Origin of the sequence: Pseudomonas sp. RIT-PI-S (assembly GCF_025642975.1) — a bacterium.
Taxonomy (GTDB): Bacteria; Pseudomonadota; Gammaproteobacteria; order Pseudomonadales; family Pseudomonadaceae; genus Aquipseudomonas.
In genome coordinates this window covers 165,213-279,042 of sequence record NZ_JANZKJ010000004.1, presented here as the reverse complement: position 1 = coordinate 279,042, position 113,830 = coordinate 165,213, and the positions used below count along the sequence as shown (strand labels likewise).

Genomic DNA, 113,830 nt, shown 5'->3' with positions numbered 1-113,830 from the left:
TCGTCAACGTGATCAGCAACGGCTACGGGCAGATGTACAGCTACGCGGCGCGGGTGGCGCCGGTCGACCGCTGGGCCATCGCCGCGTATATCCGCGCGTTGCAGCTCAGCCGCCATGCGCCGGTGGGCCAATTGCCCGCCGAGGACCGCCAAGCCCTGGAGCACGCGCCATGAACCGCACGCCCTTGCTTGCCTTGGCGGCGATGGTGCTGACGCTGTTGATCGGCGCCTTGCTCGATGGCCGCGCGGTGATGGCCGCGGGTTTGAGCGCAGCGGTCACCTGCGTGACCCTGGCCCTGGGTTGCCTGTTCTGGGGCTTTTTGCTGCCGCTGGTGCGAGGCCAGTGGCGGGCGGCGCTGGGCCCCAGCCTGGCGGTGGGGCTGGCTAGCCTGCCGTGGGCCCTGCTGGGCCTGCTGATACTGTTGCCAGCGGCCTGGCTGCTCTACCCCTGGAGCGAACACCCCACCGAGGGCTTCAGAGGCTTCTGGCTGCAACCGATCACCTTTGTGTTCCGCGCGCTGATCTATGCCGGCCTGTGGCTGTGGTTGAGCAGCTGGCTGCGCGTGGGCATGGGCCAGGTGCGCGCGGGCATTGGCGTGATCGAGCTGGTGCTGAGCCTGTCCGCCGCTGGCATCGACTGGTTGATGAGCCTGGACGCGCACCTGGCCTCGACCCTCTTCGGCCTGTTCTATGTGCTGCGTGCCTTGCTGATGGGGCTGGCCTTCGCGGGGCTCACCGGCGGGCCGCACAGCCAGCGCATCGTTCGCGGCCTGCTGCTGGGGGCGTGCATCTTCTGGCTGTACTTGCAGTTCATGCAGTACCTGATCGTGTGGGCCGGCAACCTGCCGCGCGAGATTCACTGGTACCTGGAGCGTTCGACGCACGGTTGGGGAGCGGTGGCTGGGGTGCTGGCGCTGACCCAGGCGGTGCTGCCGCTGATGCTCCTGGCCCTGCCCTGGGGCAAGCGGCCAAGGGTGCTGCACTGGGCCTGCGGGCTAACGCTATTGAGTGGCTTCGTTGAAAGCAGCTGGCTCGGCCTGCCCTCGCTTGGGCTGGCCCCCTCGCTGTGGCTTCCACTGGCCTGGCTGGCCTGGGCCGGGGCCATTGCTTCGCTCACCCTCTGGAGGCGCCGCCATGAACGATAAGCAGCCGCCCGCCGCGCCTGGCGTGGAGCCGGATGCAATCTCGGTGCGGGGCATTCTCTACACCGGCGCCGGCCTGTTGGTGATGCTGCTGGCCAGTGGCAGCGTGATCGCCCTACTGATGCACTACTACCCGATCATCTACCAGCGCCGGCAGCCACCGCTGACGCAGGTAGAACAGCAGCGTGAGCCGCCGCCGCGCCCCCACCTGGAAGTGAACAGCCCGGCCGAAGGCGAACAGGCGCTCAGCGCCGGCCGCGCCAAGTTGCAAGGCTATGGCTGGGTACCTGGCGAGCAAGGCGTGGCGCATATTCCCATCGAGCGGGCCATGCAGCTGCTGGGCGAGCGTGGCTGGCCGGCGCAGAACGTGGGCGGTGCGCCATGAGCCGGGCGCGTTATCTTTCTGCCTGCGGGCTGGCATTGGCCCTGCTGCTTCCCATCGCGGCGGGCGCGGTAGACGGCAAGAACCTCTCGCCCTTTGCCGGCGCCGGAATCGACGACCGCCTGGGCGCGGCCCTGCCGCTGGACGCACCCTTCACCGACCAGCACGGCGACGCCGCGACCCTGCGCCAGTACAGCGGCACGCTGCCAATGATCGTGGTGCCGGTGTATTTCACCTGCCCCAACGTGTGCTCGGCGCAGTTGGCCACACTGTTCATGCTGCTGGCCGCGCTCAACTATCAGCCCGGGCGGGACTACCAGCTGGTTGCCTTCAGCTTCAAGCCTGAGGAAACCCCGACCGACGCCGCCGCCCAACTGGCGGCCCTGGCGCGGCGCTGGCCGGAACTGGCGCACAACCCGGCGGTGCACTTTCTGGTGGGGCCGCAGGGGTCCAGCGCGGGCCTGGCCAAAGCCATGGGCTTTCGCTACCGCTTCGACCCGCAGGTGGGTGAGTACGCGCACACCTCGGCCATCGCCACCGTGACGGCCAACGGTACCTTGGCGCGCTGGCTGTATGGGCTCGGTTACCAGGCCAGCGACCTGCGCCTGGCCGTCACCGAAGCGGGCCAGGGCAAGGTGGGCAGCCTGGGGGATCGCTTGCTGTTGCTGTGCTTCCACTACGACCCCCGCACCGGCGGCTACGACAACCTGGTGATCCGTATGCTGCAGGCCGGCGGCGTGCTCACCTGCCTGCTGCTGGGCGGCGGCATCGCCCTGGCGGTGGTGCGTGAACGCAGGAGGGTCGCCTAAGTGAACGGGTTCTTCGCGCAGCTATGGCCGATGGCAGGCTCAGCCTACGCCAGCCGGGTGGACTGGATGGTGATGACCTTCACCGGCGTGATGCTGCTGTTCGTGCTGCCGGTGGTGATCTGCCTGGTGGTGTTCAGCGTGCGCTACCGGGACGGCACCAAGGTGCTGCGCAACAGCACCGCCATCGGCAATCACAAGCTGGAAATCGCCTGGATCGTGGTGCCCTTCATCGCCGCCATGGTGCTGTTCTGGCTCTCCGCCCGGCTGTTTTTCGAGGCCCGCACGCCGCCGGTGGATGCGCTGGAGATCCAGCTCACGGGCAAGCAGTGGATGTGGAAATTCCAGCACGCCAGCGGCCAGCGCGAGCTCAACGCGTTGCACGTGCCCGCTGGCAGGCCGATCAAGCTGAACATGATTTCCGAAGACGTGATCCACAGTTTCTACATTCCGGTGATGCGGGTGAAACAGGACGTGCTCCCGGGGCGTTATTCGCAGATGTGGTTCCAGGCCGACCAGCCCGGCACCTACCAGGTGTTCTGCGCCGAGTTCTGCGGCACCGACCACTCCGCCATGCTGGCCAAGTTGGTGGTGCAGACCCCAGCGGACTACACCCGCTGGCTGGGCGTGGCAGACGCGCCAGGCAGCCTGGCCGAGCAAGGCGAAGCCCTTTACCAGCAAATGGGTTGCAGCGGTTGCCATGGCGCCTCGGCAGTGGTGCACGCGCCCAAGCTCGAAGGGTTGTATGGGCGGCCGGTGCCGTTGGCCGATGGCAGCACGGCCACGGCGGACGCCAGCTACCTGCGGGATTCGATCCTGCTGCCGCAAAAACAGGTGGCCGCCGGCTACGCGCCGATCATGCCCACCTACAGCAACGTGCTGGACGAGGACGCCGTGGTGCGCCTGGTCGCTTTCATTCAATCCCTTGGTAACGCGGAGCCGCCCCGATGAACGCCCAGCCCCCCCTGCCCAGCGCGCCGGCCCCAAGCTACCTGGAGGCGGGCCACAGCCTGCGCTCGTGGCTGCTGACCACCGACCACAAGCGCATCGGCGTGCTCTACATGATCGCCGTGACCTTCTTTTTCTTTATCGGTGGCATGGCGGCGGCGCTGATCCGGGTGGAGCTGCTCACCCCCGACGGCGACGTACTGTCCTCGGACGGCTACAACCGCGCCTTTACCCTGCACGGGGTGATCATGGTGTGGTTCTTCCTGATCCCGTCCATCCCCTCGGTGCTGGGCAACTTCCTGGTGCCGCTGATGATCGGCGCCAAAGACATGGCCCTGCCACGGATGAACCTGGCCAGTTGGTACCTGCTGATGGGCGGCGGGTTGTTCACCCTGTTCGCGCTGCTGGCCGGGGGCGTGGACACCGGCTGGACCTTCTACACCCCGCTGTCGACCATGTTCAGCAACGGCCATGTGGTGGCGGTGATCGTGGGCGTGTTCATCACCGGTTTTTCCTCGATCTTCACCGGCATCAATATCGTGGTCACAGTGCACACCATGCGCGCACCGGGCATGACCTGGTTTCGCTTGCCGCTGTTCATCTGGGCGCTTTACGCCACCTCGGTGATCCTGATCCTGGCTACGCCGGTGCTGGCGATCACCCTGGTGCTGATTGCCGCCGAGCACCTGTTCAAGATCGGCATCTTCGACCCAGCCCTGGGCGGGGATCCGTTGCTGTTCCAGCACCTGTTCTGGTTCTACAGCCACCCGGCGGTATACATCATGCTGCTGCCAGGCATGGGCGTGATCAACGAGCTGATCACCGCGGCCGCGCACAAGCGGGTGTTCGGCTACGGTTTTATCGCGTTCTCCAGCATCGCCATCGCCATCCTCGGCTTCATGGTCTGGGGGCACCATATGTTCGTAGCAGGGCAGTCCATGTACGCCAGCCTGCTGTTTTCGCTGCTGAGTTTTCTGATCGCCATTCCCTCGGCGATCAAGGTCTACAACTGGACCGCCACCCTCTACAAAAGCCGCCTGGTGATCACCGCGCACTTCCTCTATGGCTGCACCTTTATCGCCCTGTTCCTGCTGGGCGGCTGCGCCGGGCTGTTCGTGGCGCTGCTGGCCGCGGACCTGCACGTGCACGATACCTACTTCGTGGTGGCGCACTTCCACTACATCATGGTGGGCGCGGCGGTGTCGGCGTTCTTTGGCGGGCTGCATTTCTGGTGGCCGAAGATCACCGGGCGCATGTACCCGCAAACCCTCGGCAAGCTGGCGGCGATCCTGATCTTCCTGGGCTTCAACCTGACCTTTTTGCCGCAGTTCGTGCTTGGCTACGAGGGCATGCCGCGCCGCTACCACCACTACCTGCCGGAATTCCAGGTGCTCAACGTGCTGTCCACGGCCGGCGCCGCGGTGCTGGCCGTGGCCTACCTGATGCCCTTCTGTTACCTGTTGTGGTCCTGGTTCCGTGGCCCGATTGCCCCGCCCAACCCATGGGGCGCCGCCGGGCTCGAGTGGAAAGTGGCCTCGCCGCCGCCAGAGCATAACTTCGAGCAGATCCCGATCGTGGACTTCGAAGCCTACGACTACCCCCCGGAGGCGACCCATGGCCGGGATTGAACGCGCGATCACTGATCAATTCGTCAGCTACGCGCAGCAGCGCGAGGCGGTACACCAAGGCATGTGGCTGTTCCTCGCCACCGAAACCATGATGTTCGGCGTGCTGCTGTTCGCTGCCACCTACTTTCGCATGGCCCACCCCGGAGCGGTCGCCGAGGCGGTGGGGCATTTCCATTACCTGCTGGCCGGGGTCAACAGCGCCCTGCTGCTGACCAGCAGCCTGGTGGTGACCCTGGCCCTGAACGCGGGCCGCGTGGGCAACCACCGTGGCGTGCAGCGCTGGCTGCTGCTGGCCAGCGCCTTGGCCGGAGCGTTCCTAGTGCTCAAGGGGTTCGAATACCACAGCGAGTTCGAGGAAAAGCTGCTGCCCGGCCAGGCGGATAACCCGCTGAGCGCACCGCCGGCGAAGATGTTCGTGGGGCTGTACCTGGTGATCACCGGCGTGCATGCGGTGCATGTGACCGTCGCGATCCTGTTCGCCCTGGCCATCCATTGGCGCCTGCAGGTGGGCCGGCTGCACATGCCCGAACGCTTTCTGGTGCTGGAAACCTTCGCGCTGTATTGGCACGTGGTGGACATCATCTGGATCTTCGTTTACCCCACGCTGTACTTGATCGGAAGGCCCCTATGAACACCGAAGCCAGCATGCCTGTGCCTCGTTTGCTGTTGGCCTATGGCGCCGGCCTGGTGCTGCTGGTGGCAACCATCGCCATCAGCGTCTCGCCCCTGCCCTGGCGGCCGCTGTGGATGTTCAGCTGCGCTACCCTCGAAGCCGCGCTGGTGCTGGGCTGCTTTATCGAGCTGCAACGCAGCAGCCCGCTGGTCAAGCTGTTCGCCCTCGGCACGCTGTTCTGGTTCGTGATCCTGTTCGGGATGACGTTGATGGATTTGTACCAGCGGATGGAGGGATGAGGTTTTGACGGTTGGTTCGCGGGCTTCGACCCGCTCCTACCGTGCCTGGACTCCCTGAATATCGCCTTCAGGCTCCGACCGCAGCGCTGGATTAAACCGTAGGCGCAACGCTTCGCGTGCGCTGACGGTCCCCTACGTGATCGCCGACGCCAACGGCCGGGACGCCAGCTCTACCCTCACCATCGGCGACAGCCTGACCATCTCCAACGTGGTCAGCAGCAACCGCAACGACGCCGCCATCTTCACGCCCTACGACCCCACCGGAATTATCGTCGACACCAAGACAAGCCCCGCTTCGCCACCACCGCCCAAGCCGAAGAAAAAGAAATGCGGTGGTGTGGCGTCGGTAGTGATGGTGGCGGTGGTGGCGACTATCTATACGGCTGGGGCGGCGACTGCTTTGTTCTCAATCGCCTTCTCTGGCCTCTCCGCCGCAATGGCAGGCGCGGTGCCGCATTGGGCGCTGCAGCTTCAGCCACCGCAATTGCAGCGGGGATCCATCTCACTCGGCGGCGCCATCGTAGGGGCTGCGCAGTGCCGCGTTGCAACTACCGGCATGGCCCTTGGGGCGCATCGTGGGGGTCAGGTAGCGGTCGCCAGCTTCGCCGCCGGCGCATCCTCAACCTTGGGCAGCAGCCTGAGCGGGAAAGGCGGCAATAGCCCCGGTATCTTATGTACGACTCAACGCCTCGCAGCCCAAAGTGTATTCGATTATTCAGTCAATTACGTCGTCAGCAAGGTGGTCGACCTCGACACCGCGTTCTCTTGGAAAAACGTCGCCGGCGCTGCGATTAGCAGCGTGATCGCGAGCAACCTCAATACTAAAATGGATCTCTCCGGCTCGATTATCCGAGGGATCGGCAGCGCGGCCAACTCGGCTTACATTCGCGATAAGTGGTTTGGGGTGGCAAGCCAAACTATGCGCAAGTCGCGGCAGATGCGTTTGGGAATGCGCTGGCGGATTATTTTATTGGGGCGACGGATAAACCTGCGGATAAGCTAGATTCATTCTTCCAAATTGGCTCAGGCGAACCAGTAGAATACTTCTCGTATTCTGGCAATAGCATTGACTCTTCGACTACAGAATCACCCTACTTTTTAGAAACTTCAGAGCTTGGTACCTACGCCTCGGACTCAGATTATTCTTCAGCTGCTTATGTTGCTGGCATTGACACGGATTGCTATCTGGCTCAGATGTCTACCGACACTAATCCATCGAACCCCTATGAAAATCTTGTTGATCCGTACGCTTCAGACATCGACTCCCCCTAGTTCAGTTGAGTCAATAGGGCAACGTCGGCTCCGATAGCAGATACGGACGACCTGATTTAAATTAAAATCACAGGCTATTGTTCTCCCGGCATTCCCCATACGAAAGAGGCTAATAAGTAACTTTATCTTCCAGCTTTAAATCGTCACCTACCGCATATGACATTACAATCCCAAGTCAAACTACAGCGCTCTTAGGGAAAGCCAGCGTTGAAAGTGCCGGCTTTGCAAAAATATCAGAAGATACGTACTATAAACGCCCTGGAAGCCTGCATCGCCATTGGCGTATGCTGTTCCCCACCTTGGAAGCTGAAACCGGCTACTTTACGCGCATCAGAAAAAATTTCAAATTCTTATATGCCGATAAGTTCGGAACGGTTGGCCTGACATGAGGGCGGCTGGAACCACCGCGGCGGCGGATTAATGCAGATAACCTTAAAATCCACGTAAGCTACGATTGGAAATGAGTTAGGACTGGATTGGTCAAGAATCCCAATTTGGTTAGAAATGACCCTAAAGTAGCTGTCCTCATCGCCTTGCAATATTGGAAGATCACAAACTCAATAAATATGCAGACAATGGAGATTATGCTACTATAACTTCCATTATCAAAAACAACGACAGTCTAGATTACTAGTTCCGTGCAGCGATCACTCAGCAAGCATTGCATGTGCTCAAAAATAGGCATGAAGATAATGAGAAATATTATATTATTCATGACACTAACTTTCATTGCAAACAATCTCTATGCTCAAGACCAGTGGGAACCTTGAGCAAAGCAAAATTTCTACTATTACCAAAAACGACATTCAATGTAAACTTTCAACCGCCGCTCGTTGGCTGCTTCACGGGATATCTTCCAAAAAATGAAACATCGCAAAACGCTCTTTATAGATTTGGAATATTTCACGATAGTGAGCTTATTACTAAACTTCCTGCTGTTGAGGCCGGAGCAGACTTGTCAAGCAACCCCTTTAATGAGATGAAGATCTTGGCAGTTTCATTTAACGATCTCAATAGCGACGACAGGCACGACATCACTGTAATTGGTAAAGTTTTAATAGCAAATGGTTATCGCACCTTTACACAAGTCTATTGGGGATGCACTGATAACTTCGCTTACGAAGACAAAGTAAATTCCGACATTAGCCGGGACGTTAGGAACCTGTCAAAAGTACGCATCGAGGTCGTACAAAACTACGTTCGCAGAAATGGATTTAAAGCTAGGTGCGGAGGTGAAAATCCATAAAACGAGCCTAGCTGTTATAAATACCTTTGAGTCCCCATTTAGCAATCACTCGGCAAGCAATGAACGTACTCAACAACAAGGTAGGAAAGCAATGAGAAATCGCGTTTTATTTATAGCATTATTTTTTATCATGGGCGCCCTGCATGCCCAAGAGCAATGCGAGACCGTGCTCAGGACAGATTTGCGCTTACTACCAAAAACAACATTCAACGTAAATTTCCAGCAGCCGCTCAATGGCTGCTTCACGGGGTATCTTCCGGAAAACGAAAATTTTGAAGACGGCCTTTATAGATTTGGAATATTTCGCGACAGTAAGCTTATTACACCACTCCCTGTTGTTGAGGCAGGAGCAGATTTGTCAAGTCATCCCCTCGATGATCTGAAAATTTTAGCAGTTTCATTTGATGACCTTGATCGTGACGGCAGGCACGACGTAACCGTGCTTGGCCAACGGTCAGGTGCAAAAAGTGACCGTATTTTCATGCAGGTTTTTTGGGGGTGCCCTGAAAATTTCGTTTATGATAACAAGGTAAATAGCGATGTTGATTGGGATGTTGGTAACTTATCAAAAATAAATATCAAGGCAATAAAAAACTACATTCGCAAAAAAGGATTTAAAGCTAAGTGCGGAGGTGAAAATCCATAAAACGAGTTTAGCTTTTATAAATACCTTTCAGTCCCATTTAACAATCACTCGGCAAGCATTGAACGTGCTCAACAAAAGGTAGGGAAGCAATGAGAAATCGCGTTTTATTCATAGCATTATTTTTTATCATGGGCACCCTGCATGCCCAAGACCAGTGCGAAACATTGCGCGAGACAAAATTACGGTTGCTAGCAAAAACGACTTTCAATGTAAATTTCCAGCAGCCGCTCAATGGCTGCTTCACGGGATATCTTCCGGAAAATGAAACTTTTGAAGACGGCCTTTATAGATTTGGAATATTTCGTGATAGCAAGCTTATCACACCACTCCCTCTTGTTGAGGCAGGAGCAGATTTGTCAAGTGATCCCCTCCAGGATCTGAAAATATTGGCAGTGTCATTTAATGACCTCGATGGTGACGGCAGGCACGACGTAACCGTGCTTGGCCAACGGTTAACTGCAAAAGGTGACTATAGCTTCATGCAAATTTTTTGGGGGTGCCCTAAAAATTTCGTTTATGAAGAAGATGTAAATGACGATGTTGCTTGGGATGTTGGAAACTTATCAAAAATAAATATCAAGGTTGTACAAAATTACATTCGCAAAAAAGGATTTAAAGCTCAGTGCGGAGGTGAAAATCCGTAACTCCGGCCTAGCTACTATAGATGCCTTTTGAAAATGTGCTGGCGGGTCATGTCGCGGAGGAAAATAGCTAAAAAGGCGGACGAGCCGGATTCATTTTTTGAACTATGCCCTGACTTGATAAGGCAACCCGAGCTCGTAACTTCATTCGGCAACTTTATCCAGAAGCAGCAGACGCTGCTGAAGTCATAAACATTGAACCGTCAACGCAGACAACTCCAACGCCTGACCGTCACCCCGCCTCACTTCGTCACAATCCCCACCAACACCTTCCGCATCCCCCCGCCACGCACAGTCCCATCAATGCCCCCACCATGCTTCCGCACCACGTGGCCGAACCTTGGCGTTGGCGCTGGGCTGTTTCGACGAGGAGACCGAGTTGGCCTTGCTGGGGCAGCTCGCGCAAGGCGCCGAGTACACGGCCCAGCCGGGCGGGGTCGATGGGGTCTATCAGTTGGGCTCGAGAAACTGCCGGTAGGCGTCGAGGCACATCAGTGCGGAGGTGTCAGCTGGTCCTTGCCCAGTGGGAACGGTGTCGTTAGAGCCGGCGAGCACCTTACGCATGTCGGCGGCCAAGGCAGGATTGCTGCATTCCCGCAGCCCTTGTTCGAAATGCAATGCCGTCTGGGTGGCGTCATCGTTGAGCAGGGCCAGGTAGACATCTGTACTTCAACATTAGCGGGGTCGGCCTCAGCCGCCCTTCTTGCCAGGGGCTCGGCGTCCCCGGTCGATTCGTCCTGGTACAGCGAACGCGAGTGGGCCAGCAGCCCTCTTCAGCCGTCAGCCGGGCCAACAGCGGGATGGCACCGGTGAACTCCTCGCTATAGAAGTGGGCCAACGCGGCGTTGTGCAGCACTAGCGGGTGCTCATTGCCCGTGGCCAAGGCAGCGTCTGCGTAGCGTGCGGCCCACGGGTGTTGGCCGTGCATCAGGCTCAACCCTCCATAGCGCAACCACGCAGTTGCAGACCGGTGGCTGACCCGTGGAGGTCTATAGCTACAACACCTTAGGCCAAGTCCGCCGTGCCGCAGATCATCGACACGATCGACCCGATCTCCAGTGCTGCATTGGGCGCTGCAGCTCCCGGCACCGCCATTGCAGCGGGGATAGGCTCCATCTCACTTGGCGGCGCCATCGTAGGGGCTGCGCTCGGCAGTGCCGCGTCGCAACTGACCGGCATAGCCCTTGGTGCGCAAGTCAAGTTTTCGTGGCGCCAAGTGGCAGTAGCGGGCATTACCGGCGCGGCAGGAGCAACGGTCGGCCAAGCGGTAAGTGGCATAGGCAACGGCGCGACCAACCTTCTCAGCACCACGCAGCGGTTGGCCGCGCAGGGCATATTCGACTATTCAGTAAACTACGCAGCAAGCAAGGTCGTTGGCCTTGACACAGCATTTTCATGGAAAAACGTCGCCGGCGCTGCCATCAGCAGTGTGATCGCGGGCAACCTCAATACTAAAACGGACCTCTCCGGCTCGATCATCCGAGGGATCGGTAGCGCGGCCAGCTCGGCTTATATTCGCGATAAATGGTTTGGCGGTGACAAGCCGGACTATGCGCAAATTGCGGCGGATGCGTTTGGGAATGCGCTGGCAGATTATTTGGTTGGGACGATGGGTAAGCCTGCGGATAAGCCGGGTTCATTCTTCCAAATTGGCTCAGGCGAACCACTGGACTCGTTCTCGTATTCTGGCAATAGCATTGACTCTTCAGCTACAGAATCACCCTTTTCTTTAGACACGTCGGAACTGGGTACCTATGAATCAGGCCCAGATTACTCTTCAGGTGCTTATATTGCTGATGTTGACACGGACCGCTATCTAGGTCAGATGTCTACCGAGACTAATCCATCGAACCCCTATGGAAATCTTGTTGATCAGTACTCGTTAGGCATCGGTCACCCCAATAGTTTGCCTCAGTCCTTCGAGGCGATAGAAGGCTCATCTGGATGGGGCTTCGCCAAACGTTTAGGTCAGATGATACCTATTGCAGGCAACCTCCTCATACCTACGAAGTCCATTCCTGGCGAAGAAGGTAGCCTCTTCGAAGCTGTGCGGGGTCTTATAGGCACGGATGACGCGATTCAGAATAAGGCTGACATAGAAGCCTACGAAAGCCGGTCACCTTTAGGCGTCAGCAATGAAAAAGTCGCTACGGCCGCAGAGGTAACGCTTGCAGTCACTTCGGGGATCAAAGCTCTGCCCGAGCTTGCAAAGGCAGCTGAAGCGTTTAAAATCTGAGGATTAAAACCTGTTGAGGAGCTTGTCGAAGGTTTAGCCTATCGGATTGACCTACCAGGACATTTAAAAGGCCCTGATGGTTTCACAAAAACCGGACAATTGTCTGGTACGCATAACATGGAGGAAGCAATTTCGCTCCTTGAAGAAAAAAATGCCACTTACGCCCTCGAGAAAACTTCAACCAATGGAATCCTAAACCTTAGTTATATATACACAAAAGCTTCCGGAAAAGCTGTAGAAGGTAGCAAAACCGTATACAGTCCGGCCATTCACGCTGATGGCAAAATTTTTGAATACTCACTTGAGGCGGGGAAAATAGGTTGGCAAAAGTACAGGAACACTGCAATTGCACCCCCTTTCGACGTTAATCATGGAGGCATAAATTTCCGCGTCTATATTAATTCTGATAAATATGGCAACCAATTCATCGGCAATGTGCATCCAACCCGTTGAGAGACGACATGAATTATCTAATAAAAGCTTTCGGAACTTTCAACCCGCAAGCAGATGAAGATGCCGCTATAAAGTTCATAATTAACATCATCCTTATGGATCATAGAACCAAAACACTAGCGGAACTTATTAGTGATGAAAATAGAATTGGCGGAATGGAAGGCGATCCAGGGTGGCTACTAGAGCGTCGCGATTTAGTCGATATAGGTGACGAAAAAAAATATCCAAGATGGCCTGCGGACGCATGTTTTTACGCCGTCGTAGACGAGCAAGGCTATGAGCTGGGGCATCCGGAAATTTACATGACACGTGAAATTTTTATGAATTATGTTCGCACTTCAATGGCTGCATACATTGAGGTTAATCCCGGAATGGCTCAAGACCCATCAGTCAAAAAACTCTGCAAGGAAGCGTAATTATGTCAAGCAAAGCCATGTATGGAAATCTGAAGCAATAGTTAGCTTTGAGCATGCTTGAAAAATCGAGTTCTGCTTCATAGCTGTTTCCAATGAATTTAAAAATTGCAGGATCACGTAAAATATAAAACCATAAACTTATACAAAAACCATTAACATAAAAAACTACTAGCACCTACGACGCCGAGGGTCACGCGTTGGTGGTAGATGGTTGGTTGAGCAACGGCCAGATCGTAGCGGGCAAGCTCGGTACGACTGCCAAAGGCTATCCCCTCTCCTACGACGCCGCCGGCCAGCGTATTTCCTCTGAGCAGTGGAGCGCCGCCAGTGGCAGCAACGAGCTATGCAAGAAAAGCGAGTACTACTACAACAACCTCGGGCAGCTGACCTACACCACCAACCGCACCCTGTACCGCGCCGCTGGCGCCAACAACCGGGGCGCAGTGATCGCTGATGGCGGCGCGCTGCAGCTGTTTAGCGAAACCTACAACGCGGTGGGCAACCGCATTCAGGAAATCGACTACGACGCCAACGGCAATGCCAGTACCGTCAGCAAGTACAGTTACCGCGGTGACGGCACCCAACTCAGCCAGCTTGACTACAAGATCGTCGGTGGCGCACAGGCCCTGTCCCAAGCCACCTACTTCGGCGAAACAGGCATGATCGATGCCGCTGGCCGTCAGTTGGCCTATCGCTATGTGCTGTACAACACCAACGGCAGCATCAACTACCGCGGCAACTACAGCAAAACCTACGCCGCCTTCGAGACCTACAAGGATCTGACCACCACCGCCACCTGGACCCTGCCAGGCACCGCGGGTGTGATCACCTCCACCTACTCCGACCGGGGTGAACTGCTGCAAACCGTCGCCACCGGCGGCAACCCCTTCACCCGCCGCTTCGCCTCCACTATCGACGGCCAATTGCTTGCCCGCCAGGAGGCCAACGGCACCGTCCAGAATTATCTCTACAACCAAGGCCAACAACTGGCCAGCGTCGGCAACGCCGCCGCGCCGCAGATCATCGACACCATCGACCCGATCTCTACGTCCTACCCGGGCCGTACCCCACCGGCTACGTGATCAACAGTGGCGACACACTGCAAAGTATCGCTCAAAGCCTGTGGGGCGATGCCAGCATGTGGTACGTGATCGCCGATGCCAACGGCCTGGACGCCAGCTCCACTCTGACCATTGGCGATAGCCTGACCATCCCCAACGTGGTTACCAGCAATCGCAATACTTCACTACCTTCAAACCCTACGATCCGACCGATATTATCGGCGACACCACGCCAAGCCCGGCGTCGCCGCCACCACCCAAGCCCAAGAAGAAGAAATGTGGTGGTGTGGCTTCGGTGGTGATGGTGGTCGTGGCGGTGGTGGCGACGATTTATACGGCGGGCGCGGCGTCGGCGCTGTTCGCGGGGGCCGGGTTCACCGGGTCGGCAGGTGCCTTTGCAGCAGGAAGCGCGGCACTCAGCGCCGCCGCTTCAGGCACCGCACTGACGGCGGGGGCGATAGGTTACGCAACCGTTGCAGGTACCTTGGCGGGGGCAGCGATAGGCAGCGCAGCCTCCCAACTCACGGGCATGGCGCTGGGTGTGCAGGACAAGTTCTCCTGGAGCCAAGTAGCCGTAGCCGGCATCAGCGGCGCAGCGACGCTTGGCCTGAGCAATGCAGTCGCCGCCGGCAGTTTGGGAGAATCCGCGCAGGCGTTGATGAAAAGCGGCACGGCGGGTTATGCGGCCCAAGGTGTGTTCAATTACTCGGTCAATTACGCCGCCAGCAAGGTGGTCGGCCTCGATACCGCTTTCTCTTGGAAAAACGTCGCCGCCTCTGCTATTAGCAGTGTGATTGCGGGCAACCTCAATACCAAAACTAACCTCTCCGGCTCGATCATCCGAGGGATCGGTAGCGCAGCCAGCTCGGCTTTATATCCGCGATAAATGGTTTGGCGGTGGCAAGCCGGACTATGCGCAAGTTGCGGCTGATGCGTTTGGGAATGCGTTGGCAGACTATTTGGTTGGGACGATGGGTAAGCCTGCGGATAAGCCGGATGCGTCCTTCAAGCTGAATCCGAACTTGATTGGGCTGCCCGATCTCGCGGCTCCTTTCGGAATCAGTGACAGCGTTGATCGACTTTGGGGAAGTACGGCTCACGAGCTTTTAGCCTCCAATGACGCGGACGGGGGTCTTGGCTCCTTTGGCGTCATCCAAACCGATGATCCCTATGATGAGTATTCGCCCGGAAGCGCTTTAGACCGAGTTATTGAACGCGGCATCGGCCAGACAATGGACGCAAATGTTAGCGTGAATAACTTCAACGCAGCTTACACAGCCACTATAGACAGCGGATATGAACTTGTCGAAAGCCTAAAAGATACTGTTGTCGGAGCAGTAAACCTGCTAAACGACTATTCACTTTATAGAGTTCAAAAATTTACCGGCATGGACACGTCAGCCTATTTGCAGACTGACTACTTTAAAGCCGCTCAGACCATGGGCTTTGAAGCAACGAATAGACTCTACGCATCCGTTGCAATAGACGCAGCCAAGCAAAGAGCTATCGAAACGTATGAAGACTTTAAATACGGAAACACCTATGGCGTCACAAAATATATCTGGGGGAGCCATTCAATTTGAGCTTCCAACAAAATGGCTTGAATACCTATCTGCAATAGGGGATTCTGCAAAAGGGTACAATGCACTTTCAAACGCAACTGCATTTGAAAAAAACCTGGCATCCGCAAAAGCACCGGAGGAAATCAAGCCCGACATCGTTTATCGAGCTTTGACCAAGGAGGATGCCTTGTCACTTGAAAGAGGCGAAGGATTGCTTTCTAAGGCTCCGGAGGGTAGCTGGACTGCCGCTGAACATGTTGCTAACAGAGGGCAATCTGAAGGCAAAGCTATGGACAATAGCCCTTGGATCTCTACCACTTGGCTGCTCGATGTCGCCAGGGGCTAGGATAGTGGTCATGGGATAATTGCAATTGACCTTTCTAAGGTAAATAATGCAAAAGTTTAGGTATGGCGGACGGCCCCTAGAGTCAACGGAGAAGCTGGCACGTCATATCATAGATCTATATGGGCCCAAGAAGTTACAACCCACCATTCAATTCCACAAAGCGCCATTTTCGGCATGCTCCAAATGAATGAAAACAGCTATTTATTTGAAGAATTTTACTTAGCGGCATCTGATGTATTAATCCCGCTGCAAACGCAAGATTCGGTTCGAAGCAGCGAGCTATTGAAAGTAGAAGAATACGCTCTACAGGTAGCTCGCCATCTTAAAGGAGAGGAGTATCTGCCACGAAAAACTCTGGTTATCTATAGAAAATTAATTACAACCTTGCAAAATGAGGCGCCCGATAGAGGCGAAGAGAGCTCAAAGCTTTTGCAGCTCGCAGCGCGCATAGAAAACACTTTCGACTTAATACTTGCTGGCGAATCACCAGATGACCGTATACCCGGCGTACCAAGGATTATTTAATGAACTTGCATAAAGTCCCGTCTATCAAAACCGGCTTTTCGATAGAGGTCCATGGCTTTGAAAAAGCTGAATCATATTTGCACATGATCGAATGGCTTGGCAGAGGAAAGAATATCAATACTTTCCTTACGCAAGATTCCGAGAAAGAACTCTATTTGCAAGATGAAGGGTCCAGATTACTTTCAGCTGAATTGCTTGAAGTGTCTGAGGTTGAGTCAAAGGCCGTACAACAGGGGCACACCGACCAAGGTATTTTAAAAGAATTCAAGATTAATTTTTTGATGAGATTCCACATTATTTCCAGCACAAAAGAAACGTGGGAGCTAAAGGTGGGTCAGCGTTACCTCTCAGGGAACCTGGACGTTCCGGAAAAGAGTTATTTGCAGATGAGCTTTGACGTAATAGAAGCGCGACAGATTTGAACAGCAACCATGACCTTTAAAGGGAATATATGATCGGATGTCGCTCTCTAGCGGGAGCCCTCATCCTTTCCTATAAACCTCCCTCAACCGTCTAACCGCCTTCCCATGAATCTGCGACACCCTACCCTTGGTCACGCCCATCGCCTCGGCAATCTCCACAAAACTCAAGTGCTGGAAATAATGCCCGCGAATCACCTGTTGCTCGTTCTCCGATAGCCTGCCGACCAGCACCGACAAGTCCTCCACGTCCCGCTGCGCCTCGTAGATGTTCAGCGGATCCGCCTCCTCCCCTGCTCCTTCGATTCCCAGCTCCAAAAAACACCCGAACGCCAGCCCGATAGCTAAATTGGCCAATCGTTCCAGCTCATCGGCACTGCTGTCCTCTTTCGCATCGCGCAAGCTATCTAGCCGGTCTTGTAGGGGCGAGGGTTTGTCCTGGATATAGCAGGCCAGGCCTTTAAGGATATTGCCCTTGATATAGGGCTCGGCGTAGGCCTTGAAACTGGAACCGCGGGCAGGGTTGAAGCGGTCGATGGCTTGCAGCAACCCAATCGAGGCGAGGTTGACGTAGTCGCCCCATTCGGCGAGTGGATGGGGGTATTTGCGGTAGAAGTGGCCCGTCCGCACCCGTACCCAAGCGCTGTAGAAAAAGAACAGTTGGTTACGCACGGCTTGGCCGCGCTCGGCGAGCCAGCGTTGCCACAAGCCTTGTTCGCTGTCGGGCAGTACGGCGCTCATGGTGGGGTCAGGCCACGCTGCGGATCAGGCCACGCGAGGGTTGCACGACAAGCGCCGGGCCCGCCTTACCGCCTCGCCACCGAGGCTGACCAAGCCGCTTGCCATTGACCTCAAGGCCCCGGCAAACCCGACTACCAACTCCCCCCCAACGCCACCATCAACTCCACGCTCGCCACCAACTGAGCGCTCACCAGGCTCAGCAAGCTCTGCTGCTCGCTGAGCAATGTGGCCTGTGTGGTGGCTACGTCCAGGTAGTCGATCTTGCCCGCTTCGTACTGGTCAGCCGTGACTCGGGCCGATTCAGCCGCGGCGGCGGCGGCGTTGCCGCGGGCGGTGAGTTCAGGGGCCTGGGTGCGCAATTGCACGAGGTAGTCTTCTACCTCGCCGATGCCGGTAAGCACGGTCTGGCGGTAGTTGGCCACCTGGGCGTCGTAGCTGGCACTGGCCTGGTCGACGCTGGCGCGGGTAGCGCCGAAGTCCAGCAGGGTGCTGCTCAGCGACGGGCCGATGGACCAGAAGCGCGTGGGGGCGTTGAGCAGGCTGGCCAGGCTTGAGGCCTGGTAACCGCCGCTGGCGCTGAGGGTGATGTCGGGGTAATAGGCAGCGGTGGCAACGCCGATGGCGGCGTTGGCGGCGGCGACCTGGCGCTCGGCGGCGGCGATGTCTGGACGGCGTTCGAGCAGTTGGCTCGGCACGCCCACGGGGATGGCGGGGATTTTCCAGGCCCAGGCGTCCGGGCCGCTGGCAGGTAGCGCGGGCAGGTTGAAGTCCACCGGGGCTTTGCCGATGAGCAGGGCGATGGCGTGTTCGTACTGGGCGCGCTGCCATTGATCGTCGAGCAGCGTGGCCTTGGCGCTTTCCAGTTGGGTTTGCGCCTGGGCGAGGTCGGCGCGGGAGGCCACCTGTTCGGCGTACTTGTTCTCGATCACCGTCAGGTAGCGTTGGTATGCACCCACCGTGTCGCGGTACAGCGCCAATTGCTGGTCGAGCAGGCGCAGCTTGAAGTAATCCTGGGCGAGCTCCGATTGCGCGCTCAAGGTGGCCGCGGCCAGGTCCGCGGCGCTGGCCTGGGCGCTGGCACGGTTCTCTTCAAGGGTGCGGCGCAGCTTGCCCCATAGGTCCAGTTCCCAGCTGGCGCTGAGGGTCGCCACGTGGGTATTGCTGGCACCGCCCTGGCCGCTGACCGCCGTGCCGGCATAGCTGCCGGTCGAGCTGCTAGCGGTCTGGCTGCGAGTGCTCTCAAGGCTTGCGCTTACGGTGGGATACAGGTCCGCCCGAGAGGCGCGGGCGAGCGCCAGTGCCTGGCGGTACTGGGCTTGGTATTGGGCGACAGTCTGGTTGGTCAGCGCCACTTGGTCCATCAGCGTATCGAGGTGCGGGTCGGCATAGGCTGCCCACCAACGCCCCTTGGCCTGGGCATCCTTGGGCGCGGCGGCGGTCCAGCCGGCCGCTTCCTTGAAGGCGACCGGGGCGGCAGTCGCCGGGCGCTGGTAATCAGGGCCCACCGTGCAACCGGCGAGCAACGCCAGCAACAGCAACGAGGGGGCGAAACGGCACGGGGCAGGCAACGTCATGGTGAACTCTCAGGGGCCAGGCGGCGCACACGCAGATTCCACAGGCGGCGGGTAGCGTGGCTTGCGCGGTCGAAATAGAGGTACAGCACCGGGGTGGTGAACAGTGTGAGCAGTTGGCTCAGCGCCAGGCCGCCGCAGATCGCCAGCCCCAGCGGGCGGCGCAGGTCGGCGTCGCCGCCGCTGGCCAGGGCCATGGGCAGTGCGCCGAAAAAAGCCGCCAACGAGGTCATCAGGATCGGCCGCAGGCGCTGGCGGCAGGCTTCGAGGATCGCTTGCTCCGGGGCCATGTGCCGCTGGCGCTCGGCGATCAGCGCGAAGTCGATGAGCATGATGGCGTTCTTCTTGACGATGCCGATCAGCAACAGGATGCCGATCAGCGCGATCACGGTCAGCTGGGTGCCGGTGATCTGCAACAGCAACAGGGCCCCCAGGCCGGCGGACGGTAGCGTGGTCAGGATGGTCAGCGGGTGGATGTAGCTTTCGTACAGCACGCCCAGCACGATGTACACCGCCACAAACGCCGCAAGGATCAGCCAGGGCATGCTGCTGGCCAGCGATGCGCTGGCCGCGGCGGTCCCGGAGTAACTGCCGTGGACCGTGCTGGGCAGGTTGATCGCCTTGAGCGCGGCCTTGACCGCATTCTGCCCCTGTTCAAGCGTCACCCCGTCGGCCAGGTTGAAGGCCACGGTGGTGGTCGCTGCCTGGCCCTCATGGGCCACGGACAGCGGCGCTTCGGCGCTGCTGAAGCGGGCGATGGCCGACAGCGGCACCGGTTCGCCCTCGGCGTTGAGCACGTACAACTGGTTCAGCACGGCCGGGTCCTGGGCGTAACGGGCGTCCACGTCCATGATCACGTAGTACTGGTTCAACGTCCGGTACAGGGTGGCGACGTTGGCCTGGCTGAAGGCGTTGCCCAGAAAGGTATCGAGGTCATCCACGGACAGGCCCACCCGGGTGGCGGCGGCGCGGTCGATTTGCAGCATCACCTCCTGGCCGCCGGTCTGCGCGTCCGAGTCCACCGAGGTCAGCTGCGGCAGTTGCCGTAGGGCCTGCTCGACCTTGGGGGTCCAGGTGCGCAGCACGGCCAGGTCGTCGGCTTGCAGGCTGAACTGGTAAGTGGCGTTGGCGCTGCGCCCGCCAATGTGCAGGTCTTCGGCCGGCATGGCGAACAGCTGGATACCGGCGTGCTGGCTGTAGGTCTTGCCCAGGCGATTGGCGATCTGCTGCGCGGTGGCGGTGCGCTCGCTGGTGCTTTTGAGGCGGATGAACAACTGCGCGGTATTGCGCGAACCGAAGCCGCCCCCGCCGGTGGAGGCCATGACCGCGGCGACGTCCGGGTCCTTGGCCATGGCCTGGGACACTTCCAGGATGTATGGCTTGAGCGCCTGGTACGAGGTGTTTTGGTCTGCGCGGATCGCGCCCATCAACACCCCGGTGTCCTGGGCGGGGAAAAACCCCTTGGGCACCACGGTGTACAGGTACAGGTTCAGCGCCACGGTGAGCAGCAGGCTGAACACGGTCAACAGGCGGTGGCGCATCACCCAGGCCAAGGCATCGAGGTAGAGCGCCTGCAGGTCGTCCAACAGCCGCTCGATCATCCGATATACCCATGGCACCGGCCGCGCGGGGTCGGCGGGGCGCAACAGCGCGACGCACAACACCGGTGTGATGCTCAACGACACCAGCATGGAAATGCCCAGGGCGATGCTCAGGGTGACGGCGAACTCACGGAACAGCCGGCCAACGATGCCGCCCATCAACAGCAACGGGATGAACACCGCCACCAGCGATATGGTCATGGACAGCACGGTAAAGCCCACTTCGCGGGTGCCGTACAGTGCCGCGCGCAACGGCCGCATGCCGCGTTCCTGGTAAGTGGCGATGTTTTCCAGCACCACGATGGCGTCGTCCACCACGAAGCCGGTGGCGATGATCAGGGCCATCAGCGACAGGTTATCGAGGCTGTAGCCCAGCAGGTACATGGCGGCGCAGGTGCCCACCAAGGACACCGGCAAAGCCACGGCGGGAATCAAGGTGGCGCGCAGGTTGCGCAGGAACACGAACACCACCGCGACCACCAGCAGCACCGCCAGCAGCAGGGTTTTCTCGGTATCGCGCAATGAAGCGCGAATGGTCGGCGAACGGTCGATCACCTTCACCAGCTGCACGTCGCCAGGGAGCATGGCTTGCAGCTGCGGCATCAGCGCTGTCACCGCGTCGATGGTTTCGAGCATGTTGGCCCCGGCCGAGCGGGTCACGCCCAGCGTCACCGAAGGCTGGCCGTTGTAGTAGCCGCTGACGTACACGTCTTCGACCGCGTCGTACACGCTGGCTACGTCCTTGAGGGCCACCGCCGCGCCGTCGTGGTAACCCACCACCAGGTCGCGGTAGTCGGCGGCCGTCTCCAACTGCTGGTTGCTCTCGATGGCCCAGCTTTGCCCAGTCATCTGCAAGGCCCCGAGGGGTTTGTTACGGGTGGCGTTGTCGATGCTGTCGCGCACGCTGTCCAGGCCGATGCCGGCATGGCTGAGCTGCTGCGGCTGTACGTCGACCCGCACCGCTGGCAGCGAGCCACCGCGCACCGACACCTGCCCTACCCCCTGCACCTGCGCGATCTTCTGCTGCAGCAGGCTGGAGGCCAGGTCATACAACTGCCCGGGGTCGCGGCTGGCCGAAGTCAGCGCCAGCATCACCACCGGGCCGTCGGCGGGGTTGGCCTTGCGATAGGTAGGCAAAGACTTCATCGCGCTGGGCAGCAGGCTGCGCGCGGCGTTGATCGCCGCCTGCACATCGCGGGCGGCACCGTTGATGTCGCGGTCCAGGTCGAACTGCAAAACGATGTTGGTCGAGCCCTGGCTGCTGGTGGAGGTCATCTCGGTGACCCCGGCGATCTGCCCCAGGGTTCGCTCCAGCGGCGTGGCCACCGTGGCCGCCATGGTTTCCGGGCTGGCGCCTGAGAGGCTGGCCTCGACCATCACCGTAGGGAAGTCCACCTGGGGCAACGGCGCCACCGGCAGCAAGCTGTAGCCGAGCGCGCCAAGCAGCAGCATGGCCAGGGTGAGCAGCACCGTGGCCACCGGCCGTGCGATGAACACGCGGCTCAGGTTCATGCCAGGCCCCTGCGAGCAAGCCGCCGGCGCAGGCGCTCGGCCAGGCCATCGAAGGCCAGGTAGATCACCGGCGTGGTGAACAGCGTGAGCAGCTGGCTCAACAGCAAGCCACCCACGATCACCAGCCCCAGCGGCCGGCGCAATTCGGCCCCGGCACCGGTGGCCAGCATCAGCGGCACGGCCCCCAGCAGCGCGGCCATGGTGGTCATCAGGATGGGCCGCAAGCGCAGCAGGCAGGCGCGGTGGATCGCCTCCCGCGCGGGCCGGCCCTCGGCCCTGCCCTGCAAGGCGAAGTCCACCATCATGATGGCGTTCTTTTTGACGATACCGATCAGCAGGATGACCCCGATCAGCGCGATCAACGAGAAGTCGTTGCCGGTCAGCAACAATGCCAGCAAGGCGCCAATGGCCGCCGATGGCAGCGTGGAGAGGATGGTCAGGGGGTGAATGTAGCTCTCGTAGAGCACGCCCAGCACGATGTACATGGTCAACAGCGCGGCCAGGATCAACCACAGCGTATTGCCCGACGCCTGCTGGAAGCTGGCCGCCGCGCCCTGGTACCGCAGGGTCACCGAGCTGGGCGCCTGCACCTGCTGCATAACCTCGCCGATGGCGCGCTGGGCATCTTCCAGGGCATAACCCTCGGCGACGTTGAACGATACCGTCACCGCCGGGAACTGCCCCAGCCGGTTCAACGACAGCGCACCGGTGCGCTGGCTGATCCTGGCGATAGTGCTCAGGCGCACCAGGCCGCTCGTGCTGGTGCTGGCGGTGCTCGTGGCGGTACTGCTTGAGCTGGCTGTGGTGCTGGTGCTGGTGCTGGTGCTCGCCGGCGCCAGGTAGATCTGCTCGAACGCCGCCATGGACTGCTGGAACTTGCCCGGCACCTGCAACACCACGCGGTACTGGTTGGCCTGGGTGAAGATGGTCGAAACCAGCCGCTGGCCGAAGGCGTTGTACAGGGCCGTGTCCACGTCCGCGGCGGTGATGCCATAGCGCGCGGCCGCCTGGCGATCCAGCTCCACGTAGGCGATCAGGCCCTGGTCCTGCAGGTTGTCGATCACGTTGCGCAGTTCGGCACGGTGCTGCAGCCGGGCCATGAGCGTGGGCAGCAGCGCGGCGAGCCGGCTGCTGTCGGCGTCGTCCAGGGTGAACTGGTACTGGCTGGGGGTCAGTTGATCGTCCACGGTCAGGTCCTGGGCGGCGACCATGTTCAAGGTGATCCCGGCGGCCGCCTGGCTGGCGGCACTCAGCCGTTGGATCACCGCGCTGGCGCGATCGCTGCGCTCATCGAACGGCTTGAGCTGGATCTGCAAGCGGCCATTGTTCAGCGTGGCGTTGCTGCCATCCACGCCCAAGGTGGAGGCCACCGACGCCACCGCCGGGTCTTGCAGCACTACCTGCACCAGCGCCGCCTGACGCCGCGCCATTTCGTTGAACGACACGTCCTGCGAGGCGCGAGTGAAGCCCTGGATCAAGCCGGTGTCCTGGGCGGGGAAGAAGCCCTTGGGCACCGCCAGGTAAAGCAATGCGGTCAACACGAAGGTGGCCAGCGCCAGCAGCAGGGTCAGCCGCTGGTGCTCCAGCACCCAGTTCAGCCCCCGTTCGTAAGCCACGGTCAGCCGTTCGAATTGCCGCTCGCTCCAGCGGGCAAAACGCCCCTGCTGCTGCGGCTCCAGGTGTTTGAGCAAGTAGGCGCAGAGCATGGGTGTGAGGGTGAGTGAAACCACCATGGACACCACAATGGCCACCGCCAGGGTGATGGCGAACTCGCGGAACAGCCGGCCTACCAGGTCGCCCATGAACAGCAGCGGGATCAGCACCGCCACCAACGAGAAGGTCAACGAAATGATGGTGAAGCCAATTTCGCCCGCCCCCTTGAGCGCCGCCTGCATCGGGCTGTCGCCCTCCTCCAGGTGCCGGGAAATGTTTTCCACCACCACGATCGCGTCGTCGACCACAAAGCCGGTGGCGATGGTCAGCGCCATCAGGCTCAGGTTGTTGAGGCTGAAGCCTGCCAGGTACATCACGCCAAAGGTGCCGACCAACGACAGCGGCACAGCCGCGCTGGGAATCAACGTAGCGGTGAGGTTGCCGAGGAATACGAAGGTCACCATCACCACCAGGGCGATGGACAGCACCAGCTCGAACTGCACGTCGCTGATCGAGGCACGGATGGTCTGGGTGCGGTCGGCCAGCACCTCCAACCGCACGCTGTCAGGCAATGCCTGTTGCAATGCCGGCAGCTGGGCCTGGATGGCATCCACCACCTGGATCACGTTCGCCCCGGGCTGGCGCTGCACGTTGATCACGATGGCCGGCTTGCCGTTGGCGGTGGCCGCCAGGTAGGCGTTCTCGCTGCCGTCCTCGGTGGCGGCCACGTCCCGCAGGTACAGCGCCGCGCCGTTCTCGTACTTGAGCACCAGGGCGCCGTATTGCTCGGCATCGCGCAGTTGGTCGTTGGCGTCAATGGTGATCGAATGATCCGGGCCGTCGAAGCCGCCCTTGGAACCATTGACGTTGGCGCTGTTGATGGTGTCGTAAACGTCTTCGAGGGTCAGGCCGTGGGCGGCCAGCGCCGCCGGGTCGGCATTGATGCGCACCGCCGGCTGGTTGCCACCGGCCAGGCTCACCAGCCCCACGCCGTTGATCTGCGACAGTTTGAGCGCCACCCGGGTGTTGAGCAGGTCCTGCACCTGGGTCAGCGGCAGGCTGCTCGAGGTGGCCGCCAGGCTGATCACCGCCGTGTCCGCCGGGTTGACCTTCTTGTAGGTCGGCGGGTTGGGCAGGTCGCTGGGCAGCAGGCTGTCGGCGGCGTTGATCGCGGCCTGCACCTCCTGCTCGGCTTCATCCAGCGAAAGGCTCAGGGCGAACGTGAGGGTAATCACCGAGGCGCCCGCCGAGCTGGTGGAGTACATCTGCGACAAGCCGGCCATCTGGCCCAGCTGGCGCTCCAGCGGCGCGGTCACCGAGGTCGCCAGCACGGTCGCGCTGGCGCCGGGGTACAAGGCGGTGACTTCGATGGTGGGGTACTCGACTTCCGGCAGCGCCGAGGTCGACAGCAGCCGGTAGGCGAAGGCACCGGCGAACAGCACCGCCAGCATCAACAGCACGGTGGCCACCGGCCGCTGGATGAACAGCCGCGACGGGTTCATTGCGCTGCCCCGCCGCTGGCGACCTCGGTGCCCTTCTCCACACTGACCTTGATGCCGTCACGCAGGTGGTCGATGCCACGGGTGACCACGCGTTCATCCGCGCTCACCCCACTGAGGATCGCGGTGCGCTCGCCCAGCACCGGGCCGCTGGTGACGGCGCGCCGCTCAACGCTGGCATCGGCCTTGATCACATACACAAAGTTGCCGCTGGCGCCGAGCTGCACCGCCGCCGACGGCACTGTCACCGCCTGGGCCAGCAGGCTGGTTTGCACCTTCACGTTGACGAACTGGTTGGGGTACAGCCGCTCCGCCGGGTTGGCGAACTGTGCCTTGAGCTTGATGCTGCCGGTGGTGGTGTCGATTTCGTTGCTGATGAATTTGAGCTCGCCGCTGGCCAGCTCGGTGTTTTGCTGCGCATCCAGCGCCTGCACCGGCAGGGCCTGGCCTTGGCGGATCTTTGGCAGCAGGCCGGCCAATTGGCCCTGGGGAAGGCTGAACGTGACTGCTATCGGGTCAGTCTGGGTCACCGTGACGATGCCGGTGGTGTCGCTGGCATGCACCATGTTGCCTGCATCCACCAGGCGCAAGCCCACGTAACCGTCGATGGGCGAAACGATGCGGGCGTAGTCCAGGCTCAGCCGGGCAGCGGCGATCTGCGCCTGGTCCGCCTGCACGGCGCCCTTGTACTGGCCCACCGTGGCGACTTGGGTGTCCAGATCCTGGCGGGCGAGCGAATCCTTCTCGAACAACCGCTGGTAGCGGGCCAGCGTAAGCTCGGCGCTTTTGAGCAAGGCGGTGTTCTGGGCGAGTTCGCCTTGGTATTGATCCAGGGTGGCCTGGTAGCCGCGCGGGTCGATCTGCGCAAGCAACTGGCCTTTCTTCACGTGCTGGCCTTCGGTGAAATACACCGCCTGCAACTGGCCATCCACCCGGCTGGTGACGGTGACCGAAGCGTTGGCTACCACCGTGCCCAGCGCCTGCTGGTACACCGGCACATCCTGCCGGCTCGCCTGGCCCACCGCCACGGTGACGCTGTTGCCGCCACCCTCGGGCTGTCCCGGGCCAGCCCCGCCAACCTCGCCAGGGCGCCCCGGCCCGCCGGCGCCGGTGGGGCTACGCTTGAGGGAATGCCATACGCCGGCGGCGGCGGCGATCACCACCATGAGGGCTGCCACGGCGAAGAGGATGCGAAGGGTGCGCCTGGAATCGTGTGCCATCTGCTGATCACTGCTCATCGGTTCAAGCCTGCGCCGGTGCGCAGGAAACGAGCTGCATGTTCGCGTGCAAATGTGCAGGGAAAATGGAGTTTGCCCCCAGCGCTTGAATCGCCGCCCGGCTACGGCCTAAATAGCCAGGCCCTCCACCCGGTGTATTCCCGATGAAGCTCAGTATTTCCAGCAAGCTGTTCCTCGCCGTGCTCGCCAGCGTGCTGCTGGTGATCATCAGCATGGGCGCGGCCAGCAACTGGAGCTTCGGCCGCGGGTTTCTGGGGTATCTGAACGAGCTGGCGCTGCAACGCGTCAGCGCGCTGGTGCCGCGCATGGCCGAGGCCTACCAGCGCGACGGCGGCTGGGAGTTCATCCGCAACCACCCGCAACGCTGGTTCGACCTGCTGCGGCCGGACCCACCCCTGACACTGGAGGAGCACGACCTGCGCGTGCCGCCGGCTTCGGACCTCACCGGCACGGTGTTTCGCACCGCGCTGCTGGACGAACAACACCACCGTATCGCGGGCTACCCGGCCATCGGCGCCGATGCCCTGCTGCGGCCCATCGACGTGGGCGGGCACACCGTCGGCTGGATCGCTGTGAGCCCGTTCCAGAGCGTGAGCGAAGCGGGCGGCGAACGTTTCCAGCAGTACCAGCTGCGCACCAGCCTGGCCATGGGCGCCGTGTCGCTGCTGCTGGCGATGCTGATCGCGCTATGGATCTCCCGTACCCTGCTCGACCCGGTCAAGCGGGTAGCCGCGGCGACCCATCGGCTGGCGGCAGGCGATTACCGCAGCCGGGTAGCGGTCACGGCCCAGGACGAAGTGGGCCAGCTGGCCACGGACTTCAACCACCTGGCGCACACCCTGGAGCGCAACGAGCAAGTACGCCGCGAGTTCATGGCCGATGTGTCCCACGAGCTGCGCACGCCCCTGTCTATCCTGCGTGGGGAACTGGAGGCCATCGAGGATGGCGTGCGCACCCTGGACCAAGGCTCGGTGAAGTCGCTACAGGGCGAGGTCAGAATGCTCAGCAAGCTGGTGGACGACCTTTACGAGCTGTCGCTGGCGGACGTCGGCGCCCTCGCCTACCGCAAGTTGCCCTGCGACCCGAGCGAACTGCTGGCCGACTGCGTGGCGACCTTCAACGACCGTTATACCGAGCGCGGGCTGCGCCTGGACCTGGCCCTGCCCGCTGGCGGGCTGGTGGTCCACGCCGATGCCCGGCGTTTGCAGCAGCTGTTCACCAACCTGCTGGAAAACACCCTGCGCTATACCGACCCCGGCGGTGAACTGCGCATCAGCGCCCGGGCGGACAACGGCTGGGTACGGCTGGACTTTCTCGACTCCGCCCCAGGCGTTGAGCCGGCCCAGCTGGACCGGTTGTTCGAACGCTTCTATCGGGCCGAGGGCTCGCGCAGCCGCGCCGGTGGCGGCGCGGGCCTGGGCCTGGCGATCTGCAGCAGCATCGCCCAGGCTCATGGCGGTAGCCTGGGCGCCGCGCTTTCGCCCTTGGGCGGGTTATGGCTGACCCTGCGCCTGCCGCGGGAGGCATAAGGCATGGAACCGCCGATCCTGATCGTGGAAGACGAACCGAAGCTTGCGGCCTTGCTGCGCGACTACCTGCACGCGGCGGGCTACCCCACGCTGTGCCTGAACAATGGCCTGGACGTCGCGCCTGCCGTTCGCGCGCATCAGCCGCGGCTGTTGCTGCTCGACCTGATGCTGCCCGGCCGCGACGGCCTGGAAGTGTGCCGCGAAGTGCGGGCCTTCAGCCCAGTGCCGATCATCATGCTCACCGCCCGGGTAGAGGAAAGCGACCGCCTGCAAGGCCTGGACCTGGGCGCCGATGACTACATCTGCAAACCGTTCAGCCCGCGCGAAGTGGTCGCGCGGGTCAAGGCCGTGTTACGCCGGGCGCCGCAGCCCGACGCGGCCGCCAGCGAAGCGGCGCCACGGCTGATGATCGACCATGACACTTACACTGCAAGCTTCGACGGCATCGCCCTGGACCTGACCCGCGTGGAGCTGCGCCTGCTCGACACCCTGGCAGGAGCGCCGGGCCGCGTGTTTTCTCGGGACCAACTGCTTGACCGGCTTTACCCGGACCGGCGCGTGGTCACCGACCGCACGGTCGACAGCCACGTGCGCAACCTGCGCCGCAAGCTTGCCTTGGCCAACGCCACGCAAGACCCGATCCAGTCGCTGTATGGGGTGGGGTATAAATGGCAGCTGCCGTAGGCGAAGCGGTGGCGGGCAGCCTAGCCCAACAAGCCGCCGAGCACCGCCGCCAGTTCAGCCGCCTGAAATGGCTTGGCCAGCACCGGCACGCCAGGGAAACGCGCCTGCACTTCATCGCCGGCAAAGCCTGAGGCGAAGGCGAAGGGTATGCCGCGTTGCTGCAACACCTCGGCAACGGGAAAACTGGGCACGCCGCCTAGGTTAACGTCCAGCAGCGCGACGTCGAAGGTGCCGCTTTGTGCCAGCCAACGGGCGGAGTCCAGGGAATGGGCGACCTCGATGGTTTGCCCCACCCCGATGGATTCGAACAAGGCCTCGAGAAACAGGCCAACCAAGGTGTCATCCTCGACCACCAGCACCCGAAGGTCGCGAATACGGTCAGCCCAGGGGGCGCCCGATGTTTTCATAAAAAAGGAACTCTGCAGCGGCTGATCCAGGTCACGCCAACGAAGCTGGCGAGGTCAACGCTACGGGGGCCGACGCCATTTGTCGAGCGAGCAGTCGCTGCGGCGAACCAACTCGCCCGCCTGCCCCTCAACCAATGGCCGGCCCATCGTGAGGAAGTCCCCGTGAAAGCGATCCGCATCGACCATTTTGGACATGAAGACACCATGCACCTTGAAGACGTGCCCAGGCCCACGCCCAAGGCAGACGAGTTGTTAGTCAAGGTTGCCGCCGCCGGGGTGAACCCGGTGGACTACAAGATCCGCGAGGGCCAGTACCCGGCGGTGAAAGCCGATGCCCTGCCGCTGACCCTGGGTCGCGAAATCGCCGGCACCGTGGTCGAGGTGGGCAGCCAGGTGAGCGCCTACAAGCCGGGCGACAAAGTGTTCGCGATGATCGGCGCCGACGGCGGCTACGCCGAGTACGCCCGCGTGAAGGCGAGCAACGTCGACCGCATTCCCTCCACCATGGACGCGGTGACCGCGGCGGCGATTCCACTGGCCGCGCTCACGGCATGGCAGGCGCTGTATGACCAGGGCCAGTTGCAGCCGAACGAGCGCGTGCTGATCCATGGCGGCTCCGGTGGGGTTGGGCATTTCGCTATTCAGTTCGCCCGAGTGTGCGGCGCAGAAGTGTTCGCCACCGGCTCCAAGGCCAGCCTGAACTTCATGAAGGAGCTTGGCGCGCACCACGTGATCGACTACAAGGCCGGCCGCTTCGAGGACGAATGCCCTGAGGTGGACCTGGTGATCGACCTGATTGGCGGCGAGACGCAAAAGCGCTCCTGGGACGTGCTGGTTGACGGCGGGCGCCTGGTGTCTACGCTGCAAGCGCCGGACACCAGCCTGCCCCAGGCCCAGGGCAAGCGAGGGCTGCGCTTTACCGTCAAACCCAACGGCAAGCAGCTGCATGAAATCGCGGCCTTGATCGTCGCCCGCCAGGTGAAACCGTACGTGCACCGCACCTTCGAGCTGGAAAACGCCGTGGAGGCATTGCACTACCTGGCCACTGAGCACGTGGAAGGCAAGATCGTGCTCAAGGTGGCCAGTTAGGCCGGGGTCAGTCGGCGCCGAGGTTGTCGTCTTCGCTACTCAGGGTATCCCCGCTGCGGGTCGGCTTCTTCTCGGCGCTGGGCTGGCTGCCTGGCTTGCCACCGGCCGCGCCGGTGATGCCGCTGTGGGCGTCGTCCGGGCGGCCAGGCAAGCCTCGGGCATCTTCCTGGGAATCGCGGGTCGGCCAGGTATCGGTGGTCGGTGTCGGTTTCATCTCGCTCTCCTCTGGGTTGTTCGAGCAGTAAGGGTTCGAAAACGCCAGAGGCATGAGAGTTCGGCGGCCACCGCCGCATTACTCGTAAAACGGCTCGACGGTCACCCGTTCCCCGGCGAAGAAGCTGTCGGCCACCAGCCGCAGCGGTTGCACGTCCATGTCACTGGCGCCCGCCTCGATCAGCTGCCGGAAGTGCCGGTACAGCGCCGGGTATTCACCCTCTTCCGGCACGGTGCGGGCAACGCCGTCGACACTCAGGGTGGCGCCGCCGTGATCCAGGCGCAGCACGCCGTGCTCGGCCTGCAGCTCGATGCGCCAGAGTTCATCGTGGCCGTGGTCGAAGTCCAGCTCAGCGCTGATGGGTAGGCCTTGTTCGCTGCGCAGCGCGAGCGTGGCGGCGATGGGGGACTGGCAGTTCGCGGGCATTTGCAGCTGCGCCTTGTCGACGAACAGCGGCGCGGGCAGCAGTGCCGTAACGATGGACAGCGCGTTGATGCCGGGGTCGAACACCCCGAGCCCGCCGGCTTGCCAGATCCAGGTTTGCCCAGGGTGCCATTTGCGCACGCTTTCTTTCCATTCCACGCGCACGGCCTGCAACTCGCCTTCCGCGAGCCAGGCCCGCGCCGCCTGCACGCCCGGGGCAAAACGCGAGTGCCAGGCAAACACGCCGGTCACCCCGGCCTGGGCTGCCTGGTCGACCAACGCCATGGCTTCGCCCAGGCTGGCACAAGGAGGCTTCTCCACCAGCACATGCTTGCCTGCGGCAAGTGCTTCACTCACCAGCGCGTAGCGGCCTTGGGGCGGGGTGCAGAAGGCGATGGCTTGCAACTGGGGAAGCTCGCGGAGCATGTCGGTCAGCGAGCTGAAGTTTGCCACGCCCGGGCACGGCGAGCCTTGGGTCGCCACGGCGACCAGCTCGAACCCGGGGTCGGCCTGGATCGCGGGCACATGCTGGTCCTGGGCGATCTTGCCGTACCCCACCAGGCCAAGACGAATCGGCTGCATCGAACACTCCTGCGTTGTTTTTATAGAGGTCAGTCAAGCGATCACATGGTAGTGGGTATGTAGAAGATTTGCCCGCTCGGCGTTGTGGGCGCAGCGCTCGGTCGCGGCCAAGGCCTGCTGCTACGGGACCGATGTGCCGCTCAATACCTGGGCTTTATCGCCTTCCATTCCGGCTGGTAGCGCTGCATCTGGCGTACGTCGTCGCGCTGGCGGATGCCGCAGCGCAGGAATTGCTCGTGCAGCTTGGCCAGTTGCTCGTAGTCCAGTTCAACGCCCAACCCGGGCGCGCGGGTAACGGCCACGCAGCCGCCCTGGATCGTCAGCTTGCCGCCCTTGATCACCTCTTCGTCCGGCTCCTGCCATGGGTAATGGGTGTCGCAGGCGTAGCCCAGGTTAGGCACGGCGGCGGCCACGTGGGCCATGGCCATCAGGCTGATGCCCAAATGCGAGTTGGAGTGCATGGACACGCCCAGGCCGAAGGTGTCGCACATCTTCGCCAGCACCTGGGTATCGCGCAGGCCGCCCCAATAGTGATGGTCCGCCAGCACGATCTGCACACTGTTCAACGCCACGCTGCGGCGGAATTCGTCGAAGTCCGTCACCACCATGTTGGTCGCCAGCGACAGCCCGGTGTGCCGGTGTAGCTCGGCCATGCCCTCTAGCCCAGGGGTGGGGTCTTCGTAGTATTGAAGGTCGTCGCCCAGCAGTTGCGCCATGCGCAAGGCGGTTTCCAGCGACCAGTTGCCGTTGGGATCGATGCGCAGCGGGTGCTCAGGGAAGGCGCGCTTGAGCGCCTTGATACAGGCCACTTCGTGCTCGGGCGTCAGCGCACCGGCCTTGAGCTTGATGCTCTGGAACCCATGCGCCTCGATCATCCGCGCGGCCTGGGCGACGATCTGCGCTTCGCTCAGGGCCTCGCCCCAGGTATCCGCCGGATAAGGCGCGCCCACGTGCTGCGCATACTTGAAGAACAGATAGGCGCTGAACGGTACGCGCTCGCGCACCGCGCCGCCGAGCAGGTCCACCAGGGGCACGTTCAACGAGCGCGCCTGCAGGTCCAGGAAGGCCACTTCGAACGCCGAATAGGCATTGCTCACCGCCTTGCTGGCGTGGGAACCGGGGGCTAGCTCGGCCCCTTGCACGCTGGCGGGTTTGTGCGCGGCAACCGTGGCCTGCACCACCTGGCGCAGGCCGTTGAGGTTGAAGGGGTCCAGGCCGATCAAGGGCGCCTGCAATGCTTGCTGGATCGCCAGCGCCGGCGCGTCACCGTAGCTTTCGCCCAGGCCGATGTAGCCGTTGTCGCTTTCCACCTCGATGATCGAGCGCAGCGCATAGGGCTCGTGGATGCCACTGGCATTGAGCAGCGGCGGGTCGCGGAAGGCAATCGGGGTAACGGTCACGCGGATGATCTTCACGTCAAAACTCCTGGGTGAAAAAAACAGAAAAACAGCTTCAAACAGCCACCGGCTCGCGCTTGCCGCCGCCCGACAAGCGTTCGCCAGCGCCGGGCTTGCCGCGGGCAAACATCACCACCACCGCCGCCAGCACCGAAGTGATCGCCAGGCCATACAGCCCGCCCTGGATCGAACCCGTGGTTTGTTCCAGAAAGCCAAACGCGGTGGGCGCCACAAAACCGCCAAGGTTGCCAATGGAGTTGATCAAGGCGATCACCGCCGCGGCGATGCGCGCATCCAGATACCCCTGCGGCAACGGCCAGAACAGTGCCGAGGCGGCCTTGAAGCCGATGGCGGCAAAGCAGATGGCAACGAAGGCGAACACCGGCCCACCGGTGGTGGACATGAACATCCCCAGCGCGGCGATCAGCAGGGTCAGCGCGCACCAGGCCTGCTGATGACGCCACTTGGCGGCCAGGGCGGCGAAGCCGTACATGGCAGCGATAGAGATCAGCCAGGGAACGGCGTTGAGCAAGCCCACCTGGAAATCCCCCAGGTTGCCCATTTGCTTGATCATGCTGGGCAGCCAGAAGGTCGCGCCGTAAATGGTCAGGGCCACTGAGAAGTAGATGAAGCAGAACAGCAGGATCTGTCGGTCCGCCAGCAGCCTTAGCAGTGACGGCCGCCCGCCTCGCTCCGCCTCACGCGCCGCCTGCTCGGTGGCGATGGTGCCAATCAGTGCCTGGCGCTCCTCCACCGTCAGCCACTTGGCTTGCTCGGGGTGCGACTGCAGGTGCAGCCACACGAAACCGCAGAGCACCACCGAGGCCAGGCCTTCGATCAAGAACATCCACTGCCAGGCATGCAGGCCAGGCAGGTTCAGGCTAAGCACCCCCCCGGACACAGGGCCGGAGATCACCGAGGCGATGGCCGAGCCGCTGAGGAACACCGCCATGGCCTTGCCGCGCTCGGCGGCCGGCAACCACTGGGTGAAGTAATAAATGATGCCTGGGAAGAACCCGGCTTCGGCCGCGCCGAGCACGAAGCGCAACACATAGAAGCTGATTTCGCCGCGCACGAAGGCCATGGCCATCGCCGCCACGCCCCAGGTGAGCATGATCCGCGCCAGCCAGGCGCGCGCACCATAGCGCTGCAATAAGAGGTTCGACGGCACCTCGAACAACGCGTAGCCAATGAAGAACAACCCGGCGCCCAGGCCGTAGGCGGCGGCGCCAATGCCCAGGTCGGCTTCCATGTGGGCGCGGACGAAGCCGATGTTCACCCGGTCGATGTAATTGACGATGAACATCACTACGAACAGCGGCAGCACATGGCGTTTGACCTTGCTCGCCGCCCGGGCGAGCACGTCCACGTGGACAGGGCTATGGGGCTGGTTCACAGGGTGTCTCCCGGTTTTGTTTTTGTGGGGGCACAGGGTTAGCGGGCTTTGCCAGGCCTACAGGCTCGGGGTGAACCCGGGCACTTCACGGATGATGGACCTGAGCATTGTTGCGGTCTAATCTAGATTGGGTGTCGATTGATACCCGGAATGAATCAGTGTTTGAACTCGCGCAGCTCCGTTGCTTCACCACCGTGGCCAGCGAACTCAACTTTCGCCGCGCGGCCGAGCGCCTGAACATGACCCAGCCGCCGCTGAGCCGGCAAATCCAGCTGCTTGAGCATCAGTTGGGCGTGGCCCTGCTCACCCGCAGCACCCGCAGCGTGGCGTTGACCGCCGCAGGCCGGGCGTTCTTCGTGGAGGCGCAGAACCTGCTGGAACGGGCGGAGATGGCCGCCGTTGCGGCGCGGCGTTTCGCTGCAGGGGACATTGGCTCGGTAACCATCGGCTTCGTTGGCAGCGCGGTGTATGAATTCCTCCCCCGGGTCATCGCCGAGGCCCGCGAGCAGCAGCCGAACGTGAACATCGCACTCACCGAAATGAACACCGCACAGCAGCAGGAAGCCTTGCGCGCGCGCCGCATCGACCTGGGCATCGCCCGGGCACCATTGCATGCGCCGGGTTTTGCCAGCGAGCGGCTGGTGCGCGAACCCTTCGTGCTGGCGGTCGGCGCCGCTCACCCACTGGCCCACGCCGCGCGACCGAGCGTGGCCGACCTGCACGGCGAGCCGTTCCTGATGTACTCACATGCCGCCTACGCGCCTTTCAACGAGCTGCTCACCGGCATGTTCCGCTCCGCGGGGGTGACCCCAGACTACGTGCAGTGGCTGGGGTCATCCTTGACCATCCTGGCCCTGGTGAATGCCGGGCTGGGCCTGGCGCTGGTGCCCCGCTGCGCCACCAACGTGGTGTTCAGGAACGTGGTGTTCCGCGAACTGGATCTGGACGAAGGCGTGCAGAGCGAGCTGCATCTGATCTGGCGGGCCGATACCGACAACCCCGCCTGCCTGATGTTGCTCGAGGCCATTCGCGGCGCGGTATGACGGCCACGGGCCCTGTTAACCTCATCAAAAACGGCGCTTTGAACCAAAAGCGACCTCCCGGCTCTGCCTGTCAAATTTATTAAGCTACCGTTCCCCTTGGGCCAGTGCCGGCCAGCCGAAGGCCCAACGCCCGTAGCCGGCGCATGGCCCCTCGGACCTACTTTTGGGGGGTGGCTATGAATAAAACAGACAGTTCCACAGCGGGCGGAGACGCCGCGCAGCTGGCAGCCTTGGGTTACAGCTCCAACTTCGAGCGCAAGATGAGCGCCTGGGAAAACTTCGCTCTGGGCTTCACCTACCTGTCGCCGGTGGTGGGGGTGTATACGCTGTTCGGCATCTGCCTCGCCGCTGGTGGCCCGCCGATGTTCTGGTCTTACCTGTTGGTGGGGATCGGGCAATTCCTGGTGTGCCTGATCTTCTGTGAAGTGGTGTCGCAGTTCCCGATTTCCGGCGGCATTTATCCTTGGGCGCGGCGCCTGGTGGGCAAGCGCTGGGCGTGGATGGTCGGCTGGATCTATTCCTGCTCGCTGTGCGTGACCATCGCCGCCGTGGCGTTGGGCGCCGGGCCGTATATTGCCGCCATGCTCGGCTTCGCCCCGAGCGTGGTCACCAACACCCTAGTGGCGTTGGCGCTGACCGCCCTGGCAACGCTGCTCAACCTCAGCGGCACGCGGCTGCTGGCGCGGGTCGCCATGTTCGGATTCATCTGCGAGCTGCTCGGGGCCCTGGTGATCGGCGGCTACCTATTGCTGTTCGAGCGCCATCAGCCCGTGGCTGTGCTCTGGAACACCTTCGACATCCGCATAGACGGCAGCTATTGGCCCGCATTCCTCACCGCGTCGCTGGCCGGGATGTTCCTGTATTACGGCTTCGAAGCCTGCGGCGACGTCGCCGAGGAAACCCCCAACCCTGGCCGGCAAATCCCTCGGGCCATGCGCATGACCCTCTACATCGGCGGTGGCGCGGCCGTTTTCGCCGCGCTGGCGCTGATCCTCGCCGTGCCGGACATCGGCAAGGTGATCGCCGGAGAAGATACCGACCCCGTGTTCACAGTGATGAGCAATGCCTTCGGCGCCACCGGCTGGCGCGTAGTCACCACCGTCATCGCGGTGTCGTTCATCTCCTGCGTGCTCAGCCTGCAAGCCGCCGCCAGCCGCTTGCTGTACTCGTTCGCTCGGGACGAAATGGTCATGGGCAGCACCGTGCTGAAAAAACTCTCGCCCCATACGCGGGTGCCCACGGCCGCACTGCTGGTGTGCGGCATCATCCCGGCGCTGATCATCGCCGCCGGGCTGGTGCTGGAAAACGCCTTGGCGATCATCGTCAGCTTCGCCGCCATCGGCATTTACCTGGCCTTCCAGATGATCGTCGGCGGCGCGCTCTACGCCCGCGCTCGCGGCTGGCAGCCGTCGGGGCATTTCAAGCTGGGCGCCTGGGCCTGGCCGGTGAACGTGCTGGCACTGGCCTATGGGCTGTTGGCAATCGCCAACATGTCCTGGCCACGCACGCCGGATGCGCCTTGGTATAGCAACTACGGGATCATCGTCACGGCAGTGATCGTGATCGCCCTCGGCCTGGCCTACATGCTGCTGTTCAAGCCCTACGACAAAGGCTCGGCGCCGTTTGCCGACGCCTGGACCCTGGCCGGCGAGCGCGGCCCGCGGGTGGCGCCCGCGCCCACCGCTACGCGCTAGCGGATCACAGCGTAAAGCGCTTGACCAACCCGTTGAGGTCGTTGGCCAGGCGCGCCAGCTCATCGGTGGCTTCGCTGGTTTGCTGAGCGCCGGCGGCGGTCTGCACGGACAGGTCGCGGATGCTGACCAGGCTGCGGTCGACTTCCCGAGCCACCTGGGCCTGTTCCTCGGAGGCGCTGGCGATCAACAGGTTGCGGTCATTGATGCTGGCGACCGCCTGGGTAATGGTGCCCAGGGCCTGGCCGGCGGCGTTGGCCTTGCCCATGGTGGTGCGGGCGCGCTCGGCGCTGTGCTGCAGGGCCTCGACGGTGAGGCCGGTGCCCTGCTGAATGCTGCCGATCATGCTTTCGATCTCCCGGGTGGACTCACCCGTACGATGCGCCAGCGCGCGCACTTCGTCGGCCACCACGGCAAAGCCGCGCCCGGCATCGCCAGCGCGGGCGGCTTCGATGGCGGCATTGAGCGCCAGCAGGTTGGTTTGTTCAGCCACGGCGCGAATCACGTCCAGCACCGTGCTGATGTTGCGCGTTTGCGCGGCCAGCGCGGTGGCGCGGTCCGAGGCGCTCATCACGTCGTCGCTCAGCGCCTGGATCGAGGCAATCGCATCGGCGAGCTGCGCCCGGCCGTCAGCGGCCGAGCGGCTGGACGCCTGGGAAGCCTCGGAGGTAGACACCGCATTGGTAGCCACCTCTTCAACGGCGGCGGTCATCTGGTTGACCGCGGTGGCGGCCTGCTCGATCTCGGCATTCTGCCGCTGCAGGCCACGGGTGCTTTCTTCCATCACCGCGCTCATCTGCTCGGCGGCTGCCGAAAGTTGCCGCGAGGAATCGCCGATCTGGCCGATGGTCTGGCGCAGGTTGCCCTGCATGGTGCCCAGGGCGGCGAACAGTTGCGTGGCCTCGTCATCGCCATCGGGCTCGATGGCGCGGTTCAGGCTCCCCTGGGCAATCCCGTTGGCGAAGCCTACCGCCTGGCGGATTGGCGCAATGATGCTGCGGGTTAGGGTCAGCGCCAGTATCAGGGTGACGGCCAGTGCCACCAGGATTACCGCGCAAATCACACCGCGCGCGCTGCTATAGGTGGCGTCGGAAAACGCTGCGGCCCTGGTCGCGCCCGCCTGGTTGAAATCCCGCAGGGCAGACAGCTTTTCATTGAGTTGCGGCCCCAGAGCGGCCAGGGCCTGGTTGATCGGCCCGGTGACAGCCTCCGCTGCGCTGCCGGCAATGGCCCGCTGGCGCTCGGCCAAGGTGTTGGCGTACTGGCCGAAGGTGTCGCGTGCGGCATTGAAGACTTGCCGTTCCTCAGGGCTGGCGATAAGCGCTTCGTAGTCACTCAGGGCGCGCTTGATGTCCTGGATCGAGCCCGTGACCAGTTCGTCGCTCTTGCGGAACGTGTCAGGGTCCTTGAAAGCGAGTTGGCGCAAGGATTCAACGCGAATCCGGGCAAAGCTCAAGGCAATGTCGTCGGCCATGGCCTGGCTGTGCATCCAATGGCTTTCCACGGTCGCGCCCGAGGCGCGTATCGCCGCCATCTGGGTCAGGCTGAACAGCCCCACCGCGATCAGCAGCAATGCCACCAGGGCAAAGAACAGGAAGGTGCGGTGGGCAATCTTTATTCTTCTTAGCATGGCGACGTCCAGGTTGAGGCAGGCGCAACGGTGGATATGGGTTTCACTGCATCGGCGGCCGCTTCGTTAACTTGAACGGTGCCGACGGCACCACGACCTATTCCGGCTTCAGGCCGAAACCCCACTGATGTTGCAGAAGGGCGGAATACGCCGCCCGCGCGCCAGGGGCCAGGTGGCGCGCGTAGATCTGCGCCACCTGGGCGCGGATAGTGGGGATGGTCTGGTTGATCCGGGCGATCACCGTACGGCCCAGCTCACTGCTGGAGCAGGCGAAGTAGCCGAATACGAAGGCCGGGGCGCCTTTGAGGGGATAGGCGCGCAAGTCAATCAACTTCGCCCCGGGCTGGGCCGCCAGGTAGGTGATTTCGTTCGAGTACGACAACACCCCGTCGAGGCTATGCTCGTGCGCCGCCAGAAGGGTGAGCAGGCCGCCTAGCTGGTCCTTGGAAAAGCGCCGGTACACCGCAGTGCTGTCTTTGTAGGCCTCCACCACCGGGTCGACCGTTGCGCCATAGCGGCGCCCGCCGAGCAAGCCCAGGCGAAAGGTACCTGTGGCAAGCAACTGCTGCAGGTCCACCTGGCCGTCCAAGACCGCCGGCGGCTGGGCGCGGCCGGCCGGTACGTAGAGCTGCACCGGCAGCATCATCAGGTAAGGCTCGCTAAAAACCATGAAGCGCTCGCGCTCCGGGGTTTTTAGAAAGCCGGCGAAGCAAACGTCGCCGTGGCTTTTCATTTCCTGTTCGATGCGCTGGTAGTTCGGCGGGACCGCCTGTGACACATGCTCGTAACCACTGAGGTTGGCCACGGCAATGCCTTGGGCGTAGTCGCCCACCCCGTGCTCGGGGCCTGACAGGATGAACAGCGGGGGGAAATCGAGGGTCAACCAGCGCACGGTCGGCGTGGTCTCGCTGGTAGTGACGGCGCCGGCGATGCCGGTAGCCAAAGCGAACAGCAGCGCGAGGGTACAACGGCTACCACGCATTTGGGTGAGTCCTGGCGGTTGCTAAACGTGCTTAGAGGTCTACAGAGACTAGGCGTGGTTCGCTTCAAACTCCAGCCAACGCGCTGGAGCGTAAAGTTTTTTGTATCAGCGCCGATACCCTCGCAGGCCGCCGCTCGCCCGCCCTTCAGGCGTGGCAGGTAGCGGCGCGGCCAGCCCGGACGGATCACTATAAATGCCAGAAGTCCCCACTCATTACGCCAACCTGCGCGTGGCGCGCAATGCGCCGCCGGAGGTGATTCGCGCCGCCTACAAGGCGCTGATGCAAAAGCACCACCCCGACCGTAACCCGGGCAATCAGGAGGCTGAGCGCATCGTCAAGCTGCTCAACGACGCCTATGCGGTGCTCAACGATCCGGCGCAACGGGCCCGCCACGACCTCTGGATCGCCAAGCAGAAAGAAAGCCGGCTGCGGGCGCAGCTTCAACAGCTTGGCGCGCCCGCCAAGGCGGCTTCCATCGGGCCCGCGACGCGCCAACGGTGGAAGATCGTACTCGGCCTGTTACTGGCGTTCGCCCTGGGCATGGGCCTGGCGGCGCAGCTGCTGACCCACGCGCGCCCACCTGCCGCCGTCGTCTGGCGCCGCTGACCTTCAGCGCGGCGATGGAATCATCCTAAAGGCCATTGGTCTATGGTCATTACGGGTACATCCAATCGCTGGGGGGCAACGGCCCCCTGCTCACGCATACGATGAAGAGGAGCCTGGGCCATGCCGACTTCCCGTCTCGACGACATTCACGCGCCTACCTGGCGGCACATGCTCGATGGCGTAGATAAAGCCGCGGATTACATGGAAATCCGCGAAAACGCCGCCAAGGCCACTGGCTACCTCAATTGCCTGACGGATTTTGGCCTGGTCAACCTGGGCCAGCGCAAAGCCATGGCCGAGCGCATCAGCACCGTCTCCCGCCATCGCCTCGAAGCCCTGCGCAACGCTGCCTCGATCAGTTCCGATCCTTGGTAGGCGGTCTTTTAACGGGTGTTATCGGCGAAGGGAAAAGGCCACGCCTGGACGTGAAGCGGCGTGGATTATTCGCGGGTAACTCCACGCCCATAGGGCGTGCGCGAAACGGATCCAACAATGAAAATTTTCTTTCGCTGCCAGCAGGTTACGCGGATCCATTATTCGTTCAGCCACCATTAAGGATCCAACTAAGGCCGAATTAACGGATCCATTAATAGTTGAACTAATGGTCGATTTTTTAATAAAGAACCGCTTGGTTACGCCGATACGCCTCATAGCAAAAGGGGACATAAGCCATGCCAAGCAATCACAATCACACCGCTCCAACCCACTTACCTGCCTCGCGCTTCTACGCGGATCGCTGCCTGCTTGCCGCGGCTTGCGCGGCCATCTGCGGCTGGGCCCTGTCCCTCGCTTGGTTGTGGGTAGCATGAGCATGCGCCCGTCGCGGGTCCAGTGGCTGATGCTGGCACTGGGGGTTTGCCTGTTCCTGTTCATGGACGCCGAGCTCTGGCGCAGCGTTGCCGCCCAGGTGTGACCCGGCAAGCCCTCCCTTGCCCGATAGCACTACTACACTGACGGCTTTCATTGCCCTGAAAGCTAGAGGTGGCCCCTGAACATTCAACCTTTCGCTATCGCCATCGACGATGCCGCCTTGGCGGATCTGCAACAGCGCCTGGCGCGGACCCGGTGGGTCGAGGGCATGCCCGGTGAGGGCTGGCAGGAAGGCACCAGCCTCCCCTGGCTACGCTCGCTGCTGACCTACTGGGGTACCGAATTCGACTGGCGCACCCAGGAAGCACGGCTCAACGCCCTGCCCCAGTTCACCGCCGAGATAAGCGGGCAGACCGTGCATTTCGTACACCAACGTGGCGTGGGCCCGGCACCGTTGCCGCTGATCCTCACCCATGGCTGGCCAGGCTCGTTCATCGAGATGCAGGCGATTATCCCACTGCTCACAGACCCCGCCAGCCATGGCGCCGACGCCGCCGATGCCTTCGATGTGGTGGTGCCCTCGTTGCCCGGCTACGGTTTTTCGCCCGCCCCGGCGCAACCGGGCACCGGCCCGTTCGAAGTGGCTGGGCTTTGGGCCGAGCTGATGGCCGGGCTGGGGTATCAGCGCTTCGGCGCCCAAGGCGGCGACTGGGGCGCGGCGGTGTCCAGCTGGCTGGCCTACCGTTACCCAGCGCACGTGCTGGGGCTGCATTTGAATTACCTGCCGGGCGCTTACCGCCCTCCCCTGGGCGATGGCCAACCGCCGCTCAGCGAGGAGGAGCAGCGGTTTCTCGACACGCTGGCCACGTGGGCAGAGCAGGAAGGGGCCTACAGCAAGATCCAGGGCACCAAGCCGCAGAGCCTCGCCGTGGGCTTGAACGACTCCCCCGCCGGGCTGGCGGCCTGGATCGCGGAAAAATTCTATGCCTGGAGTGACTGCGAGGGCGACATTGCCAACGCCATCGCCCTCGACGACCTGCTCACCAACCTCTCGATCTACTGGTTCACCGGCTGCATCGGTTCGTCCATACGGCTGTACCTCGAAAGCCGCAAGCGCCCGCTGCACTTCGCCCCCGGGGAGCGCGTGCAGCCGCCGCTGGGCATGGCCCAGTTTCCCAAGGAGCTGTCCATGCCGCCGCGCAGTTGGGTACAGCGGTGCTTCAACGTGCAGCGCTTCACCCGCATGAGCAAAGGCGGCCACTTCGCTGCGATGGAACAGCCGCAGGCGTTGGCCGAGGAAATACGAGCGTTTTTCCGCCCATTGCGGTAGCGCGCCGGTTCGCGGGCCAACGCCCGCGCCCCCGGTTCATCCACGTGGGGCCGAGCGCGAGCCACGGGAACACGCGATCAGAACGTTTGCCCCAGCGAGAACTGGAACACCTGGGTTTCGGCGCCGGAGGGCTTTTTCACCGGCAGGGCCAGGCTGAAGCTCAACGGGCCAAGGGCTGAATACCAGGTCACGCCTACCCCCAGCGAGCTGGCCATTTCGCTGAGGTCCACGCCGCCGCAATTCTCGGTGGTGGAAAGGTAGCACTTGCTGCTGTACACAGTGCCGGCATCCCAGAACAGGCTGGTGCGGACCGATTTCTGATCCTTGATGAACGGCAGCGGGAAGAGGTACTCCACCCCGCCGGTGATCATGATGTTGCCGCCCAAGGCATCGGTGTCGCGGTCGCTGTAGTAAGCCTGGCCCATGCTGCTGTAGTTGCCGGTGGCCGGAGTGCTGCGCGCGCCGAGGGTGCTGTCCTTGAAGCCGCGCACTGAGTTCAGGCCGCCGGCCAGGTAGTTTTCATAGAACGGCAGCCCGTCGGTGCCGCCGTAGCCGTTACCGTAGCCCAGCTTGGTATGGAAGCGCAGCGCCTGGTTGTCGCCCAGGGGCGCGAACACCTGCCCTGCGTAATCGAGCTTATAGAACTGCAGGTCGCTGCCGGGGATGGTGCTCATCAAACTCAGGTTCTGCGAATAACCCTTGGTTGGCAGCGTGCCGCGATTGAGCGCCGACTGCGACCAGCCGACGGTGGCCTTGAAGTTGGTGAACTCGCTGCCCTCGCGTTGCACGAAATCGTACAGCTCGTCTGCGCTATAGGTGCCCAGGTCGAGGGAATCGTGCTGCACGGACACCCCGTAGGTCAGCCGCGAGGTTTCGCTGATGGGGTAGCCCAGGGTGATGCCGGTGCCCAGGCTGTTGATGGCGTAATAGGAAACATCGTCATCGTCGTAGAGCTTGCTGTAGTCGGTGCTCTTGTAGAACACGTTGTATCCGAGGCTCACCCCGTCTGGGGTGAAATACGGATTGGTGAAGCCGAAGTTGTAGCTGCTTTGGTATTCGGAACGGGTGAGGCCGATGCTCACCTGGTTACCCGTGCCCAGGAAGTTGCTCTGGCTGATCGAGCCACCGAGGATCAGCCCCGCGCTCTGGGCGAAGCCCACGCTGGCGGTGATCGAGCCCGAGGGTTGCTCTTCCACGGTGTAGTTCACGTCCACCTGGTCGTCGGTGCCAGGCACCGCCGGGGTTTCGACGTTCACTTCCTTGAAGTAGCCCAGGCGCTCCAGGCGCGTCTTGGACTGGTCGATCAGGTAGGTCGACGCCCAGCCGCCTTCCATCTGGCGCATTTCACGGCGCAGCACTTCGTCTTCGGTCTTGGTGTTGCCGCGGAAGTTCACGCGGTTTACGTAGGCACGCTTGCCGGGGTCCACCACGAAGGTGATGTCCACGGTGTGGTCTTCGTTGTGCGGCTGCGGCACGCCGTTGACGTTGGCGAAGGTGTAGCCTTCGTTGCCCAGGCGACGGGTGATCAGGTCCGAGGTGGACGTCATCACCTTGCGCGAGAACACCTGGCCGGGCTTGACCAGCATCAGGTCCTGGATCTGCTGCTCGGGCACCTTCAGGTCGCCGCTGAGCTTGACGTCGCGGACCTTGTACTTCTCGCCTTCGTTCACGTTGACGGTGATGTAGACATGTTTCTTGTCCGGGGTGATCGACACCTGGGTGGAAGCGATGTCCATGTTGATGTAGCCGCGGTCCAGGTAATAGGAACGCAGCCGCTCCAGGTCACCGGACAGTTTCTCGCGGGCGTACTTGTCGTCGTTCTTGAAGAACGACAGCCAGTTGGTGGTTTTCAGCTCGAACAGGTCGACCAGGTCCTGCTCGGGGAACACGGTGTTGCCCACCACGTTGATGTGCTGGATCGCCGCGACCGTGCCTTCGTTGATCTTGATCTTCAGGCCCACGCGGTTGCGCGGCTGGGTCACCACCTCGGTATCTACCGTGGCCGAGTAGCGGCCCTGGGCGACGTACTGGCGCTGAAGTTCGTTACGCACGCCTTCGAGGGTGGCGCGCTGGAAGATTTCCCCTTCGGCCAGGCCCGATTGTTTCAGGCCCTTGAGCAGGTCTTCGGTGGAAATGGCCTTGTTGCCTTCGATCTCGATGCTGGCGACCGACGGCCGCTCCACTACGTTGATCACCAGGACGTTACCGTCGCGCCCCAGTTGAATGTCCTGGAAGAACCCGGTCTTGAACAGCGCACGCGTGGAGTCCACCAGCTTGCGGTCATCGGCCTCTTCGCCCACGTTCAGGGGCAGGGCGCCGAAGACGCTGCCGGCGGACACCCGCTGCAGGCCATTGACACGAATATCGGAGATGGTGAAGGACTCGGCGTAAGCGGTACCGGCAAACAGCACGGCCGCAAGCGAGAACGTTGCCGGCATTGTTGGCCGTGGTACAAAGCGCAAAACACTCACCAACAATGAATCAATATTCATAAATAACCCGCGACTGCCACTGCGTTACGGGGCGAGTGAAATAACGGTCGCCCTCGCATGTATGAATTTCATATTCAGGCTTGCAGGGCTTGCCGTGCTCCATGCCCTCGTGCTTCACCACCCGGGCCACCTCTTGAAAGCGCAGCGCGCCGGTGCCGTTGTGAGAGGGGCCGGTGAGTACGTTCACCCGCTGGAACCAGCCCGTGCCCGCGGCGCCGGCGCCGAAGGAACCGAGCATGGCTTCGAACCGCTCCAGGCGGGAAAACGCCCAGAGCGTCTGCTCGCCCCTGGCCCCGTCGTTCGAATCGGAGCCGGTGAACACGAACAGGTTTATGGAGGGGTCGTCTTCACAGAAAAAGTCGTAGGGCAACAGCCCGCCCATCATCTTGCTGCCAGGCACGAAGCCTTTTTTATGCACCAGAAACATAGTTGCCCCACCCACAACGCCATGGAAACCAATAACGGCCGGATAAGAACATGGGAGATGGGCAATAACTATCTGCACATTATGTGTAAATAAGCCGGGGCCGTTACAAATAGCGCCGCGATAGAGCACCGTGGATACCACTCGACTGCAAGCGCAGGAGTTGTACGCAAACGTCGTCAAAAATTTACCGGGCTTTACAGTGTGGCGGTGCGAAGTTGCCCGCGAGTGTGTGAGCGCTCGACAAAACGGCTCGAGTTCTACTCAGCCAGGCCGATACGCCGGCACCGAGCCTTTTCGGCTGCGTTTTGCAGCCGGCTCCTACTGCCCCGCAAGGTGTTCGATGAAGTTGACTCTAGGCAAGAAGCTGGCGTTGTCGGCCAGTGCTGCATTGCTATTGGTGGGCATCAGCCTGACCGCAACCCATTACGTTGAAAGCAAAAACACCCTGGAAGCGGACATCGCCAGCCAGGTCAGCAATACCGGTAAGGTATTCGCCGCCAATGTGAGCTACTGGCTGACCAGCAAGCAGCTGGCCATGGCCTCGGTGGCCGCCACCGCCAACCCCGCCGACCTGCCGCTGCAAATCCAGCAAGCGAAGGTGGCCGGAGGCTTCGATAACGTGTTCCTGGCCCGCCCGGACGGCACCCAGATCAACGCCAACGGCGTTAGCCTGCCAGCGGATAACAACGATCCGCGCCGCTGGAAGTGGTACCAGCAAGCATTGGCCGCCCCCGGCGACGTGTACTTCTCCACCCCCTCCGTGGCCGCCGCCACGCAAAGCTTCGTGCTCTCGCTGGGCAAGGTGCTGGCCTATAACGGCTCCACCGTCGGTGTGCTCGGCGCGGACGTAAGCATGAAGGAGATCCTCGGCCAGCTTAAACAGATCAAGCTTCCGGGCAACGGCTCGGCGTTCTTCGTCGATCGCAACGGCGTGGTGCTCGGCCACAACGATCAAAGCGTGCTGGACAAGCCAGTCGACAGCCTGTATCCGGCCTTGACCGCGAACGCCCTGCAGTCCCTCGCGGCCAGCGAAGGCGCGAACTTCCTGCTCACCGAGCAGGGCGAGCGGCTGTATGTGGTGCCGATCAATCATCAACAGCAGAAGCTGGTGATGGTGCTGGATCACGACGAGCTGCTGGCACCGCTGCGCACCAGCCTGTGGGTCAGCCTTGGCACTCTGGTGGCCATTCTGGTGGTGTCGCTGTTGCTGGTGAACGCCCTCTGCGTGTGGCTGCTGCGGCCATTGGGGGCGATGTCCGAGAGCCTGCAGGTGATCGCCAACGGCGATGGTGACCTGACTCAGCGTATCGCCGAGCAATCGCGTGACGAAGTCGGTGAACTGGGCCGCCACTTCAACCAGTTCGTTGGTAGCCTGCATACGCTGATCGGCCATGTGCGCCAGCAGGCCGTGGACATCGACCAGGAGTCGAGCAAGGTGCTCGATCGCAGCAGCGACTCGGCGAAAAGCCTCGAACAGTTGCAGCAAGAGCTGACGCTGGTGGCGACCGCGGTGACCGAAATGGCCAGCGCGACCCAGGAAATCGCCGGCAATGCCGAGCGCACCGCGGCCTCGGCGCAACAGTCGTCGGTGAGCAGCCTTCAAGGTCTGGAGCTGGTGCGCAAGACCCAAGGCTCGATCGCCGACCTGTCTGGGGAGATCTGCGCGGCCACCACCGTGGTCAACGAGCTGAGCGAATACTCGCAGTCGATCACCAGCGTGCTCACCAGCATCCAGGGGATTGCCGAGCAAACCAACCTGCTGGCCCTCAACGCAGCCATCGAAGCGGCCCGCGCCGGCGAGCAGGGTCGCGGCTTTGCCGTGGTAGCCGACGAAGTGCGCATGCTGTCCCAGCGCACCCAGGAGTCGACCAAGTCTATCCAGAGCACGGTGTCCAACATCCAGCGCATCACCCAGGACGCGGTGAACCGCATGGCCACCAGCACCGGCCTGGCCCAGCGCAGTGTGGGCGATGCCCAGCAGGCGTGCGCCTCGCTGGAAGCCATCACGGCCTCGGCGGACGAAATTTCCGGGATGTCTCAGCAGATCGCTTCGGCCGCCGAGGAGCAGTCTTCGGTGACCGAAGAAATCACCCGCAACGTGGTGACCATCAAGTCGTTGGGCGAGGAACTGGTGGACAGCGCGCAAAGCGCCGAGCACCAGGCGCGCAACCTGCAGGAACGCGCCGGCGACCTGAACGGTAAGGTGGCGCGGTTCATTTTGTAGCGCAGCCCTTCACACCTCGCTGATGCGGCTCACGCTGGTGATCCCACCGTTCCAGACCATTTCGTAATGAGCGGCCTGAACGATGGAGGTCACCGGGCGCGGGGTCATCAGCGCCCAGCAATCCCGGCCGGGGTCGCGGACCGAGTGATAGCGTAGCCCCGGCCGCCCGGCCTTGCGAAGCGCATGGCCTAGGCGCCGGGAGGCGCTGTAATCCTCGGGATCGTAGATCGGGTCGGTGAGCGGCAACCCTATGGCGTCGAGCATGTGCCTCTCGCTGAACTGGCACGCCAGGCCGCGGAACACGAAGCGCTCATAGTTGAGGCCATCGACCGCTGCCCAGTAGCGGTTCTGGTGATGGGTCACCTCGGCCAGCGCGGTTTCCATGCTCGCGGCCAGGTAGAGCACGCCGAAGGTGCCATCGCTGAACCGCGAGCCGGCGGGGTTCACGTGGGTGAAGGGAGCGGTTGCGTAGGAACATCCCGGAATGCCGAAGGGGATTTCCGTGCGGGCAATCAATTCCAGGCGGCCGGCCTCGTTCTGCAGGCGCGGGTTGGTCAGGGCCTGGATCTGGTACAGCGCCTCGAAGGCGGCAGCATCTGCCACGTCGTCGAACAGGGCGATGGGCGGGAACCGGGAGTTGACCAGCCGCCACGCCTGCCCCGCCGCCCCTGGACGCTCGGGTAGCTCCCCTGCACTTACCACAGGCCGCCCCGGAGCGCATCGATGCGGCGGAAGGTTTCGTAGAGCGAGATCATGTCGCCCTGGGCCATGATTTCCAGCGGCGAGCGGCCGTTGAAGTATTCATGATGGTTGGCCATGCGGACGAAGCCGTAGACGTTTTCCGGGTTATCGAACACCAGCCGCAACGCGGCATGGATGTTCAGCACCAGGCTCACACGCTGCATCTGATCGCCGTCGAGCGTCACCGCCCAGGCGGGGTCCGGTTGCTTGGCACGGGCATGGGTGCTGCGCGAAATCCGCAAGATGCGGCAGGCCTGGTCGATCGATGCCTGCCACTTGTCCAGAATTGCCACGGCCGCGCGCAAACCTGCCGCGCATTCGGCCTTGGAGAACGTGGCAACGGACAGGGCAATCACAGAAGACATGAACGAACCTCTTTAATCTGTAGACTCATATCTAACGCTTATTCGTCTGCAGACGCAAACCCGCACGTCGGATCCTCAAGGTCGACGGGGCATTCGGGGAGCGTGCAAGGCCCTGGCCTTCGCTCGCCGCCTTTCGTACAGGGCCTAGTCGGCAGCGCGTACCAATAACCCCTCACGGGTCAAGCGGAAATGATCGAAATCCGCCGCCAGTACCAGATGCCCGGCATAACGCGCCGCAGCCTCGCTGCGCAGGTCCTCGATGGACAACCCGCGCTGGGGTGTCGCCTGGTAACGCGGGCTGAAGTGGGTCAATACCAGGTTCGGCAAGCCGGCGACCGCGGCGAACTCGGCCACTGCCGCTGCGCTGCTGTGCCCGTGGTGGGCCTTGCCTTCGGCGACCGCGGCGGTGTAGGTGGCTTCGTGCACCAGCACCTGCGCGCCCTGGCAGGCCTGCATCAGGAGGTCCGGCTGGCTGTTGTCGCCGCCCACCACGATGCACTGCGCGGGGGTGTCATGGCGCACGTAGTCGGCGCTGCGCAATAGCCGTTCCCCTTGTTGCACGTCCTCCCCGCGCACCAACGCGCCCCAGGCGGGGCCGCGCTCGACGCCGTCGCGTTCGAGCCGGGCGAAGTCCAGCCGCGGCTGCGCGGCGGTGGCGTCGAAGCGGTAGGCGTAGGAAGGCACCCGGTGGCTCAGTGCGGTGGCGCTCACCGTCATCCTGCCGTCGCCCCACAGCCCCCCCTGCGCCAGGGCCTCGGTGGCATGGAACCGCAGCGTGTAGGGCAGCGTGGTGTGGGTCAGCTCCAGGGTGGTCAGCAACCAACGCTCGATGCCCGCCGGCGCGATGATATCCAACGGCGCCGTGCGGCCCTGCAGGCCTGCGCTGGCCAACAAGCCAGGCAACCCGTAGCAGTGGTCGCCGTGCACATGGGTGATGAAGATGCCCGCCAGCCCATGCAGCGACAGCGTGGTTCGCAGCAAGCGATGCTGGCTCCCCTCGCCGCAGTCGATCAGGTACCACCCTTTGCCCTGCCCCGCCAACAAGGCCAGGCCGCTGACATTGCGTGCTCGGGTCGGGGTTCCAGACGACGTGCCTAGAAACAGCAGCTCCATGGGCATCGCTCCAAAGGTCAAAGGGCGCAGTATGGCATCGCCGCCCCGGGGTCGAGCGCACCAGCGGCTATAGTGAGGGCATGGCTACCGTCACCTTCCGCTTCTACGCCAACCTCGAAGGCTTCCTGCCCAGCCAGCGGCGGGGCCGTGCGTTCGCTTGCGCCTGCCCGCCGCGGGCGACCACCCGGCACATGATCGAGGCCTTGGGCGTGCCGCATACTGAGGTAGCGCTGCTGCTGGTCAATGGCCAATCCGTGGGGCTAGACCAGCGGCTCGAAGGCGAAGACCGGGTCGCCGTGTACCCCAAATTCGAGCGCCTGGACATCAGCCCCATCAGCCGGCTGCATCAATTTCCGGCGGGCATCCCGCGTTTCGTCGCGGACGCTCACCTGGGCGGCCTGGCGCGGCTGCTGCGGATGGCGGGCTTCGATACCCTGTTCGACAATGCCTGCGCCGACCCGGCACTGGCGGCCATGGCCCGGCGAGAAGCGCGCATCCTGCTGACCCGGGACCGCGACCTGCTCAAGCACCGCGCGGTGACCCACGGCTGTTACGTGCACACGCTCAAGCCGGTGGCGCAGCTGCGCGAGCTGTACGACCGCCTGGACCTGCGCCCCAGCGCGCACCCCTTCAGCCTGTGCCTGAACTGCAACGCGGCCCTGTACGAGGTGGCCCGTGAGCAGGTGCTCGAGCGCCTGCCCCCGCGCGTGCGCGAGCAACAGCAGCGGTTCATGACATGCGGGCAATGCCAACGGCTGTACTGGGAAGGCTCGCACTGGAAGCGCATGCGCGTACTGCTGGCCTCGCTGGAAGACAGCGGATGAACGGCGCCTCGTATCGCCGACCTTTACTCCCCTTTACAGACCTTTTACCGGTAGCGGGTGTAGAGTTTTCCCCCCCGCAGAACACGCAGGTAACTGCCATGAGCAGAATCGATCCCGTCTCTACTGTCGCTGTGGCTTTCCTTCTGGTGCTGATCGCGCTGACCTCCTGGGCCCGGGCCGAACAACCGGGTACCACGGTGGTGCCGCCCAGTGCGATCCGGCAACTTCACTGAACTTTGCCGGCGCGCTTTGGCTCCCAGAATCATGTCGCCCAATCAAGGGCCTTGGTCGAAACCGCTTAGAAGGAGCCATCATGAGTGACCGTTTGCAAGGCAAGAAGGTGCTGATCATCACCTCCAACACCGGCATCGAGCGCGATGAACTGCTCAAGCCTCTGGAAGCCCTGAGTGGCGAAGGCGCCACTGTGACCCACGCCTCCATCGAAGGTGGCACCACCCAGACCTTCCTCCAAGACACGGAGAAGGACCGTACGGTTGAATCCAACGGCAAACTGGCCGGGCTCGACGCCGCTGGCTTCGATGTGCTGGTGATCCCCGGCGGCACGGTGAACGCCGATACGCTGCGTCAGGACGCCGACGCCCAGCGGCTGGTCAAGGCCTTCGCCGACGCCGGCAAGCCCATTGCGGCGATCTGCCACGGGCCCTGGGTGCTGATCGATGCTGGCGTGGTCGAGGGCAAGACGCTGACCTCTTACCCGAGCGTGCGCACCGACCTGCTCAATGCCAAGGCTGCGGGCTGGCAGGACACCGAAGTGTTCAATTGCGGCGCAAATGGCTGGACGCTGATCACCTCCCGGACGCCGAAAGACCTGCCAGCCTTCAACCAGGCCATCAGCCAGGCACTGCAAACCGCCTGAGCTTGCAACCGCATCCCTGTTGCCCGCCGCTTCGGCGGGCTTTTTTTTTGGCCGGCAAAGCACCGGGCATTGGCTGAAGTGCGTAAACGCTGGCACTGCCTATGCGAAAGAACAGCGTTGCGCTGGCATTAACGAAACGGCAATAAGCGAAACGGCACTTCAATAACATGCCGCGATAACATTATCGCCCTGCATTAGTTGGTACGCAAAACGCCGCCGAACAAAATCGTTTTGTGAAATAAATGGCTATAAAACAATAACCTAGGTATATATACCGCTCATCGGGCATTAAAATAGCAGCGGAACAAACACCCCCGCTTAGTTGGTCAGAAGTTATGTCCCGCTTGTGGGGCATCCGAACTAAAGACTAGGAGTGCATCATGGCTAACACCCAAAAAGGCTCTGGCAACTCTGGCAACTTTGCAAACGATCGTGAGAAAGCCTCCGAGGCGGGCAGGAAGGGCGGACAAGCCTCCAGCGGCAATACGAACCAAAGCAACAGCAAAAGCTCCGACTCCAGCCGCAAAGGCGGCTCCAGCGGCAGCAACCGTAAGAGCTAACCCCGCATACGCACGGAGGGCGGCCTAGCCGCCCTTCTGCGCAAACGCCCTCCGAGCAACCCTCGTGCCCTCCCCCTCGTTCATTTGACCCGCCTTGGGTCGGCTGTTATAACCCCGCCGCGAATTCGCCCCCTGGTAGCCCGTGCCCGCTGCCGGCTCCTGCCGCTCGGCCGAAAGCCGCATTCCAAAGCGCGTCGCAGCCGGCCATGCCTGAACTTTCCCGCTTCGCTGGTTTCAGTTCATCTCAAGACGCTCCAGCCATCGCTAAGCGAGGGCTCGGTGCCAGGCACTGGAGGGCGTCGAATCGAAAACTGACCTATTGCATGACAAAAACAGGACCGCGGTTATGACGGATAGCACCGTTGCAGTATCACCGGAACAGACCTCACCAGGCATCGCCAACGTCCAGCGGTTAAGCCTGTTCGTTTTCGCGCTGTTTTTCATTTTTGGCGGCATCACCAGCCTCAATGACATCCTCATCCCCAAGCTCAAAAGCCTGTTCAGCCTCAGCTATGCCGAGGCAATGCTGGTGCAATCGTCTTTCTTCCTGGCTTACGCCATCGCCTCTATCCCGGCCGCGCTGCTGATTACCCGGGTTGGCTACATGCGTGCCGCGGCATTCGGCCTGCTGACCATGGCGGTGGGCTGTGTGCTGTTCATTCCAGCCGCGTTGGTGGGGTTGTTCGCCGCGTTCCTGGTGGCGCTGTTCGTGCTGGCCATCGGCGTGACGGTGGTGCAGGTGGTCGCTAACCCGCTGATCTCACTGTTGGGGGCCAAGCAAACCGCCCACAGTCGGGTGACCTTTGCCCAGGCATTCAACTCGCTCGGCACCACGGTCGCGCCTTACCTGGGTGCGATGCTGATTCTCGGCTCGCTCAGCCAGGTGGACCCGGCCACGTTGTCTGGCTCGGCATTGGCCGCATTCCTCGCCGAGGAAGCCAAAGTGATCAGCAATACCTACGCCGGCATCGCCGTGGCGCTGGTGGCGGTCGCGCTGTTGGTGTGGCAGCAACGCAAGCAGCTGCCAAGCTCGGGCGCCAGTGAAGGCGCTAACCCGCTGACCGCCCTGAACCTGCTCAAGCAACCGCGCTTCGCTTTCGGCGCTGCCTGCATATTCTGCTACGTGGGCGCTGAGGTGGCGATCGGCAGCCTGCTGACCAACTTCCTGATGCAGGAGTCGACCTTCGGCTTCGGCGCCGAACTGGCGGGCAAGCACGTGGCGTACTACTGGGGCGGCGCGATGATCGGCCGCTTCATCGGCGCGGGCCTGTTGCGCGCCTTCGCGCCCGGCAAGGTACTGGCCTGCGCGGCCCTGATGGCGATCGTGCTGATCGCCAGCGCCGCCAACAGCCACGGCGCCGTCGCCGGTTGGTCGATCCTGGCCATCGGCCTGTTCAACTCCGTGATGTTCCCGACCATTTTCGCGCTGGCCTGTGAAGGCCTTGGCAAGCGCGCCGCGGAAGGCTCCGGGCTGATCTGCTGCGCCATCGTGGGCGGCGCCGTGGTGCCACCGCTGACCGGCCTTGCCGCCGACCACAGCACCCTCGCCCTTGCCCTGGCAGTGCCCGCGGTGTGCTACGCAGTGATCGCCAGCTACGGCTGGTACGCACGCCGGCCGGCGCTGGCCTGACCACTGCCCTCCGGGTAGGCGCCCTGCTGCGCGTGCGCCCGCACAGGCAAAGCCTGGCGCCTACCCGGAATCTCAGCCCAGGCCTTCATGGCGCGCTCGTGCGCAAGCGCTCCCCGCGCCCGCGCAGCCATTCCAACACCAGCAACAACACCACCGAGAAGCCAATCAGCAGCGTGGCGGCGGCAGCGATGGTGGGGCTTAGGTTTTCCCGGATGCCGCTGAACATCTGCCGGGGCAAGGTAGCCTGCTCCGGGCCTGCCAGGAACAGCGTGACCACGACTTCGTCGAACGAGGTGGCGAAGGCGAACAAGGCGCCGCTGATAACACCAGGCGCGATCAGCGGCAGGGTTACCCTGCGAAACGCCACCAACGGGGACGCACCAAGGTTCGCCGCTGCGCGCACCAGGTTGTAGTTAAAGCCCTGGAGCGTAGCGGACACGGTAATGATCACGAACGGCACGCCCAGCACAGCGTGCACCAGGATCAGCGACAGGTAGCTGTTACCCAACCCCAGTGGAGCGAAGAACAGATAGCTGGCCACGCCGACGATCACTACCGGCACCACCATGGGAGAAATCACCAGCGCCATTACCAAAGGCTTACCGGGGAACTCTCCGCGTACCAGGCCGATGGCCGCCAGCGTGCCAAAGCCCATTGCCAACAATGTTGCCGCGGGCGCCACTACCAGGCTATTGCGCAGCGCGCGCATCCATTCGGCGGAGGCGAAAAAATCCTGATACCAGTGCAACGAGAAGCCTTGCAGCGGGTACACCAGAAAGCTGCCGCTGTTGAACGACAGGGGCACGATCACCAGCACCGGCAGGATCAAAAACAGCAGCACCAGGGCGCACAACACCCGCAAGGTATAGAACCATAGGCGTTCGACTGGGGACTGGTAGGAATGGATCATCGGGGTTCCTTAACTCAGACGCAGGCGGCTGACGCTCACCAGCCGGTTGTAGATCAGGTACAGCACCACGGTCGCGAGCAGCAGCAGCCCGCCCAGTGCGGTAGCCATGCCCCAGTTGATGCTGACGTTGGTGTAGAAGGCAACGAAGTAGCTGACCATCTGGTCGTTCGGGCTGCCCAGCAGTGCCGGGGTGATGTAGTAACCGATGGCCAGGATGAACACCAACAGGCAACCGGCGCCTACCCCCGCCCAGGTCTGCGGGAAGTACACCCGCCAGAAGCTCGCAAACGGGTGACAGCCCAGGGAGATGGCCGCGCGCATGTAAGTGGGCGAAATGCCCTTCATGACGCTGTAAATCGGCAGGATCATGAACGGCAGCAGGATGTGCACCATGGAGATGTAGACGCCAGTGCGGTTGAACACCAACTCCAGGGGCTTGTCGATGATGCCCATGGCCAATAACGCACTGTTGATCAGCCCGCCGGACTGCAGCAACACGATCCACGCCGCCACCCGAACCAGGATGGACGTCCAGAACGGCAGCAGCACCAGGATCATCAGCAAATTGCTCTGCCGGGCTGGCAGGTTGGCGAGCAGGTACGCCAACGGGTAGGCCAGCAGCAGGCAGATGCCGGTGATGACCAAGCCCATCCATAAGGTACGGCCGAAGATGTCGAGGTAGATCGCCTGGTCCGGTGTGGCGGGCGCCAACTCGCCGAGGTCATCGATCCGATGATCCAGCGCCGCCAGCAAGTAATAGGGTGTGACGGCAGATGTGTTGCGGCGGATAACCTGCCAATAGGCAGGGTCGCCCCAGCGCTCGTCGATGGCTTCGAGCGCCTGCTTGTAGGGCCCTGGCATGTCGTCGGCGGGCAATGCCTTGGCGGTCTTCATCAGCAGGCTGCGATAGCCGGCCGATTCCATGTTCAGGCGCTTGGACAAATCGCCCAGTTGCTGGTTGACCCGGGCCTGGGCCAGGTCCTGGCTTAACGCTTGATAGGCGGCTTCGCCTGGCAGGCCTTTACCGTCCCAGGCGCGCACCGCCTCCACCGTTCGCGGCAGACTGCCGACCACTTCCGGGTTAGCGACGCTGCGTTGCAACAGGGTGACAATCGGCAGCAGGAACACGACGAGCAAGAACACCACCAGCGGCGCGATCAGCGCCTGGGCCTTCCAGCGATTCAAGCGCTCGGCGCGCGCCAGCCGCTGCTTCAACGAGGGGCTGGGCGCCTCGGCCTGGGGAACGGAAAGGGCCATCTAGCACTCCGCGTCAGGTTGAAAAAATGGCGCTCCCGCAGGGGAGCGCCCTATCGGCGCAAGGCGCTTACTTAGCCGCCCAGGCGTTGAAGCGCTGTTCCAGTTGCTCGCCGTTGTCGGCCCAGAAGCCCACGTCGATCTGCACCTGGCTGGCGATGTTTTCCGGCGTGGTGGGCATGTCCACCAGCAGGGCTTTGTCCAGCAGCGGTACGGCCTTGCTGTTCGCCGGGCCATAGGCGATGTTCTCGGAGTACACCTTCTGCTGTTCAGGTTGAACCGAGAAGGCAATGAAGGCCTTAGCCGCCTCGGCGTTCTTGGCACCGCGCGGAATGGCCCAGGCATCGAAGTCATACACGCCGCCGTTCCACACCACTTTCAAGTTGCTCTCCTTCTGCACCGCGGCGATCCGGCCGTTGTAAGCGGAACTCATCACCACGTCGCCGGAAGCTAGATATTGCGGCGGCTGGGCGCCAGCCTCCCACCACTGAATGTACGGCTTAAGCTCATCGAGCTTGGCGAAGGCTCGGCTCTGGCCGTCCTTGCTAGCCAGCACCTTGTACACGTCCTTGGGTGCCACGCCGTCGGCCATCAGGGCGAATTCCAGGGTGTACTTGGCGCCCTTGCGCAGGCCGCGCTTGCCCGGGAAACGCTTGACGTCCCAGAAATCGGCCCAGCTGGTGGGCGCGGTCTTAAGCTTGTCAGCGTTATACGCCAGCACCGTGGACCACACGAAAAAGCCTACGCCGCAGGGCTGAATAGCGCCTTTGACATAGTTCGCGGCATCGCCGAAGAGTTTGGGGTCAAGGGGTTCGAACATGTCCTCATCGCAGCCTCGTGACAGCTCCGGAGACTCGACTTCAACCAGGTCCCAGGACACGCTCTTGGTGTCCACCATAGCCTTGATCTTGGCCATTTCGCCGTTGTATTCGCCGGCGATGATCTTGCCATTCCCCTTTGCCTCCCAAGGCGCGTAGAACGCCTTGGCCTGGGCGGCCTTGTTGGCACCGCCGAACGACACCACAGTCAGGTCCGCGGCCATGGCATCGGCCGCGACCATCATCCCCAGGGCAATCGCGCCGAGTTTTAGATGCTTGAGCATGAATCATTCCTCCAAGTGTGCAGGTAGGTGCAGCCTTCTTCTTTTTCTCATTCGGTCAGCGCATCGAGCGCGCGCGCGTGCTCCACGTGCCAGCCCAGCGGGACCACATCCCCCACCGCCAGGGCAGGGTCGAGCTCAGCGATGGGTTGTTTGACGAAGAAATCACTGTTGCCGGCGACGTCCAGGCGCACTCGAACATGGTCACCGAGGTAAATGAACTCTGTGACGCGACCGGTAAACCGGTTCGCGTATTGGTCGACGCTGCCATTGAGGCGTACCCGCTCAGGGCGGACCGACAACGTCACCGGATCGCCCGGCTGGCCGACGTTCACCGCCAACGCCTGGATCTGCTCGCCGCGCGGCAGCTCCACGATGCACTGCTTCCCGCTTCGGCTCAGCAGGCGCCCGGGCAGCCGATTGTTCTCGCCGATGAAGTTGGCGACGAAGTTGTTCCCGGGATGTTCATACAGTGCGCGGGGATGGTCGATCTGCTGGATCTCGCCTTGATGGAACACCGCTACCCGGTCCGACATGGTCAGCGCCTCGCCCTGGTCGTGGGTCACATACACCACGGTCACCCCCAGGCGTTGATGCAGGTGCTTGATTTCCATCTGCATATGCTCGCGCAGCTGCTTGTCCAGCGCGCCGAGAGGTTCGTCCATCAGCACCAGCTGCGGCTCGAACACCAGTGCCCGGGCCAGGGCTACCCGCTGCTGCTGGCCGCCGGAAAGCTGCGCCGGATAACGCTGGGCGAAGGCGTCAAGCTGGACCATGCCCAGCGCGCGTTTCACCTTGTCGGCGATGTCTGCCTTGGGCATGCCCCGCACGCTTAGGGGAAACGCCAGGTTCTGCGCTACGGTCATGTGCGGAAAGAGCGCGTAGTTCTGGAACACCATGCCAATGTCGCGCTTGTGTGGCGGCAGGTGGTTGATGGCCCGACCCGCCAGCTGGATCTCACCCGCGGTGGGGGTTTCGAAACCGGCCAACATCATCAGGCTGGTGGTTTTGCCGGAACCGGAGGGGCCCAGCAGGGTCAGAAACTCGCCCTTGCGGATATCCAGGTTGAGGTCTTTGACAATGAGTGACTCACCGTCATAGCTCTTCTGTACGCCCCGAAAACTGACCAGAACCTCGGCCGCGCCAGGTTTCGCCTCGCTCATGTTCCGTACCCCAGTTGAAGAATGCCCGACGCACTCTACCCAAGGGCAAACCACCGGAAAATCGGTGGTTTGGAGAGATTGGCCTGAGCGTTCACGAAGGCGCGGGGTAAGGATTGCCCTACAGCGATGGCGGGCATGGGCATGATTTTCAATCCGACCCGCACGTGCTGCGGGCGCCGGAGTGTCGCGCACAGGCATGAGCCCCCAGGGGGAGCGGCGTATGCCACAGCATCGGGTTAGATCAAGCGATGCTCCATCGCATACTTCACCAGCTCGGCCAGGGAATTCACGCGCAGCTTTTGCATCAAGCGCGCCTTGTGGGTGCTGATGGTCTTGTTGCTCAAGGCCAGCTGCTCGGCGATATCGTTCACATTGGCGCCCTGGGCCAGGCGCTCGAACACGGAGAATTCCCGCTCCGACAGCAGCGAATGAAGCGGCCGTGAATCGGTCAGCCCTACCTCGAAGATCAGCCGGTCGGCCAGTTTAGGGTCGATATAACGGCCCCCGGCGGCAACCCGGCGAATCGCCGTGAGCAGCAGCGCCGGGTCGCTGTCCTTGGTGGCATACCCGGCAGCGCCCGCCTTGAGCGCGCGAGCGGCCATCTGGGCTTCATCGTGCATGGACAACATCAGGATTGCCGGGGGCGCGGCCAGCGCGCGAATCCGCGCAATGGCTTCCAGCCCGTTCACGCCAGGCATGGAAATATCCAGCAGTACCACGTCGCAGGTACGTTGACGCAGTTGTTCGAGCAACTGCTCGCCGTTGGCCGCCTCGCCGCACACCGCAAGGTCGCTGGCCATACCGATCAGTTGCTTGATGCCTTCGCGAACGATGGCGTGGTCTTCTGCCACGAATACCTGGATCAACCTGCCACCTTCCTGTTCAACGGCACCCTGACGTACAGGGAGGTGCCCTCCCCTGGCCGGCTTTGCAGGGCCAGCTGGCCACCCAGCAGCATGACCCGCTCGCGCATTCCCACCAGGCCAAACGATGCCGGACGATGAACGTCCGGCTCGAAACCGCTGCCGTCGTCGGTGATCGATAACCGCAGGGTGCCGCTGTGGACGCTCAATCTTACCTCTACGCTATGGGCGTTGGCGTGACGCATCACGTTAGTCAGGGCTTCCTGCAGGATGCGGAACAACCCTGTGGCCTTGGCATCGCTCAGTGCGGGCAGATGCTCGGGCAATTGCACCAGGCACGGAATGCCGGTGCGCCCTTCGAACCGGGTCGCCTGCCATTCGATGGCCGACGCCAACCCCGCATCGAGGATCGGCGGGCGCAGCGCGGTGGCGACATCCCGCACCTGCTTGAATAGCTGGGCGATCAGCCGCTTCATGCTATCCAGGCGCGGCTGTAAGCGTTGCCGCTGAGGCGCATCCAACTCGGCATAGCCAAGCTCGCACATGGACACTTCAAGCTTGAGCACCGTCAGCACTTGGCCGAGTTCGTCATGCACTTCCCGAGCGATGCGGGCTTTCTCTTCCTCTCGCACGCTTTCAAGGTGGGCCGCCAGCTCGCGGAGCTGCGCCTGGGCGCGGCGGCGCTCGCTCACATCGGTGAGAAACACCACCAGGTATTCTTCCTGGTCGTGACGCAGGAAGCTCAAAGCCACATCCACGTGCACCCAGCTGCCGTCGGCGTGCCGGCAACGGGTTTCCAGCACCGGAGCCTCCTCGCCCGCCCGCGCACGCTTCCACAGGTCTAGCCAGCGATCCATGCTCAAGCCGGGCTCGACCTGCGCCAGCGGCCGGTCGACCAATGCGCCGGGCGCGTAGCCGAGCAAACGTTCAGCGGCGCCATTGGCGTAGCGCAGATGGCTGTCCCAGTTGACCCAAAAGATTCCGACCGTGCTTTGATCGATGGAAAACTGCGTCAGGCGCAAGGCCGCCTCGCGCGCCTGCTGCGCGCTGAAGGCTTCCCGGGCGTGGCTCAGGCGCTGCTCCAGATGGCGCAACTGCCGGCGTTGCCAGCCGAAAGCGACAGCGAGCCCCACGAGCAGCACCGACGCCAGTATCCCCAGCCCTCGCCAGAATCCCGCCGGCGTGCCGGCGGTAGCGAAACCGGGTTGAAGCCAGCGCTCGCGCCACTGTTCCAATGCCTTGGCGGGGATCGCCTGCAAACCGGCCTGTACCAACTCGCGCAGCCGCGGCCGTTCCAGCGGGGTGCCGATGCGCAGCAGTTGCGGCAGGCCGATGTCGCCAACCACCGCCAGGGAGGCGAACTCGGCCTCCCGCGACAGCCTCCCCAGCTGGGCGTCGTCGAGCACTGCGTAGGCGACCCGCTGTGCCTCCAACTGCTCCAACGCACGGCGCTCCTGTGGCACTTCCACCACATCGAGGTTCGGATAGGTCGAGCGTAGGTAGTCGGCGACCGCCCCTGGGCCGCGTACCGCTACCCGGGTGCCCACCGCGACGGTTTCAAGGTCCACGGTGCCTTGGGCGCCGCGCTCTGCGATCAAACGCTGTGGGTTACGCAGGTAAGGATCGGAAAAATCCCATAAACGCAGCCCCGCCGGGGTTTGCAGCAGGCCGGGGGCAAGGTCGATGTCACCTTTGCGCAGCGCTTGCTCGAGCGCCGGCTGATCGTTGAACGGCCGCCATTGCACCTCCACCTCCAGCCGCTGGGCGAGTGCATTGATCAGATCGATATTCAGCCCTGTGAGCCGCCCGGAACGGCGATCGAGCTGCGCATAAGGGCTCTGAAGCACTACGCCGGCGCGCCACTGTGGATGTTGCGCCAGCCATTCGCGCTGCGCCGGGTCCAGCGGTAGCGCAATGGCCGCCGTGGCCGCCAGCAACGTCAGCAGCAGGCTTATGGCACGCAGCACAGGCAAAAGAACCGTCGCGGTATAGAGCATGATCACGGCCGCCAGGAAACGAAGCCGCAGCATAAGAGAAACCCAGCGAGCCAACCAGCCACGGCGTCAGAAGGTCGCAGCAAGCCGCCAGGCATGCACTCAAAGCGCCCAGCCCAAGCCGAGCGCTTTGTGCAGGGAAGTGAAATCCTTGAGCAACTGAGCATCGCCGGCGATGCGGTTCTGCTCGGCTTCGAAGCGGGTGCGCTCGGCGTCGAGCCAGTCCAGGGTGCTGGCGGTGCCGGCGCGGTAGCGTTGGCCGGTCAGGCTGGCGGCGCGGGTGGCCGAGGCTTCGATATCACGCAGCAACACCACGTTCTCACGCTGATGCCCATAGCGGGCCAGGGCAGTATCAGCGTCGCGCAGCGCCTCTAGCACTACCGCCTGATAGTGCGCCAGCGCCTCGTCACGGCCGGCTTCGGCACTGTTGACCGAGGCGGCGACGCGGCCAAAATCCAGCGCGTTCCAGGTCAGCCGCGGCACCGCCAGCCAGGTGGCGTTGTCTGACCGGGCCAGGTGCGACGGGTCGCCAGCACTGAAACCCAGGCTGCCGTAGAGGCTCAGCTTAGGGAACCAGCCAGCGGTCTGTTCGCCGATGCGGGCCTGGCTGGAGGCCAGTTGCCGTTCGGCCACGCGTACATCCGGGCGCGCCTTGAGCAGCGCGGCGGGGTCCGCTAGCGGTACGGTCGCCGGCACCTGCGGCAAGGGCTGAGGCGCCGCCAAGCGTGCATCCAGCTCCCCCGGCGCCAGGCCGCTGAGCGCCGCCAGTTGGTCCAGCGCCTGAATGATCTCGGCCTGCAGCGGCAGGCGCCGGGCCCGGGTGGTATCGGCCTGGGTGAGCACCTGTTCGAGCTGCAGTTGCGAGGCCACGCCGCGCGCCCGCCGCTGCTGGGTCAAATCGAGGGCCTGGTCTTCGGTGGCAGCCGACGCCTCCACCAGGGCCAGCCGCGCCTGGCGGTCGCGCAGGTCCACATAGGCCTGCACCACCTCGGCGGCCAGCCGTACCTGGCTGTCGGCAAGCTGCGCAGCGCTGGCATCGGCACTGGCGCTGGCGGCTTCGACCGCACGCCGAGTGCCGCCGAACAGGTCCACCTCCCAGCTGGCGTCGAAGCTGGCCAGGTACAGGCTAAGCGGGCCGCGGCCGCTGTCGTAGCCGAGGGCGCTGGTGTTGGGCGAGCGCATGCGCAGCAAGGTCGCGCCCGCATCGACCTTGGGCCGGCCGCTGGCCTGCTCGCTGTGCAAGCCGGCACGGCTCTGGCGCAGGCGGGCTTCGGCCGAGGCCAGGTCCGGGCTGGAGGTCAAGGCCGTGTCGATCAGTGCGTCCAGTTGCGCGTCCCCCAGCGCCTGCCACCAGCGTGCGGGCGCGGGTGCGGTGGGCAACGCCAGGGGCGCGTGGGGCAAGCGCCCGGCAGCGAGGCTTGGCGCAGCCACCTGCGGCGGGCCTTGATAATCCGGGCCTACCGTGCAGCCGGCCAGGGCGATCAAGGTCATTGGCAACAGCAGGCGTCGGATCATCAGTGGGCAACCCTCGGCGCCGGGCGCCGCTTGAGAATGAACGCCAGTGGCACGCAGGCCAGCATGGCCAGGCCCAGCAGCAGAAAGGCATCGTTGAAGGTCATCACCGAGGCTTGCCGGGCGATGCTGTTGGCGAACCGCCCCAGCGCCTGGAGTTGGGCGAACGCCGGATCGCCACCCTGGGCGACGAAACCGGCCGCGTCGGCGGCAAGGCGCTCCTGGGCCAGGGGGCTGTTGGCACTGACCGAACTGCGGATCACCGCGTCGTGGAAATGATTGCGGCGGTCCACCAACACGCCGATCAGCGCCAGGCCAATGGTGCCGCCCAGGTTGCGCGCCATGTTGTAGAGCCCAGCCGCGTCGCCGGCATCCCGCGGCTCGACGCTCCCCATGGACAACTGGCTCAGGGGCATCATCACCATGATCTGAGCGAAGCCGCGCAGCAGCTGCGAGGCGTAGAAATCATGGCCGACGCTGTCGGCGGTAAGGCTGATGTCGCACAGGCAGCTGGCGCAGTACATCAGCAGCCCCAGGCCCACCAACAAGCGCAGGTCGATGCGCTTGAGCATGCGCGGCAGCAGCGGCATCAGCAGGAACGCCGGCAGCCCGGAAAGCAGCATGATGCCCCCGGCCTGCTGGGCGTTGTAGCCCGACAACGTGGCGAGGAACTGCGGCACCAGGTAGGCCGTGCCATACAGCCCGGCGCCGATGATGGTGCCGATCAGCAGCACGCTGGCAAAGCTGCGATTGGCCAACAGTTGCAGCCGCAGAATTGGCCGGCGGGCGCCGAATTGGCCCCAGGCGATCAATGCGAAACCCAGCACCGTGAGCACGCTGAGCCAGCAGATCATGGCCGAGTCGAACCAGTGCTCGCGCTGCCCTTCCTCCAACACCACCGTAAGAGAACTCAGGCCCAGCGCCAGGCCCGCGATGCCGCGCCAGTCGGCCTCGACAAACTGGCGCATGTCGGCCGGCTCCGGCGCCAGCCCGGACCACAACAGCGCGATCAGCGCCGCGCTGATCGGCAGGTTCAGGAAGAAGCACCAGCGCCAATCGATGTTCTCCGTGAGCCAGCCCCCGATCACCGGCCCAAGCAAGGGCCCGAGCAAAACCGTCAGGCCGAACAGGGTGGTGCCGATGGGCAATTGATGGGCCGGCAAGCGCGTGCGGATGATGGTTTGCGCCGTGGGGATCATCGCCCCGCCCACGAAACCCTGGCCGATGCGGCCGATGATCATCATGGCCAGGCTGCTGGAGAAGCCGCAGTACATGGAAAACAACGTGAACAGCGCCGCGGTGGAGATCAGAAAGCGCCGCAGCCCGAACACCCGCGTCAGCCAGGCGGCGAGCGGGATCATCACAATCTCCGACATCAGGTAGCCGGTGGAGATCCAGGTGCCTTCGGTGCCGGTGGCGCCGATCTGGCCCTGAATCTGCGGCAGCGCCGAGTTGGTGATGGAGATGTCCAGCGTTGCCAGCAGCGCGCCGAGGGAGCCGGCCGTCACGGCGATCCAGTCGGTGAGCGTGGCATTGGCCGGCGCCGGTGCGGGCTCAGCCATGGCGGGCGCCGCTGCGCAGGTCCACGTCGACCGTGGCGGACAACCCCGGCACCAGCACATCGCGCAGGGCGTCTGGGATCTCCAACTGGATGCGCACCGGCACCCGCTGCACGATCTTGGTGAAGTTACCCGTGGCGTTGCTGGCCGGCAGCAAGGCGAACTGGGCGCCGGTGCCGGGCGCCAGGCTGTCGACATGGCCTTGCAGCGCCTGCCCCGGCAGCGCGTCCACATGCACGACCACGGTTTGCCCGGGGCGCATCTGGCCGACCTGGGTTTCCTTGAAATTGGCGGTGAGGTACAGCGCCTGCAAGGGCACGATGGTCATCAAGCGGGTACCGGGCTGGGCGAACTGCCCCACGCGTACCGCACGGTCCGCCACGCGGCCCTCCACCGGGCTGCGCAGTTCAGCGTCGGCCAGGTCCAGCCCGCTCTGTTCACCACTGGCCGCGGCCACCGCCAGTTGTGCCCGGGCCTGCTTGAGCTGCGCCTGAAGGGTGCCGATGCGCGCCTGGGCCGAGCGCAAGGCAGCTTGCCGCGCGGCAACGCTGGTGACGGCGCGGGCTTGCTCGTTGTTGAGTTCGGCCAGCCGCTCTTCGGTTTCGGCACCCGAGCGGGTCAGCGGTGCGTAGCGCTCCACCTGGGCTCGCGCATGGTGCAGGTCCGCTTGGGCGCCGGCCAGTTGTGCCTGGCTTTCGCCGATGCTGGCTTGCTGTTGGGTCAGCTCGGCTTCGGCACGGGCCACGTCGGCCTGACGTGCGGCGACCGTGGCCTGGCGCTCGTCCAGGGCGGCGTGGTATTTGCGCGCATCGAGCCGGGCCAGCAGGTCCCCGGCATGCACCGCCTGGTTGTCGGCCACCAGTACCTCGGCGACGTAGCCGCTGATCTTCGGCGCGATGGTCAGGCTGTCGGCCTGAAGGTAGGCATCGTCGGTGGTTTCGATAAAGCGCCCCACCAGCCACCAATGCCCTGCCCACACGGCCGCTGCCAACAGCGCCAGCAAGGCCAAGCCCAGCAACACTCGCCTACCCCGGGCGGCGCGAGGCGGCGCGGCGCTGGGGCTGGCGCTCTCCAGGCGGTGGTGCGGGCCCACGGGCTGCTCGGCGGACATGTTCGACTCCAAATTATTCCAATCGGAATAAAATCCTCGGCGGGCATTTTTTTGTCAACTGATATATTTTTGAGCCCACAGCAGCTATAGGCCCGGCAAATGGCACGACACAAACCAGCCGCGCAAGGCGGCTACCAACGAGGCGAGGAAACCCGCGCGCGGGTGATTTTCGCCGCCTTGAAAGTGTTCGGTGAGCGTGGCTTCGAAGGCGCTTCCACACGCGACATCGCCAGCGAAGCCGGGGTCAACGCCCCTGCGTTGCAGTACTACTTCGATAACAAAGAAGGCCTATACCTGGCCTGCGTGGAGTTCATCCTCGGCCGCATGTGGGAGCAGCTTGGCGATGCGGTCGCCGGCGCCGATGCGGCCCTGGCCAACCCGCACAGCAGCGACGAGGCGTTGATCGATGCACTGCTTGGAATACTCGGCGGGTTTATTTCGTTTATCCAGGACAGCCCACGGGCGGTCGACTGGCGCTTGTTCATGGCCCGCGAGCAAGCTGGGCAAGGGCCGCCGCAGGCCTTCCAGACCCTCGACCACAGCTTCAACCAGCGCATCGGCGGGCTCAGCCGGCAGATCATCGCCCGCCTCACCGGCTACGCCGTGGACGATGAACGAACCATCCTGCATTCGTTCTCCATCATCAGCCAGGGCATGGTGTTCCGCGTGCTGCGCCGGCAGGTGCTGAGTGCGCTGGGTTGGAACAGCATCGATCAGGCACGCATGCTCACGGTACGTGAGCTGTTGTTCACTCAGGCCCGGCTGATCCTGCGCGGCCTGGTGGCCGAGCGCGACCGCCTGGCGGCTGCCTCAGGCGCCGGCCCGGGCATATAGCCGCGCGCCACTGGCCAGCGCACCCACCAAGGCGAAGCCGCAGCCGAGCCACAGGCACAGCTGCGCGCCGACCGAGCCGAGCAGGTGGAAGCACAGCGCAACCAACGCCGCGCCCAGGGTTTGCCCCACCAGCCGTGACGATGCCACGACGCCGCTCGCCCCGCTGCTGCGCGACACCGGCGCGCTGGTCATCAGCGCCTTGAGGTTGGGCGACTGGAAAAAGCCGAAGCCCGCCCCGCACAGCGCCATGCGCCAGCCGATGTCCACGGCGCTGGCGCCCGGTTCGAGCAGCGCCAGCGCGGCCATGCCCGAGCTCAGTACCAACAGCCCAAGGCCTCCGAGCAAGCCCGGCGCCACGCGGTCGGAGAGCCGGCCGGCGATCAGCGCCATGACCGCGACCACCGCCGGCCAAGGGGTGATCAGGTAACCGGTGGCGACCTGGCTATGGCCCAATTGTTCTTGCAGCAGGAAGGGCAACGCCACGAATGCCAGGCCCTGGGTACAGAACGCACAGACCGCGGTCAGGGACGACAGCGCGAACACGGGCAGGCGATAGAGGTCAACGGCCAGCATGGGCGCCGGATGGCCTGCTTGCCGCCGGCCCAGCAGCACCCCGCAGGCCAGCGCGAACACCAACTCGGCGGCGGTGAGCAGCGCGTTGCCACCGTGCACCCCGGAACTGAGCGCCAGCACGGCGCACCCGAACAGGCCGGCACAGAGCACCGCGGCGGTGCGGTCGTAAGGGTGGCTGGCCGGCTCGATCAAGGGCAGGTTGCGCCCGGCCATCCACATGGCCAGCACGCCCAGCGGCACATTGATCAAGAACAGCCAGTGCCAGCTGGTGAAGGACAGGATCGCCGAGGCCAGGGTGGGCCCGAGGGTGAACGCCAGGCCTACCACCAGCGAGTTGATGCCCATGCCCCGCCCCAGCCGCGCCGAGGGGTAGATGTGCCGCAGCAGTACGGCATTCACACTCATCAGCGCCGCGGCGCCCAGGCCCTGGATCACCCGCGCCAGCGCCAGGCTGGGCAACGACCAGGCCAACCCGCAGAACAACGAGGCCACCACGAACACCAGCAGGCCGCCCAGGTACACCCGGCGAGGGCCGAGCACCTCGCCGAGCGAGGCAAACGGCAGCAGCGTCGCCACCATCGCCAGCTGGTAGGCGTTCACTACCCAGATCACCGAAGCCGAATCGGCGCCAATACCCGCCGCCACGGTCGGCAACGCGGTGTTGATGATGGCGGTATCCAGCGTGGCCATGCCCACGGCCAGGCAAACGGCGATAACGGCAGGGATGAGTCTGTTGCGGGGCAGGCCATCGGTTGCGAGCATTGAACGGCTAATCCTTAGGAGGCTTACGATCCACCCAAGCCTAGCAGCCTCGGCCCGGGCGCGGCGACTCTCACGTGGCCCAGAGCCGTTCGGTGGTGGGTTAGCGATTGCCGCGCTTGGCCAGGTAGGCCACGAGCACCACGGCCAGCCCCATGACCAATGCACCAGCGAACAGGCTGGCATTGATCGCGCTGCGGTACAACTCGGTCACCTGCGCGAGCTGGGCGGCGGGCACCTGGGCCAGCGCCTCGGCGTTGCCGAGCTGGAAGCTGCCGAGCGAGACCGGCAGCTGGGCGGCGCCACGGCTGAGCACATAGCTCATGATGCCGCCTGCGGTGGCGACCCCGACCGCGGCGCCCAGGGACCGGCAGAACGCCAACGCCGCCGTGGCCGCGCCCATCACCGCCGGTTGCACGGCGTTCTGCACCAGCACGGTGGCGTTGGGCATGCCTATGCCCATGCCCAGGCCGAGTATGCCCATGGTCAGGAAGAACCAGGGCGCACCCAGCCCCGCCGAGGTGAACGCCAGCAGCAGGCACAGGCCCAGGCACTCGAGGGCCACGCCCAGCAACAGCAGCGTGACGAAGTTCTGCCGGCGCGAGGAAATCGCCCCGCCTGCGAAAGAGCTGATCACCATCATCACCACCTGAGGCAGGGTCATGAACCCCGACTCGGTGGGCGTTTGGTGCAACACGGCCTGGTAGTAGAGGGGCATGAACACCAGCGAACCCATCATCGCGAACGCCATGGCCGCCATGGCGCAGATGGCCACGGTGAAGCGGCGATTGGCGAACAGCGCGGGGTCGATGATCGGCGCCTTGGCTGCCCGCTCGACCCGGTACAACAGGCCAAAGCCGACGAAGGCGACCACCCCCAGGCCCACCGGGAGCCACAGGTCGCCAGCAGCGGAAAACGAATAGGCATGGGTCAGCAACAACAGCGCCGAGGTGGCAACGCCGAGCACCAGCGCGCCGGCATAGTCGATGCTCACGCTAGCCTCGCGCCGCAGCGCGGGCAGGTTGCGGAACAAGCCGCTCATGGCCAGCAAGCCCAGCGGCAGGTTGATGAAGAAAATCCAGCGCCAGCTGAGGTTGGACGTGATAAAGCCCCCCAACAGAGGGCCTGCCGCGCTGCTCACGGCGAACGCGCCGGAGAACAACCCTTGATAGCGCCCGCGCTCATTGGGCTTGACCGAGCGCCCGATGACGATCTGCGACAGGGTCATCAACCCGCCCGCCCCCAGCCCCTGAAGGCCGCGAGCGGCGATCAGCTGCCACATGCTGGTACAGCCGCCGCACAGCACTGACGCACCCACGAACACACCAATGCTGAGCATGAACAGCGGCCGCTGACCGTAGAGGTCCGAAAGCTTGCCATACAGGGGCGCGCTGATGGTCGAAGTGAGCATGAAGGCCGTAACCACCCAGCTGAGGCTTTCGATGCCATGCAGGTCGCTGGCAATCGCCGGCAGCGCGGTAGCCAGGATGCTTTGGTCCAGCGCGGCGAGAACCATGGCCAGCAGCAGCGACACGATCAGCGCCGGCTTGGGCCGCTCACGGCGATCGGCTGTGGTAGCGGCCGCGTAGGGGGCTTCGGAAACGGGGGAACGGGACAAGGGCAGCTCCTCGGCTATTGCAGGCGGCCGGTCATTTAGCCCGTGGCCGCTGTGCTCGACAAGCGTTGTTTGTTTTTCCCACGCACCGGTGCGCTTCGTCCGTGCGGCAATACAAGCAGGCCAGACAGGGGTAGCATGGTGGCTCGTTACTATTAGTTCGGTTTGGCGTGGTCATCGGTTTCTTATGAATAAGCAGGCTTTAACCCGGCGGGCGCTGTTCACCCTGGGCCTTGTAATGGTGACCGGGCGTGCCCTGGCCAGCGGCGGCGAAGGCCATGAGGGCCCGGCGCCGCGGCCGCACCATCGGGGTTACAAGGTCGGCGGCGGCATAATGGTGGCGCTGGTAATGGTGGCGGTGCTTGGCAGCATGGCGCTGTTCGGGGAGTTGCGCCGCAACCGCTTGAGCAAGATGGCGGCCCCGCCCCCGCCGCGCCCGGCGCCCCTGCCGGAAGGCCCCGAGTGGGAGACCTCCGAACACGCTGCCAGCAGCCCGGACACGCACGTGACGCATGGCCCGAGGTACCGCCGGGGCCGGCGCGACGTCCCGGCCCCGGTACAGGCTGACCACCCTCTGGAGCCCTAGGCCGGCACTGCACGGGCTCGCGGCACGCCACTCACCAGGGCCGTTACACGCCTGATACACGCTGTATGTAAGAATCCCGTAACGCGGCGCTATATCTGTGTGTTACCCGAGGCCGCCCGCCACACAGGGCGGCAGCGATGACTCACTGACCTGGACTGCCTGATGTTTGGATTTTCCCGTGGTTTTCGGCTGAACCTGTTGTGCATTTCCACGCTATGGCTGACGGCGCTGCACGTCATGGCCGCGGCTCCAGCTGAGCCCGTGGCTGTGCCCGAGGCGCAGGTGGTGTTGCCCGAGCGCAGTTGTGCGAGCCTCGCGGCCATGGACCTCACCGCTGTGGGCGGCGCCGGCAGCCACGTGCTGACGGCAACCCTAGGCACCGAGAACGGCGCGCCTGCCTGTGTGGTGGAAGGCCGCCTGGCGCCGAGTATCAGCTTCAAGGCCGTGTTACCGACCCAGACCTGGACCCAACGCTACCTGCAAGTAGGCTGCGGTGGCTTGTGCGGGCGGGTGGAGTTGCGCGCCGGTGCCGCGCACGGGTGCAAGCCACTGACCGATGGCTCGTTCGCGATGGCTTCCACCGACATGGGCCATCAGGGTCAGGACGCGCGTTTCGGCGACGACCCGCAAAAGCGCGTGGACTTCGCTTATCGCGCGGTCCACCTGACCGCGCTGGCCTCCAAACAGCTCATCGAAACCTTCTACGGCCGAGCACCGCGTTATGCCTATTTCAACGGGTGTTCGGATGGCGGCCGCGAGGCCCTGATGGAGGCGCAACGGTACCCGCAGGACTTCAACGGCATCATCGCAGGCGCCGCCGCGCTCGATTTCCAGGTGCAGAACGGCATTTACCATCCCTGGCTCGCCAGGGCGAACACTGCCGCGGACGGCACCGCCATCGTGCTGGCGAGCCAGTTGCCGCTGATCCATCGCGAGGTGCTCAAGCAGTGCGATGCCTTGGACGGCGCAACGGACGGGCTGATCGCCGACCCCTTGGCGTGTCACCTGGACCTAACACCGCTGGCTTGCCGCCCCGGGCAGAACGCGGACCAATGCCTGAGCGCCGCTCAGCTCGAGGCGGTACGCCGCTTCTATGCCGGGCCCAGCGATCCCGCCAGCGGCCGGCCGCTGCTGGTGGGCAGCGTGCTCCCCGGCTCGGAGCTGAATTGGGCGGGCGTGTTCGTGCCCATGGCCGCTGGGCAGCCTATCTTCAGCGAAAAGATTGCCCTCGAAGCGTTGCGCACGGTGCTCTATCCACACAACCCCACGGCTGCCTTCAGCCTCGCCGACCTGCGCTTCGACCAGGCCGGCTTCGACCTGCTCCGGCCCATGCACGGGCTGTATGACGCTACCAACCCGGACCTGTCCGCATTCTCCGGGGCGGGCGGCAAGCTGATCCTCTGGCACGGCTGGGCAGACCCGCATATTTCGCCGATGAACACGCTGGCTTACCACCAGGCGCTGAAGGCAACGCTCGGGGATGCCCGCACCAAGGGTTTCGAGCGGCTGTATCTGTTACCGGGGGTGAGCCACTGCGGTGGCGGAGAAGGGCCAGGCGCCATCGACCTGCTGACTCCCCTGCTGGCCTGGGTCGAAACTCGCCAGGCGCCAGGCGCATTGCTGGCCACCGGCGCAAGCGATGACGCCCCAGGCTTCGGCGCCCCGCTCGGCCCGCCGCCGGGAGATCGCCCCAGGGAGCATGGCCCGGAGGTGAACGGGCCAGGGCCAGAACACCGGCCGGCTGGCCCTGCTCCACGCCCCGGGCGACTGCCGGGCAGCGGCAACGCCGCGCCAATCACGGCATCGCGGCTGATCCAGCCCTACGACGCAAACCCGTCCATCGCGCCCTGGCTGGGCGCCGACTTCTTCCAAAACCCTGACCGGACCACTGAGCGCCGCTGATCCGTTCGGCCTGAACGATAAGCGCGGCGAGGGAGTCCACCCTCCACGTCAGCGCAATAGCCGCGTGTTGTTTGTTGGTATTCGGTTTTCGGCCCTTGCTCCGGCGTGCCCTTAGCAGCATACGTCGGAGACAGGTATGAAGATCGCGCAGATCGCTCCATTGTATGAGTCCGTGCCGCCCAAGCTTTACGGTGGCACGGAGCGAGTCGTAGCCCACCTCACGGACGCCCTGGTGGAACTGGGGCATGAAGTGACGCTGTTTTCCGCCGGTGGCGCAGCCACGCTGGCCACCGAAGTGCCGTGTCGAGAGCAGGCGCTGCGTTTGGATGACACACCCTTGAAATCAGACTTCGCCAGCCACCTGAGCATGCTTCACCGCATTCGCTCACGAGCCGACGAGTTCGACATCCTCCACTTTCATATCGACCTGCTGCACTTTCCTTTCTTCGAAGCCCATGCCTCGAAATCCTTGACCACCCTGCATGGCCGGCTGGATATCGCCGACCTGCCCCAGGCGTATCGGCTGTGGAACAACTTTCCCCTGGTGTCCATTTCGCACAACCAGCGGCTACCGCTGCCGGCGGCCTACTGGTACGGAATGATTCACCACGGCCTGGCCGATCGGCACTATCCGCTCACCCTGGGTTCGGGCGAATACCTTGCATTCCTGGGACGGATTTCGGTTGAAAAGAGCCCGGACCGGGCCATCCAGATTGCCATAGCGGCGGGAATGCCACTAAAAATCGCCGCTAAGGTTGACCCCACCGACCGCGCCTACTTTCATCAAGTAATAGAACCGATGCTCGATCACCCATTGATCGAGTTCCTGGGCGAGATTGGCGATCACGAAAAAGGCGAGTTTCTCGGTAACGCCCGTGCGTTGTTGTTCCCCATCGACTGGCCCGAACCGTTCGGGCTGGTGATGATCGAGGCCATGGCCTGCGGCACGCCGGTGATCGCCTGGCGCCGCGGCTCGGTACCCGAAGTGATCGACCACATGCGCACCGGGTTCATCGTCGATTCGATGGACGAAGCCATACAGGCCGTCAAGGCGGTAGGCCTGCTCGATCGCCGGGCGATCCGCCGGGAGTTCGACCAACGTTTTTCCTCCCACGCCATGGCCCGGCAGTACGTGGAGCTGTATGAACAATTGCTGGCCGAGCGGTCGGCAGACCCCCGCGCCGAGGCGCTCGCCGGGGACCGTAGTGAGCGGCTGACCACCGCTGGGCTGGGCTTGACCGCTTCCTGACCGTAAAACACAGGCGCACGAAAATGACTAGCACAAGCCAGAAGGATTACGTCCTGGTAGAGGGCGACATGTTTCTCGTGACCAATTCGTTCGGCGACATTACCGGTGCCGGCGACGGGTTGTTTTATCAGGACACTCGTTTGTTGTCGGATTATCGGCTCAGCCTGGGCGACCAGCAGCCTTGCCTGCTGTCGGCGGCGGTCAGCCAGGACAACGTTTATTTCACCGCGCACTTCACCAACCATCCCTTGCCTGTGATCGGCGAGACGTCCGCGCCCCAAGGCGTGCTGCACATCGAGCGGCGCCGGCTGCTGTGGGGCGGCAGCATGCATGAATGCATCGTGGTCACCAACTACGGCGAAGCGTCGGCTGGGCTGTCGCTGAGCCTGCAGTTCAGCGGGGACTTCCGCGACATGTTCGAGGTACGCGGATCGCCCCGCCCTCACCGGGGCACCCTGGAACCCACCGTGGTAGGCAGCGATCAGGTGGCCATCAGCTACAAGGGCCTGGACGATCAGGAGCGCCGCACCGTGATCGCGTTTTCCCAGACCCCCGCCAGCCTCACCGAAGACAAGGCCGAGTTTTCCCTGACCCTCGAAGCCCACACCTACCATGAGCTGTATGTGTCCGCCGGCCCCGGCGCCCAGACGCCCGGGCGGGAGCACTTCCGCGCCTGCGCGGCGAGGGCGCGCTGGGCCATGCGCAAGAAACAACGGCATGGCGCGAGCATCCTGGCCTCGGGCCGGCTGTTCCAGAACTGGGTGGACAAATCCCGCGCGGACGTTGCCCTGCTGACGGCGGAGTTTCCCACCGGCCCTTACCCGTACGCGGGCGTGCCTTGGTATTCGACCCCCTTCGGCCGCGACGCGATCATCACCGCCCGGCAACTGCTGTGGCTCAACCCTGAGCTGGCCAAAGGGGTGCTGTGCTACCTGGCGGCGCATCAGGCGCACGAAACTTCGGCGTTCCGTGACGCCGAGCCCGGCAAGATCATGCACGAGACCCGGCAGGGCGAGATGTCCCGGCTCAACGAGCTGCCCTTTGGCCGCTACTACGGCGGGGTAGACACCACGCCCTTGTTCATCGCGTTGGCGGGCGCCTATGTGCGCCGGGTGGATGACTGGGCGCTGATCGACAAGCTGTGGCCGAACCTGGAAGCCGCCGCGGGCTGGCTGACCCAGAACGCCCAGCGCAACGCCGACGGTTTTATCAGCTACGCCCGTGGCGAAACCACAGGCTTGGCCAACCAAGGCTGGAAGGACAGCCACGATTCGATCTTCCACGAAAACGGCGACTCCCCGGTTGGGCCGATTTCCCTGGTCGAGGTGCAGGGCTATGCCTACGAGGCCTACCAGAGCCTGGCGTTCATGGCAGAGGGCCGTGGCGATCCGATCGCCGCGGTGGGCTGGACGCAACAGGCGCAGCGGATGCAACAAGCGGTGGAGAAGCACTTCTGGCTCGAGGACGAGCATTTCTACGCCATGGCGCTGGACGGTGAGAACAAGCCGTGCCGGGTGCGCGGCTCCAACGTGGGCCACCTGCTCGCCAGCGGCCTGCCCGCACCGGAACGGGGCCGGCTGGTGGCGCCACAGCTGCTGGGCAGCGCACTGCACAATGGCTGGGGCGTGCGGACCCTGGCCCGGGAAGCGGCGCGCTTCAACCCGATGTCCTACCACAATGGCTCGGTATGGCCGCACGACGTGGCGATGTGCGCGCTAGGCATCGGCCGCTACGGCTATCACGAAGGCGTGGTGCGCCTGTTGGCGGGCATCTTCGAGGCCGCCAGTCAGTTCGACATGCGCCTGCCAGAACTCTTCTGCGGGTTCGAACGGGCGCCAGGCGAAGCGCCGATCGCTTATCCGGTGGCCTGCCTGCCGCAAGCATGGGCAGCAGGTTCGGTGTTCATGCTGCTGCAGGCATGCCTTGGCATCGCCATCGACGCGCAGCGCAGCAAGATCACCATCACCCGCCCGCAACTGCCGGTGGGCATCTCGCGCCTGGAGGTCAGGCATATCACCTTTGGCGAATGCCGCGCGGACATCATCTTCCAGCGGGTGGGCAAGCGGATCGTGTGCTTCGTGGAACAAGATCCCGCCGCCCATCCCGTGCAGGTGGACGTGCGTTATTGAGCGGTGCCCGGGCGTGGTAAGTTGCCCGCCCGGGGCCCCATGGCAGAATGCCGTGGCCCGGTTCACGCCCATTGCCGCTAAGGAAGGCCATGCTCAACGCGCTCTCCGCCTTGGTACCGATCGTCATCGCCCTGGCCCTCGGCTGGTTGCTGGGCCGCGCCCTGCCCTCGCGCTGGCTCGCGGCGGTGCCAACGGCGCTCACCCTGTGCATCTGGGCGTTGCTGTTCGCCGTAGGCTGGACCTGCGCCGACACGCTGGCCAAGCCAGGCATGGCGGGGCGGGTGCTGGTAGTGGGGTTGACCTTCGCCTTCTGCGCCACGCTGGGGGCCTGGTTGTTGATCTGGGCCTGCCTCGGTCGTCGGCACGCCGCGCCGAGGGCGGAACGTAACGGCACGGCCAGCGCCTGGGGCAGCCTTCGCGCCGCGTTCGCCACCTTGGCCTGGGTGGCTGTGGGGGCGGCCGCCGCACGCTACATGGGCCCTGCCTTCGCTCACTACCTACCTTTGCCGAACATCGCTCAACTGATCGACCTGCTGGTGTTCCTGGTCGGCATGGAGCTGGCCAAACGCCCGCTGAGCACATTGCGCATGGGCCGGGCCCAGCTGACACTGCCGCTGCTCGCCCTGGCGGGTAGCTATATCGGCGGGCTGGCCGCCGCGGCATTGACCTCCACCACCTGGAAAACCGCCCTCGCCCTGAGCTCAGGGTTCGGCTGGATGTCGCTCTCCAGCGGCATGATCAGCGCCGCCTTGGGCAGCGATTACGGCGCCGTGGCCATGGTCACGGACCTGTTTCGCGAGCTGATCGCCATCGTGCTGCTGTTCGTGGCGGGCGCCACGCTCCCCATGGCTTGCATCGGCGCCACCGGCGCCACGGCGATGGACGCCACCTTGCCGATCGTGCGCCAGACCTGCCCACCCGACACCTTGCGCTACGCCTTGGCCAGCGGCTTCGTGTTGTCCATGCTGGCGCCGTTGTTGATATCAGTGTTCCTGGCCTGAGCCCATTGCAGGTGCGTTGAGAGCCTGGTCGCGGGCGGGCTCGGCTGCTACGGGGGGGCGGGGTAAGCGTGCGAACTGCCCATCGCGGCGCGTGTTACACGCGAATCCGGCAGGCGGCCCAAGGTGGCGTTGAACTGCTGGCTGAGCCGAACCACGGCTTCCAGGTCCACCCCGGTGTGGATGCCCAGGCCGTGGAGCAGGTAGAGCAGGTCTTCGGTGGCCAGGTTGCCGCTGGCGCCCTTGGCATAAGGGCATCCGCCCAGGCCGCCAATGGCGCTGTCGAACACGGCAACGCCTTCGAGCAGGCTGGCGTAGACGTTGGCCAGGGCTTGGCCATAGGTGTTGTGGAAGTGCCCAGCGAGCTGGTGACGCGGCACCCGCTGGCTCACCACGTCGATCAACTTGCGGGTGCTGCCTGCGGTGCCGACCCCGATGGTGTCGCCCAAGGACACCTCGTAGCAACCCATGTCCAAAAGCGCCTGCGCCACATCCCGGACCTGCTCGGGCCGGATGTCGCCGTCGTAGGGGCAGCCCAGCACGCAGGACACATAACCGCGAACCCGCATGCCCTGCTTCAAGGCGAGCGCCAGCACCGGCTCGAAGCGCTCCAGGCTCTGGGCAATCGAGCAGTTGATATTGCGCTGGGAGAACCCTTCGGATGCGGCGGCGAACACCGCAACCTCGCGCACCCCGCTCGCCATGGCGCTCTCCAGCCCTCGCAGGTTGGGGGTCAACGCCGCATATACCACCCCCGGCAGGTGCTCGATGGCGGCGAACACCGAGGCGGTATCGGCCATTTGTGGCACCCACTTGGGCGCGACGAAGCTACCCACCTCGATGTAGCCAAGCCCAGCGCCGGCCAGCCCGTTCACCAGGCGCACTTTCTCCTCGGCCGGCACCGTGAGCGGCTCGTTCTGCAAGCCATCGCGAGGCCCTACTTCAACCACCCGCACCCGTTCAGGCAACATCGTCGCTCTCCTCTTCCACTGCCACCAGCACCGCGCCTTCGTTGACCAGGTCGCCCGTGCGACAGGCGATGGCCGTTACCCGGCCCTTGCTTGGCGCGCGCAGGGTGTGTTCCATCTTCATGGCTTCGAGCACCACCAGGCTGGCGCCGGCGTCTACCACGTCGCCCACCTCGACCAGCACTTTCACCACGCTGCCATTCATGGGCGCGGCCAGGCTGCCCGGCGCCGCCTGCGCGGCGCCTGCCAGGGCCAGCGGGTCGACCGCGCGCACCTCGTACTGTGCGCCTTGCCATTGCACATACAGCGCGTCGCCGCGGCGCACCCCGGTGATCGTCAGCCCGTCGCCCGCCGCGGGGTCGAACGCCACGCGGCGGCGCTCGTCACCGCAGTGCAGCTCGAGCACCGCCTCGGAGGGCCCAGCGCTACGCCAACCCGTGCCGCTGGCCCATGGCGAGGGCTGGGTGGGCGCTGCGGTGGTGTGGAGGTACAAACGCGCCGCCTGCTGCCAGAATTCGTCGCCCAGCGGTTCGGCGGGCTGCAGCAGTTCGTGCTCATGGCGCCCGATGAAACCGGTATCCAACCGCGCCTCGGCGAAGTGCGGGTGGCCGAGCAGCCGCTGAAGGAAGTGCCGGTTGGTTTTCACCCCGGCGACGGTGGTCTGCGCCAGCATCGCCAGCAACCGCAGCCGCGCTTCTTCGCGGTTTTCGCCCCAAGCGATCAGCTTGGCGAGCATGGGGTCGTAGAACGGCGACACCTCATCGCCTTCCTGCACACCGCTATCCACCCGGCGGCCGTCGCCGCCAGCGGGCTCTTTATACAGCGCAAGGCGCCCACTGGCGGGCAAAAAGCCTTTGTCCGGGTCTTCGGCATACAACCGCGCCTCGATGGCATGCCCGTGCATCGGCACCTGCGCCTGGGTCAGCGGCAAGCGTTCGCCACGGGCTACCCGCAACTGCCAGGCGACCAGATCCAGGCCGGTGATGGCTTCGGTGACCGGATGCTCCACCTGCAGCCGGGTGTTCATTTCCATGAAGTAGAACGAGCCCCGCGCATCGAGCAAGAACTCCACGGTGCCCGCGCCCACATAGCCGATGGCCTGGGCGGCGCGCACCGCCGCTTCACCCATGGCCAGGCGCAGCTCGGCGGGCAGGCCCGGCGCTGGCGCCTCTTCGATCACCTTCTGGTGGCGGCGCTGGATCGAACAATCCCGTTCGTGCAGGTACACGCAGTTGCCGTGCTGGTCGGCGAACACCTGAATCTCCACGTGGCGCGGCTCGAGCACGTATTTCTCTACCAACATGCGGGCGTCGCCGAACGCCGAGAGCGCCTCGCGCTGAGCCGACTCCAGCGCCTGGGCCAACGCCGCCTCCTCCTCCACCACCTTCATACCCTTGCCGCCACCGCCGGCGCTGGGCTTAAGCAGCACGGGGTATCCCATGCGCTGGGCCGCGGCGCGGAAGGTTTCGTAGCCTTGGTCTTCACCGTGGTAGCCAGGCACCAGTGGCACCTGCGCGGTTTCCATCAGCGCCTTGGCCGCCGCCTTACTGCCCATGGCTTCGATGGCCGAGGCCGGTGGCCCGATGAACACCAGGCCCTCGTCGGTCAGCCGCTGGGCGAACTGAGCGTTTTCCGACAGAAAACCATAACCAGGGTGCACGGCCTGAGCGCCGCTGGCCTTGGCCGCGGCGATGATCTTGTCGATGTTCAGGTAGCTCTCGCCGGGCTTGGCGCCGCCCAGGGCGATGGCGAGGTCCGCCTCGCGCACGTGGCGGGCATGGCGGTCCGCGTCGCTGTAAACCGCCACGCACTCAAGGCCCAGGGATTTGGCCGTGCGCATGATGCGGCAGGCGATTTCGCCGCGATTGGCGATCAGTAGCTTCGAAAGGATGTTCATGCATTCGCTCCCAGCCAGTTGGGCGTGCGTTTTTCCAGGAACGCCTTGATCCCTTCTTGGCCCTCCTCCCCACTGCGCAGCTCGGCGATCACCTGCTCGGTGGCCCGGCGCAGCGCTTCGGTAATGGGCCCTTCGCCTACCCGCAACAACAGCGCCTTGCTGGCGCGCATGGCCGCCGGGCCGTTTTTCAACAGGGTGGTGGCCCACTGCACTGCCGCGCTGTCCAGCGCCGGTTCCGGGTACAGCTCGGCCAACAGCCCCAGCTCGCGAGCACGCTGGGCGTCGAAGCGGTCGGCGGTGAGGGTGTAACGCCGGGTGGCGCGGGCGCCGATGGCCTGCGCCACGTAGGGGCTGATGACCGCGGGGGCCAGCCCCAGGCGCACTTCCGAAAGGCTGAAGAGCGAATCCTCGGCGCCGATCGCCATGTCGCAGCAGCTCACCAGCCCCAGGGCGCCGGCGAAGGCCGCGCCGTTGACCACTGCCAGGGTCGGCAAGGGCAAGGTGTGCAGCGTATGCAGCAGGTCACTGAGCTTGCGGGCGTCGGCGAGGTTGTCTTGGTAGCCGAGGTCGACACTGGCTTGCATCCAGGTCAGGTCCGCGCCGGCGCTGAAGTGCTTGCCGCGGCCGCGCAGCAGCAGCAAGCGCGCGCGGGCGTCCGAGCTGACCTGCGCCAGCGCTTCGCTGAGCTCGGCGATCATCAGGGCATTGAAGGCGTTGTTCTTGTCGGGGCGGTTCAGCCAGAGCGTGACCACGCCCTGGGCATCCTGCTCGAGTTCGATGGTCGAAAAGTTTGTCATTGTTGTGTGCTCTTCGAAGGCCAGGGGCGGCGGGCTACATGCGGAACACGCCAAAGCGCGTTTCAGGAATGGGCGCGTTGGCCGCGACCGCCAGGGCGAGCGCCAGCACCTCGCGGGTTTGCGCCGGGTCGATCACGCCGTCGTCCCACAATCGCGCGCTGGAATAAAACGCGTGGGCCTGTTGCTCGTATTGCTCGAGCAGCGGCTTCTTCAGGGCGTCGGCGTCGTCTTCGCTGAACTGCTGCCCCGCACGGCGGGCCTGTTCCTGCTTGACCTGCACCAGCACGCCGGCGGCTTGCGCGGCGCCCATCACGCCGATCTTGGCGTTGGGCCACATCCACAGGAAGTTGGGGTCATAGGCACGGCCGCACATGCCGTAGTTACCGGCGCCGAAGCTGCCGCCGATGATCACGGTGAACTTCGGCACCTGGGCGCAGGCCACGGCGGTAACGAGCTTGGCGCCGTGCTTGGCGATGCCCCCGGCTTCGTACTTCTGCCCCACCATGAAGCCCGTGATGTTCTGCAAGAACAGCAGCGGGATCTTGCGCTGGCAGGCCAGCTCGATGAAGTGCGCGCCCTTTTGCGCAGCCTCCGCGAACAGGATGCCGTTGTTCGCCAGGATCGCCACCGGGTAGCCATTGATGCGGGCGAAGCCGCACACCAGGGTAGTGCCGAACAGCGCCTTGAATTCGTCCAGGCGCGAATCGTCCACCAGGCGGGCGATCACCTCGCGCACCTCGAAGGGCTGGCGCGGGTCCGCGGGCACTAGCCCGTACAGCTCTTCAGCGGCGTAGCGCGGCGGGATAGGCGCCACCGGCAGCAGGTCACCGGCGCGCTGATGGTTGAGGTTGGCCACGCAGCGGCGGGCGATGGCCAGGGCGTGTTCGTCGTTCTCGGCATAATGGTCGGCCACCCCCGAGGTGCGACAGTGCACGTCGGCACCGCCCAGGTCCTCGGCAGTGACCACTTCGCCGGTGGCGGCTTTTACCAGCGGCGGCCCGGCAAGGAAGATCGTCGCCTGCTCGCGAACCATGATGGTTTCGTCGCTCATGGCCGGCACGTAAGCCCCGCCGGCGGTGCACGAGCCCATCACCACGGCGATCTGGGAGATGCCCTGGGCGCTCATGTTGGCCTGGTTGAAGAAGATGCGGCCGAAGTGCTCGCGGTCCGGGAATACTTCATCCTGGCGCGGCAGGTTGGCGCCGCCGGAGTCCACTAGGTAGATGCAGGGCAGGCGGTTCTGTTTTGCGATGGCCTGGGCGCGAAGGTGCTTCTTGACGGTCAGCGGGTAGTAACTGCCGCCTTTCACCGTGGCGTCGTTGGCGATGATCATGCATTCCACGCCCTCGACCCGGCCGATGCCCGCGATCAACCCGGCCGCGGCCACCGGCTCGTCATACACCTGGTGCGCGGCCAACTGGCCGATTTCCAGGAACGGCGAGCCGGGGTCGAGCAGCAGGTTGATGCGCATGCGCGGCAGCAGCTTGCCCTTGTCGGTGTGGCGGGCCTGCGCCGCTTCACCGCCCCCCTGGCGCGCGCTGTCGAGCAACCGCCGCAAGGCGTGGACCTGCTCAAGCATGGCCGCGCGATTGGCTTCGAATTCCGGCGCCTGGCTGCTGGTGTTGCTTTGTAAAATGCTCACCTGAACGTCCTCTCCACAGAATGAAGGCGCGTTAACGCGTTTCGTTGAACAGCTCGCGGCCGATCAACATGCGGCGGATTTCACTGGTGCCCGCGCCGATCTCGTAGAGTTTTGCGTCCCGCCAGATGCGCCCCACCGGGAACTCGTTGATATAGCCATTGCCACCGAGGATCTGGATCGCCTCCCCAGCCAGCCAGGTGGCTTTCTCGGCCGCGTAGAGGATGACCCCAGCGCAGTCCTTGCGCACCTGCCGGGCATGGCCGCCGCCCTGGGCATCCAGGTGCTTGCCCACTGCGTAGAGATAGGCCCGGCAAGCCTGATGGGTGGTGTACATGTCCGCGACCTTGCCCTGGATCAGCTGAAACTCGCCGATGCTCTGGCCGAACTGCTTGCGGTCGTGCAGGTACGGCACCACGGCGTCCATGGCCGCCTGCATCAGCCCTAACGGCCCACCGGAGAGCACCGCGCGCTCATAGTCCAGGCCGCTCATCAATACGCTCGTGCCCTGGTTGACCTCGCCCAACACGTTCTCGAGCGGCACCTCGACGTTATCGAACACCAGCTCGCCGGTGTGCGAACCGCGCATGCCCAGCTTGTCGAGCTTCTGCGCGACCGAGAAGCCAGGGGTGTCGGTGTCGAGGATAAAGGCGGTAATGCCCTTGGCGCCCGCGGCCGGCTCGGTTTTCGCGTACACCACCAGTACGTTGCAATCCGGGCCGTTGGTGATCCACATCTTGGTGCCGTTGAGTACATAACGGTCGCCCACGCGCTCGGCGCGCAGCCGCATGGACACCACGTCCGACCCCGCATTGGGCTCGCTCATGGCCAGCGCGCCCACGTGCTCGCCAGAAATCAGCTTGGGCAGGAAGCGAAGCTTCTGTTCATGGGTGCCGTTACGGTTGATCTGGTTGACGCACAGGTTGGAATGCGCCCCGTAGGACAGGCCGATGCCGCCGGCGCCACGGGAAATTTCCTCCATGGCCACCATGTGGGCGAGGTAGCCCATGCCAGCACCGCCGTACTGCTCGGGTACCGTGAGCCCAAGCAGGCCCATGTCGCCGAACTGCTTCCACAGGTGCATGGGGAAGACGTCGTCGCGGTCGGCTTTTTCCGCGAGGGGGGCGACCTGGTCCGCGACGAAAGCCGCCACCGAATCGCGCAACATGTCGATCTCTTCACCGAGGAAGAAATTGAGGCCTGGCAATGGGGTCATCACTGTTCTCTCTTTTGTAATTGTTCGAGGGGGCGGCTTGGCTGATCCAGCGACTACGGCGTGGCGACCTGCTCGAGTGCCAGCCGGCAACGCTCTTCGGCGGTATCCAGCTCAAGGTGCATCTGTTCGATGTCCAGCATCTGCTGACGCAGCTGGCTGCGGCGCTCTTCGATCTTTTCCAGGAAGCGCGCCAGCTGCTTTCGATTGCCCGCGGGGTCGTAGAGGTCGATCAGTTCCTTGCATTCGGCGAGGGAAAAGCCGATGCGCTTGCCGCGCAGGATCAGCTTGAGCGTGACCAGGTCCCGCGGGTAGAAGATCCGCTCCTGGCCCCGCCGCTCCGGCGCGAGCATGCCCTGCTCCTCGTAGAAGCGGATGGTGCGGGGAGTGACGTCCAGTGCACGGGCGAGTTCGGAGATGCTGTAGGTCGTGCTCACGGAAGGCGTTTCCAAGGTTGCTTTACGTTAACGTAAACGTACAGCCAAAGACTGTCAACGGTGCCCCGGGCACCCGCAGGGCGTTTGGATGTCCTACCCACAGCGAGTAAAGTGAGCGTTGTCACGCCTTTCGCAGCCAAACAGGGCCCGCTATGCACAATGCTTCACCCGATCAGGTCACTTTGGCCAACTGCGAAAACGAACCTATCCACACCCCAGGCTCCATCCAGCCCCACGGTGCCTTGGTCGCGCTGGCGGCTGACGGGCGAGTGCTCAGCCGCAGCCAGAATTTCGCTGAGCACTTGGGTACCGACGCCCAGCCTGGGCACCCGCTGCCTGCGGTATTGCTGAGCCAACTGGGCGAGCTGGTAGAGGCCGGCCTGGGCGCCAGTGAAGGCTGGGGCGACAGCGCACGGTGCGGTGAGGGCGAGGCGAGTTTCGATGTGATTGCGCACCGCTTCAAGAACGTGATCTATCTGGAATTCGAGCCCCAGCCCTTGCCCGAGAACGCCTTCCACCACCTGGCCGGGGACGCTCAGCGGATCATTTCTCGGATTCGCCACGCCCGTGACACCGAGGCGCTGCTGCGACGGGTGACCGCTGGCATTCATGAGCTGACCGGCTACGACCGGGTGATGGCGTACCGCTTTCGGCCGGACGACTCCGGCGAAGTGGTCGCCGAAGCCCATCGCCCCGGCCTGGTGTCGTACCTGGGCCAACGCTACCCCGCTTCGGATATTCCCAGCCAGGCCAGGCGCCTGTATATCCAGAACCCCACCCGGCTGATTGCCGAAGTGACCTATGACCCCTCCCCACTGATACCGGCGATGCACCCCGAGACCGGGCAGCCCTTCGACCTGAGCTACTGCGAGCTGCGCAGCGTGTCCCCGATCCACTGTGAATACCTCAACAACATGGGGGTTCGTGGCTCGATGAGCGTGTCCATCGTGGTCGGCGGCAAGCTCTGGGGGCTGTTTTCCTGCCACCACCAGACCAGCAAGCAACTGGCCTATTCGGTGCGGTTGTCCTTCCAGATGGTGTCGCAGATCTGCGCCGCTCTGGTCGAGCGGCTGGAGCAGATCCAGGAAGGCGAAGCGATCAACCTGGCGCAAACCCGCATCCATGCGCTCGAGGAAGGGCTGCACGATGCAGGCGACCTGATCGCGGCGCTGTGCCAGGCCAGCCCCGGGCTGGATCAACTGGTGGAGTGCGAGGACGTCGCCGTCTGTCTCAAGGGGCGGGTGCAAACGCTCAATGGAATCGCCGACGACGCGGCCCGCCAGATGCAGAGCCATCTGTCGATGCTCAGCGATCACGACCTCTACGCGGTCAATCGCTGGCCGGGCTCCGCGCCGGTCAACGGGCTGTGCGGCGTATTGGCCGTGCGCTTCGACCGCCGGAAAAACGGCTGGATCATGTGGTTTCGCCCCGAACAAGTGGAAAACGTGCGCTGGGGTGGCAAGCCCGAGAAGATCGTCGACACTGGCCCCTCCGGGCCCCGGCTGACGCCGCGGGGCTCGTTCGAAGCCTGGGAGGAAGTGGTTCGCGGCCAGGCCGTGCCGTGGTCGCGTATCGAACGCAACGTGGCCGAGCGGCTGCGCCAGGCGATCGCCAACGTGATGTTCCATCGGGTGAGCAACACCGACAGCATGCGCCAGATGCTTATCGCCGCATTGGGCCATGACCTGCGCACGCCGCTGCAGTCGATCACCATGGCTGCGTCCATGCTGTCCGATAACGAACAACGCACCGCACGCCTGCGCCAAGCCATCGCCACCTCGACCGGGCGCATGAGCCGGCTGGTAAGCCATGTGATGGAGTTGAGCCGCCTTCAGGCCGGGCTGGGCATGGCCCTGGCCCGGGTGCCGACCGATGTGTCGGCGTTATTGGGCGACCTCGCCAACGAGGCCGAACTGGCTTACCCGGGGCTGAGCCTGGAGCGGGATATCACCCCTGGCATACAGGCGAACGTGGACCCCGACCGCCTCGCCCAGGTGGTCATTAACCTCATCGGCAATGCCAGCCAGCATGGCGTGGGCAACCGCGCTCGCCTCAGCCTGAGCGCGGGCCCGAAGGAAGTGCTGCTGACCGTGGCCAACCCTGCGCCGCCGATGAGCGAGCACCGTTTGCAGAACCTGTTCGCGCCGTTCAAGGGCACTACCAGCCAGCAAGGCAACCGCGACGGGCTGGGCTTGGGGCTTTATATCTCCGATGCCATCGCCCGTGCGCACGGCGGCAGCATCCGCGCCGAACAGGGCGAGGGTGAGGTGAGGTTCACGGTGAGGATCGCGGTGTAGCGGCTTCGGTGATGCAGCCCGGTCACCGCCAAAACCGGAAGAGGTCCCAGAGGTCGTGGAACCAGCAGTGGAACCTGTCCGCGCCGCGCCTTCCATAGAACGGCCCAGGCCAGATCATCGACAGGCCCAGCAGAAACAACGCCGCGGCCGCGGCCATGAAGTGGACACTCAGCATTAACAAGGCCAAGCCCCAGAAAGCCACGGCAAGCAAGACCAAGCCCCACGTTAGCGAGTTTGGTTTGCGGTATTTATCGACCACGCTTGCTCTCCATATTGACGGCCCTGGCCTCAAGGCTGAAGACCGGCGGCCGATACGTCGATATGCCCGCTTGAGTTTCTGATATGCCCCCTAGGACACGCGCTTTATTCATCACCCTGCTCATGCTGGTAGTCGTCTATCTGATCGTTGAAGTCGACTGGGCGGCCCCAGCCAACCTCTACAGAGGTTATCGGCAAGCTCAGAAAATAATGGAGCCCGCCCACGCGAACGGCAAGCTCTTGAAGCAGCTAAAAGCTGAATTCGGCGACAACGTAAGCTTTGACTATGCCGTCGCTTTCGACCAGGCGGGCGCCGTTACCCGCACGTTGCACGTGACGCGCAGCTGCGGCGCCATGGACAACAAGCCGTTCGTGCTGGCGGTGGCGCGCCGGGTTCATGAGCAGGGTTTCGAATGGCCGGAGAAGATCGAGTACGAATATGCCTGTGAGCTGTCCAAGCCGCAGTCACTGGGCCTCGGCCCCCAGCTTTTCGGTAAGGCCCTGGACAGGCATCTGCGCGAACAAGCCGATTGCACGGACGCCCGGCTTGGCGCTTATTCACCGGGCCAGCCCTTCGCTGTGCAGTCGTTGTTCGTGCCCCACGGCAGCGCGGACATGCAGTTGTACGTTGGCGCCAGTGGCGACATAGAGAAGGTCCATCTGGTGGCCTGGGATCAATTCACGGAAAAGGAGCAGCAAATTCACGCGATGCTCTGCGCGACACAAGCATTGCTGCTTACCGTTCAACCCGAGGAGGACACGCAGGCGCTGCGCACTGAAATAGATCATGTGTGGCACACCGGCCAGAACGAAGTCACTGCCGTAGTTGGGCCTTACCAGGTAACGGCCAAGGGCGCGCCAATGGCGATGACGCTTTTGCCGAGGCAATAAGCGCATCAGGCGGCGTCGTTGCGCGCGCTTCAATTTGATATCCTCGCCGCTTGCTCCGGAGCTCCCCGCTGTGCGCCATCCTCGATCCTCCTTGCACCGCCGCTTGCTGACCATAGTGCTGGTCAGCACCCTTCCGGTCGCGCTCTGCGCCTGCATCGCGCTGCTGATGCTGTTGCGCAACGAGGAAAGCCAGGCGGTTTCCCGCGCGCTGGAAGCCAACCGCCAAACCGCTACCGCGCTGCAAGTCACGCTCAACCGTTCCTTTGCCGTCCTCGAGGCCGTGGCGCAGTCGCCGCTGCTCGATAGCGACGACCTGGCGCCTTATACCAACGTGCTGGAGCGGGTGCTGCCGTTGATGCCTGGGTGGCATGCGCTGTTGATCGCCTCGCCGGATGGCCGGGTGGTTTCGCGGGTGGCGCCAGGGGCCGGTGGGCCGCTTACCGGCCCGGTAGAGCCGCTGAGCTTTGCCCGCATGCTCGAACAGCCAGGGCCCATGGTCGGCCAGTTAGGCAAAGGCCCCTCGGGTACATGGGCGATACCGCTACGCGTGCCGGTAATGCGCGATGGCAAGCTCCGCTATGTACTCACCGCGCCCCTGCTGCCGGAAAGCGTTTCGCAAGTGCTTACGCTCTCGCAGTTGCCGAGCGGCTGGACAGTGGTGGTATTCGACAGTGCCGGCAAACGGATCGCACGCACGCCCTCGATAGGCCTCCCCGTGGGGGGGCAGGTGTCATCGCAGCTGACCGACCTGGTAAACGCCGGGGGCAACGAAGGCAGCGGCGTGACCACGACCGCGGATGGAAAGGAGGTCTACACGGCCTATATGCGCCTGCCAGGCATAGGCTGGACGGTGGCCACGGGCATTCCCACCGCCGAGGTCACCACCAAGGTGCACCGGGCGCTGGCGTTCTACGGCGGCGGCCTGGCACTGTCGTTGCTGTTCGCAAGCTTCGGGGCGCTGATTGCCGCGCGCCGTATCAGCGCGCCGATGCGTGAACTGCGTAACGCCGCGCTGGCGGTCGGCCGCGCGGAAGTTCCGGCGCTGCCCGACACGCGCATCGCCGAAATCCAAGAGGTCGCCGTGGCCCTGGGCCAATCGGCCAAGGCTTTGCGGGCCAGCGAAGAGGCCCGCAGCGAGGCCTTGGCCAAACTCGCCGCGGCCCACCAAGGCTTGGTCGAAGCCGACCGGCGCAAGGATGAATTCATCGCCACCCTTGCCCATGAACTACGCAACCCGTTGGTGCCAGTCGGCCAGGCCGCCGCCCTGCTCCGCGCATCCGCGGCTGGCGGCGCGCACACCGAGCACCACCTGGCGGTGATCGAGCGCCAGATGAGCCATATGAGCCGGCTGCTCGACGACCTGCTGGACGCCTCGCGCATAAGCTTCGGCAAGATCCACTTGCGCCTGGAGCACCTGGACCTGGTTGCCGTGCTACGCGATGCACTGGACTTCGTCTCGGCGCGGGCGCGGGACAAGCACCTGGAGGTTCGCGCCTCGCTGCCCACCGCCCCGCTCTTCGTGGACGGTGACGGGCTGCGCCTGCAGCAGTTGTTCGTCAACCTGCTGGATAACGCCGTCAAGTACACCCCCGCCTTGGGGCATATCACCGTGGCGCTGCGCCGGTTGGGCGCCGGGGTGGAAATTGAAGTGGCGGACGACGGCATCGGCCTGGCGCCGGAGCAGATGGAGGACATCTTCCGGATGTTCGCGCGGGTCGCTAGCCCCGGCGTGGACGCGGGCGGCCTCGGGGTGGGCCTGGCCCTGGCCAAGAGCCTGGTCGAGTTGCATCAAGGCGAGCTGCGCGTCAGTAGCCCCGGGCTCGGCCAAGGCAGCCGCTTCACCGTGACCCTGGCCCTGGCAGCCGACCAGGTGCCCCCTGCGCCACCACCCGTGGCCACCGCTGCGGCCGAGGGCATGCCACGCCGCGTACTGGTGGCCGACGACAACGGCGACATCGCTTTTACCTTGCAGGCGCTATTGGAGCTGGAGGGCCATCAGGTGCGGCTGGCCGCCGATGGCGAACAGGCCGTGGCCCGGTGCCGCGAGGACATGCCCGAAGTGGCCATACTCGACATCGGCATGCCGCACATGGACGGCTACCAGGCCACCCGCGCGATCCGCGCGCTGCCGGGTGGCGATGCGGTTTTCTTGATCGCCGTGTCTGGCTGGGGCCATGCCGAAGACATTCGCAAGGCCTTGGATGCAGGCTTCGATACGCACCTCACCAAACCCGCGGACATCGACGAACTACTGGGGCTGGTGGCCCGCGCCAGTACCCACCGGTGCCAAACCTGAACCTGGCCAGCGCCTACGCTTCGGAGCGCCCGGTGGACGCCCGATTGTGCTCATACCGCCGGGCGAGCGGAAACGCCGGCAACCAGCCCTCCCGGCGCACCGTCCAGCTTTCGTAGGTTGGTGCAAACTGATCCGGCGCATCCAGCGTGCCCAGGGCGATTTCGATCTCGTCCTCACTGCGGGCAAACACCGACGAGCCGCAGCGCGGGCAAAAACAACGCCCTTCGTATTCACGCGTCTCGCCCTCGAGAGTGACTGCATCCTGGGGGAAGATCGCAAACGCATGGAACAGCGCGCCATGGTGCTTGCGGCAGTCCAGGCAGTGGCAAAGCCCAACGCGATACGGGCGCCCTACCGCCACGATGCGCACATCGCCGCACAAGCAACCACCGGTGATTGGGTTCATAGGGGGCCTCGCTGGGTCGTTTTCTGGGGTGGTGTGAGCTTAGCCGGTGCGCAGGGGGTTTGGGCTCGGTTACCCAACCTTGGGAGTGCATGCCCCTCTCCCGGGCCCCACCCCAATGAACTTACGGGTATAGTCTTTTATCCACGGGCGATCGCGGCCTAGGTAGCTCTTAGCCATTCTGACTAACCATTCATGGATCAAAACGACTTCCCATCACCCCAGGACTGGATCGCTCGAGATGCCGCACCAGGACGGATAGAGCGAATCGAGGCATGGTTCAGTGGGCATGGCTACGACCCGCACCGCCATGATACGTACTCCATTGGCCGCACAATATCGGGCATACAGAGCTTCCACTACAGAGGCACTCTGCGCCACGGTATACCTGGGAATACGTTAGTGCTGCATCCGGACGAGCTGCATGACGGCATGGCTGGGACCGAAGCGGGCTTCAGATATCGCATGGCCTATGTGGACCCTGCCATGATCCAGCAAGTCCTTGGTGGAGAATCACTGCCCTATGTCGCTGGCGGGCTGTCCAACGACTTGCGCTTATATAACGCCAGCCAACCTTTCATGCAGGCATTGGACCATCCACTCGACCCGCTGGAAGAGCAGGACGCTTTGTTCGAACTCGCCATGGCGCTGCGGGCGGTCGCGGGGAAGCCGCGCGGGCGGAAGCGGGTGGACTACCAAGCGGCCCTGCGGGCACGGGACTTCATCATTGCTAATCTTCAGAGCGGGATTACCCTGGAGATGCTTGAACACGCTAGCGGCCGAGAGCGGTGGAGCCTTTCGCGAGACTTCAGGGCGTTGTTTGGCACGAGCCCCTATCGTTTTGTAACCCTGCGGCGCCTGGATCTTTTTCGCACGCTGATCCTCGATCAATTCACCCTCGTAGACGCCGCGCTGGCGGCAGGCTTTCATGACCAGAGCCACGTGACTCGGCATTTCAGCGCTTGTTACGGGGTGTCTCCGCTGCGCTGGCTGGAGCGTATTCGAGCCCCGCGTGAAGTTGCAGGATCGTACAAGCCCGTACTCACACCAATTCGTTAGGCTGTTATCTCCCCCCTGTTTGGAGAGCTCGACATGCCAACTACTCAGCAACAAGCAAGCATGCATGCCGTCAACCTGGCCCAGAAGGCTTCACTCATTGATCAGCACTGGAGCCCGCGAGTTGTTGCCGAAATGAACGACTACCAATTCAAGGTGGTGCGCATCGAGGGGGAATTCATTTGGCACTCCCATCCGGAAACCGATGAAGCGTTTTTCGTTATAGAGGGAAAACTTCGTATCGATTTGCCCCAAGGCAGCATATACGTCGCCCCGGGCGAGCTTTATGTGGTGCCGCGCGGCGTCGCGCACAGAACAGCTGCCGAAGGCGAAGCCAAACTGATGATTATCGAGCCTGGCGGAATATTGAATACCGGTCATGAGGGTGGTGAGCGCACGGCCGATAATGACGTCTGGATCTAGACGAGGGGCGTTACCCGACCCCGGTTGAGCTGCCCCCTGCGCGCCAACCGGGCGACGCTGCCCCCTCTGCAGCGAAGGCAAACGGCACGAACTTGCGCCCAATCGCTACAGCGGTTGGGCACAATCGGCGTGATAGCTGCAGACCCCCAGGCAATCGCGCCTATCTCCTGCGCAGCCGACTTTAAGGCATCAAAACCCGACACCAGGAGGCTGTTTAAAGACCTTCCGGGCAAATACATCGCGTATCACGCGCCCAAACGCTCATCTTGCGAGCCCTGTCACCGGGCGGCACCTATTACCTGCCCTAACAGCTGCACGCGGCACCCGAACAATTCTCGCGGGGTTACGCCGACGCCCAACGGCTGTTCGCCCTCAAAGCGCAACGGGACCCCGGCAACCGCCTTCGGAACACGCTGTGGAACAAGTACTACCCGGGTTAGCGCGGCCGAGCGCCCCCGATGCGCCGCCTTCGACCGAACGACCCTATTCTTCGCCGCAGCTGGCTGGGCCCAGCCTGCCTCGGTAGCCGACGATAAGGCCAATCAGCGGCATCGCGATCTCGATGTCGAAGCAGAAATACCCGTCCTGCTCGGTCTCGAAACTTCGCCCGGCGGGCAACAGACAACGCGGCATGGGTACGCCCAGGAGCGACCAGCGCCGGGGCACCAGGTATAGCCGGTCACCCTCGATCACCAGGGCGAGCGCGAAGGACGCGATGCCGAACCGCTCAATCAGAAGGTGCTCATTCTTGCCGGTGCCCGCGGATTGCACTGACGTGAACCGCTTGCCATCGAAGCTCCGCGTCCAGCGCTCCACGCCCGCCTCTGGCGAGAAAGTGACCGTCACCGGCACCTGGGCCGCAGCCTTCGGAAAGCCAATGATCGCCGCCACCATCGCGGCGATCGGGTTTTGACCGCGGCGCACCTGCGCCAGGCCAGTCCAGCGCCGGGCGCGGGTATTGCCGTGCAGTTCCTGAAGACGGGTGGGAAGCGCGCTGAACGCGGCCCCTAGGATGTTTCGATAAAGCGGCCCATTCGCCTCGCCGTCTCGAAACCCGGTGAAGATCTGCCGCCCCTTGAACAGCGCAGCGTAGTCCTCCAGCTCAAGTGCTCCAACGGCTGGCCTCGCTCCAGCCGAGGGACGCTCACCGGCCAATAGCTTGCGGATAAGCGCCTCGATTGCCATCGACGGGATGTAAGGGCCGTCGTCTCCCTCGGCGAGCAGATGCCAGCTTCGCTCGGTGGTCCTGCCGCTGGCATGCCCTTGCGCACGAATCACCATGCCGCCACGGTGCTCGCCGAAGCGCATGCGATTGAGTACCGCATAGAAGAGCGGGGAGAACGGCTCGAACGAAGGCAGTTTGAACCTGGCGCGCGCTTTCGCCAGCAGGTTAAGAACCCGGTGCAGCGCTTCCGGAACTGGCCCGGCGCCCATCCAGATATCGGTCAACGCGGGATGTTCGGGTGCAATGACTTGCAGGTCCGGCACGTCGACCAAGGAAAAATGAATGTTGCGCAGCGGCATCCGGCCCGGAACCGCGACGGTAAAGCGCTTGCTTTCGGCCAACCCGATGCCGTGGGCGTCGATGCCATGACGGCGCAATTTCACCGGCGCGCCGGCATAACCCACCACGGCCCGCATCACATTGAGGCCGATGCCGGCATAAGGCGAAGGGGCGATGCCGCCCTCCACCGAGGTGATGGTCATGGTCTTGGCCATCTCTCGCAACACCGCCGCCGTCAGCACCGGAAAGCTGCTGACGCCGGACAGCACGAACACGCCGGCCGCCTTTGCCTCGGCATCGAACCGAGACACGCCGAACACGAAATCGGCGGCATCGGCGAAGTCCAGATAATCCACGCCTGCACTGATGCAGGCCGAGATGACCCGATAGCGGTCGGTGCCGTATGCCTGGAACGGGCCGGACGCATCGACCACCAGATCGGGTCGCTGCGCCCCAAGCCCCGCTACGATATCGGCACGGTCGAGCGCCACAGGGCTGACCTGGGCCTGCCCTCGGTAACCTGTGCAGAACGCTTCGGCGCGATCATAGTGGCGACCGCAGATAAGCAGATCGAGCTCCGGAACGTCGGCCAGAAGCTCCGCCAATCGGCTACCAAAAACGCCATAGCCGCCCAGTATCAAAACCTTCAAACGGCCCGCACCTGTTCTGCTCACTAGACCCTGTCCTTAGTGCTTACGCTTGCCCCTCGGGGGCGAAGTATCAAATCAATCCAGTCCCTGACCTGTTGGTGTCGGCCCGCGGCGGGGAATCTTTAGGCGGTTGCGGTTGTTTTTCGCAGATGGCTGTCGAGTGTTCGAACAGCAGTTGCCAAGCAGCAGCATTCCACACAACATGCAGCGCTCCAGGCCATGCGTTGCTGGCGCCCGCGACAGTTGCAGCGGCAACCGGGGCTCCAGGGCCGCCTGGCAAGCCATCCAATAGCCGTCGGCCAGCCCTCACCCTGCTTGCGCCAGTATTGAAGTGCACGTCATGCCCCTTCGCACCCCCGTTCGCAAACCGTTCCGGCAGGATCAAACGCCTCTGAGCGCCACGCCCGGCGCTCTTGCGCCGCGGCCGCGGAAAATGCGCCGCCCGGCGCCAGTGCTGCTGATCTGGCTGCTGGTCCCCATCGCTCTGCTCGGTTTGAACTGGCAAAAAGTGAGCTATTACCTACGCCCGGCGCCGGTCACATTGCCTGTGCCAGTCGCGTCCCCTCGCCTCGCCGATCAGTTGGAACAGCCGGCCAGGCCCTCTCCTGCGCAACCGGCGCGGTCAACCGCCAAGCCGCTGGCTGACTGCCTGGCCGGCGGTACCACCATTGATGACCACGTATTGCGCTGTCGCTTCGGCGAGGTGCCGCATACGAAGCCCGATGCCGAACCCGCTCGCGGCATGGTCTCGGCGGCCTATCTGGCCCAATACCGTGCGGAGCGTTCCCAGAGGTCAGCCGGCGCCGATGCTGCCCAAGGCGTAGGTTACGAGCAGTACTCGATACCCGGTTGGGACGGCACAGGCCGCTACCTGGCGAGCTGGCAGGTGAATGGCAACGACATCGACCACGCCAGCGTGTGCCTTAACTATCGCCGAGGCTCGATCGAGTATCGGGAATGCCGCAAAGCTGCCAAGCAATGGTTCAGAAACCAGTGCCGGCGGATAGAGGAAACCGATACGGCCGAAAGCCGCCGCTATTGTTCCGCCGCTTCATCGTTCAGCCCGATGGGATAAGCGCCATGTTCGGCGCTGGCCAGGGCAAGCTCGGCGTGGCCCTACGGCGTTGATTCCCCTTCCCCCTCGGCCTGCGCCTGGTATGCCCGCCGAGAGGCCTCGATGACGTGCCGGTGCTGCTCGGCCCACAGCCAAACACCGCAGAAAGCTTCTGCCAGGCTCATGCCCATTTCCGTAAGGCGGTACTCCACCCGTGGCGGAACGACTGGGTAGACCGTGCGCACCAGCAAGCCGTCCGCTTCCATCTGGCGCACGGTCTTGGTGAGCATTTTCTGGCTGACGCCACCCACCGCCGCGGCCAGTTGGGTGAAGCGCAGGCAGCCCCGCTCCGCCAACGCCTCGATCACCAACATGGTCCATTTATCGGCAATGCGGCCGATGATCTCGCGCACCAGTGCCTCCAGTTCCGGGTCGTTAGCATTCGCACCGTGGGGCCACTGGGGCGCGCGGGAGGCAGGTTGCAATGGGTGGGTCATGGGTCATGGTTTCCGTTGGGTAAGTAGAGCACTTTCCGGCGCCTACTTCCCGATGGCGCCCATGGGCCCTATGGTAGTTCAGACACGCCAAATGGCGTGGCAAATTCTGACTAAACAGGAGAGCACCATGCACACCACAGGTAATACGCTTCTGATCACCGGCGGCGGCAGCGGCATCGGGCGCGGCCTGGCCGAAGCCTTCCTGGCACTGGGTAACCAGGTCATCATCGCCGGGCGACGCGAAGCCCTGCTCAAGGAGGTGACCGAGGCCAACCCCGGCATGCGCTACGTGGTGCTGGACACCAGCGACGCTGCCGACATCAAGCGCGTCGCCAGCGACCTGATCGCCACCTACCCCAGCTTGAATGCGGTGATCCACAGCGCGGGCATCATGCGCCAGGAAGACCTGCGCGCCGGAGCGAGCGAGTTGGAAGCGACCGTGGGCACCAACCTGCTGGGGCCCATCCGCCTGGACGAAGCCCTGCTGTCGCATTTCCTCAAGCAGCCCCACGCGGCCATCGTCACCGTGAGCTCCGGCCTGGCATTCGTGCCGTTGGCCCTCACCCCGAGTTATAGCGCGACCAAGGCGGCGGTCCACTCTTACAGCCAAGCCCTGCGCTACCAGCTCAAGGGCACCTCGGTGAAGGTCCATGAACTGGCGCCACCCTACGTGCAGACCGAACTGATGGGCGAACACCAGGCCAACGACCCGCATGCCATGCCGCTGAAGGACTTTATCGAAGAGGTGATGGGGATCTTCCAGCACTCGCCGGAGGCCGAGGAAATTCTGGTAGAGCGGGTGAAGCCGCTGCGTTTTGCAGAGGCGAGCGGCGGTTACCAGGAGGTATTTACCGGTTTGAACGACCAGTTCTCGGCACGGGCGTAGCAACATGGCTCGCCCGGGCCCCTCCCCGAATGCGGAGCCAACCCTGGCGTCGCATACAGAGAGGGGCCCGGTAAGCGAGCTGCTACGCTATCCCCCTTCGGGCCCTGAAACCCTGCCTTACCGCCCCGGAGGAACCATGCCCAAGCTAGCCGCAAAAACCTGCCTGATCACCGGTGCCGCCCGTGGCATCGGCCTGGCCATCGCCACGCGCTTCATCGAGGAAGGCGCCGAGGTCATCCTCACCGACTTGGACGAGGTAGCCGGCGCCAACGCAGCGCGCGAACTCGGCGCACGCTTTATCCAGCTCGACGTCAGCCAGGAAAGCGACTGGCGGCGGCTGGCCGAGCAGGTGCCGGCCTTGGATGTGCTGGTGAACAACGCGGGCATCACCGGCCTGGAAAGCGGCACCACCCCGCAGGATCCCGAACACGCCACCCTGGAGGCCTGGCACGCGGTGCACCGGGTGAACCTGGACGGTACCTTCTTCGGCTGCCGCTATGCCATCGGCGCCATGAAGGCCAAGGGCACCGGCTCGATCATCAACCTCTCCTCGCGCTCCGCCCTGGTGGGCATCCCCGGCGCGGCCGCCTATGCCTCTTCGAAAGCCGCCATCCGCAACCACAGCAAAACCGTGGCGCTGTACTGCGCTCAGCAGGGCTGGGCCATCCGCTGCAACTCCATCCACCCCGGCGCCATCCTCACGCCCATGTGGGAAGCCATGCTCGGCGACGGCCCCGGCCGCGAAGCGCGCCTGGCCGCCCTCACCGCGCAAACACCGCTCAAACGCTTCGGTACTCCGGCCGAAGTGGCAGCCGTGGCGTTGCTGCTGGCCTCGGACGAGGCGGCGTATATGACAGGAGCAGAGTTGAACCTCGATGGCGGGCTGCTGGCGGGCTCGGCGGTGAGCCCCGGGGAATAGGCGGTCCGGTCAACGACTACGGCATGGGCTCAGCGCACGCTTACCGCCCTCAGAAAGCGCTGGGTGCGGGTGTTGGTCGGGGCGACCAGGATCTGCTCGGGCGTGCCGTCGGCGATGATCTTGCCGCCTTCCATGAACAGCACCCGGTCGGCCACGTCCCGAGCGAAGGTCATTTCGTGGGTAACTAGCAGCATGGTGGTCCGTTGCTCATCGGCGATGGCGCGGATCACCGCCAGCACCTCCCCTACCAGTTCCGGGTCCAGGGCGGAGGTCACCTCGTCGAACAGCAACACCTGCGGGTGCATCGCCAAGGCCCGGGCGATGGCTACCCGTTGCTGCTGCCCGCCTGACAGCTGCCCCGGATAGGCGTTGGCTTTGCCCACTAGGCCGACCTGGTCCAGGTAGCTCAGCGCCCTGGCACGGGCCTCTTCGGCGGTGAGCCTGAGCACCCGCAGGGGGGCCTCGGTGATGTTTTCCAGCACGGTGAGGTGAGGGAACAAGTTGAACTGCTGGAACACCATGCCTACCCGGTGAACGAAGGCAGGCCTGGGCGAGCCCGGCCAGCGCCAGCCACCACGCCTGGCCGGCACCGGCTCCCCCGCCACTTCGATGCTGCCGGCCTGGTAACGCTCCAGCCCTTTGATCAGCCGCAACACCGTGGACTTGCCCGAACCACTTGGGCCGATCAGCGCCACCTTCTGCCCCAGGGGTATGCTCAGGCTCAGCCGATCCAGCACCCGGGTGTTGCCGAATGCCTTGACCACATCCTTGAGCACGATGTGCGGCGTCGAGGGTACAGCCACTTCAGGCATGACGACGGTGCTCCAGGTATTTGAACGCCAGTGAGGTAGGCACACTGATCGCCAGGAACATCAGCGCCATCAGCGTGTAGGGTTCGGTGTAGCGGTAGCTCATCCCGGCCACCTGCTTGGCGGCCAGGAACAGCTCGGGAATGGTGATCACCGCCAGCAGCGGCGTTTCCTTGAACATGCCAATAAGGTAATTACCCAGCACCGGCAGCATCGGCTTGAGCGCCTGAGGCAGGATCAGCCGCCGCCACGTCACGCCGCGGCTGAAATCCAGGGCCTTGGCCGCTTCCCACTGCCCCGGAGGCACGTCGTCGATCGCGCCACGAAAGGCTTCGGCGATATAAGCACCGTAATAAAGGCCAAGGCCGATCACACCGGTCGCGATCGCCGGCAGGGTGAGCCCGGCCAGCGGGAGGGCGAAGAACAACAAGTACAGCTGGACCATCAGCGGCGTGCTGCGGAAAAAGCCCAGGTAGGCACGCACCGCCCGGTGCAGCGCCTTGCTGGGCGCACGCTCGGCCATGGCCATCAGCAAGCCGATGGCGACGGCCAGGGCAAACCCCAGCAGCACCACCTGAACGGTCACCAGAAGGCCACGCAGCAGGTCCGGAACAATCGACCATGCAAAGGCGAAATCAAAATCCATGGGTCACTCCTTGGGCCTGCGCCATGCCGTGAGGTGAGACTCGTAGCGGCGCACCAGCACGGTCAGCGGCCAGGCCATGGCGAAATAGCACAGCAGCACGAGGCTCCAGATCAGGGCCTGCTGGCCAAGGGTCGTGATCAGTTGGCCGCCCGCGAACGTCAGGTCGGTCAAGGTAATGAGGGACACCAGCGAGGTCGTTTTCATCAACTCCACCAACTGATTGCCCAAGGGTGGCAGCATCACCGGCAAGGCTTGGGGCAAGATGATCCGGCGCAGGCCCACCCCTGGCGGGAAGTCCAGCGCGCGCAGCGCATCACGCTGCCCCTGGCTGACGTTGACCAGCGCCGAGCGCACGATCTCGGACCCGTATGCGGAGAACGTCAGGCCCAAGCCGATCACCCCAGTGGCCATCGGCGACAAGGTGATATCGAACAGTGGCAGGATGAAATACAAGTAGAACAGCAGCACCAGGGCGGAAATCCCCCGCAGCACCTCAACGTACAGGGTGGCCGCCCAGCGCAGCGCCCGCCACGGCGACAAGCGCATGAGCGCGATCAGCAGGGCCATCACCAGCACCAGCGCCTCGGCGAGCACGGTGATCTCCAGGGTCACAGCCGCGCCCTTGGCAAGCTGGCCGCCAATGAACAGGGCGGCCGGCACGGCGGGCAGGTCAGCGAGCATGGTTGTACCTAGAGCGCGCAGCGTTGGTCGGCGGTGACGTCGGCGGGCGCCAGCTCGTTCTCGGTATACCCGTACTTCTCAAGGATCTTCAACAACTCGCCAGAGGCCCGCAACTTCGCCAACTGCTCGTTGAACGCCGCGATGAACGCCGGATCATTCTTCGGCAGGCCGTAGGCGTGGTAATTCCAGGAGGGCTTGCCCTGGGCGTCCGGGATCTGTTCGAAAGGCAGCGCGCGCTCGACCGAGGCGCTGCTGGCTTTCTTGATCAGGCTGATGACCTCGGCATCGGGGAAATACACCACGTCCACCCGGCCAGCCTCCAGCGCGGCCAGGGCTTCGGTGTCTTTGTCAAACAACGCCAAGTTGGCGCTGGCAATGCCGCTGGCCGTGGCCTCCTGCACCTGGTTGCTGCCCGGTTGGGTCGCCAGGCGCGCCTCAGGGTGGCTGGCCACATCCTTGAGGCTATGCAGGTTCAACGGGTTGCCGGCCTTGACGATGAAGGCCCCGCCGGAACGAGTGACCGGGTTGGAATAACCGATGACCTTGCAGCGCTGCGGGTTGATGAACAGGCCAGCCCCGATCAGATCGAAGCGTTTGGCCGCAAGGCCCGGCACCAGCGAGCCGAAATCGCTGATCGGGGTATCTACCTTGCTGATCCCAAGAGGCGCGAGCACCGCCTTGAGGATTTCGATGTTGGCGCCGGTGACCTGGCCGCTGGTGTCTAGGTAGGCATAGGGTTGCTCGTTGGCGATCCCGGCGGTCAAGCCGCTGGCACGGCCTTTTTCCAGCAGGCCCGCTGTGGCGGGCGCTGCCCCGAGCCCTGTGAGCAGCAATGCGGTGCCAAGAAGTGCGGGAAGGGACATAGCGTGGGTGCGTATCATGGAGAGGGCTCAGGATTGCCAAGGAAAAGGGGACGACCTGGCCGCCAGCGGTTAGCCTCAGCCCGGTGAATCATGGCTATATCTTGCTGAAATTAAGTTAGTTTCCTAAATATCGTAAAGGCATAAACATATGCACGCGGCGGTCCTTGGAATGGGGAGGGATTGCCCTATGCGCCGGTTGGCGGATGTGAGCGGGGCGGCAGGGGTTGCTGTGATTGAACGCGCGGCCGCAATGCGCGCTTCAGCCCCTGCACTCCTCACCTACGCTCTCTATCTCCGGGCGTCGCTGCCAATTCAGCGACCGGCTTGGCCGCCGAGGAACGTTAGGCGCAACAGCGCCCCTCCACCGCAGGCGCTACGGTGCTACCCCGCGCTGCGCCGTCTACGACATTTGATTGGGTCGGCGGCGCGGTTAGGGTCGGCTGCTTTCGACCGACATTGCCCCTTCTAAGACGCGGAGGTGAAGACTAGAGGCCGGTAGACCTGCAAGAAACGCTAACTAACTGGCGCTAGACAGATTTTCCAACCGAACCTCATGGCAATATCCATAAAGCAAAAAACAAAAACCACTGAAGCTGGATTCTCCAGGTCTTCTTGGTTACCCAACTCTCTTGACCGGCTGGGCCTCCGTTTACTTATCATTTTCTGCATCATTTAAATTCTTCAGTATCCTAACCTCCACTGAGCTCAACAAAAAAATTGCCATAGCCTTCCGAGAGCTCTCGATGATTACGAAGATTTAATTTTTCCGTTATTCGGTGAGCTGGAATTTCCCTTGCTTCCATTTTCTGATGCCACCGCTTTCCGTCGCCTTGATCAAATCTTCAAGCTGACCATAGAGCCATTGCTGCAGGATTTGTAGGCTTATAAAAATCCAATTGCTTCCGCGCCTTATTACGGCTTTTCAAAGAAAAAATATTCATTTTATTCCTATTTATCTATTTCACCAATGAGCTTGGCCGCTAACCATTCCTTTCGATTCGGAACCAAGTATTTGCGCCCCTCCTCCCGCTTGCGAGAGTTAACCTACAAATTTGATTGCAGGCGCCACCTTGCTAACGAAGACATCGGTAGGCGCGAGTGGCGTGATCTCAAAAAAATAGAGTAACGAGCATTCTCGCGGGCCCAATTCTCATCCGCGCGCAAACATATCGGAACCAGCTGGGTGAGGCAGTGAGTGATTGGCATGCACCGAAGTCAGGACACGCTAAGCGCCACTACCTTCGCACACGGCTATCAAGCCTAAAACTGTGGTGGGTGTGTTACCGATCTGAGTTCGCGTGCTAACAACCATGTCAGCGTCAGAATCGCCAACCAAATGGTATTTCTTCCCCCCACAGACCTTGGCGGCTTTTTGATTGATGTTCTCTAACATCCCAGCCCTGGAATTGAAGATGCTGCCATAGCTTTTGATCATGTATTGGTCTGGTGCAATGGCATCTGCGCCCGTAAAGGTGCACCCGGCCAGCGTTAACAGGATGCCGACAGTTATTAATTCTCTGCGCAAGATCACGATTCCTTGTTGGATTGATATTTAGGCTCTGTACGAAAAGCCGGCGAGCGACGGTCAGGCAAGGCAAAACCGGCGAGGAAGCGGGGTTTACTGATTGTAAATGAGCATTCCGAGCCGGCTTTAACGCAGCATGACCAAGCGCAGGCACTTTATACGGCCTAGGGTGGCGGCAACTTCAACAGAACAGCTACCCGATAACCGGATCGCCTCAGAGGGTAGTCGGCGGAGCGACACGTATCTTTAGAAAAATCGATGCAGCCACTCATGGAGTAGGCGTCCCCCTGCATGATCTTTAGCCTGGCCCGGCTGTTCTCGGAGACCCCGCCATGTATCTCAATGTACCCACTCCCCCACACGCTATCCGGGGATACAAGGTGCAGGCTTCCCGGACACATGGGAGATACACCACAAGTTTGAAATGAGCACCGCACCGCAGTCGCTACGCCCTTTCCGGTACCTTAGTTGGAGAACGCCCATGCTTCGTTTCAATGCACGTTACACCTTCAGCCGTGGCGCTACGCTTGCGGCTGCCATCGCACTCGCTTCCTTCGCCGGCCTTACCCAGGCTGAAACCGCACCGCAAACAGCCCCCGCAAACAGCTGGCAAACAGGCCTGCATCGCACGGATCTACTACGCCATGATCTCGGCGCTGACCGGGAAGTGCTCCAAGTTCGGGTTGATTTCGACCCCGGAGTCGCGGCACCCAAGCATTCGCACCCTGGCGTGGAAGTCGCTTACGTGATCAGCGGCACCTTTACCTATGAACTGGAAGGACAGCCAGCGGTAACGCTCAAAGCAGGGGACTCACTGTACATACCAGAGGGCACCGCACATATCGCGAAGAACATCGGGGCCACCACTGGCTCGGAACTGGCAACCTACATCGTGAAAAAAGAAGCGCCGCTGGTGATACTGGCGAAGTAAACGGCGGCGTTTCGACGGCCGCCCCTACCCCTTCACCGCCTCCAACGGCGCGCAACGCAAGCAGTCGCGCCCGGCATGCTTGGCTGCATACAGCGCGCTGTCCGCGCTGGCGATCAGGGCATCGGCGCTGGTGTGGGGCGCGATTGCCGCGGCCAGGCCCAGGCTGATGGTGACGCAAGCGCCCTCGCCCAAGACCGGGTGCGGCACCGCCAGCGCTGTCACCGCCTGGCGCAGTTCTTCGGCGAGCGCCCCGGCGCGGCGGGTATCGGCATTGGTCAGCAAAATCAGCATCTCTTCACCGCCGAAGCGAAACGCCAGGGCGCCGCGTTTTTGCGCGGCCTGCTGAACCACCCGGCTCAACTGCTTCAAGCATTGATCCCCCTGCAGGTGGCCATAGCTGTCGTTGTAGGCCTTGAAGTGGTCGATATCGAGCAGGATGACCGCCACGCGCGTCGGCGAGCCTGCGGCGCCGTCCCAGATCAAGGCCATGACCTCGCCTTGATAACGCCTGTTGAACAGCTGGGTCAGGGCGTCGGTGCGGGCGATCTCGGTCAGCTGCACGTGCAAAAGGCGCCCGCGCAGGGCGAACAGGTAACTCAGGCGGGTGCCCCGCTCCAGGAAGTAAGACGCCATCAGCAGCAGCGCCACCGCGGATGCATAGAACATGGCATTGGCCTGCCAGGCCAGGACGTCTGCGAACTCGGCGATGTAGGTGGTCACAAGCTGGATGACCAACATGCTCATCATGGCCGCCGCTGCGAAACCCAGAGGGAGCTGCTGAATCATCGTGCAGTAGACCATGATCAGCAGCATGCCCAGCTGGTAATGCAGCTGATACGGGCTGTCGCTGTAGATCATCACTATCAGCGGCATCACCGAGCACAGCACGGTCGCCGCCGCCGCGATCGCCTCCAATGCCCACCGCGATGTCACGCGCCGGCCCAATGCCAGAGCGCCGATGAACATCGGGGTGATCAGACACAGACGGCCCAGCGCTACGTAGACGAACATGTCGCGCAGCATCAACCAGTCGCTGATCAAGAACAGGTTATAAACCAGCCCCCCGCCGATACCGACCGTGGTGATGAAAGCGAGCCGCTGCTGGTGAGTGTCCGCCTGGTAACGGCGCTCAAGGTCGCCGCCAAAACGCAGCGTGCGCGCGCCGGAGGCAATCGTTCGCTCGACCTCGGCAAGCGTTTGCGGGTCGTCGGGGCGGGGGCGATCGATATCGGGAGCAAGCATGCGGCACCGGGCGATAAGTCACGAAACGAGAGACGGAAACGGATGATGCGGTGCACCATCCTTTCCGGGGAGCGCCCCGCTTCCGAGGCAACCCGCCCCTGTATCGGCCGCGGCGCGGCGAATTTGGCACCGCTGGTCGAGGGGCACACCTTCTTTCGGTGAATTGGCTGCGCTGCTGCCGGTGCGCAAGCGCATCGATTATCCAAAGCGGGCTGGCAATACTCGTTTGGCAGCGCTTTGATAAACAAGGCAGTGTCCGCAGGGAGGTGCGCGCCATGAGCACATTTACCGTCCGCACGATGACAGCCCATGATGGCGAGGCGTTGCTGACCTTCGAAACCTATAACCACCTATGGTTTGAATCCCACATCGACGCGCGCCCGCAGTCTTTCTATTCGATACCCGGCGTGACAGACCATATCGAGGGCTACTTGTCGGCTTTCGCCAACGGCGCCTGGCATCCCTTTGTTATCGAACATTCAAACGCAGCCATCGTGGGCCGGGCCAATCTGAAAAATATCAACGCGCCGAAGGGCTCAGCACAAGTGGGCTACCGGATCGACCAACGCTACTGCGGACAGGGGCTGGCCACGCTGGCGCTGCAACGTTTGATCCACGAAGCGAAAGCCCGCTGGGGCCTCACGCAACTTTGCGCGCATGTCTACACCACCAATATCGGCTCGAGAAAGGTGCTTGAGCGGTGCGGGTTCCGGGCAGACACCGCGGCTATGGACCTGAGCACGAACGAACGTCGCCTCCTCCTCTCGATCTGACCTCAAGCTCGCATCACCGGGCTGCGCTTCAGGAGCCCTCATCCACCAGCGCCTGGCCGCCTTCGCGGCACGCCGCCAATAGTTCTTGAGCCAGTTCGGGGTCATCCAACGCCCTGGCGATGGCCACGCCGCCGATAAGCGTCGCTGCCAGCTGAAACGCCCGCTCACGCACCCTTGGCGATGCGCCTGCCAGGCCGGCTTGCAGGCGCTTCACGAAGGCCTCGAAAGTGCGGGTATAACTGCGCCGGATCTTCTGTTCACGATGGGTGACATCGGTTGCCATGAACGCAAGGGGGCAGCGTAAATTCTCCCCTTCGCAATGGCTGACGCGCAGATAGTGTTCCACCAACAGCGCCAGGCCGGCATCGCCCAGCGTGTCGAGGTAAGCGCTGCCCGCTTTGCCGGCATGGATGATGGCTTCGCCATACAGCTCGGTCTTGGTGCGAAAGTGATGATAGAACGCGCCTCGGGTAAGCCCGGCGTCGGCCATCAGGTCATCCAGGCTGATCGCATCGAAACCGTGCAAGGCAAACAGCCGCGCCGCGCTGTCCAGGATGCGCTGCCGGGTGTGGTCACGTTGCTCTTCGGGCCAGGGCATAACGTTCCTCAGATTATGTTCTTGAACATACGGTGATTGTTGCCAGCATGCAGGCTTCTTACAAGGAGAAGTATGGATGGCTCTACACATCGTTGGCCCAGGCTTCAGCTCCCTGGTGCGCACCGTGCGCCTTTACTGCCTGGAGAAAGGGCTCGAGGCAACCTACGGCATGTCTGCCTATGGGCAGCCCATAGCGCTGCACGGCGAAGCGCACCGCGCCCTGCACCCCTTTGGCCAGGTTCCGGTGCTGATCCATGGCGAGCGGCGCGTCTTCGAGACACTCGCGATCTGCCGCTATCTGGACCGGGCATTTCCTCCGGCGCCGCCCGAGGCCGCCGAGGACCCAGCGCCCTTGGTAGACCAATGGGCCAGCGCCTTGGCCACCGGGGTGGACAGCTGCCTGGTGCGTCATTACCTGCTCAAGGTGGCGGGCCCACGACCCGATAAAACCCTCAGCGAGGCTGCCCTCGCCCACGCGCAAAGCCGCGTTGAAGCCACCCTCGGCATCTTGCAGGCCCAGCTAGGTGCGCAGGCGTTTCTCTGCGGGGCTCGCTTCAGCCTGGCCGATGCCCTGCTGGCACCGATGTTGGACTACCTGCAGCGGATGCCAGGCCAAGGCTGGCTGGCGCCGGGCCAGCCGCTTGCCGTCTACCTGGAGCGCCTGCGGCAACGGCCCTCTGGCCAGGCCGTGCTGAAAGCGCCGGATTTCTCCGAACTGTCGGGCTGATCCGCAATGGCTCACAGCGCCAGGCTTGTTTCATTGCCGGCGCTCTGGGCCTGGAGGAAGATCGAAAACAGCTCATGCTGCGACTTGATGCCCAGCTTGCTGTACATGTGTTTCTTGTGTACGCGGACCGTTTCGGCGGAGATGTGCAGCTTGCGGGCGATTTCCTTGCTGGAGCAGCCGCTGAGCATCAAGCGGCCAACGTCCAGTTCCCGGGCCGTGAGCTGAGCGCCGCGGCTTTGCTTGACCGAGGCTTCCAGTTGCGCGCGCCAATCATTGGGCCCGGGTTGCGGCGCCACGAGTGCCTGGCCGGGCACTGGCTCGGCCCTCTCCAGTGGCAGGCGCTGGCGCAGCAGTGCGATCACCCACGGCTGGATCATCGCCAAGAGGGCAATCTGCTCCACGCTGAAGCGCCGGGTGGCCCCCAGCGACAGGCACAGCGTGCGATCCGGGTCTACCTGGCAGTTGAACTGGACCTCATCGGCGACGACGTTGAGGCGGAAGTAGCGCTGGTAATACTCGGTCAGCTCGAAGTGTTCCGGGGCCACTTCGGCCAGGCGGAACAGCCCGCTCTGCGGCCGTTCGCGGCTGGCGATGTAGAACGGGTCCAGCAGGTAAAGGCCATTGAGGTAGTCCTGGAACAATTGATCCGGGCTGCCGTCCTGCGCCGGGCATTCGGCGAACACCAGGGGCCGCTCGGCGCTGCTGAATTCCAGCACTACCCAGCTATCGAAACTCACATGCTGGTGGATCAGGCGCACCAGTTGCGCCCAGAAGTTGGGCCGGTCCAGCGCTTCGATCAACTGTGCGATCGCCCGATGCCAGGCCATGTCCTCGAGTGTGATTGTCATCGCTCTACCCCAAATGGGTTACCCCAGCTGCGGAATACCCGCTAACCCTCGCTGATGCGCATACTGCCCGCACAGCCGACATGCCGGCCAGCCTTTTAGTGGCCGGCGGGCCGCAACAGTCATAAGGAACTTCATGAAGGTCGAACTCGCCCAACTGCCAGGCCAGGACAACGGCACTGCGCAAAACCTGGACAGCGCCCTGCAAGCGATCGCCGCTTGTGCCGACGACACGGCGCTGATCGTGTTCCCGGAAACACACCTGATGGGCTTTCCTTCCAGCGAAACCGTAGCCCAGGTCGCCGAGCCGCTCACCGGCCCCACGGTGGCCGCCGTGCTGGCGGCCGCACAGGCGAAGAACATCGCGGTGGTGATTGGCGTGGCGGAAAACGACGGCGGTCGCTTCTACAACACCACCCTGTTGATCACACCCCAGGGCCTGGCCCTGCGCTACCGCAAGACCCATTTGTGGGCCTCTGACCGTGGCGTATTCAGCGCGGGCGATCGCTATGCCACCTGCGTATGGAACGGCGTGCGCGTGGGCCTGTTGATTTGCTACGACATCGAATTCCCTGAAAGCGCCCGCGCCCTGGCGCAACTGGGGGCCGAACTGATCATCGTCACCAACGGCAACATGGACCCCTACGGCCCCACCCACCGTACCGCCATCATGGCGCGCGCCCAGGAAAACCAGGCGTTTGCGCTGATGGTCAACCGCGTGGGCGGCGGCGACGGCGGGCTGGTGTTCGCCGGCGGCAGCGCCTTGGTGGACCCGTTCGGCGCCCAGCTGTTCGAAGCCGGGCGCGAGCCTGGGCAATTCAGCGTGGAGCTGGACCTGGCCCAACTCCACGCGGCGCGACGCGATTACCGCTATCTCGAAGATCAGCGGCTGCGTTTGCCTGGTGAGGTAGTCGAGCATGCCAACGGCCTGCGGGAGTTGCTGATTCCCTGAACCGGCCCGGGTTTATCAGGCCGGCGGCGCAGGCCCCGCGGGAGGTGCGAACCGGCTTCCCCTGCCCGACCAGCCAGCTGCTTCAAACCCTAGAACAATAAGCTTTGGTTCCACCGCACTTACCTCTGCCATAAAACCTATAAATTCGGAGTGGTCGCTCATGGCTCAATTGCAACGCACCCTTTCACTGGGGTCGGTGGTGCTGTTCGGCATCGCCTATATGACTCCCATCATCGTGCTGGGGACCTTTGGCATCCTGGCGCAATCCACCGACGGCAAGGTCCCGGCCGCCTACCTGGCGGCGTTGGTGGCGATGTTTTTCACGGCCATGAGCTATGGCCGCATGGCCGCGGCCTTCCCGGTAGCCGGCTCGGCCTACAGCTACGTGCGCAAGGCCATCAGCCCCAAGCTCGGCTTTATCGCCGGCTGGGCCGTGCTGCTCGATTACCTGTTCCTGCCCATGGCGATCTGGCTGATCGGCGCCGCCTACCTCGGCTCTGCCTTCCCCTCGGTGCCGCAGCCGGTGTGGGTGCTGGCATTTATCGTGATCACCAGCGCCATCAATATCGTGGGCCTGAAACTGGCAAACACGGTCAACGGCCTGTTGATGGTGGTGCAGTTCCTGGTGCTGGCGGCCTTCGTGGCGCTCTGCATTCACTACATTGGCGGCGATGCCCGCACCCCGCTGTGGTCGCTGGCGCCGTTCTTCGATGGCGGCGTGCAGATGCCAATGATCATGAGCGGGGCCGCCATCGCCTGTTATTCCTTCCTGGGCTTCGACGCGGTCAGCACCTTGACCGAAGAAACCCGCGACCCGCGGCGCACCATCCCCAAGGCAATCATGCTGATCACGCTGCTGGGCGGGTTGATCTTCGTGGGGGTGTCGTATTTCGTGCAGCTGGCACACCCCGGCGCCCAGTTCGAAAACATCGACGCGGCCGCCTATGAGATCGCCCGCAACATCGGCGGCGACGTGTTCGTGTCCATCTTCCTCATCGGCCTGGTGGTCGGCCAGTTCGCCTCGGGGCTGTCCGCCCAGGCCAGCGGCTCGCGCCTGCTCTACGCCATGGGCCGGGACGGGGTGCTGCCCAAGCCGTTCTTCGGTGGGCTGAACGAACGCTTCGGCACACCGGTGAACAGCATCCTGTTGTGCGCCGTGGTAGCGCTGCTGGCGCTCAAGCTGGACGTCACCACCTCCACCTCGTTCATCAACTTCGGCGCGTTCCTGGCGTTCAGCCTGGTCAACCTGTCGGTGATCTTCCACTACTGGATCGGCGCCCAGCGGCGCGGCCCTCGCGAGCTGCTGCTGTTCCTGGCCTGCCCGTTGGTCGGGCTGCTCGCGGACCTGTGGTTGATGGTCAGCCTGGACAACGCCGCGATCATCCTGGGAGTAAGCTGGCTGGTGCTTGGTTGCGTTTATCTGGCCTGGCTTACCGGGGGCTTCCGTCGCCAGCCACCGGAAATGGATTTCCAGGAAGCGGCGTAAGCGGCCCCAGGCGAGCAACGCAACGGCGCGCGTCAGCTACCGTAAACCCACGCGCACCGTTCGCCTTGCATTCCGACCCTTCACCATGAACGCCATGCGCAACGGGAGAAGCCTATGGCTACGTTCAACGTGAAAGATTACGGGGCACAGGGCGATGGCGTGAGCGATGACACCGCCGCGATCCAGGCGGCCATCGACGCCGCCGCCATGGCGGGCGGCGACGTGTACGTGGGGCCGGGCACCTACGTGGTGACACCCGCCGCCGACGGCCACTGCCTCACGCTGGCCGCAGGTACGCATTTGGTGGGCGCGGGCATTGGGAACAGCATCATCAAGCTGGCCGATGGCGTGAACGATGCCACCGCCCTGCTCGTCGCCGAGGGCGATGACACCGGGGCCCGCGAACTGACCCTCGACGGTAACCAAACCGGCACCCTCGGCACCGTCGACGGCTGGGTCAGCGGCAACCATGACGGTGTGGTGCTGAGCGCGGTAGAAGTGCGCGAAGCGAGTGGCAATGGCTTTGACCTGCGCACCACGGGCCAAACGTTCGCCGTGGCTGACTGCGTGGCCCGCCATAACCGCCACGACGGCTTTATCGCCAGCGGCCAGGCCGAAGGGGTGATCCAGGATTCGCTGGCGACCGCCAATGGCGAAGCAGGCTTTCACCTCGGCGGCACCCTGCAACTGCTGGACAGCGACGCCGTGCGCAACGCCCAGGACGGCATTCTGCTGTACGAAACCGACGGCGCGACGGATGCGCTGGTGGTGGGCGGTGGCCGCTCCGAGGGCAATAGCGAAGGTGTGCACATATTGGGGGTGGACGGCTTTACGGTGCGGGGCGTGGAGGCCTTCGACAATATCAATTACGGCATCGACAGCGACACCGCGCGTAATGGGCGCATCGACGCAAACACCGTTCATGAGAATGCCCAGGATGAGTTCTCTTCCATAGAGATCAACATCCAGGGCTGGGTGGGCAACCCCGATATCACTGCCATCAACGTGTCAGCGACGCACAACCTGGTGTATGGCGGGCAGTATGCCTACTACGGGATCGTCGAAGGCTACGACGTCGGCCACAACAACCTCATCGCAGACAACCTGGTCACCCATGTGGTAACCCCCGTGGTGGCGGCCGGGCCCAACAGCGTGGCGCGCAACAATGCCCCTTTCGCGATCCGTTACGGCACCGACAGCGCCGACCGCATGGCCGGCACTATCGTGCGCGACCAGTTGCACGGCGGCCAGGGTAATGACCGGCTCGACGGCGCCATGGCCGACGATGTGCTGGATGGCGGCCGCGGTGTGGACCTGCTCACCGGCGGAGCTGGCGCCGACGTGTTCCGCTTCGGCTCGCTCAATGACAGTTACCGGGACGACATCCAAAGCCACACCGACCGCATCACCGATTTCAATGTGAACGAAGACCGTCTTGACCTCACCGCCCTGGGCTTGACCACCCTGGGCAACGGCCATGGCGACACCCTGCGCCTGGTGTACGACGCCACGCGCGATGTGACCTACCTTAAGCACCTGGACGCGGACATCGACGGCAATCGCTTCGAACTGGTGCTGCAAGGCAACCTGGCCGGGTTCTCCGCCAGTAATCTGCAAGCCCTGCACACCGGTACCGGCAGCCGCGACAACATGAACGGCAGCAGTGTCGCCGAGACCTTCCACGGCGACCTCGGCCTGGACCACATCGACGGCCTCGGCGGTGACGACCGCCTGTATGGCGATGCCGGCGGGGATACCCTCACCGGCGGGGCTGGCGCGGACACCTTCGTCTATACCCAGCTCAGCGACAGCCTGCGCGCCAACGTGGCCAACGGCACCCAGGGGCGAGACACGCTGGTGGATTTCAGCGCCACGGCTGGCGACCAGATCGACGTTTCCGCGCTGGGCTTCACTGGCCTTGGCAACGGCCACGGCACTACCCTGACGCTGGTGACCAGCGCCGATGGCGAGAAAACTGTGTTGAAGTCCCTGGACGCGGACGCTGCCGGCTTCCACTTCGAGATCCTCCTGCAGGGCGACCAGAAGGCGACCATCGCCGACACCAGCATCATCTTCGCCCATGCGTTCGGCACCACGCCCAGCACCGTCCCCGACTGGCTGGACACCAACCGGTTCGGTACCTCGGGCGCGGATACCCTGGTGGGTGATTGGGCGGACAACCAGCTGCGCGGCGGCGACGGCAAAGACCATCTCTACGGCAACGTGGGCAACGACAGGCTGGCGGGCGGCGCCGGTTCCGATGCGCTGTATGGCGGCACCGGCGACGATATCTTCATGTACACGCAGGTCAGCGACAGCTACCGCCTGGGCCAGGTGTTCGCCGACACGCTGTTCGATTTCTCCGCCCATAACGACCGTGTGGATGTGTCTGCCCTGGGCTATACCGGGCTGGGCGATGGCCATGGCGGCACGCTCAAATTGGTGGAGGATTCAGGCCGGACCTTCCTGCGCAGCCTGGACGCCGACGCCCAGGGGCGCTTGTTCGAAGTGCGCTGGATGGGGGAGATCGCCGATACCCTGAGCGCCAGCAATTTCGTGTTTGCGCCGGCGCCCGTTCCCGAGGAAAGTGTGACCCTGCTGGGTGTCGCTGCGCAGGCTGCTTGAGGGCTGAATGGGGCCAGCCCAGGCAGGCGCCACCTGGGCGGGTGGGCAGTGCGGGCCATGGCCCGAGCTCGAGCTGGCGGGGTGACTCCAAAGCCTGGCACTTCAAGAAGGTAAACCGGAAATGTATGCAAGCATGTTGTTCGCCTTGGCGGCCGCCGCTTTGTTCGGGGCCAGCACGCCCCTTGCGAAAATGCTGGGGGTGACGGTGTCGCCGCTGCTGCTCGCGGGCCTTCTGTACCTGGGAAGTGGCGTCGGCCTGGCGGCTACCCGAGTGATCCGGGATCGGGGATGGCGCGCCAGTGGCCTGGCGGCTGGTGAGTGGCCATGGTTGCTCGGAGCGATCGCCTTCGGTGGCATCCTGGCGCCGGCCGCGCTTATGTTTGGGCTAACGCGGACCTCGGGGGCAACCGCGTCATTGATGCTGAACCTTGAGGCAGTACTGACCGCGCTGTTGGCATGGCTTGTTTTTAAAGAGAATGCCGACCGGCGCGTTGTCCTGGGAATGATCGCCATCGTGGCCGGAGGGGTTGTTCTGGCGTGGCCAGCCGAGGCTCTGGATGATCACGACATGCTCGGCCCGATGACCGTTGCGCTGGCGTGCCTTGGCTGGGCGATCGATAACAACCTGACGCGTAAGGTGTCCGCCTCGGACGCCCTCTACCTGGCATGCGCCAAAGGGCTCTTTGCCGGAGCGGTGAACACGTGCCTCGCCCTGTTGGGCGGCGCCCAGCTTCCCGGCTTCGGTGCCCTGGCGCCCACCCTGCTCGTGGGCTTCCTGGGTTATGGGGTGAGCCTGGTGTTGTTCGTGCTGGCGCTCAGGGGCCTCGGCTCGGCGCGCACCGGCGCTTACTTTTCCACGGCGCCGTTCATGGGCGCGGCGATTTCGGTCCTTGCGTTAGGCGAGCCGGTGCGGCTGTCGTTCTGGATCGCGGCGGGGCTGATGGCAATCGGCGTGGTGTTGCACCTCACCGAGCGGCATGCCCACGAGCACACACACGAGCCGTTGGCGCACAGCCACCGCCATGTTCACGACGAACATCATCAACATGAGCACGACTTCGAGTGGGAGGGTGCAGAACCCCACAGCCACCCTCACGAACATCAGGCGATGCGGCATAGCCACTCCCACTTTCCGGACGTTCACCACAGGCATAGCCACTGACGCAATAAACCGGGCCCGATTGTTGTCCTACCCCAAACTGCCACGCACGTCAGCGTCGGCGCTGTCCAGGTACCTCTCAGGTCTTCAGCGGGAACACAATGAGCGCACACGATCACCATCACGGCCACGAGGGCCACAGCCATGCGGGGCATCACCATGCAAGCCCTCCCGCCACGTTCGACAGTGCGTTCGCCCTGGGATCGGCGCTGAACGCCACGTTCGTGATCGCCGAAATAACCTTTGGCCTGACCGCGCACTCCGTCGCGCTGTTGGCTGATGCCGCGCACAACCTCGGCGACGTGTTGGGCTTGCTGCTCGCCTGGCTTGCCGTGTGGTTGGGGCGTAGAACGCCCACGGCAACCCGAACCTACGGCTATGGCCGAAGCTCGATCCTGGCGTCGCTGGCCAACGCCGTGGTGCTGCTGGTCGGCGTAGGCGGCATCACCCTTGAAGCCGTCCAGCGTTTGGTCGAAGGCGTTCCCGCAGGTGAGGTCGGAGGCAAAACGGTGATGGTGGTCGCCGCCATCGGTATAGCGATCAATGGCCTGACCGCGATGCTGTTCGCGCGGGGGCGAAAAGGCGACCTGAACGTGAAGGGCGCCTTCCTTCATATGGCGGCCGACGCGGCGGTGTCCGCCGGGGTGGTGATCGCCGGGCTGGTGGTGTTGCTGACCGGCTGGACCTGGGTGGACCCGGTCACTAGCCTGGCCATTGCCGCGCTGATCCTGGTGTCCACCTGGGGGCTGCTGCGCGACAGCGTGAACCTGGCCCTGGATAAAGTGCCCGAGGGCATCGATGCGTCGCAGGTCCAGGCCTTTCTGGCCGCCCTGCCCGGGGTGAGTGAAGTCCATGACCTGCACATCTGGCCCCTCAGCACGACCCACACGGCCCTCACCGCTCACCTGGTGCTTCCGCAAGCCGATCACGATGACGCTTTTCTGCAGCACCTTACGGTGGAACTGGAGGAACGCTTTGGCATCGGCCACGCGACCATCCAGGTAGAACGAGGCAACGAGGCTTCGCCTTGCCAGCTGGCGCCTATGAGTGTCATTTGAAGGCAGCCTGGCGCAGGCAGCCGCCAGCCGGGATGTCAAGGGAGTTGACAATGCTAATTGTGAGGTTTAGTTTCACAATATGTCGCAGACCAATGTCCAATTCGCTGTCGCTGCCCACATCATGGCAGCCCTCGGCGTGAATCATGGAGAAGCCCTGCGCTCCACGGTGCTGGCAATGAGCGTAAACGCCGATGCCAGCTTCGTGCGCCGGGTGATATCCAAGCTTGCCAAGGCAGGCCTGGTGACCACTACCCGCGGAAAAAACGGCGCCTGCGCGCTCTCCAGGCCGCCAGCGGAGATTACCCTGCTGGATATCTACAGGGCGAGCGAAGCGCCGGAGTCTTTTTCGGTACACCGCTACCCGGTGTCCGAAAGCTGCCTGGTGAGCAGGAACATCAAGGGCTGCATGGAAAGCATCTTGTGCCAAGCGCAGCATGCCTTCGAGCAGGGCCTGGCCGAGCAGTCGCTGGCAAGCGTCGTTGAACGGGTACGAGACGGCAGCTGATATTTTTCTGCCCTAAATTGTTGTTTTTACTATCACATTAACCCTGAAACGCTCCATCCACCTGTGAGGTCATCATGGCTAAGCTAGAAGGAAAAGTTGCACTGGTCACCGGCGCATCCAAAGGTATCGGCGCCGGTATAGCCAAAGCGCTCGCGGCCGAAGGCGCGGCGGTCGTGCTCACCTATGCCAGTGCCCAGGCGGGCGCCGAGGCCGTGGCGGCAACGATCATCGAAGCCGGCGGCCGCGCCACCGTGGTCGGCGGCGACGTCACCAAAGCGGCGGATACGGAAAAGTTCGTGCAAACGGCCATCGACGCGTATGGCCGCCTGGATATCCTGGTGAACAACTCTGGTGTGTATGCGTTCGCTCCCATCGAAGACGTCACCGAGGAGGAGTTCCACCGCCAGTTCAACACCAACGTGCTCGGGCTGCTGCTGGTCACCAAGGCCGCGGCCAAGCACCTTGGCGAGGGCTCGAGCGTGATCAACATCAGTTCCGGGGTCACTACCCTAACCCCTGCGGGCACGGTTGTGTACAGCGCCACCAAGGGCGCCGTGGATGCAATCACCGGCGTACTTGCCGCTGAACTGGCCCCGCGCAAGATCCGCGTCAACGCCATCAACCCCGGTTACGTCGAGACCGAGGGCACCCATAGCGGCGGGATCACCGGTTCCGATATGGAAAAAAA

105 protein-coding genes (2 of these 105 only partly in view) are annotated in these 113,830 nt (G+C 63.5%); 59 read left to right on the top strand and 46 right to left on the bottom strand.

Features of this window, described 5'->3' with window-relative positions; translation table 11 throughout:
* From OGL93_RS09145 to OGL93_RS09045, 21 genes are all read left to right on the top strand, one after another.
* Nucleotides 1-173 carry the final stretch of a cytochrome c gene (locus tag OGL93_RS09145; RefSeq protein ID WP_263262301.1) on the top strand. It extends 367 nt beyond the left edge of the window, so only the last 173 of its 540 coding nucleotides appear in the window; its start codon lies beyond the left edge, outside the window; its stop codon occupies nucleotides 171-173.
* A complete protein-coding gene (locus OGL93_RS09140) occupies nucleotides 170-1,144 on the top strand; it encodes a hypothetical protein (protein WP_263262300.1) in 975 nt (324 codons plus the stop codon). Before OGL93_RS09145 ends, OGL93_RS09140 begins: the two co-directional genes overlap by 4 nt.
* On the top strand, nucleotides 1,134-1,526 hold the full coding sequence (locus tag OGL93_RS09135) for a hypothetical protein (RefSeq protein WP_263262299.1): 393 nt from the start codon (nucleotides 1,134-1,136) through the stop codon (nucleotides 1,524-1,526). The genes OGL93_RS09140 and OGL93_RS09135 overlap by 11 nt, the downstream gene beginning before the upstream one ends.
* Nucleotides 1,523-2,332, top strand: a complete 810-nt coding sequence (locus OGL93_RS09130; protein WP_263262298.1) for an SCO family protein — start codon at nucleotides 1,523-1,525, stop codon at nucleotides 2,330-2,332. Before OGL93_RS09135 ends, OGL93_RS09130 begins: the two co-directional genes overlap by 4 nt.
* Nucleotides 2,333-3,280, top strand: coding sequence for a cytochrome c oxidase subunit II (coxB, locus tag OGL93_RS09125; RefSeq protein WP_263262297.1), 948 nt, complete (start codon nucleotides 2,333-2,335; stop codon nucleotides 3,278-3,280).
* Entirely contained in the window at nucleotides 3,277-4,905 is a 1,629-nt protein-coding gene (locus tag OGL93_RS09120; protein ID WP_263262296.1) for a cbb3-type cytochrome c oxidase subunit I, read from the top strand. The genes coxB and OGL93_RS09120 overlap by 4 nt, the downstream gene beginning before the upstream one ends.
* Complete coding sequence (locus OGL93_RS09115) at nucleotides 4,892-5,536, top strand: cytochrome c oxidase subunit 3 (protein ID WP_263262295.1); 645 nt, start codon at nucleotides 4,892-4,894, stop codon at nucleotides 5,534-5,536. The genes OGL93_RS09120 and OGL93_RS09115 overlap by 14 nt, the downstream gene beginning before the upstream one ends.
* Entirely contained in the window at nucleotides 5,533-5,817 is a 285-nt protein-coding gene (locus tag OGL93_RS09110; protein ID WP_263262294.1) for a hypothetical protein, read from the top strand. The genes OGL93_RS09115 and OGL93_RS09110 overlap by 4 nt, the downstream gene beginning before the upstream one ends.
* Nucleotides 5,818-5,953: 136 nt before the next feature.
* Entirely contained in the window at nucleotides 5,954-6,820 is an 867-nt protein-coding gene (locus OGL93_RS09105; protein WP_263262293.1) for a hypothetical protein, read from the top strand.
* A gap of 1,035 nt (nucleotides 6,821-7,855) precedes the next feature.
* Nucleotides 7,856-8,335 carry a hypothetical protein gene (locus OGL93_RS09100; protein WP_263262292.1) on the top strand — a complete coding sequence of 160 codons (480 nt, stop codon included), beginning with the start codon at nucleotides 7,856-7,858 and terminating at the stop codon, nucleotides 8,333-8,335.
* Nucleotides 8,322-8,981 carry a hypothetical protein gene (locus OGL93_RS09095; protein ID WP_263262291.1) on the top strand — a complete coding sequence of 220 codons (660 nt, stop codon included), beginning with the start codon at nucleotides 8,322-8,324 and terminating at the stop codon, nucleotides 8,979-8,981. The genes OGL93_RS09100 and OGL93_RS09095 overlap by 14 nt, the downstream gene beginning before the upstream one ends.
* 89 nt (nucleotides 8,982-9,070) lie before the next feature.
* Nucleotides 9,071-9,625 carry a hypothetical protein gene (locus OGL93_RS09090; RefSeq protein WP_263262290.1) on the top strand — a complete coding sequence of 185 codons (555 nt, stop codon included), beginning with the start codon at nucleotides 9,071-9,073 and terminating at the stop codon, nucleotides 9,623-9,625.
* Between the two features lie 1,018 nt (nucleotides 9,626-10,643).
* Nucleotides 10,644-11,858 (top strand): hypothetical protein, encoded by a 1,215-nt coding sequence (locus OGL93_RS09085; RefSeq protein WP_263262289.1) that lies wholly within the window; start codon nucleotides 10,644-10,646, stop codon nucleotides 11,856-11,858.
* A 117-nt stretch (nucleotides 11,859-11,975) separates the two neighbouring features.
* A complete protein-coding gene (locus OGL93_RS09080) occupies nucleotides 11,976-12,311 on the top strand; it encodes a CdiA family toxin C-terminal domain-containing protein (RefSeq protein WP_263262288.1) in 336 nt (111 codons plus the stop codon).
* 8 nt (nucleotides 12,312-12,319) lie between these two features.
* Nucleotides 12,320-12,727: a hypothetical protein gene (locus OGL93_RS09075; RefSeq protein ID WP_263262287.1), complete on the top strand. Its 408-nt coding sequence runs from the start codon at nucleotides 12,320-12,322 to the stop codon at nucleotides 12,725-12,727.
* Nucleotides 12,728-12,924: 197 nt separating this feature from the next.
* Entirely contained in the window at nucleotides 12,925-13,809 is an 885-nt protein-coding gene (locus OGL93_RS09070; RefSeq protein WP_263262286.1) for a hypothetical protein, read from the top strand.
* A 289-nt stretch (nucleotides 13,810-14,098) separates the two neighbouring features.
* Nucleotides 14,099-14,674, top strand: a complete 576-nt coding sequence (locus OGL93_RS09065; RefSeq protein ID WP_263262285.1) for a hypothetical protein — start codon at nucleotides 14,099-14,101, stop codon at nucleotides 14,672-14,674.
* A gap of 61 nt (nucleotides 14,675-14,735) precedes the next feature.
* Nucleotides 14,736-15,371, top strand: coding sequence for a hypothetical protein (locus OGL93_RS09060; RefSeq protein ID WP_263262284.1), 636 nt, complete (start codon nucleotides 14,736-14,738; stop codon nucleotides 15,369-15,371).
* On the top strand, nucleotides 15,331-15,696 hold the full coding sequence (locus OGL93_RS09055) for a hypothetical protein (protein ID WP_263262283.1): 366 nt from the start codon (nucleotides 15,331-15,333) through the stop codon (nucleotides 15,694-15,696). Before OGL93_RS09060 ends, OGL93_RS09055 begins: the two co-directional genes overlap by 41 nt.
* Nucleotides 15,697-15,879: 183 nt before the next feature.
* Entirely contained in the window at nucleotides 15,880-16,221 is a 342-nt protein-coding gene (locus OGL93_RS09050) for a hypothetical protein (RefSeq protein WP_263262282.1), read from the top strand.
* Nucleotides 16,221-16,643 (top strand): hypothetical protein, encoded by a 423-nt coding sequence (locus tag OGL93_RS09045; RefSeq protein ID WP_263262281.1) that lies wholly within the window; start codon nucleotides 16,221-16,223, stop codon nucleotides 16,641-16,643. Before OGL93_RS09050 ends, OGL93_RS09045 begins: the two co-directional genes overlap by 1 nt.
* A gap of 60 nt (nucleotides 16,644-16,703) precedes the next feature.
* On the opposite strand, the gene OGL93_RS09040 is transcribed toward OGL93_RS09045, so the two are convergent.
* The 5 genes from OGL93_RS09040 to OGL93_RS09020 all read right to left on the bottom strand — a co-directional run bounded on the left by OGL93_RS09040 (nucleotide 16,704) and on the right by OGL93_RS09020 (nucleotide 26,455).
* On the bottom strand, nucleotides 16,704-17,381 hold the full coding sequence (locus OGL93_RS09040) for a sigma-70 family RNA polymerase sigma factor (protein ID WP_263262280.1): 678 nt from the start codon (nucleotides 17,379-17,381) through the stop codon (nucleotides 16,704-16,706).
* Nucleotides 17,382-17,512: 131 nt separating this feature from the next.
* Nucleotides 17,513-18,955: an efflux transporter outer membrane subunit gene (locus OGL93_RS09035; protein WP_263262279.1), complete on the bottom strand. Its 1,443-nt coding sequence runs from the start codon at nucleotides 18,953-18,955 to the stop codon at nucleotides 17,513-17,515.
* Complete coding sequence (locus tag OGL93_RS09030; RefSeq protein WP_263262278.1) at nucleotides 18,952-22,065, bottom strand: efflux RND transporter permease subunit; 3,114 nt, start codon at nucleotides 22,063-22,065, stop codon at nucleotides 18,952-18,954. Before OGL93_RS09030 ends, OGL93_RS09035 begins: the two co-directional genes overlap by 4 nt.
* Nucleotides 22,062-25,220 (bottom strand): efflux RND transporter permease subunit, encoded by a 3,159-nt coding sequence (locus OGL93_RS09025; protein WP_263262277.1) that lies wholly within the window; start codon nucleotides 25,218-25,220, stop codon nucleotides 22,062-22,064. Before OGL93_RS09025 ends, OGL93_RS09030 begins: the two co-directional genes overlap by 4 nt.
* On the bottom strand, nucleotides 25,217-26,455 hold the full coding sequence (locus OGL93_RS09020; protein ID WP_263262276.1) for an efflux RND transporter periplasmic adaptor subunit: 1,239 nt from the start codon (nucleotides 26,453-26,455) through the stop codon (nucleotides 25,217-25,219). The genes OGL93_RS09025 and OGL93_RS09020 overlap by 4 nt, the downstream gene beginning before the upstream one ends.
* A gap of 143 nt (nucleotides 26,456-26,598) precedes the next feature.
* Here OGL93_RS09020 and OGL93_RS09015 point away from each other — a divergent pair, with 143 nt between their 5' ends.
* Complete coding sequence (locus OGL93_RS09015; RefSeq protein WP_263262275.1) at nucleotides 26,599-27,984, top strand: ATP-binding protein; 1,386 nt, start codon at nucleotides 26,599-26,601, stop codon at nucleotides 27,982-27,984.
* Between the two features lie 3 nt (nucleotides 27,985-27,987).
* Nucleotides 27,988-28,668, top strand: a complete 681-nt coding sequence (locus tag OGL93_RS09010) for a response regulator (protein ID WP_263262274.1) — start codon at nucleotides 27,988-27,990, stop codon at nucleotides 28,666-28,668.
* A 20-nt stretch (nucleotides 28,669-28,688) separates the two neighbouring features.
* Here OGL93_RS09010 and OGL93_RS09005 read toward each other — a convergent pair whose 3' ends face one another.
* Nucleotides 28,689-29,075 (bottom strand): response regulator, encoded by a 387-nt coding sequence (locus tag OGL93_RS09005; protein ID WP_263262273.1) that lies wholly within the window; start codon nucleotides 29,073-29,075, stop codon nucleotides 28,689-28,691.
* A gap of 162 nt (nucleotides 29,076-29,237) precedes the next feature.
* On the opposite strand from OGL93_RS09005, the gene OGL93_RS09000 reads away from it, so the two are divergent.
* Nucleotides 29,238-30,164 (top strand): NADP-dependent oxidoreductase, encoded by a 927-nt coding sequence (locus OGL93_RS09000; protein WP_263262272.1) that lies wholly within the window; start codon nucleotides 29,238-29,240, stop codon nucleotides 30,162-30,164.
* Nucleotides 30,165-30,171: 7 nt separating this feature from the next.
* On the opposite strand, the gene OGL93_RS08995 is transcribed toward OGL93_RS09000, so the two are convergent.
* The 4 genes from OGL93_RS08995 to OGL93_RS08980 form a co-directional block, all read right to left on the bottom strand.
* Nucleotides 30,172-30,378, bottom strand: coding sequence for a hypothetical protein (locus OGL93_RS08995; protein WP_263262271.1), 207 nt, complete (start codon nucleotides 30,376-30,378; stop codon nucleotides 30,172-30,174).
* A gap of 78 nt (nucleotides 30,379-30,456) precedes the next feature.
* Complete coding sequence (locus OGL93_RS08990; RefSeq protein ID WP_263262270.1) at nucleotides 30,457-31,383, bottom strand: Gfo/Idh/MocA family oxidoreductase; 927 nt, start codon at nucleotides 31,381-31,383, stop codon at nucleotides 30,457-30,459.
* Between the two features lie 140 nt (nucleotides 31,384-31,523).
* Nucleotides 31,524-32,798 carry a glucarate dehydratase family protein gene (locus OGL93_RS08985; protein ID WP_263262269.1) on the bottom strand — a complete coding sequence of 425 codons (1,275 nt, stop codon included), beginning with the start codon at nucleotides 32,796-32,798 and terminating at the stop codon, nucleotides 31,524-31,526.
* Nucleotides 32,799-32,835: 37 nt separating this feature from the next.
* A complete protein-coding gene (locus tag OGL93_RS08980; protein WP_263262268.1) occupies nucleotides 32,836-34,176 on the bottom strand; it encodes an MFS transporter in 1,341 nt (446 codons plus the stop codon).
* Between the two features lie 158 nt (nucleotides 34,177-34,334).
* Here OGL93_RS08980 and OGL93_RS08975 point away from each other — a divergent pair, with 158 nt between their 5' ends.
* Entirely contained in the window at nucleotides 34,335-35,219 is an 885-nt protein-coding gene (locus OGL93_RS08975) for a LysR family transcriptional regulator (RefSeq protein WP_263262267.1), read from the top strand.
* Between the two features lie 176 nt (nucleotides 35,220-35,395).
* A complete protein-coding gene (locus OGL93_RS08970; protein WP_263262266.1) occupies nucleotides 35,396-36,913 on the top strand; it encodes an amino acid permease in 1,518 nt (505 codons plus the stop codon).
* 4 nt (nucleotides 36,914-36,917) lie between these two features.
* Here the strand turns inward: OGL93_RS08970 and OGL93_RS08965 are convergent, their stop codons facing one another.
* Complete coding sequence (locus OGL93_RS08965; RefSeq protein ID WP_263262265.1) at nucleotides 36,918-38,540, bottom strand: methyl-accepting chemotaxis protein; 1,623 nt, start codon at nucleotides 38,538-38,540, stop codon at nucleotides 36,918-36,920.
* A 97-nt stretch (nucleotides 38,541-38,637) separates the two neighbouring features.
* The gene (locus OGL93_RS08960) at nucleotides 38,638-39,522 is read right to left on the bottom strand and encodes a TIGR02285 family protein (RefSeq protein ID WP_263262264.1); all 885 of its coding nucleotides are present in this window, start codon (nucleotides 39,520-39,522) and stop codon (nucleotides 38,638-38,640) included.
* 193 nt (nucleotides 39,523-39,715) lie between these two features.
* On the opposite strand from OGL93_RS08960, the gene OGL93_RS08955 reads away from it, so the two are divergent.
* The 3 genes from OGL93_RS08955 (at nucleotide 39,716) to OGL93_RS08945 (ending at nucleotide 42,269) form a co-directional block, all read left to right on the top strand.
* Nucleotides 39,716-40,129 carry a J domain-containing protein gene (locus OGL93_RS08955; RefSeq protein WP_263262263.1) on the top strand — a complete coding sequence of 138 codons (414 nt, stop codon included), beginning with the start codon at nucleotides 39,716-39,718 and terminating at the stop codon, nucleotides 40,127-40,129.
* Between the two features lie 120 nt (nucleotides 40,130-40,249).
* A complete protein-coding gene (locus OGL93_RS08950; RefSeq protein WP_263262262.1) occupies nucleotides 40,250-40,504 on the top strand; it encodes a hypothetical protein in 255 nt (84 codons plus the stop codon).
* A 613-nt stretch (nucleotides 40,505-41,117) separates the two neighbouring features.
* Nucleotides 41,118-42,269 (top strand): epoxide hydrolase family protein, encoded by a 1,152-nt coding sequence (locus OGL93_RS08945; protein ID WP_263262340.1) that lies wholly within the window; start codon nucleotides 41,118-41,120, stop codon nucleotides 42,267-42,269.
* Between the two features lie 77 nt (nucleotides 42,270-42,346).
* Here OGL93_RS08945 and bamA read toward each other — a convergent pair whose 3' ends face one another.
* Nucleotides 42,347-44,707 (bottom strand): outer membrane protein assembly factor BamA, encoded by a 2,361-nt coding sequence (gene bamA / locus OGL93_RS08940; RefSeq protein WP_263262261.1) that lies wholly within the window; start codon nucleotides 44,705-44,707, stop codon nucleotides 42,347-42,349.
* Nucleotides 44,708-44,750: 43 nt separating this feature from the next.
* Nucleotides 44,751-45,188 carry a hypothetical protein gene (locus OGL93_RS08935; protein ID WP_263262260.1) on the bottom strand — a complete coding sequence of 146 codons (438 nt, stop codon included), beginning with the start codon at nucleotides 45,186-45,188 and terminating at the stop codon, nucleotides 44,751-44,753.
* A gap of 340 nt (nucleotides 45,189-45,528) precedes the next feature.
* Between OGL93_RS08935 and OGL93_RS08930 the strand changes: the two genes are divergently transcribed.
* Nucleotides 45,529-47,412 carry a methyl-accepting chemotaxis protein gene (locus OGL93_RS08930; protein WP_263262259.1) on the top strand — a complete coding sequence of 628 codons (1,884 nt, stop codon included), beginning with the start codon at nucleotides 45,529-45,531 and terminating at the stop codon, nucleotides 47,410-47,412.
* Nucleotides 47,413-47,421: 9 nt separating this feature from the next.
* Here OGL93_RS08930 and OGL93_RS08925 read toward each other — a convergent pair whose 3' ends face one another.
* The 3 genes from OGL93_RS08925 to OGL93_RS08915 form a co-directional block, all read right to left on the bottom strand.
* Entirely contained in the window at nucleotides 47,422-48,114 is a 693-nt protein-coding gene (locus OGL93_RS08925; RefSeq protein ID WP_263262257.1) for an RES family NAD+ phosphorylase, read from the bottom strand.
* Nucleotides 48,108-48,518, bottom strand: a complete 411-nt coding sequence (locus tag OGL93_RS08920; RefSeq protein ID WP_263262256.1) for an MbcA/ParS/Xre antitoxin family protein — start codon at nucleotides 48,516-48,518, stop codon at nucleotides 48,108-48,110. Before OGL93_RS08920 ends, OGL93_RS08925 begins: the two co-directional genes overlap by 7 nt.
* Before the next feature lie 144 nt (nucleotides 48,519-48,662).
* A complete protein-coding gene (locus OGL93_RS08915) occupies nucleotides 48,663-49,631 on the bottom strand; it encodes an MBL fold metallo-hydrolase (protein WP_263262254.1) in 969 nt (322 codons plus the stop codon).
* 80 nt (nucleotides 49,632-49,711) lie between these two features.
* Between OGL93_RS08915 and OGL93_RS08910 the strand changes: the two genes are divergently transcribed.
* From OGL93_RS08910 to OGL93_RS08890, 5 genes are all read left to right on the top strand, one after another.
* Entirely contained in the window at nucleotides 49,712-50,455 is a 744-nt protein-coding gene (locus OGL93_RS08910; RefSeq protein ID WP_263262252.1) for a Mut7-C ubiquitin/RNAse domain-containing protein, read from the top strand.
* Nucleotides 50,456-50,553: 98 nt separating this feature from the next.
* Nucleotides 50,554-50,688: a hypothetical protein gene (locus OGL93_RS08905; RefSeq protein ID WP_263262250.1), complete on the top strand. Its 135-nt coding sequence runs from the start codon at nucleotides 50,554-50,556 to the stop codon at nucleotides 50,686-50,688.
* An 80-nt stretch (nucleotides 50,689-50,768) separates the two neighbouring features.
* Entirely contained in the window at nucleotides 50,769-51,332 is a 564-nt protein-coding gene (locus tag OGL93_RS08900; RefSeq protein ID WP_263262248.1) for a type 1 glutamine amidotransferase domain-containing protein, read from the top strand.
* Between the two features lie 380 nt (nucleotides 51,333-51,712).
* Entirely contained in the window at nucleotides 51,713-51,892 is a 180-nt protein-coding gene (locus tag OGL93_RS08895; RefSeq protein ID WP_263262247.1) for a KGG domain-containing protein, read from the top strand.
* Between the two features lie 346 nt (nucleotides 51,893-52,238).
* Nucleotides 52,239-53,522 carry a sugar MFS transporter gene (locus OGL93_RS08890; RefSeq protein ID WP_263262246.1) on the top strand — a complete coding sequence of 428 codons (1,284 nt, stop codon included), beginning with the start codon at nucleotides 52,239-52,241 and terminating at the stop codon, nucleotides 53,520-53,522.
* Between the two features lie 85 nt (nucleotides 53,523-53,607).
* On the opposite strand, the gene OGL93_RS08885 is transcribed toward OGL93_RS08890, so the two are convergent.
* From OGL93_RS08885 to OGL93_RS08845, 9 genes are all read right to left on the bottom strand, one after another.
* Nucleotides 53,608-54,432, bottom strand: a complete 825-nt coding sequence (locus tag OGL93_RS08885; RefSeq protein ID WP_263262244.1) for an ABC transporter permease — start codon at nucleotides 54,430-54,432, stop codon at nucleotides 53,608-53,610.
* Nucleotides 54,433-54,441: 9 nt separating this feature from the next.
* Nucleotides 54,442-55,689 (bottom strand): ABC transporter permease, encoded by a 1,248-nt coding sequence (locus OGL93_RS08880; protein WP_263262243.1) that lies wholly within the window; start codon nucleotides 55,687-55,689, stop codon nucleotides 54,442-54,444.
* Nucleotides 55,690-55,756: 67 nt separating this feature from the next.
* Nucleotides 55,757-56,788 carry an ABC transporter substrate-binding protein gene (locus OGL93_RS08875; RefSeq protein ID WP_263262241.1) on the bottom strand — a complete coding sequence of 344 codons (1,032 nt, stop codon included), beginning with the start codon at nucleotides 56,786-56,788 and terminating at the stop codon, nucleotides 55,757-55,759.
* A 47-nt stretch (nucleotides 56,789-56,835) separates the two neighbouring features.
* Entirely contained in the window at nucleotides 56,836-57,948 is a 1,113-nt protein-coding gene (locus OGL93_RS08870) for an ABC transporter ATP-binding protein (protein WP_263262239.1), read from the bottom strand.
* 236 nt (nucleotides 57,949-58,184) lie between these two features.
* Nucleotides 58,185-58,814: a response regulator transcription factor gene (locus OGL93_RS08865; protein WP_263262238.1), complete on the bottom strand. Its 630-nt coding sequence runs from the start codon at nucleotides 58,812-58,814 to the stop codon at nucleotides 58,185-58,187.
* Entirely contained in the window at nucleotides 58,811-60,841 is a 2,031-nt protein-coding gene (locus tag OGL93_RS08860) for a transporter substrate-binding domain-containing protein (RefSeq protein WP_263262237.1), read from the bottom strand. The genes OGL93_RS08865 and OGL93_RS08860 overlap by 4 nt, the downstream gene beginning before the upstream one ends.
* A 66-nt stretch (nucleotides 60,842-60,907) precedes the next feature.
* Nucleotides 60,908-62,323, bottom strand: coding sequence for an efflux transporter outer membrane subunit (locus tag OGL93_RS08855; RefSeq protein ID WP_263262339.1), 1,416 nt, complete (start codon nucleotides 62,321-62,323; stop codon nucleotides 60,908-60,910).
* A complete protein-coding gene (locus OGL93_RS08850; RefSeq protein WP_263262236.1) occupies nucleotides 62,320-63,879 on the bottom strand; it encodes a DHA2 family efflux MFS transporter permease subunit in 1,560 nt (519 codons plus the stop codon). The genes OGL93_RS08855 and OGL93_RS08850 overlap by 4 nt, the downstream gene beginning before the upstream one ends.
* Nucleotides 63,872-64,987, bottom strand: coding sequence for an HlyD family secretion protein (locus OGL93_RS08845; protein ID WP_263262234.1), 1,116 nt, complete (start codon nucleotides 64,985-64,987; stop codon nucleotides 63,872-63,874). Before OGL93_RS08845 ends, OGL93_RS08850 begins: the two co-directional genes overlap by 8 nt.
* Before the next feature lie 99 nt (nucleotides 64,988-65,086).
* Between OGL93_RS08845 and OGL93_RS08840 the strand changes: the two genes are divergently transcribed.
* On the top strand, nucleotides 65,087-65,821 hold the full coding sequence (locus tag OGL93_RS08840; RefSeq protein WP_263262233.1) for a CerR family C-terminal domain-containing protein: 735 nt from the start codon (nucleotides 65,087-65,089) through the stop codon (nucleotides 65,819-65,821).
* On the opposite strand, the gene OGL93_RS08835 is transcribed toward OGL93_RS08840, so the two are convergent.
* On the bottom strand, nucleotides 65,798-67,156 hold the full coding sequence (locus OGL93_RS08835) for an MFS transporter (protein ID WP_263262231.1): 1,359 nt from the start codon (nucleotides 67,154-67,156) through the stop codon (nucleotides 65,798-65,800). The two genes, OGL93_RS08840 and OGL93_RS08835, sit on opposite strands and share 24 nt — an antisense overlap.
* Nucleotides 67,157-67,256: 100 nt before the next feature.
* On the bottom strand, nucleotides 67,257-68,771 hold the full coding sequence (locus OGL93_RS08830) for an MFS transporter (RefSeq protein WP_263262230.1): 1,515 nt from the start codon (nucleotides 68,769-68,771) through the stop codon (nucleotides 67,257-67,259).
* Between the two features lie 184 nt (nucleotides 68,772-68,955).
* On the opposite strand from OGL93_RS08830, the gene OGL93_RS08825 reads away from it, so the two are divergent.
* The 5 genes from OGL93_RS08825 (at nucleotide 68,956) to OGL93_RS08805 (ending at nucleotide 75,635) form a co-directional block, all read left to right on the top strand.
* Nucleotides 68,956-69,354, top strand: a complete 399-nt coding sequence (locus OGL93_RS08825; RefSeq protein ID WP_263262229.1) for a hypothetical protein — start codon at nucleotides 68,956-68,958, stop codon at nucleotides 69,352-69,354.
* Nucleotides 69,355-69,591: 237 nt separating this feature from the next.
* A complete protein-coding gene (locus OGL93_RS08820) occupies nucleotides 69,592-71,256 on the top strand; it encodes a tannase/feruloyl esterase family alpha/beta hydrolase (protein ID WP_263262338.1) in 1,665 nt (554 codons plus the stop codon).
* 136 nt (nucleotides 71,257-71,392) lie between these two features.
* Nucleotides 71,393-72,505 carry a glycosyltransferase family 4 protein gene (locus tag OGL93_RS08815; RefSeq protein WP_263262228.1) on the top strand — a complete coding sequence of 371 codons (1,113 nt, stop codon included), beginning with the start codon at nucleotides 71,393-71,395 and terminating at the stop codon, nucleotides 72,503-72,505.
* Between the two features lie 23 nt (nucleotides 72,506-72,528).
* A complete protein-coding gene (locus OGL93_RS08810) occupies nucleotides 72,529-74,634 on the top strand; it encodes an amylo-alpha-1,6-glucosidase (RefSeq protein WP_263262227.1) in 2,106 nt (701 codons plus the stop codon).
* An 89-nt stretch (nucleotides 74,635-74,723) separates the two neighbouring features.
* The gene (locus tag OGL93_RS08805; RefSeq protein ID WP_263262226.1) at nucleotides 74,724-75,635 is read left to right on the top strand and encodes a lysine exporter LysO family protein; all 912 of its coding nucleotides are present in this window, start codon (nucleotides 74,724-74,726) and stop codon (nucleotides 75,633-75,635) included.
* A gap of 47 nt (nucleotides 75,636-75,682) precedes the next feature.
* Here OGL93_RS08805 and OGL93_RS08800 read toward each other — a convergent pair whose 3' ends face one another.
* Genes OGL93_RS08800 through OGL93_RS08775 form a run of 6 tightly spaced genes read right to left on the bottom strand, consistent with a single transcriptional unit; the run spans nucleotide 75,683 to nucleotide 82,583 of the window.
* Nucleotides 75,683-76,603, bottom strand: a complete 921-nt coding sequence (locus OGL93_RS08800; RefSeq protein ID WP_263262225.1) for a hydroxymethylglutaryl-CoA lyase — start codon at nucleotides 76,601-76,603, stop codon at nucleotides 75,683-75,685.
* Entirely contained in the window at nucleotides 76,593-78,497 is a 1,905-nt protein-coding gene (locus OGL93_RS08795; protein ID WP_263262223.1) for an acetyl/propionyl/methylcrotonyl-CoA carboxylase subunit alpha, read from the bottom strand. The genes OGL93_RS08800 and OGL93_RS08795 overlap by 11 nt, the downstream gene beginning before the upstream one ends.
* The gene (locus OGL93_RS08790; RefSeq protein WP_263262222.1) at nucleotides 78,494-79,294 is read right to left on the bottom strand and encodes an enoyl-CoA hydratase-related protein; all 801 of its coding nucleotides are present in this window, start codon (nucleotides 79,292-79,294) and stop codon (nucleotides 78,494-78,496) included. The genes OGL93_RS08795 and OGL93_RS08790 overlap by 4 nt, the downstream gene beginning before the upstream one ends.
* A gap of 34 nt (nucleotides 79,295-79,328) precedes the next feature.
* Nucleotides 79,329-80,936 carry a carboxyl transferase domain-containing protein gene (locus tag OGL93_RS08785; protein WP_263262220.1) on the bottom strand — a complete coding sequence of 536 codons (1,608 nt, stop codon included), beginning with the start codon at nucleotides 80,934-80,936 and terminating at the stop codon, nucleotides 79,329-79,331.
* 31 nt (nucleotides 80,937-80,967) lie between these two features.
* Nucleotides 80,968-82,149: an isovaleryl-CoA dehydrogenase gene (locus tag OGL93_RS08780; RefSeq protein ID WP_263262219.1), complete on the bottom strand. Its 1,182-nt coding sequence runs from the start codon at nucleotides 82,147-82,149 to the stop codon at nucleotides 80,968-80,970.
* Between the two features lie 53 nt (nucleotides 82,150-82,202).
* The gene (locus OGL93_RS08775) at nucleotides 82,203-82,583 is read right to left on the bottom strand and encodes a MerR family DNA-binding transcriptional regulator (RefSeq protein WP_263262218.1); all 381 of its coding nucleotides are present in this window, start codon (nucleotides 82,581-82,583) and stop codon (nucleotides 82,203-82,205) included.
* 152 nt (nucleotides 82,584-82,735) lie between these two features.
* On the opposite strand from OGL93_RS08775, the gene OGL93_RS08770 reads away from it, so the two are divergent.
* Nucleotides 82,736-84,880, top strand: coding sequence for an ATP-binding protein (locus tag OGL93_RS08770; protein ID WP_263262217.1), 2,145 nt, complete (start codon nucleotides 82,736-82,738; stop codon nucleotides 84,878-84,880).
* A gap of 22 nt (nucleotides 84,881-84,902) precedes the next feature.
* Here OGL93_RS08770 and OGL93_RS08765 read toward each other — a convergent pair whose 3' ends face one another.
* Nucleotides 84,903-85,139, bottom strand: a complete 237-nt coding sequence (locus OGL93_RS08765) for a hypothetical protein (RefSeq protein ID WP_263262216.1) — start codon at nucleotides 85,137-85,139, stop codon at nucleotides 84,903-84,905.
* 83 nt (nucleotides 85,140-85,222) lie between these two features.
* On the opposite strand from OGL93_RS08765, the gene OGL93_RS08760 reads away from it, so the two are divergent.
* Together OGL93_RS08760 and OGL93_RS08755 are read left to right on the top strand one after the other, a co-directional pair.
* Entirely contained in the window at nucleotides 85,223-86,029 is an 807-nt protein-coding gene (locus tag OGL93_RS08760; protein ID WP_263262214.1) for a hypothetical protein, read from the top strand.
* A gap of 70 nt (nucleotides 86,030-86,099) precedes the next feature.
* A complete protein-coding gene (locus OGL93_RS08755) occupies nucleotides 86,100-88,325 on the top strand; it encodes an ATP-binding protein (protein WP_263262213.1) in 2,226 nt (741 codons plus the stop codon).
* Between the two features lie 13 nt (nucleotides 88,326-88,338).
* On the opposite strand, the gene OGL93_RS08750 is transcribed toward OGL93_RS08755, so the two are convergent.
* Nucleotides 88,339-88,731, bottom strand: a complete 393-nt coding sequence (locus OGL93_RS08750; RefSeq protein WP_263262211.1) for a GFA family protein — start codon at nucleotides 88,729-88,731, stop codon at nucleotides 88,339-88,341.
* Nucleotides 88,732-88,923: 192 nt separating this feature from the next.
* Between OGL93_RS08750 and OGL93_RS08745 the strand changes: the two genes are divergently transcribed.
* Nucleotides 88,924-89,787, top strand: a complete 864-nt coding sequence (locus tag OGL93_RS08745; protein WP_263262209.1) for an AraC family transcriptional regulator — start codon at nucleotides 88,924-88,926, stop codon at nucleotides 89,785-89,787.
* A gap of 33 nt (nucleotides 89,788-89,820) precedes the next feature.
* On the top strand, nucleotides 89,821-90,207 hold the full coding sequence (locus OGL93_RS08740; RefSeq protein WP_263262207.1) for a cupin domain-containing protein: 387 nt from the start codon (nucleotides 89,821-89,823) through the stop codon (nucleotides 90,205-90,207).
* Between the two features lie 483 nt (nucleotides 90,208-90,690).
* Here the strand turns inward: OGL93_RS08740 and OGL93_RS08735 are convergent, their stop codons facing one another.
* Entirely contained in the window at nucleotides 90,691-92,385 is a 1,695-nt protein-coding gene (locus OGL93_RS08735; protein WP_263262205.1) for an SDR family oxidoreductase, read from the bottom strand.
* A 316-nt stretch (nucleotides 92,386-92,701) separates the two neighbouring features.
* On the opposite strand from OGL93_RS08735, the gene OGL93_RS08730 reads away from it, so the two are divergent.
* A complete protein-coding gene (locus tag OGL93_RS08730; protein WP_263262204.1) occupies nucleotides 92,702-93,436 on the top strand; it encodes a hypothetical protein in 735 nt (244 codons plus the stop codon).
* Between the two features lie 41 nt (nucleotides 93,437-93,477).
* On the opposite strand, the gene OGL93_RS08725 is transcribed toward OGL93_RS08730, so the two are convergent.
* Nucleotides 93,478-93,912: a helix-turn-helix domain-containing protein gene (locus OGL93_RS08725; RefSeq protein WP_263262202.1), complete on the bottom strand. Its 435-nt coding sequence runs from the start codon at nucleotides 93,910-93,912 to the stop codon at nucleotides 93,478-93,480.
* 127 nt (nucleotides 93,913-94,039) lie between these two features.
* Between OGL93_RS08725 and OGL93_RS08720 the strand changes: the two genes are divergently transcribed.
* Together OGL93_RS08720 and OGL93_RS08715 are read left to right on the top strand one after the other, a co-directional pair.
* Nucleotides 94,040-94,798: an SDR family oxidoreductase gene (locus OGL93_RS08720; RefSeq protein WP_263262200.1), complete on the top strand. Its 759-nt coding sequence runs from the start codon at nucleotides 94,040-94,042 to the stop codon at nucleotides 94,796-94,798.
* A 136-nt stretch (nucleotides 94,799-94,934) separates the two neighbouring features.
* Nucleotides 94,935-95,717, top strand: coding sequence for an SDR family oxidoreductase (locus OGL93_RS08715; protein WP_263262199.1), 783 nt, complete (start codon nucleotides 94,935-94,937; stop codon nucleotides 95,715-95,717).
* Nucleotides 95,718-95,746: 29 nt separating this feature from the next.
* Here OGL93_RS08715 and OGL93_RS08710 read toward each other — a convergent pair whose 3' ends face one another.
* From OGL93_RS08710 to OGL93_RS08690, 5 genes are all read right to left on the bottom strand, one after another.
* Nucleotides 95,747-96,529 carry an amino acid ABC transporter ATP-binding protein gene (locus OGL93_RS08710; RefSeq protein ID WP_263262198.1) on the bottom strand — a complete coding sequence of 261 codons (783 nt, stop codon included), beginning with the start codon at nucleotides 96,527-96,529 and terminating at the stop codon, nucleotides 95,747-95,749.
* On the bottom strand, nucleotides 96,522-97,172 hold the full coding sequence (ehuD, locus tag OGL93_RS08705; RefSeq protein WP_263262197.1) for an ectoine/hydroxyectoine ABC transporter permease subunit EhuD: 651 nt from the start codon (nucleotides 97,170-97,172) through the stop codon (nucleotides 96,522-96,524). Before ehuD ends, OGL93_RS08710 begins: the two co-directional genes overlap by 8 nt.
* Nucleotides 97,173-97,175: 3 nt before the next feature.
* Nucleotides 97,176-97,853: an ectoine/hydroxyectoine ABC transporter permease subunit EhuC gene (gene ehuC, locus OGL93_RS08700; protein WP_263262196.1), complete on the bottom strand. Its 678-nt coding sequence runs from the start codon at nucleotides 97,851-97,853 to the stop codon at nucleotides 97,176-97,178.
* Between the two features lie 8 nt (nucleotides 97,854-97,861).
* A complete protein-coding gene (ehuB, locus tag OGL93_RS08695) occupies nucleotides 97,862-98,734 on the bottom strand; it encodes an ectoine/hydroxyectoine ABC transporter substrate-binding protein EhuB (protein ID WP_346659637.1) in 873 nt (290 codons plus the stop codon).
* A gap of 1,207 nt (nucleotides 98,735-99,941) precedes the next feature.
* On the bottom strand, nucleotides 99,942-100,241 hold the full coding sequence (locus OGL93_RS08690; RefSeq protein ID WP_263262193.1) for a hypothetical protein: 300 nt from the start codon (nucleotides 100,239-100,241) through the stop codon (nucleotides 99,942-99,944).
* A gap of 481 nt (nucleotides 100,242-100,722) precedes the next feature.
* On the opposite strand from OGL93_RS08690, the gene OGL93_RS08685 reads away from it, so the two are divergent.
* Entirely contained in the window at nucleotides 100,723-101,172 is a 450-nt protein-coding gene (locus tag OGL93_RS08685) for a cupin domain-containing protein (RefSeq protein WP_263262192.1), read from the top strand.
* 24 nt (nucleotides 101,173-101,196) lie between these two features.
* Here OGL93_RS08685 and OGL93_RS08680 read toward each other — a convergent pair whose 3' ends face one another.
* Nucleotides 101,197-102,414 (bottom strand): GGDEF domain-containing protein, encoded by a 1,218-nt coding sequence (locus tag OGL93_RS08680; RefSeq protein ID WP_263262190.1) that lies wholly within the window; start codon nucleotides 102,412-102,414, stop codon nucleotides 101,197-101,199.
* A gap of 275 nt (nucleotides 102,415-102,689) precedes the next feature.
* Between OGL93_RS08680 and OGL93_RS08675 the strand changes: the two genes are divergently transcribed.
* A complete protein-coding gene (locus tag OGL93_RS08675; protein WP_263262188.1) occupies nucleotides 102,690-103,187 on the top strand; it encodes a GNAT family N-acetyltransferase in 498 nt (165 codons plus the stop codon).
* Between the two features lie 28 nt (nucleotides 103,188-103,215).
* Here OGL93_RS08675 and OGL93_RS08670 read toward each other — a convergent pair whose 3' ends face one another.
* Nucleotides 103,216-103,785 (bottom strand): TetR/AcrR family transcriptional regulator, encoded by a 570-nt coding sequence (locus tag OGL93_RS08670; protein WP_263262186.1) that lies wholly within the window; start codon nucleotides 103,783-103,785, stop codon nucleotides 103,216-103,218.
* Nucleotides 103,786-103,861: 76 nt separating this feature from the next.
* Between OGL93_RS08670 and OGL93_RS08665 the strand changes: the two genes are divergently transcribed.
* Entirely contained in the window at nucleotides 103,862-104,512 is a 651-nt protein-coding gene (locus tag OGL93_RS08665) for a glutathione S-transferase family protein (protein ID WP_263262184.1), read from the top strand.
* An 11-nt stretch (nucleotides 104,513-104,523) separates the two neighbouring features.
* Here OGL93_RS08665 and OGL93_RS08660 read toward each other — a convergent pair whose 3' ends face one another.
* On the bottom strand, nucleotides 104,524-105,360 hold the full coding sequence (locus OGL93_RS08660; protein ID WP_263262182.1) for a LuxR C-terminal-related transcriptional regulator: 837 nt from the start codon (nucleotides 105,358-105,360) through the stop codon (nucleotides 104,524-104,526).
* Between the two features lie 133 nt (nucleotides 105,361-105,493).
* Here OGL93_RS08660 and OGL93_RS08655 point away from each other — a divergent pair, with 133 nt between their 5' ends.
* The 7 genes from OGL93_RS08655 to OGL93_RS08620 all read left to right on the top strand — a co-directional run.
* A complete protein-coding gene (locus tag OGL93_RS08655; protein ID WP_263262181.1) occupies nucleotides 105,494-106,309 on the top strand; it encodes a carbon-nitrogen hydrolase family protein in 816 nt (271 codons plus the stop codon).
* A gap of 160 nt (nucleotides 106,310-106,469) precedes the next feature.
* Nucleotides 106,470-107,795 (top strand): APC family permease, encoded by a 1,326-nt coding sequence (locus OGL93_RS08650; RefSeq protein ID WP_263262180.1) that lies wholly within the window; start codon nucleotides 106,470-106,472, stop codon nucleotides 107,793-107,795.
* A 114-nt stretch (nucleotides 107,796-107,909) separates the two neighbouring features.
* Entirely contained in the window at nucleotides 107,910-110,420 is a 2,511-nt protein-coding gene (locus tag OGL93_RS08640) for a glycosyl hydrolase family 28-related protein (protein WP_276583464.1), read from the top strand.
* A 121-nt stretch (nucleotides 110,421-110,541) separates the two neighbouring features.
* On the top strand, nucleotides 110,542-111,582 hold the full coding sequence (locus tag OGL93_RS08635) for a DMT family transporter (protein WP_263262179.1): 1,041 nt from the start codon (nucleotides 110,542-110,544) through the stop codon (nucleotides 111,580-111,582).
* 98 nt (nucleotides 111,583-111,680) lie between these two features.
* Nucleotides 111,681-112,637, top strand: coding sequence for a cation diffusion facilitator family transporter (locus OGL93_RS08630; protein ID WP_263262178.1), 957 nt, complete (start codon nucleotides 111,681-111,683; stop codon nucleotides 112,635-112,637).
* A 79-nt stretch (nucleotides 112,638-112,716) separates the two neighbouring features.
* The gene (locus tag OGL93_RS08625; RefSeq protein WP_263262176.1) at nucleotides 112,717-113,142 is read left to right on the top strand and encodes an Rrf2 family transcriptional regulator; all 426 of its coding nucleotides are present in this window, start codon (nucleotides 112,717-112,719) and stop codon (nucleotides 113,140-113,142) included.
* A 74-nt stretch (nucleotides 113,143-113,216) separates the two neighbouring features.
* A protein-coding gene (locus OGL93_RS08620; protein WP_263262175.1) for a glucose 1-dehydrogenase crosses the window boundary here: on the top strand, nucleotides 113,217-113,830 show its 5' portion. 133 nt of this gene lie beyond the right edge of the window; only the first 614 of its 747 coding nucleotides appear in the window; the start codon lies at nucleotides 113,217-113,219; the stop codon falls past the right edge of the window.

Excerpts from the sequence above, each read along its gene's own strand:
- OGL93_RS08630 (WP_263262178.1), top strand. The coding sequence starts at position 111,681 with ATGAGCGCACACGATCACCATCACGGCCACGAGGGCCACAGCCATGCG.
- OGL93_RS08665 (WP_263262184.1), top strand. The coding sequence starts at position 103,862 with ATGGCTCTACACATCGTTGGCCCAGGCTTCAGCTCCCTGGTGCGCACC.
- ehuC (WP_263262196.1), bottom strand. The coding sequence starts at position 97,853 with ATGCTCGCTGACCTGCCCGCCGTGCCGGCCGCCCTGTTCATTGGCGGC.
- OGL93_RS08655 (WP_263262181.1), top strand. The coding sequence starts at position 105,494 with ATGAAGGTCGAACTCGCCCAACTGCCAGGCCAGGACAACGGCACTGCG.
- OGL93_RS08750 (WP_263262211.1), bottom strand. The coding sequence starts at position 88,731 with ATGAACCCAATCACCGGTGGTTGCTTGTGCGGCGATGTGCGCATCGTG.
- OGL93_RS08825 (WP_263262229.1), top strand. The coding sequence starts at position 68,956 with ATGAATAAGCAGGCTTTAACCCGGCGGGCGCTGTTCACCCTGGGCCTT.
- OGL93_RS08970 (WP_263262266.1), top strand. The coding sequence starts at position 35,396 with ATGAATAAAACAGACAGTTCCACAGCGGGCGGAGACGCCGCGCAGCTG.
- OGL93_RS08885 (WP_263262244.1), bottom strand. The coding sequence starts at position 54,432 with ATGATCCATTCCTACCAGTCCCCAGTCGAACGCCTATGGTTCTATACC.
- bamA (WP_263262261.1), bottom strand. The coding sequence starts at position 44,707 with ATGCCGGCAACGTTCTCGCTTGCGGCCGTGCTGTTTGCCGGTACCGCT.
- OGL93_RS08860 (WP_263262237.1), bottom strand. The coding sequence starts at position 60,841 with ATGCTGCGGCTTCGTTTCCTGGCGGCCGTGATCATGCTCTATACCGCG.
- OGL93_RS08795 (WP_263262223.1), bottom strand. The coding sequence starts at position 78,497 with ATGAACATCCTTTCGAAGCTACTGATCGCCAATCGCGGCGAAATCGCC.
- OGL93_RS08880 (WP_263262243.1), bottom strand. The coding sequence starts at position 55,689 with ATGGCCCTTTCCGTTCCCCAGGCCGAGGCGCCCAGCCCCTCGTTGAAG.
- OGL93_RS09010 (WP_263262274.1), top strand. The coding sequence starts at position 27,988 with ATGGAACCGCCGATCCTGATCGTGGAAGACGAACCGAAGCTTGCGGCC.
- OGL93_RS09075 (WP_263262287.1), top strand. The coding sequence starts at position 12,320 with ATGAATTATCTAATAAAAGCTTTCGGAACTTTCAACCCGCAAGCAGAT.
- OGL93_RS08780 (WP_263262219.1), bottom strand. The coding sequence starts at position 82,149 with ATGACCCCATTGCCAGGCCTCAATTTCTTCCTCGGTGAAGAGATCGAC.
- OGL93_RS08840 (WP_263262233.1), top strand. The coding sequence starts at position 65,087 with ATGGCACGACACAAACCAGCCGCGCAAGGCGGCTACCAACGAGGCGAG.
- OGL93_RS09030 (WP_263262278.1), bottom strand. The coding sequence starts at position 22,065 with ATGAACCTGAGCCGCGTGTTCATCGCACGGCCGGTGGCCACGGTGCTG.
- OGL93_RS08870 (WP_263262239.1), bottom strand. The coding sequence starts at position 57,948 with ATGAGCGAGGCGAAACCTGGCGCGGCCGAGGTTCTGGTCAGTTTTCGG.
- OGL93_RS08910 (WP_263262252.1), top strand. The coding sequence starts at position 49,712 with ATGGCTACCGTCACCTTCCGCTTCTACGCCAACCTCGAAGGCTTCCTG.
- OGL93_RS09055 (WP_263262283.1), top strand. The coding sequence starts at position 15,331 with ATGGCGTCACAAAATATATCTGGGGGAGCCATTCAATTTGAGCTTCCA.
- OGL93_RS08675 (WP_263262188.1), top strand. The coding sequence starts at position 102,690 with ATGAGCACATTTACCGTCCGCACGATGACAGCCCATGATGGCGAGGCG.
- OGL93_RS08720 (WP_263262200.1), top strand. The coding sequence starts at position 94,040 with ATGCACACCACAGGTAATACGCTTCTGATCACCGGCGGCGGCAGCGGC.
- OGL93_RS09035 (WP_263262279.1), bottom strand. The coding sequence starts at position 18,955 with ATGACGTTGCCTGCCCCGTGCCGTTTCGCCCCCTCGTTGCTGTTGCTG.
- OGL93_RS08685 (WP_263262192.1), top strand. The coding sequence starts at position 100,723 with ATGCTTCGTTTCAATGCACGTTACACCTTCAGCCGTGGCGCTACGCTT.
- ehuD (WP_263262197.1), bottom strand. The coding sequence starts at position 97,172 with ATGGATTTTGATTTCGCCTTTGCATGGTCGATTGTTCCGGACCTGCTG.
- OGL93_RS09040 (WP_263262280.1), bottom strand. The coding sequence starts at position 17,381 with ATGAGCGCCGTACTGCCCGACAGCGAACAAGGCTTGTGGCAACGCTGG.
- OGL93_RS08770 (WP_263262217.1), top strand. The coding sequence starts at position 82,736 with ATGCACAATGCTTCACCCGATCAGGTCACTTTGGCCAACTGCGAAAAC.
- OGL93_RS08850 (WP_263262236.1), bottom strand. The coding sequence starts at position 63,879 with ATGGCTGAGCCCGCACCGGCGCCGGCCAATGCCACGCTCACCGACTGG.
- OGL93_RS08810 (WP_263262227.1), top strand. The coding sequence starts at position 72,529 with ATGACTAGCACAAGCCAGAAGGATTACGTCCTGGTAGAGGGCGACATG.
- OGL93_RS09115 (WP_263262295.1), top strand. The coding sequence starts at position 4,892 with ATGGCCGGGATTGAACGCGCGATCACTGATCAATTCGTCAGCTACGCG.
- OGL93_RS08955 (WP_263262263.1), top strand. The coding sequence starts at position 39,716 with ATGCCAGAAGTCCCCACTCATTACGCCAACCTGCGCGTGGCGCGCAAT.
- OGL93_RS08920 (WP_263262256.1), bottom strand. The coding sequence starts at position 48,518 with ATGTCTTCTGTGATTGCCCTGTCCGTTGCCACGTTCTCCAAGGCCGAA.
- OGL93_RS09090 (WP_263262290.1), top strand. The coding sequence starts at position 9,071 with ATGAGAAATCGCGTTTTATTCATAGCATTATTTTTTATCATGGGCACC.
- OGL93_RS08820 (WP_263262338.1), top strand. The coding sequence starts at position 69,592 with ATGGCCGCGGCTCCAGCTGAGCCCGTGGCTGTGCCCGAGGCGCAGGTG.
- OGL93_RS08900 (WP_263262248.1), top strand. The coding sequence starts at position 50,769 with ATGAGTGACCGTTTGCAAGGCAAGAAGGTGCTGATCATCACCTCCAAC.
- OGL93_RS08845 (WP_263262234.1), bottom strand. The coding sequence starts at position 64,987 with ATGTCCGCCGAGCAGCCCGTGGGCCCGCACCACCGCCTGGAGAGCGCC.
- OGL93_RS09135 (WP_263262299.1), top strand. The coding sequence starts at position 1,134 with ATGAACGATAAGCAGCCGCCCGCCGCGCCTGGCGTGGAGCCGGATGCA.
- OGL93_RS08965 (WP_263262265.1), bottom strand. The coding sequence starts at position 38,540 with ATGCTAAGAAGAATAAAGATTGCCCACCGCACCTTCCTGTTCTTTGCC.
- OGL93_RS08890 (WP_263262246.1), top strand. The coding sequence starts at position 52,239 with ATGACGGATAGCACCGTTGCAGTATCACCGGAACAGACCTCACCAGGC.
- OGL93_RS09110 (WP_263262294.1), top strand. The coding sequence starts at position 5,533 with ATGAACACCGAAGCCAGCATGCCTGTGCCTCGTTTGCTGTTGGCCTAT.
- OGL93_RS08895 (WP_263262247.1), top strand. The coding sequence starts at position 51,713 with ATGGCTAACACCCAAAAAGGCTCTGGCAACTCTGGCAACTTTGCAAAC.
- OGL93_RS09140 (WP_263262300.1), top strand. The coding sequence starts at position 170 with ATGAACCGCACGCCCTTGCTTGCCTTGGCGGCGATGGTGCTGACGCTG.
- OGL93_RS08730 (WP_263262204.1), top strand. The coding sequence starts at position 92,702 with ATGCCCCTTCGCACCCCCGTTCGCAAACCGTTCCGGCAGGATCAAACG.
- OGL93_RS09050 (WP_263262282.1), top strand. The coding sequence starts at position 15,880 with ATGAATGAAAACAGCTATTTATTTGAAGAATTTTACTTAGCGGCATCT.
- OGL93_RS09080 (WP_263262288.1), top strand. The coding sequence starts at position 11,976 with ATGGAGGAAGCAATTTCGCTCCTTGAAGAAAAAAATGCCACTTACGCC.
- OGL93_RS09130 (WP_263262298.1), top strand. The coding sequence starts at position 1,523 with ATGAGCCGGGCGCGTTATCTTTCTGCCTGCGGGCTGGCATTGGCCCTG.
- OGL93_RS08905 (WP_263262250.1), top strand. The coding sequence starts at position 50,554 with ATGAGCAGAATCGATCCCGTCTCTACTGTCGCTGTGGCTTTCCTTCTG.
- OGL93_RS08960 (WP_263262264.1), bottom strand. The coding sequence starts at position 39,522 with ATGCGTGGTAGCCGTTGTACCCTCGCGCTGCTGTTCGCTTTGGCTACC.
- OGL93_RS09120 (WP_263262296.1), top strand. The coding sequence starts at position 3,277 with ATGAACGCCCAGCCCCCCCTGCCCAGCGCGCCGGCCCCAAGCTACCTG.
- OGL93_RS08995 (WP_263262271.1), bottom strand. The coding sequence starts at position 30,378 with ATGAAACCGACACCGACCACCGATACCTGGCCGACCCGCGATTCCCAG.
- OGL93_RS08915 (WP_263262254.1), bottom strand. The coding sequence starts at position 49,631 with ATGGAGCTGCTGTTTCTAGGCACGTCGTCTGGAACCCCGACCCGAGCA.
- ehuB (WP_346659637.1), bottom strand. The coding sequence starts at position 98,734 with ATGATACGCACCCACGCTATGTCCCTTCCCGCACTTCTTGGCACCGCA.
- OGL93_RS08815 (WP_263262228.1), top strand. The coding sequence starts at position 71,393 with ATGAAGATCGCGCAGATCGCTCCATTGTATGAGTCCGTGCCGCCCAAG.
- OGL93_RS08715 (WP_263262199.1), top strand. The coding sequence starts at position 94,935 with ATGCCCAAGCTAGCCGCAAAAACCTGCCTGATCACCGGTGCCGCCCGT.
- OGL93_RS09045 (WP_263262281.1), top strand. The coding sequence starts at position 16,221 with ATGAACTTGCATAAAGTCCCGTCTATCAAAACCGGCTTTTCGATAGAG.
- OGL93_RS08625 (WP_263262176.1), top strand. The coding sequence starts at position 112,717 with ATGTCGCAGACCAATGTCCAATTCGCTGTCGCTGCCCACATCATGGCA.
- OGL93_RS08790 (WP_263262222.1), bottom strand. The coding sequence starts at position 79,294 with ATGACAAACTTTTCGACCATCGAACTCGAGCAGGATGCCCAGGGCGTG.
- OGL93_RS09020 (WP_263262276.1), bottom strand. The coding sequence starts at position 26,455 with ATGAGCAGTGATCAGCAGATGGCACACGATTCCAGGCGCACCCTTCGC.
- OGL93_RS08740 (WP_263262207.1), top strand. The coding sequence starts at position 89,821 with ATGCCAACTACTCAGCAACAAGCAAGCATGCATGCCGTCAACCTGGCC.
- OGL93_RS08805 (WP_263262226.1), top strand. The coding sequence starts at position 74,724 with ATGCTCAACGCGCTCTCCGCCTTGGTACCGATCGTCATCGCCCTGGCC.
- OGL93_RS08725 (WP_263262202.1), bottom strand. The coding sequence starts at position 93,912 with ATGACCCACCCATTGCAACCTGCCTCCCGCGCGCCCCAGTGGCCCCAC.
- OGL93_RS09025 (WP_263262277.1), bottom strand. The coding sequence starts at position 25,220 with ATGAACCCGTCGCGGCTGTTCATCCAGCGGCCGGTGGCCACCGTGCTG.
- OGL93_RS08800 (WP_263262225.1), bottom strand. The coding sequence starts at position 76,603 with ATGTTGCCTGAACGGGTGCGGGTGGTTGAAGTAGGGCCTCGCGATGGC.
- OGL93_RS08650 (WP_263262180.1), top strand. The coding sequence starts at position 106,470 with ATGGCTCAATTGCAACGCACCCTTTCACTGGGGTCGGTGGTGCTGTTC.
- OGL93_RS08640 (WP_276583464.1), top strand. The coding sequence starts at position 107,910 with ATGGCTACGTTCAACGTGAAAGATTACGGGGCACAGGGCGATGGCGTG.
- OGL93_RS08670 (WP_263262186.1), bottom strand. The coding sequence starts at position 103,785 with ATGCCCTGGCCCGAAGAGCAACGTGACCACACCCGGCAGCGCATCCTG.
- OGL93_RS08635 (WP_263262179.1), top strand. The coding sequence starts at position 110,542 with ATGTATGCAAGCATGTTGTTCGCCTTGGCGGCCGCCGCTTTGTTCGGG.
- OGL93_RS08680 (WP_263262190.1), bottom strand. The coding sequence starts at position 102,414 with ATGCTTGCTCCCGATATCGATCGCCCCCGCCCCGACGACCCGCAAACG.
- OGL93_RS08990 (WP_263262270.1), bottom strand. The coding sequence starts at position 31,383 with ATGCAGCCGATTCGTCTTGGCCTGGTGGGGTACGGCAAGATCGCCCAG.
- OGL93_RS08710 (WP_263262198.1), bottom strand. The coding sequence starts at position 96,529 with ATGCCTGAAGTGGCTGTACCCTCGACGCCGCACATCGTGCTCAAGGAT.
- OGL93_RS08760 (WP_263262214.1), top strand. The coding sequence starts at position 85,223 with ATGCCCCCTAGGACACGCGCTTTATTCATCACCCTGCTCATGCTGGTA.
- OGL93_RS09015 (WP_263262275.1), top strand. The coding sequence starts at position 26,599 with ATGAAGCTCAGTATTTCCAGCAAGCTGTTCCTCGCCGTGCTCGCCAGC.
- OGL93_RS08660 (WP_263262182.1), bottom strand. The coding sequence starts at position 105,360 with ATGACAATCACACTCGAGGACATGGCCTGGCATCGGGCGATCGCACAG.
- OGL93_RS08875 (WP_263262241.1), bottom strand. The coding sequence starts at position 56,788 with ATGCTCAAGCATCTAAAACTCGGCGCGATTGCCCTGGGGATGATGGTC.
- OGL93_RS08930 (WP_263262259.1), top strand. The coding sequence starts at position 45,529 with ATGAAGTTGACTCTAGGCAAGAAGCTGGCGTTGTCGGCCAGTGCTGCA.
- OGL93_RS08745 (WP_263262209.1), top strand. The coding sequence starts at position 88,924 with ATGGATCAAAACGACTTCCCATCACCCCAGGACTGGATCGCTCGAGAT.
- OGL93_RS08835 (WP_263262231.1), bottom strand. The coding sequence starts at position 67,156 with ATGCTCGCAACCGATGGCCTGCCCCGCAACAGACTCATCCCTGCCGTT.
- OGL93_RS08935 (WP_263262260.1), bottom strand. The coding sequence starts at position 45,188 with ATGTTTCTGGTGCATAAAAAAGGCTTCGTGCCTGGCAGCAAGATGATG.
- OGL93_RS09005 (WP_263262273.1), bottom strand. The coding sequence starts at position 29,075 with ATGAAAACATCGGGCGCCCCCTGGGCTGACCGTATTCGCGACCTTCGG.
- OGL93_RS08950 (WP_263262262.1), top strand. The coding sequence starts at position 40,250 with ATGCCGACTTCCCGTCTCGACGACATTCACGCGCCTACCTGGCGGCAC.